General features: G+C 57.6%; 99 protein-coding genes and 1 pseudogene (1 of these 100 cut by a window edge). 52 read left to right on the top strand and 48 right to left on the bottom strand.

Annotated elements, in window-relative coordinates:
- Positions 1-157 precede the first annotated feature (157 nt).
- Both K6U75_06185 and K6U75_06180 read left to right on the top strand, forming a co-directional pair.
- Positions 158-2,899, top strand: coding sequence for a heparinase II/III family protein (locus tag K6U75_06185; protein MCL6474625.1), 2,742 nt, complete (start codon positions 158-160; stop codon positions 2,897-2,899).
- Positions 2,900-2,902: 3 nt separating this feature from the next.
- Positions 2,903-4,861 carry a hypothetical protein gene (locus K6U75_06180; GenBank protein ID MCL6474624.1) on the top strand — a complete coding sequence of 653 codons (1,959 nt, stop codon included), beginning with the start codon at positions 2,903-2,905 and terminating at the stop codon, positions 4,859-4,861.
- Between the two features lie 9 nt (positions 4,862-4,870).
- Here the strand turns inward: K6U75_06180 and K6U75_06175 are convergent, their stop codons facing one another.
- Positions 4,871-5,896: a hydroxyacid dehydrogenase gene (locus tag K6U75_06175; protein MCL6474623.1), complete on the bottom strand. Its 1,026-nt coding sequence runs from the start codon at positions 5,894-5,896 to the stop codon at positions 4,871-4,873.
- Positions 5,897-6,007: 111 nt separating this feature from the next.
- Between K6U75_06175 and K6U75_06170 the strand changes: the two genes are divergently transcribed.
- The 9 genes from K6U75_06170 (at position 6,008) to lipB (ending at position 14,640) form a co-directional block, all read left to right on the top strand.
- Positions 6,008-6,892 (top strand): hypothetical protein, encoded by an 885-nt coding sequence (locus tag K6U75_06170; GenBank protein MCL6474622.1) that lies wholly within the window; start codon positions 6,008-6,010, stop codon positions 6,890-6,892.
- Entirely contained in the window at positions 6,882-8,537 is a 1,656-nt protein-coding gene (locus K6U75_06165) for a GNAT family N-acetyltransferase (protein ID MCL6474621.1), read from the top strand. The genes K6U75_06170 and K6U75_06165 overlap by 11 nt, the downstream gene beginning before the upstream one ends.
- 327 nt (positions 8,538-8,864) lie before the next feature.
- On the top strand, positions 8,865-9,935 hold the full coding sequence (locus K6U75_06160; protein ID MCL6474620.1) for a M42 family metallopeptidase: 1,071 nt from the start codon (positions 8,865-8,867) through the stop codon (positions 9,933-9,935).
- A gap of 15 nt (positions 9,936-9,950) precedes the next feature.
- The gene (locus K6U75_06155; GenBank protein ID MCL6474619.1) at positions 9,951-10,472 is read left to right on the top strand and encodes a hypothetical protein; all 522 of its coding nucleotides are present in this window, start codon (positions 9,951-9,953) and stop codon (positions 10,470-10,472) included.
- A gap of 38 nt (positions 10,473-10,510) precedes the next feature.
- Positions 10,511-11,821, top strand: coding sequence for an ABC transporter substrate-binding protein (locus tag K6U75_06150; GenBank protein ID MCL6474618.1), 1,311 nt, complete (start codon positions 10,511-10,513; stop codon positions 11,819-11,821).
- Complete coding sequence (locus K6U75_06145; GenBank protein MCL6474617.1) at positions 11,821-12,720, top strand: sugar ABC transporter permease; 900 nt, start codon at positions 11,821-11,823, stop codon at positions 12,718-12,720. The genes K6U75_06150 and K6U75_06145 overlap by 1 nt, the downstream gene beginning before the upstream one ends.
- A 14-nt stretch (positions 12,721-12,734) precedes the next feature.
- Positions 12,735-13,604: a carbohydrate ABC transporter permease gene (locus K6U75_06140; GenBank protein MCL6474616.1), complete on the top strand. Its 870-nt coding sequence runs from the start codon at positions 12,735-12,737 to the stop codon at positions 13,602-13,604.
- Between the two features lie 11 nt (positions 13,605-13,615).
- Positions 13,616-13,951, top strand: coding sequence for a hypothetical protein (locus K6U75_06135; GenBank protein ID MCL6474615.1), 336 nt, complete (start codon positions 13,616-13,618; stop codon positions 13,949-13,951).
- Between the two features lie 8 nt (positions 13,952-13,959).
- Positions 13,960-14,640 carry a lipoyl(octanoyl) transferase LipB gene (gene lipB / locus K6U75_06130; GenBank protein MCL6474614.1) on the top strand — a complete coding sequence of 227 codons (681 nt, stop codon included), beginning with the start codon at positions 13,960-13,962 and terminating at the stop codon, positions 14,638-14,640.
- Here the strand turns inward: lipB and K6U75_06125 are convergent.
- From K6U75_06125 to K6U75_06105, 5 genes are all read right to left on the bottom strand, one after another.
- On the bottom strand, positions 14,588-14,992 hold the full coding sequence (locus K6U75_06125; protein ID MCL6474613.1) for a DUF302 domain-containing protein: 405 nt from the start codon (positions 14,990-14,992) through the stop codon (positions 14,588-14,590). The two genes, lipB and K6U75_06125, sit on opposite strands and share 53 nt — an antisense overlap.
- 2 nt (positions 14,993-14,994) lie before the next feature.
- Complete coding sequence (locus K6U75_06120; protein ID MCL6474612.1) at positions 14,995-15,420, bottom strand: OsmC family protein; 426 nt, start codon at positions 15,418-15,420, stop codon at positions 14,995-14,997.
- Between the two features lie 63 nt (positions 15,421-15,483).
- Positions 15,484-15,744: a metal-sensitive transcriptional regulator gene (locus tag K6U75_06115; protein ID MCL6474611.1), complete on the bottom strand. Its 261-nt coding sequence runs from the start codon at positions 15,742-15,744 to the stop codon at positions 15,484-15,486.
- Between the two features lie 36 nt (positions 15,745-15,780).
- Complete coding sequence (locus K6U75_06110) at positions 15,781-18,099, bottom strand: glycoside hydrolase family 2 (protein MCL6474610.1); 2,319 nt, start codon at positions 18,097-18,099, stop codon at positions 15,781-15,783.
- A gap of 422 nt (positions 18,100-18,521) precedes the next feature.
- Entirely contained in the window at positions 18,522-19,505 is a 984-nt protein-coding gene (locus tag K6U75_06105) for an exo-alpha-sialidase (GenBank protein ID MCL6474609.1), read from the bottom strand.
- Positions 19,506-19,734: 229 nt separating this feature from the next.
- Between K6U75_06105 and efp the strand changes: the two genes are divergently transcribed.
- From efp to K6U75_06045, 12 genes are all read left to right on the top strand, one after another.
- A complete protein-coding gene (gene efp / locus K6U75_06100) occupies positions 19,735-20,301 on the top strand; it encodes an elongation factor P (protein ID MCL6474608.1) in 567 nt (188 codons plus the stop codon).
- A gap of 72 nt (positions 20,302-20,373) precedes the next feature.
- Positions 20,374-21,441: a hypothetical protein gene (locus tag K6U75_06095; GenBank protein ID MCL6474607.1), complete on the top strand. Its 1,068-nt coding sequence runs from the start codon at positions 20,374-20,376 to the stop codon at positions 21,439-21,441.
- Positions 21,442-21,444: 3 nt separating this feature from the next.
- Positions 21,445-21,873: an acetyl-CoA carboxylase, biotin carboxyl carrier protein gene (locus tag K6U75_06090; protein ID MCL6474606.1), complete on the top strand. Its 429-nt coding sequence runs from the start codon at positions 21,445-21,447 to the stop codon at positions 21,871-21,873.
- Entirely contained in the window at positions 21,857-22,216 is a 360-nt protein-coding gene (locus K6U75_06085) for a hypothetical protein (GenBank protein ID MCL6474605.1), read from the top strand. Before K6U75_06090 ends, K6U75_06085 begins: the two co-directional genes overlap by 17 nt.
- Positions 22,217-22,218: 2 nt before the next feature.
- Positions 22,219-23,574: an acetyl-CoA carboxylase biotin carboxylase subunit gene (gene accC / locus K6U75_06080; GenBank protein ID MCL6474604.1), complete on the top strand. Its 1,356-nt coding sequence runs from the start codon at positions 22,219-22,221 to the stop codon at positions 23,572-23,574.
- Between the two features lie 12 nt (positions 23,575-23,586).
- Positions 23,587-24,030, top strand: a complete 444-nt coding sequence (gene nusB, locus K6U75_06075; GenBank protein ID MCL6474603.1) for a transcription antitermination factor NusB — start codon at positions 23,587-23,589, stop codon at positions 24,028-24,030.
- On the top strand, positions 24,027-24,887 hold the full coding sequence (folD, locus tag K6U75_06070) for a bifunctional methylenetetrahydrofolate dehydrogenase/methenyltetrahydrofolate cyclohydrolase FolD (protein MCL6474602.1): 861 nt from the start codon (positions 24,027-24,029) through the stop codon (positions 24,885-24,887). The genes nusB and folD overlap by 4 nt, the downstream gene beginning before the upstream one ends.
- Positions 24,888-24,889: 2 nt before the next feature.
- Positions 24,890-25,780: a polyprenyl synthetase family protein gene (locus K6U75_06065; GenBank protein ID MCL6474601.1), complete on the top strand. Its 891-nt coding sequence runs from the start codon at positions 24,890-24,892 to the stop codon at positions 25,778-25,780.
- 46 nt (positions 25,781-25,826) lie between these two features.
- Positions 25,827-26,432, top strand: coding sequence for a thymidine kinase (locus K6U75_06060; GenBank protein MCL6474600.1), 606 nt, complete (start codon positions 25,827-25,829; stop codon positions 26,430-26,432).
- A 20-nt stretch (positions 26,433-26,452) separates the two neighbouring features.
- Positions 26,453-26,803: a nucleotidyltransferase domain-containing protein gene (locus tag K6U75_06055; protein ID MCL6474599.1), complete on the top strand. Its 351-nt coding sequence runs from the start codon at positions 26,453-26,455 to the stop codon at positions 26,801-26,803.
- Positions 26,803-27,228: a HEPN domain-containing protein gene (locus tag K6U75_06050; GenBank protein MCL6474598.1), complete on the top strand. Its 426-nt coding sequence runs from the start codon at positions 26,803-26,805 to the stop codon at positions 27,226-27,228. Before K6U75_06055 ends, K6U75_06050 begins: the two co-directional genes overlap by 1 nt.
- 4 nt (positions 27,229-27,232) lie before the next feature.
- Positions 27,233-27,862, top strand: coding sequence for a haloacid dehalogenase (locus tag K6U75_06045; protein MCL6474597.1), 630 nt, complete (start codon positions 27,233-27,235; stop codon positions 27,860-27,862).
- On the opposite strand, the gene K6U75_06040 is transcribed toward K6U75_06045, so the two are convergent.
- The 5 genes from K6U75_06040 to K6U75_06020 are packed head-to-tail and all read right to left on the bottom strand — an operon-like array spanning position 27,848 to position 32,395.
- Positions 27,848-29,104, bottom strand: coding sequence for an aminotransferase class III-fold pyridoxal phosphate-dependent enzyme (locus K6U75_06040; protein MCL6474596.1), 1,257 nt, complete (start codon positions 29,102-29,104; stop codon positions 27,848-27,850). The two genes, K6U75_06045 and K6U75_06040, sit on opposite strands and share 15 nt — an antisense overlap.
- A gap of 9 nt (positions 29,105-29,113) precedes the next feature.
- Positions 29,114-30,649 (bottom strand): bifunctional metallophosphatase/5'-nucleotidase, encoded by a 1,536-nt coding sequence (locus K6U75_06035; GenBank protein MCL6474595.1) that lies wholly within the window; start codon positions 30,647-30,649, stop codon positions 29,114-29,116.
- An 18-nt stretch (positions 30,650-30,667) separates the two neighbouring features.
- Positions 30,668-31,762, bottom strand: coding sequence for a Xaa-Pro peptidase family protein (locus K6U75_06030; GenBank protein ID MCL6474594.1), 1,095 nt, complete (start codon positions 31,760-31,762; stop codon positions 30,668-30,670).
- Complete coding sequence (aroQ, locus tag K6U75_06025; GenBank protein ID MCL6474593.1) at positions 31,759-32,205, bottom strand: type II 3-dehydroquinate dehydratase; 447 nt, start codon at positions 32,203-32,205, stop codon at positions 31,759-31,761. The genes K6U75_06030 and aroQ overlap by 4 nt, the downstream gene beginning before the upstream one ends.
- A 10-nt stretch (positions 32,206-32,215) precedes the next feature.
- On the bottom strand, positions 32,216-32,395 hold the full coding sequence (locus tag K6U75_06020; GenBank protein ID MCL6474592.1) for a Trm112 family protein: 180 nt from the start codon (positions 32,393-32,395) through the stop codon (positions 32,216-32,218).
- A gap of 235 nt (positions 32,396-32,630) precedes the next feature.
- Between K6U75_06020 and guaA the strand changes: the two genes are divergently transcribed.
- From guaA to K6U75_06000, 4 genes are all read left to right on the top strand, one after another.
- Positions 32,631-34,184, top strand: a complete 1,554-nt coding sequence (gene guaA, locus K6U75_06015; protein ID MCL6474591.1) for a glutamine-hydrolyzing GMP synthase — start codon at positions 32,631-32,633, stop codon at positions 34,182-34,184.
- Positions 34,185-34,308: 124 nt separating this feature from the next.
- On the top strand, positions 34,309-34,851 hold the full coding sequence (gene hpt / locus K6U75_06010; GenBank protein MCL6474590.1) for a hypoxanthine phosphoribosyltransferase: 543 nt from the start codon (positions 34,309-34,311) through the stop codon (positions 34,849-34,851).
- 294 nt (positions 34,852-35,145) lie between these two features.
- A complete protein-coding gene (rho, locus tag K6U75_06005; GenBank protein MCL6474589.1) occupies positions 35,146-36,417 on the top strand; it encodes a transcription termination factor Rho in 1,272 nt (423 codons plus the stop codon).
- A gap of 31 nt (positions 36,418-36,448) precedes the next feature.
- Complete coding sequence (locus K6U75_06000; GenBank protein MCL6474588.1) at positions 36,449-36,955, top strand: bifunctional nuclease family protein; 507 nt, start codon at positions 36,449-36,451, stop codon at positions 36,953-36,955.
- Between the two features lie 9 nt (positions 36,956-36,964).
- On the opposite strand, the gene dtd is transcribed toward K6U75_06000, so the two are convergent.
- From dtd to K6U75_05975, 5 genes are all read right to left on the bottom strand, one after another.
- The gene (dtd, locus tag K6U75_05995; GenBank protein MCL6474587.1) at positions 36,965-37,414 is read right to left on the bottom strand and encodes a D-tyrosyl-tRNA(Tyr) deacylase; all 450 of its coding nucleotides are present in this window, start codon (positions 37,412-37,414) and stop codon (positions 36,965-36,967) included.
- On the bottom strand, positions 37,414-39,684 hold the full coding sequence (locus K6U75_05990) for a bifunctional (p)ppGpp synthetase/guanosine-3',5'-bis(diphosphate) 3'-pyrophosphohydrolase (GenBank protein MCL6474586.1): 2,271 nt from the start codon (positions 39,682-39,684) through the stop codon (positions 37,414-37,416). The genes dtd and K6U75_05990 overlap by 1 nt, the downstream gene beginning before the upstream one ends.
- A gap of 32 nt (positions 39,685-39,716) precedes the next feature.
- Positions 39,717-41,450 (bottom strand): single-stranded-DNA-specific exonuclease RecJ, encoded by a 1,734-nt coding sequence (gene recJ / locus K6U75_05985; GenBank protein MCL6474585.1) that lies wholly within the window; start codon positions 41,448-41,450, stop codon positions 39,717-39,719.
- A gap of 70 nt (positions 41,451-41,520) precedes the next feature.
- Complete coding sequence (gene secD, locus K6U75_05980; GenBank protein ID MCL6474584.1) at positions 41,521-43,959, bottom strand: protein translocase subunit SecD; 2,439 nt, start codon at positions 43,957-43,959, stop codon at positions 41,521-41,523.
- Between the two features lie 72 nt (positions 43,960-44,031).
- On the bottom strand, positions 44,032-44,226 hold the full coding sequence (locus K6U75_05975) for a nitroreductase family protein (GenBank protein ID MCL6474583.1): 195 nt from the start codon (positions 44,224-44,226) through the stop codon (positions 44,032-44,034).
- 223 nt (positions 44,227-44,449) lie between these two features.
- Here K6U75_05975 and K6U75_05970 point away from each other — a divergent pair, with 223 nt between their 5' ends.
- The 3 genes and pseudogenes from K6U75_05970 (at position 44,450) to K6U75_05960 (ending at position 47,273) form a co-directional block, all read left to right on the top strand.
- The gene (locus K6U75_05970) at positions 44,450-46,072 is read left to right on the top strand and encodes a D-aminoacylase (GenBank protein MCL6474582.1); all 1,623 of its coding nucleotides are present in this window, start codon (positions 44,450-44,452) and stop codon (positions 46,070-46,072) included.
- 107 nt (positions 46,073-46,179) lie between these two features.
- Positions 46,180-46,377 (top strand): annotated as a pseudogene (locus K6U75_05965) (DUF1559 domain-containing protein).
- A 665-nt stretch (positions 46,378-47,042) separates the two neighbouring features.
- Positions 47,043-47,273 (top strand): hypothetical protein, encoded by a 231-nt coding sequence (locus K6U75_05960; GenBank protein ID MCL6474581.1) that lies wholly within the window; start codon positions 47,043-47,045, stop codon positions 47,271-47,273.
- A gap of 2 nt (positions 47,274-47,275) precedes the next feature.
- Here the strand turns inward: K6U75_05960 and K6U75_05955 are convergent, their stop codons facing one another.
- Both K6U75_05955 and gcvPB read right to left on the bottom strand, forming a co-directional pair.
- Entirely contained in the window at positions 47,276-48,052 is a 777-nt protein-coding gene (locus K6U75_05955; GenBank protein ID MCL6474580.1) for a lipoate--protein ligase family protein, read from the bottom strand.
- Positions 48,031-49,482 carry an aminomethyl-transferring glycine dehydrogenase subunit GcvPB gene (gene gcvPB, locus K6U75_05950; GenBank protein ID MCL6474579.1) on the bottom strand — a complete coding sequence of 484 codons (1,452 nt, stop codon included), beginning with the start codon at positions 49,480-49,482 and terminating at the stop codon, positions 48,031-48,033. The genes K6U75_05955 and gcvPB overlap by 22 nt, the downstream gene beginning before the upstream one ends.
- 137 nt (positions 49,483-49,619) lie before the next feature.
- Here gcvPB and K6U75_05945 point away from each other — a divergent pair, with 137 nt between their 5' ends.
- Positions 49,620-49,931: a hypothetical protein gene (locus K6U75_05945; protein ID MCL6474578.1), complete on the top strand. Its 312-nt coding sequence runs from the start codon at positions 49,620-49,622 to the stop codon at positions 49,929-49,931.
- Positions 49,932-49,971: 40 nt separating this feature from the next.
- On the opposite strand, the gene K6U75_05940 is transcribed toward K6U75_05945, so the two are convergent.
- Positions 49,972-50,697, bottom strand: coding sequence for a PEP-CTERM sorting domain-containing protein (locus K6U75_05940; protein MCL6474577.1), 726 nt, complete (start codon positions 50,695-50,697; stop codon positions 49,972-49,974).
- Positions 50,698-51,009: 312 nt separating this feature from the next.
- Here K6U75_05940 and K6U75_05935 point away from each other — a divergent pair, with 312 nt between their 5' ends.
- The 8 genes from K6U75_05935 to K6U75_05900 all read left to right on the top strand — a co-directional run bounded on the left by K6U75_05935 (position 51,010) and on the right by K6U75_05900 (position 56,061).
- Positions 51,010-51,291: an NIL domain-containing protein gene (locus K6U75_05935; protein MCL6474576.1), complete on the top strand. Its 282-nt coding sequence runs from the start codon at positions 51,010-51,012 to the stop codon at positions 51,289-51,291.
- Positions 51,288-52,484, top strand: coding sequence for a homoserine O-acetyltransferase (locus tag K6U75_05930; GenBank protein ID MCL6474575.1), 1,197 nt, complete (start codon positions 51,288-51,290; stop codon positions 52,482-52,484). The genes K6U75_05935 and K6U75_05930 overlap by 4 nt, the downstream gene beginning before the upstream one ends.
- On the top strand, positions 52,481-53,242 hold the full coding sequence (locus K6U75_05925; GenBank protein MCL6474574.1) for an ABC transporter ATP-binding protein: 762 nt from the start codon (positions 52,481-52,483) through the stop codon (positions 53,240-53,242). The genes K6U75_05930 and K6U75_05925 overlap by 4 nt, the downstream gene beginning before the upstream one ends.
- A 130-nt stretch (positions 53,243-53,372) precedes the next feature.
- Positions 53,373-53,900, top strand: coding sequence for an NYN domain-containing protein (locus K6U75_05920; protein MCL6474573.1), 528 nt, complete (start codon positions 53,373-53,375; stop codon positions 53,898-53,900).
- Positions 53,901-53,909: 9 nt separating this feature from the next.
- Positions 53,910-54,113, top strand: coding sequence for a hypothetical protein (locus tag K6U75_05915; GenBank protein ID MCL6474572.1), 204 nt, complete (start codon positions 53,910-53,912; stop codon positions 54,111-54,113).
- 154 nt (positions 54,114-54,267) lie between these two features.
- Positions 54,268-55,428, top strand: a complete 1,161-nt coding sequence (gene metK, locus K6U75_05910; protein ID MCL6474571.1) for a methionine adenosyltransferase — start codon at positions 54,268-54,270, stop codon at positions 55,426-55,428.
- 6 nt (positions 55,429-55,434) lie between these two features.
- Positions 55,435-55,695, top strand: a complete 261-nt coding sequence (locus tag K6U75_05905; protein ID MCL6474570.1) for a hypothetical protein — start codon at positions 55,435-55,437, stop codon at positions 55,693-55,695.
- Between the two features lie 18 nt (positions 55,696-55,713).
- Entirely contained in the window at positions 55,714-56,061 is a 348-nt protein-coding gene (locus K6U75_05900; GenBank protein ID MCL6474569.1) for an ASCH domain-containing protein, read from the top strand.
- 3 nt (positions 56,062-56,064) lie between these two features.
- Here K6U75_05900 and K6U75_05895 read toward each other — a convergent pair whose 3' ends face one another.
- On the bottom strand, positions 56,065-58,644 hold the full coding sequence (locus K6U75_05895) for a hypothetical protein (protein MCL6474568.1): 2,580 nt from the start codon (positions 58,642-58,644) through the stop codon (positions 56,065-56,067).
- Positions 58,645-58,796: 152 nt separating this feature from the next.
- Between K6U75_05895 and K6U75_05890 the strand changes: the two genes are divergently transcribed.
- Positions 58,797-59,618 carry a sugar phosphate isomerase/epimerase gene (locus tag K6U75_05890; protein ID MCL6474567.1) on the top strand — a complete coding sequence of 274 codons (822 nt, stop codon included), beginning with the start codon at positions 58,797-58,799 and terminating at the stop codon, positions 59,616-59,618.
- 1 nt (position 59,619) lies between these two features.
- Here K6U75_05890 and K6U75_05885 read toward each other — a convergent pair whose 3' ends face one another.
- The 3 genes from K6U75_05885 to K6U75_05875 form a co-directional block, all read right to left on the bottom strand.
- The gene (locus K6U75_05885) at positions 59,620-62,184 is read right to left on the bottom strand and encodes a right-handed parallel beta-helix repeat-containing protein (protein MCL6474566.1); all 2,565 of its coding nucleotides are present in this window, start codon (positions 62,182-62,184) and stop codon (positions 59,620-59,622) included.
- Between the two features lie 143 nt (positions 62,185-62,327).
- On the bottom strand, positions 62,328-62,864 hold the full coding sequence (locus tag K6U75_05880; GenBank protein ID MCL6474565.1) for a LemA family protein: 537 nt from the start codon (positions 62,862-62,864) through the stop codon (positions 62,328-62,330).
- Positions 62,865-62,876: 12 nt separating this feature from the next.
- Positions 62,877-64,736 carry a DUF2207 domain-containing protein gene (locus K6U75_05875; GenBank protein ID MCL6474564.1) on the bottom strand — a complete coding sequence of 620 codons (1,860 nt, stop codon included), beginning with the start codon at positions 64,734-64,736 and terminating at the stop codon, positions 62,877-62,879.
- Between the two features lie 189 nt (positions 64,737-64,925).
- Here K6U75_05875 and cysE point away from each other — a divergent pair, with 189 nt between their 5' ends.
- Genes cysE through K6U75_05845 form a run of 6 tightly spaced genes read left to right on the top strand, consistent with a single transcriptional unit; the run spans position 64,926 to position 70,079 of the window.
- Entirely contained in the window at positions 64,926-65,690 is a 765-nt protein-coding gene (gene cysE, locus K6U75_05870) for a serine O-acetyltransferase (protein MCL6474563.1), read from the top strand.
- The gene (cysS, locus tag K6U75_05865) at positions 65,678-67,093 is read left to right on the top strand and encodes a cysteine--tRNA ligase (protein MCL6474562.1); all 1,416 of its coding nucleotides are present in this window, start codon (positions 65,678-65,680) and stop codon (positions 67,091-67,093) included. The genes cysE and cysS overlap by 13 nt, the downstream gene beginning before the upstream one ends.
- Entirely contained in the window at positions 67,075-68,514 is a 1,440-nt protein-coding gene (locus K6U75_05860; protein ID MCL6474561.1) for a VanW family protein, read from the top strand. The genes cysS and K6U75_05860 overlap by 19 nt, the downstream gene beginning before the upstream one ends.
- 43 nt (positions 68,515-68,557) lie before the next feature.
- The gene (locus K6U75_05855; GenBank protein MCL6474560.1) at positions 68,558-68,773 is read left to right on the top strand and encodes a DUF2281 domain-containing protein; all 216 of its coding nucleotides are present in this window, start codon (positions 68,558-68,560) and stop codon (positions 68,771-68,773) included.
- Positions 68,774-68,775: 2 nt separating this feature from the next.
- Positions 68,776-69,183, top strand: coding sequence for a PIN domain-containing protein (locus K6U75_05850; protein MCL6474559.1), 408 nt, complete (start codon positions 68,776-68,778; stop codon positions 69,181-69,183).
- Positions 69,180-70,079 carry a quinate 5-dehydrogenase gene (locus tag K6U75_05845; GenBank protein ID MCL6474558.1) on the top strand — a complete coding sequence of 300 codons (900 nt, stop codon included), beginning with the start codon at positions 69,180-69,182 and terminating at the stop codon, positions 70,077-70,079. Before K6U75_05850 ends, K6U75_05845 begins: the two co-directional genes overlap by 4 nt.
- On the opposite strand, the gene K6U75_05840 is transcribed toward K6U75_05845, so the two are convergent.
- The 25 genes from K6U75_05840 to K6U75_05720 all read right to left on the bottom strand — a co-directional run bounded on the left by K6U75_05840 (position 70,022) and on the right by K6U75_05720 (position 102,769).
- Entirely contained in the window at positions 70,022-71,620 is a 1,599-nt protein-coding gene (locus K6U75_05840; protein MCL6474557.1) for a glycosyltransferase family 39 protein, read from the bottom strand. The genes K6U75_05845 and K6U75_05840 overlap by 58 nt on opposite strands.
- Entirely contained in the window at positions 71,613-72,860 is a 1,248-nt protein-coding gene (locus K6U75_05835; protein MCL6474556.1) for a glycosyltransferase family 4 protein, read from the bottom strand. Before K6U75_05835 ends, K6U75_05840 begins: the two co-directional genes overlap by 8 nt.
- A 10-nt stretch (positions 72,861-72,870) precedes the next feature.
- Positions 72,871-73,569 carry a glycosyltransferase family 2 protein gene (locus K6U75_05830; protein ID MCL6474555.1) on the bottom strand — a complete coding sequence of 233 codons (699 nt, stop codon included), beginning with the start codon at positions 73,567-73,569 and terminating at the stop codon, positions 72,871-72,873.
- Positions 73,570-73,596: 27 nt separating this feature from the next.
- Positions 73,597-75,189: a hypothetical protein gene (locus K6U75_05825; GenBank protein ID MCL6474554.1), complete on the bottom strand. Its 1,593-nt coding sequence runs from the start codon at positions 75,187-75,189 to the stop codon at positions 73,597-73,599.
- 44 nt (positions 75,190-75,233) lie between these two features.
- Complete coding sequence (locus K6U75_05820; GenBank protein ID MCL6474553.1) at positions 75,234-76,295, bottom strand: polysaccharide deacetylase family protein; 1,062 nt, start codon at positions 76,293-76,295, stop codon at positions 75,234-75,236.
- Positions 76,273-77,292 carry a hypothetical protein gene (locus tag K6U75_05815; protein MCL6474552.1) on the bottom strand — a complete coding sequence of 340 codons (1,020 nt, stop codon included), beginning with the start codon at positions 77,290-77,292 and terminating at the stop codon, positions 76,273-76,275. Before K6U75_05815 ends, K6U75_05820 begins: the two co-directional genes overlap by 23 nt.
- Positions 77,293-77,551: 259 nt before the next feature.
- A complete protein-coding gene (locus tag K6U75_05810; GenBank protein MCL6474551.1) occupies positions 77,552-78,496 on the bottom strand; it encodes an SDR family oxidoreductase in 945 nt (314 codons plus the stop codon).
- 387 nt (positions 78,497-78,883) lie between these two features.
- Positions 78,884-80,029, bottom strand: a complete 1,146-nt coding sequence (locus K6U75_05805) for a glycosyltransferase family 4 protein (protein MCL6474550.1) — start codon at positions 80,027-80,029, stop codon at positions 78,884-78,886.
- Positions 80,020-81,228 (bottom strand): glycosyltransferase family 4 protein, encoded by a 1,209-nt coding sequence (locus tag K6U75_05800; GenBank protein MCL6474549.1) that lies wholly within the window; start codon positions 81,226-81,228, stop codon positions 80,020-80,022. Before K6U75_05800 ends, K6U75_05805 begins: the two co-directional genes overlap by 10 nt.
- A 130-nt stretch (positions 81,229-81,358) precedes the next feature.
- The gene (locus K6U75_05795) at positions 81,359-82,453 is read right to left on the bottom strand and encodes a glycosyltransferase (GenBank protein ID MCL6474548.1); all 1,095 of its coding nucleotides are present in this window, start codon (positions 82,451-82,453) and stop codon (positions 81,359-81,361) included.
- 9 nt (positions 82,454-82,462) lie between these two features.
- On the bottom strand, positions 82,463-85,243 hold the full coding sequence (locus tag K6U75_05790) for a DUF11 domain-containing protein (protein ID MCL6474547.1): 2,781 nt from the start codon (positions 85,241-85,243) through the stop codon (positions 82,463-82,465).
- 13 nt (positions 85,244-85,256) lie between these two features.
- The gene (locus K6U75_05785; GenBank protein MCL6474546.1) at positions 85,257-86,369 is read right to left on the bottom strand and encodes a hypothetical protein; all 1,113 of its coding nucleotides are present in this window, start codon (positions 86,367-86,369) and stop codon (positions 85,257-85,259) included.
- Positions 86,370-86,408: 39 nt separating this feature from the next.
- Positions 86,409-86,942: a glycosyltransferase family 4 protein gene (locus tag K6U75_05780; GenBank protein ID MCL6474545.1), complete on the bottom strand. Its 534-nt coding sequence runs from the start codon at positions 86,940-86,942 to the stop codon at positions 86,409-86,411.
- Between the two features lie 157 nt (positions 86,943-87,099).
- Complete coding sequence (locus K6U75_05775) at positions 87,100-88,302, bottom strand: fibronectin type III domain-containing protein (GenBank protein MCL6474544.1); 1,203 nt, start codon at positions 88,300-88,302, stop codon at positions 87,100-87,102.
- 80 nt (positions 88,303-88,382) lie between these two features.
- Positions 88,383-89,852, bottom strand: a complete 1,470-nt coding sequence (locus K6U75_05770; GenBank protein ID MCL6474543.1) for a hypothetical protein — start codon at positions 89,850-89,852, stop codon at positions 88,383-88,385.
- Positions 89,853-90,734, bottom strand: a complete 882-nt coding sequence (locus K6U75_05765; GenBank protein ID MCL6474542.1) for an N-acetylneuraminate synthase family protein — start codon at positions 90,732-90,734, stop codon at positions 89,853-89,855.
- Between the two features lie 33 nt (positions 90,735-90,767).
- Positions 90,768-91,955, bottom strand: a complete 1,188-nt coding sequence (locus K6U75_05760; protein ID MCL6474541.1) for an acylneuraminate cytidylyltransferase — start codon at positions 91,953-91,955, stop codon at positions 90,768-90,770.
- An 86-nt stretch (positions 91,956-92,041) separates the two neighbouring features.
- Positions 92,042-93,811 carry a hypothetical protein gene (locus tag K6U75_05755; protein MCL6474540.1) on the bottom strand — a complete coding sequence of 590 codons (1,770 nt, stop codon included), beginning with the start codon at positions 93,809-93,811 and terminating at the stop codon, positions 92,042-92,044.
- Positions 93,793-95,244, bottom strand: coding sequence for an oligosaccharide flippase family protein (locus K6U75_05750; protein MCL6474539.1), 1,452 nt, complete (start codon positions 95,242-95,244; stop codon positions 93,793-93,795). Before K6U75_05750 ends, K6U75_05755 begins: the two co-directional genes overlap by 19 nt.
- A gap of 3 nt (positions 95,245-95,247) precedes the next feature.
- Positions 95,248-96,429: a glycosyltransferase family 2 protein gene (locus K6U75_05745; GenBank protein ID MCL6474538.1), complete on the bottom strand. Its 1,182-nt coding sequence runs from the start codon at positions 96,427-96,429 to the stop codon at positions 95,248-95,250.
- A complete protein-coding gene (locus K6U75_05740) occupies positions 96,429-97,775 on the bottom strand; it encodes an O-antigen ligase family protein (protein ID MCL6474537.1) in 1,347 nt (448 codons plus the stop codon). The genes K6U75_05745 and K6U75_05740 overlap by 1 nt, the downstream gene beginning before the upstream one ends.
- The gene (locus K6U75_05735; protein ID MCL6474536.1) at positions 97,775-98,824 is read right to left on the bottom strand and encodes a sugar transferase; all 1,050 of its coding nucleotides are present in this window, start codon (positions 98,822-98,824) and stop codon (positions 97,775-97,777) included. Before K6U75_05735 ends, K6U75_05740 begins: the two co-directional genes overlap by 1 nt.
- Complete coding sequence (locus K6U75_05730) at positions 98,821-101,223, bottom strand: polysaccharide biosynthesis tyrosine autokinase (protein ID MCL6474535.1); 2,403 nt, start codon at positions 101,221-101,223, stop codon at positions 98,821-98,823. The genes K6U75_05735 and K6U75_05730 overlap by 4 nt, the downstream gene beginning before the upstream one ends.
- Positions 101,224-101,228: 5 nt before the next feature.
- Positions 101,229-101,912, bottom strand: coding sequence for an EpsI family protein (locus K6U75_05725; GenBank protein MCL6474534.1), 684 nt, complete (start codon positions 101,910-101,912; stop codon positions 101,229-101,231).
- Positions 101,909-102,769: an exosortase/archaeosortase family protein gene (locus K6U75_05720; GenBank protein ID MCL6474533.1), complete on the bottom strand. Its 861-nt coding sequence runs from the start codon at positions 102,767-102,769 to the stop codon at positions 101,909-101,911. The genes K6U75_05725 and K6U75_05720 overlap by 4 nt, the downstream gene beginning before the upstream one ends.
- A gap of 363 nt (positions 102,770-103,132) precedes the next feature.
- On the opposite strand from K6U75_05720, the gene K6U75_05715 reads away from it, so the two are divergent.
- From K6U75_05715 to K6U75_05690, 6 genes are all read left to right on the top strand, one after another.
- Positions 103,133-104,620: an oligosaccharide flippase family protein gene (locus tag K6U75_05715; protein MCL6474532.1), complete on the top strand. Its 1,488-nt coding sequence runs from the start codon at positions 103,133-103,135 to the stop codon at positions 104,618-104,620.
- Positions 104,617-106,827 (top strand): heparinase II/III family protein, encoded by a 2,211-nt coding sequence (locus K6U75_05710; GenBank protein ID MCL6474531.1) that lies wholly within the window; start codon positions 104,617-104,619, stop codon positions 106,825-106,827. The genes K6U75_05715 and K6U75_05710 overlap by 4 nt, the downstream gene beginning before the upstream one ends.
- Positions 106,824-108,170: a glycosyltransferase gene (locus tag K6U75_05705; GenBank protein MCL6474530.1), complete on the top strand. Its 1,347-nt coding sequence runs from the start codon at positions 106,824-106,826 to the stop codon at positions 108,168-108,170. Before K6U75_05710 ends, K6U75_05705 begins: the two co-directional genes overlap by 4 nt.
- Complete coding sequence (wecB, locus tag K6U75_05700; GenBank protein MCL6474529.1) at positions 108,167-109,270, top strand: UDP-N-acetylglucosamine 2-epimerase (non-hydrolyzing); 1,104 nt, start codon at positions 108,167-108,169, stop codon at positions 109,268-109,270. Before K6U75_05705 ends, wecB begins: the two co-directional genes overlap by 4 nt.
- A gap of 66 nt (positions 109,271-109,336) precedes the next feature.
- A complete protein-coding gene (locus K6U75_05695) occupies positions 109,337-112,228 on the top strand; it encodes a DUF11 domain-containing protein (protein MCL6474528.1) in 2,892 nt (963 codons plus the stop codon).
- Positions 112,229-112,416: 188 nt separating this feature from the next.
- On the top strand, positions 112,417-113,067 hold the 5' portion of the coding sequence (locus K6U75_05690) for a tetratricopeptide repeat protein (GenBank protein MCL6474527.1). Its footprint extends 285 nt past the window's final position; only the first 651 of its 936 coding nucleotides appear in the window; the start codon lies at positions 112,417-112,419; the stop codon falls past the right edge of the window.

Below are 113,067 nucleotides of genomic sequence, written 5' to 3'. Positions count from 1 at the left end.
AAGGTATTTCCGGGGATTAAGACGATGTGACATTTCAAATTGGGAATAAAATAGGACATTTCAAATTGGAAACCACAACACTCCTTCCCACCCTTGACACTCCAGCAGCAACAGCTTTATGATATGGACACACCCATCAAGGCAGAGAGGGTTCGGTATGGCAATACAGGGTATGTGGTTGTTTCTTTTGCTGTGTTGCGTAATCGGTTACGCAGACGCGGCGGAGATGCCCGTTCTCGAACGATTGCTGAACGGCGCGAAACTGGGAGCGCATACCGCCACACGCAGCGACCAGCGATTTGCCACCGTTCAGCCCGGTCAGCCTGTCGGGCAGACCTTCGTGGTGAGCGAGCGATGCGTGGAGGTCTTTCGCATCGCGATATGGCAAGCCTTCTGGCACGAGACGTGGCAACCCGACGAAATACTGGTGATGACCCTGTGGGACAGCCCGCAGAGGCGAACCTCCTACGGCAGGTGCGCTATCCCCTACTCACGTCGCATGTGGGAAGGCGCAGTGCCGATGTTCACTCTGGAGGCGAAGGTGCAGCCGGGGCGCAGCTACTATTTCGAACTGACGGTGGAAACCGAGCCGCTGCGTCCTGCAGAGGTGCCGCGCGAGTGGACGCTGAGCGGCGAGCGACCCGGCCTCGCCGGAGGCGACAAGTTACTGGCAGGCATAGGCATCGCCTCGGATAACTACCCGAATGGTCAGGCATATGTTGGAGGCGTGCCCCAGGAATACGACCTCTGGTTTGAGATACACGAGATACACGAGATCGACCGCGATACCCTGTATCGGGAGGCGTTTCGCCCCTTCAACCTGCAATACCCGCCCCTTCAACCTGTTCGCGAAGCGGTGGAGCGTGGGGACTGGCAAGAGGCGGTGCGACAGCTGGTGGCGCACTTCGAGTCGCGCGAGGACCTCATCCCCGCGGAGATTCGCGAGCCTCGCTTCCATCCCGATTTCGACACCCGCGAGGCAGACCTCGCTGCCGAACACAAAGTGCTTCTCCCCGACGGTACAACGGTGGACCTGGGTCCCCACTGGAGCCACTACACCCTCTGGCCCGAGCGCGGTGGTGTCGGACTGACCCGTGCGGGCTTGCGCCGCGCGCTGGCAGCAGGATACGCTAACACCGGCAACGAGAAGTACGCCCGTGCCTTCAGCGATATGCTGTATCACCTCTTCCAGCAGTGTCCCTCCCCGCTCAAGGCAGGCGTGTGGAAACCCGACCAGAAGATACCCGGTGCGCTGCCGCCCGGACTAGCGGGGGGATCGATGTGGTCTGCCCTCTCCATTGGCGCGCGGCTGGGACACGCCCTCACCTACTACGGCAGGTTCGTGCGCTCCCCGAACTTTCCCCTCGAAATCCGCGCGGCTTTCATCTTCAACCTCGCGGAGATGGCGGAAGTTCTGGAACGGATGGAGGCGGGAGGCAACTGGGAAACGCAGATGGCAGATACTCTCGTGGAGCTGGGAATGGTCTATCCGGAGTTCGAAGGCGCGAAGAGATGGCTTCAGCAAGGCGTGCAACGGCTCATCGAGAACGCACTCTCCACCGTGCGCCCCGACGGGGTGCTACAAGAACCCACTACGGGCTACCATCTGCTGGTGATGGGCAGGTATCGCAACCTGATCGCGCAATCGCGCCAGCTGAACGTGCAAATCCCGTCAGAGATGGTTTCACTGACCGAAAAGATGCACGAATACGTGATGTACTCCACCCTGCCCGACGGGACGTTGCCAATCTGGGGCGACGGGAATCCGACCATGCGACCGGACATGCTCCCGCAGGCGGCAGACCTGTTCGCACGGGAGGATTTCCGTTACGTGGGCACAGGGGGCAAGCAGGGCAAACCGCCCGCCAAAACATCAATGGGCTTCCCGCATGGCGGCTTCTTCTACATGCGCAACTCCTGGCAGCCCGACTCGCACTACATGGGCATTCGCTGCGGACCGCACGGCAGTCACGGACACTGGGATCAGTTAAGCGTCATCGTCGCCGCGTACGGCAATCTATTGCTGATAGACCCCGGCATCCACATCTACGGCACGCCTGAAGCAGAGGAACTGATGCACACCCGCTCGCATAACACCGTGACGGTGGACGGACGTCGCACGGCTGCGGGGGGAATCCTCGACCGCTGGACGACTGGCTCTCGGTTCGACTTCTTCGCAGGGCATACCGAAGGCTATCAGGGTCTGACCGATGTGCGCCACCATCGGCGCATCTGGTTCCTGAAGCCTCATAGCGACTTCGGCGGCTTGTGGGTCATCCGCGACGACGTTACGGGAACAGGCGAACACGAAGCGCAGTTATGGTTCCGCTTCGACAAAATCGAGGTCAAGACAGACGAATCCCGCAAAGCAGTACGAACCGTCACCGACGGCGGCAACCTGCTCATTCAACCTATCGTTTACGACGACCTGCGGCTAAGCCTCTCGCAGGGCATCGCGGTTCCCCCGAGGGTGAACAAACTGACCGAAGTGCCTGTTGCTTGCTTCACCCGCAAGGGCACTCTGCCCCTCGCCTTTACGACTCTGCTCTTGCCCTACCGTGGCGAGGTACCCCCCGCCGTGAAAACCATGTCGCTTTCGGTAACTCCGGGCGGAACTGGCGTGTATGCTGTCTGGGTGGAGGACGGCACACGTGCCTACCTCCTCTACAGCAACCAGTTAAACGCAGCGCAATCTCTTGATTCCCGTGAGGTAGTCCTGCCCGACCGCACCCGCCTGCAGATACGCGCGGAGAACGCTGTCGTCGAACTGCGTCGGCAGGGCGGCAGGTGGAACCCTGTTGCCCTCATGGGCACGCAAGTGCAGGAACTGCGCCACCAAATGCGAATCTTATGGCGGTCGCAAACCCCTCTGGAGACGATGGAGGTCAACCTCAAATAGAGTATGACGGAAGGTTCACAGGAGGGTAAAGGGTTCCACAGGCGCACACTGCTGTTAGGGGCTGTGCTGTCTGCGGCGGTTGCCTATGTCACCACCTACTCCGACATGGTCGTGAAGGGAATGCAGCTGGGCGTGCTGCAGTTTGCCCCGGGCGCGGTCGGCTCGTTCCTGCTGGTTTACGGTGTGGTCAAGGTGTTGCGGGCGTTTGGCAGACTGCGCTGGATGACCCCTGCCGACCTGCTGGTTATCTACTTGATGCTGTTCGCGGCGGTTTTTGTGAGCACGCGCGGCTTTACCGAGAAGCTGATGCCCGCCCCTGTCTACCTGAACTACTATGCCGACCCCATCAACCAGTTTGCGCAACGCTTCATCCCGTATGTCAACCCTGCGCTGGTGGCGTTTGACCCCAAAGGCGAGCTCAAGCAGCCGGTGGCGGTGGAGTTCTACGAGAGCCTGCGCTCGGGTAGCATCCCGTGGGGAAAGTGGATACGCCCGCTGGCGATGTGGTTCCTGCTCTATCTTCTGCTGGCGTGGAGCCTGTTTTGCATCGGCGTGATTCTGCGCCGCCAGTGGGCAGACCACGAGCGTCTCACCTTCCCCCACACCGTCCTGCCTACCCGCTTGCTGGACGAAAGCCTTGCCAGACAGTTCCTTCGCTCGCCGTTGACCTGGATGGGCTTTGCGCTGGCGTTTTTGCCCTTCCTCATCAACGGCATTCACCTCGCAGTGCCGACCTTCCCGCAGATTCCGCTCCTCTTCTGGAACGTGCAGAACCTCTTCACCTCGCCGCCATGGAACCAGATGTTCGGCACGAGCATCTTTGTGTCGTTCGCCGCGATGGGCTTTGCTTACTTCCTGCCCAACGACCTGCTGTTCAGTTTGTGGTTTTTCTTCGCGCTGATACGGCTGGCGGATGTGGGCGCGGCGGCATACGGGATCGAACTGCAAAACATGCCCTCCTACCCCACGCGTCATTACATCGGCTACCAGGTGGCAGGGGCATACGTGGTCATTGCCTTCGTGTTTGTGCGCAGCGGCTGGGGATACTACAAACGCCTTGTGCAAAGCGCGTTTGGAAAAGAGCAGTTGCCACTCGCCGGGGAGGTTTTCAGCGCACGTCTAGCGGTATGGGGACTACTGGCAGGGTTCGTGGGCATCCTCGCATGGTGCGTCTGGGCGGGGGTGAGTATCTGGCTGGCAATCGCGCTGTGGGCAATCTTCCTGTTCGTGACCTGCACGGTGATGGCGCGCAGTGTGGCGGAAGCAGGCTTCCTGATGACTGAAACCTCGTTTAAACCCAGCGACATCGTGGGCATCTTCAGCGCGAAATCGCTGTGGGGGAATACCAGCTGGACGCACATCGCCTTTCTGGATGCCATCTTTTTCCGCGACCTGCGCGGCATGTTGCTCTCGTTGTTTTTGGACAGTCAGCAGCTGGCTCCGCGGCACGGGCTGCGACGGGCTGCGCTGCCCATCCTGTTCGCGGTGGCGATTGTGGTCGCCTTCATCTCCGCCGCTGCCAGCGAGCTGTGGCTGCACTACACGCGCGGCGGCGTCAATCTTTACGGCTATCCAAACGCCAATGTCTCATGGGCGTTCACGGACGCCACCAACGCACTCACGGGCGCGGACAAGCTCACGCCTCCCTCCCCACTCTGGTTCAGCGTGGGCATCGCCGTCACAGGACTGCTCTACTATTTGCGCAACACCTTCATGGGCTTTCCTCTCCACCCGTTGGGCTACGCGCTGTGTCCCTCGTGGACGATGTATGTCATCTGGTTTCCCGTGCTGGTCACGTGGGTGGTGAAGTCGCTGATCCAGCGGTATGGGGGGTACAACCTTTATCTTCGTGCGTTACCCTTTTTCCTGGGGATGATACTGGGCGAGTTCAGTTGCGCCGCGTTATGGGCATTGCTTGCCAGCACGACGGGTCTGCTCGCGCCGGAGTTTCCATGGCCCTGATACGGGCGGTTAAGTCACCACATTCTGCGGATTGCCCTGCAGGAAGGCAGACAGGTTTTGCAGAGTGGTGTCCAGAATACGCTCCACCGCCTCCTGACTGTTGAAGGCGATGTGTGGCGTAAACACTACATTTTCGCGCCGCAGCAACACCTGCGCCTGCACCAGCTGCTTCAGTGTCTGTTCCGCCATGGGCATCTTCAGCAGCGCGCTCTCCTCGGTGATGTACTCCTCGCCTTCGATGACATCCAGCCCCGCGCCCGCCAGTATCCCCTCCTCCAGCGCCCACAATAGCGCCTCGGTATCCACCACCGAACCGCGCGCCGTGTTGATGAGCAGCGCACCCCGCTTCATCTTGCTCAGCGTCTCGCGGTTCATCAGGTGGTACGTGGCAGGGGTGGCAGGCACATGCAGGGTGACGATATCGGACTCTTTCAACAGGGTGTCCAAATCGGTGTAGGTGAACCCCAACACCTCCGCGAGCAACCGCTGGGGGCGCGCATCATACGCCAGCACCCTCATGCCGAAGCCGCGCGCAATGCGGATGACGTGCAAGCCGATGCTGCCAGCACCCACCACACCCAGTGTCTTTCCATACAGGTCAAATCCGCGCAGAGCGCGTACCTGATACTCTCCCCGCAGGCTCTGGAAATAGGCAGCGTGCAGCTTGCGTGACAGCGACAGGATAAGCGCAAAGGTATGCTCCGCCACCGTGTTCTCGCCGTAGTGTGGCACGTTACACACCACCACCCCGCGCTCGCGACACGCGTCGATATCGATGTGGTCGTAGCCAGTGGACATCGTAAGCACTAATCGCAGGCGGGGCAGAGCCTCCAGCGTCGTGCGGCTCACCTTCGTGCCAATGAAAACGGCAATGGCGTCATATTGGGCACATGCCTCACACCCATCCGGGGTCAGGGGATGGGGCAAGAAGTCCACCTGCACCCTGTCGGCGACACCGAGGCGGCGTATGCCTTCTATCAGATGTTGCGCCTGCCCGTCGTCTACTTCAAAAAAGCCAGCGCGTATCGTGTCCATACTGCTCATATTATACCACCTTGAGCGACCTGCTTTTGCAGTATCGCACGCTCTGGCATCGCCAGGCAGGAACGCAGTATGCCACCAACGAATTAGAAGTTGGAGGGAATTATGAATAGGTTCAGCGTTACCATTGTGGCAGTATGCGCGTGTATTATGGCGTGTCCACCCTTGGTGGGAGACACGTTGCGCGTGTATCACATTGGCAACAGTGTCACTGATACCATCCGCTACCCTGCGTTTCAGAAAGCCGCTCAGTCCGCAGGGCATACCTACATCTTTGGCAGACACATGATTCCCGGCGCACCGCTGTCATGGATTTGGGACCACCCGGACAGCGGCTTCATGGAACAGCCGTTCGGCTACTATCCGACGGCGTTGTCAGGCTACGAATGGGATGTGCTCACTCTGCAGCCTTTCGACAGGTTATTGGAAGGGAGCGAAGATAGTGACCTGCACACGGCAAAGCGATTCATTGACCTTGCGCTGACCAAAAGTCCGCGGGTGACCGTGTACATTTACTCCAGATGGCCTCGCAAAAACGAGGACGGCAGTGTGGACTATGAGGCAAAATGGCTAAGGAAATATACTGGTGGCTGGGACAACTCGTATGAGACCAGAGACTACTTCGAAAAGTTGCTGCAACGTCTCCGACAGATGTATCCCGCCATGCGGAGCAGATTATTTCTGGTTCCCGTTGGCGATGTCATGCTGGAGCTGCATCGCAAAATGAAACGCGGTGAGGTACCGGGCTACACCGACATTGCACAGGTCTACGCGGACGAAATCCACCTGAACGACGTTGGTTCCTACATCGTGGGGTGCACCTTTTTCGCCACGCTGTATCGGCAGCCGCCGACGCGGTTCTCGGCGCAGCCATACGGCGTCCAAGATGCCGCGTTGGTGAAAAAGATACAGGACACGGTGTGGCAAGTGGTACGCGTCCACCCACTGGCAGGTGTTACTCGTACAAAGGGGGCAAAAGATGGCAGGTAATACGGTTCGTCTGGGCATTGTGGGTGCAGGAGGGCGCGGAGCCAGCTTTAAGTCCGCCTGCGATGCGATACCTGGCGTGAAGATGGAGGCAGTCTGTGATGTGGACGAAGCGCGTGCGCGACGCGTCGCCGAGATAACAGGAGCACAGCAAACCTTCACCGACTATGAGCAGATGCTGGAGAAGGCGGACATCGACGCGGTGATTGTCGCGACCCCGATGCCCCTGCACGCCCCGCAGTCCATCGCCGCGCTCCGACACGATATCCATGTACTCAGTGAAGTGCCCGCTGCGGTCTCATTGGAGGAATGTAAACAGCTGGTGCAGGCGGTACGAGAGAGCAATGCCGTGTACATGATGGCGGAGAACTACATCTACGCCAAGCCCATTGTGCTGGTGAAAGAGCTGGTGCGACGCGGACTCTTCGGTACCACCTACTATGCCGAAGGTGAATACATCCATGAACTCAAAGAGCTGAACGAACTCACCCCATGGCGACGCAGGTGGCAGACGGGCATCAACGGCAATACCTACCCGACACACAGCATCGGTCCCATTCTGGAGTGGATGCCGGGCGACCGGGTGGTTTCGGTGTGCTGCGCGGGCAGCGGACACCACTACCGCGACCGCCGCGGTGAACTATACGAGAACGAGGACACCACCATTACCCTGTGCAAGATGCGTTCCGGCGGGCTGGTGAAGCTGCGTCTGGATATGCTGTCCGACCGTCCGCACGCGATGAACGTGTATCAACTGCAAGGCACCGACGGCTGTTACGAATCGGCGCGGGCGCCTGGCGAGCAAGACCGCGTGTGGCTGCGTAGCCTCTGCCCGGATATGAACACATGGCTGCCCTTGCATGAACTGGAAGACCAGTTCCTGCCGGAAGACTGGAGGCGTCAGGAGGAGCTGGCGCGACGCACCGGGCACGGTGGAGGCGACTATTTCGTGCTGGCGGATTTCATCGCCGCGATACGGGGCGAGCGACCGCCCGCTGTGGACGTGCACTACGCGCTGGATATGACCCTGCCCGGCTTGATGAGCCAGATTTCCATCGCGCAAGGCGGAGGATGGGTGGAGGTACCCGATTCGCGGGTGTGGGGCACAGACGCTGAACCCAAACCGCAGTTGCAGATGGTCTATCCCCCGCACCGCTTCGCGTCCCTGCCGGAACCGCCGATACCGGATGGCTATCGCCTGCGCAACATCCGTGCGGGCGAAGAAGAGAAATACCTTGCCCTGATGCGCAGGGTGGGCTTTGCGGAACACTGGACGGTCGCTGACGTGCAGCGCTTCATGCGCAACGTACTGCCCGGCGGCTTCTTTGTGGTGGAGCATATTGCCACAGGCGACCTGGTCGCAACGGCAATGGCGAACCACTCCCCGAATGAACAGCATCCCAACGGGGGCGTGCTGGACTGGGTGGCTGCCGACCCCGCCCATAAGGGCAAGGGGCTGGGCAAGGTGGTTACCGCTGCGGTGGTGCGCCTGTTGATACAGCGAGGCTATCAACAGATATACCTGCTGACGGACGACTGGCGTTTGCCCGCGATTGCGACCTACCTGTCACTGGGCTGGGAGCCGTACGTCTACAATGAGGAGATGCGGGAGCGCTGGGACAGAGTGCTTCAGCAGATACGCCGGTGAAAGGAACGAGCATGTACGGACCGTTATTGGAGCTGGGAGTTACGCAGTTGCGACGAGCACGGAGCCAAACATGCTTTCTTAGAGACAATTTCCTGTCATGCTGAGCGTAAGCGAAGCATCTCACGTCTTGTCACCCTGAGCTTCAGCGAAGGGTTTATGAGATTCTTCACTTCGTTCAGAATGACAATACTTCGCTCAGGATGGCAGATGATGTCGCTTTACATGATAAGCTCTATAAGAGTCTTGCAACAGGGTAATTCCGACGGAGCATAAATTGCCTTTCTGTGCTTTTGATGACAAAAATCGCATTCTAAAGAGGAGGTTTCTATGAGAGAAGAGTCCTTCGAGTTTCTCAAGCAGATAGTCAACACGCCAAGCCCTTCGGGTTACGAGCAGAAGGCACAGGCGGTGTTCCGTGAATACGCCGGGCGTTTCGCGGATGAAGTGCATACCGACGTACTGGGCAACAGCTACGCGGTGATTAATCCAGAGGGTTATCCGCGCGTGATGCTCTCCGGGCATGTGGATGAGATTGGCTTTGTTGTCCACTACATCAGCGATGAGGGCTTCATCTATTTCTCACCGGTTGGAGGGCACGATTCCATTGTGCCGGTGGGACACCGGGTACATATCCATACGAAGCAAGGTCCGGTCCTGGGCATCATCGGGCGCAAAGCGGTGCACCTGCTCAGCGAAGAGGAACGGCGCAAGAAGCCCGAGCTCAGCGACCTGTGGATAGACATCGGTGCAACCAGCAAAAAAGAGGCGGAGGAGCGCGTACGCCTGGGAGACCCCATCACGTACGTATACGACCTTCAGCCCCTGCTGGGAGATTTTGTCACCGCGCGCGGCTTCGACAACAAGATGGGTTGCTTCGTGGTGGCAGAGGCGTTGCGCCTGCTGAGCGAAAAACGCTCCGAGATCAAAGCAGCTGTGTATGCGGTCTCGACGGTGCAGGAGGAAGTGGGGCTACGCGGGGCGCGTACCATCGCCTACGAGATAGACCCGCAGGTGGCAGTGACGGTGGACGTGGGTCACAGCATCGACTACCCGGGCGTGGACAAGAAGAAACATGGTGACCAGGCTATCTCTAAAGGTCCCGTCATCTGCCGCGGCTCACATATCAACCCGCTGGTCTTCGAGATGCTGGTGGACACGGCAATCGAAAAAGAGATACCTTATCAGATAGAGGTTGCAGGCGGGCGCACCGGCACCGATAACGATGCCATCCAGCTATCGCGCTCGGGCGTGGCAACCGGACTGGTGTCGGTGCCGATACGCTACATGCACACACCGTGTGAGCTGCTGCATCTGGGAGACCTGGAGAACACGGTGCGCCTGTTGGCGGAGTTCACGCTCAAGCTCCATGCAGACATTAACTGGACTCCAATGGGATGAGCGAGGGATGCGCGCATGATACCGCCAGAAATACCCACCCGCCGGGGCATGAGCTGCTGGACAGTAGGCTTACTGTCGTGTCTGGGGGCAATCGCCCTGGTGATAGTCGGGATGGTTGTACTGCTTGTCGTTGTTTCACGCCGTCCCGAGTTCAAACAGGCAATGTCCACTGGCGTGCAAATCGCCCAGTGCCAGCAGAACTTGCAGGAGATTTACGCCGCGATAGGTCGCTACCGCCAGCGCAACAATGGAAAGTATCCAAAGAACCTGAACGAGCTGGTACCTCGCTACCTGGCGGAGGCGGGTAAACTGAAGTGCCCTGCGGATACCTCCGGTAAGCCGGTGAGTTACCAGTACTTTCAGCCCCAGCCGAACAGCCCGGAAACCGCACCGTTGCTGCAATGTAACCACCATACGGTGATGAACCAGAAGATACCGGTAATCATGCTGAAAAACGGACAGGTTCTGAGCACCTCGCAGTGGAGAGGACGCGATGGTTCGAATGCCCCTGCGCAGGTGCCATCCGAACAAAGGTAGTGGACTTAATGAGTGATTACGGACGCAGGAGGTTTTATTTGCCGTCAATTATGCGCATAAACAGGCTGTTACTCGCCATCAACATAGGTATCGCGATACTCGTCTTACCGGCGTGCCAGAGAAGGCAGCAGGAAGCGGGCGTCGTTCACTTGCGGGCGTGGACCATGTGGGGTGGCGACGAGGCGGAGGCGTTTCAGGTGGTGGTGGACGAGTTCAACCGCAGGCACCCGCACATTCAGGTGCATAATCTCGCAGCGGTGGAGGATACCAAGATTATCCGCGCCATCGTCGCCAACGACCCGCCTGAAATATTCACCTTGCGCGACCCTGGCTATCTGGGCTCGCTGGCGGGAAACGGTGCGCTGCTCTGCCTGGACGAATTCTTCAAGCAGTCCGGGCTGAAGGAGTCGGACTACGCGCCCGGCTCGCTTTCGCAGTGCCGCTATAACGGCAAGCTCTATGCGATGATTTACCTGATGGACTGCTTCGCCCTTCTGTGGAACAAGGATGCTTTTCGGGAGGCGGGACTGGACCCCGAGCGTCCCCCCAAAACGTTGAGCGAGCTGTTGGAATACGCTCGAAAACTCACCAGGCGCGACGCGAACGGGCGCATTGTGCGCATCGGCATGATGCCGCCCGACCCGCTCATCATTATCTCCGCGTTTGGGGGGCAGTTTATCGACCCGAAGACCGGAATGCCCACCGCCGACCACCCGCGTAACGTTGAGGCGTTAGAGTGGTACAGGAAGCTGATCGAGGTACAGGGCGGCGCAGAAGAGGTCAATGCGTTTCAGGCAGGTTTCGGGCAAGAGATGGGCATCAACAATCCTTTCCTGGTGGGCAAGGTGGCGATGATGATTAACGGGCAATGGAACCCCTACTGGTTCCAGCGCTACGGTCCAAAGGTGCGCTACGGCGCAGCTCCGATCCCCTATCCCGACCAGTATCCCGAGCAGAAAAACCCCACATGGCTCGGCGGCAACATCTTCTGCATCCCGGTGAACTGCAAGCACCCCAAAGAGGCGTGGGAGTTTCTGCGCTGGACGCAAACCGTGGAGGCACAGGTGCTTTTCGCCAGCACTATGCATGGCGTGCCGAATATTCTGGAAGCGCGAAAAGAGCGTAGCCTGCGCGAGGGCGAGCCATGGAAACGCGCCTTCGCCGTGTTCATGGACGTGGCTAACAGCCCGAATGCACGCCATTTTCCCCCCACCCCGATCACCGGGCTGTACCAGTACGAGATTTACAGTGCAGCGGATTTCGTGCGATACGGAACCAAAACACCCGCCCAGGCGCTGCGCGATGTGCAAAAGCGGGTGTACCGTGAGATGCTGTTCTGGCGGAGGTGATGCACATGGTCAAACGTCAGCATAATCTGCAAGGCTGGCTCTTTGTCTCACCGTGGCTGGCAGGGTTCTTCGTGTTCACCCTGTACCCGATACTGGCGTCGCTGTACTACAGCTTCTGCGACTACCGTGTGCTCACCCCGCCAAAGTGGGTGGGACTGGCGAATTACGCCGCACTGCTGACCGACCGCGACTATTTCCTACCCTCACTCTGGAACACGCTGTTCATGTTGATAGAGCTGCCGCTTGCGCTCATCATCGGGCTAACGATGGCGCTCCTGCTCAATCACAAGATACCCGGTATCGGCGTTTTCCGTACCATTTACTACCTGCCATCCATTATGCCGGTGGTGGCGGTGGCGGTACTGTGGCTGTGGGTATTGAACCCGCAGTATGGGCTGTTGAACGCGGTGTTAACGTCGCTACTCGCCCCGTTTGGGTTGCAGCCTCCCGGCTGGCTCGCCGACCCCAAATGGGCTAAGCCCGCCTTTATCATGATGGATTTGTGGGCGGTAGGCGGCAGCGTGGTTATTTATTTAGCCAGCTTGCAAAACGTACCGGCGCACCTTTACGAAGCGGCGGAGATTGACGGCGCGGGATCGTGGCACAAGACTATCCACGTGACCCTGCCGATGATTTCGCCCGTTATTTTTTATAACCTCATTATGGGCGTTATCTGGACGTTCCAGTACTTCACACAGACATTCATTATGACGCAGGGCGGACCGCAGAACTCCACGCTGTTCTACGCGCTGTACCTCTTCTACAACGCCTTCCGCGATTTTCGCATGGGATACGCGTGCGCGATGGCATGGATCTTGTTCATCCTGACGCTCATTGCCACGCTGATTGTGTTCCGAACATCCGCACGATGGGTCTACTACGAGGGGGAGAGAAACTGATGGCAACGAAGACGATGACGACAAAAAGGCAGATGGCACCCTGGAGGCATTCCAGAGTATGGCGCAGGCGGATTGCTGTCACGGCGGTCTACTTGATACTGATTGCGCTCAGTCTCGCCTTCCTGGCGCCTTTTGCGATGATGGTTTCCACTTCGCTGAAAACCGAAGACCGCATCTTCACCGAGACCATCGAATGGATACCCAACCCCGTTCGGTGGCAGAACTATGCGGACGCGCTGCAGTCTTTTCCCTTCCTGCTCTACCTGCGCAATACGTTGTTCGTGTGTGCACTGGTGGTAGTGGGCACGGTGATATCTTCTGCCCTGCCGGCGTACGGCTTCGCCCGACTACGCTGGAAAGGGCGCGACACACTCTTTCTGATTATGCTGGCAACCATCATGCTCCCCGCGCAGGTCACCATGCTGCCCGTGTTTGTCATGTTCCGCACCATCGGCTGGACGGGAACATACCTGCCTCTGGTGGTACCTCCCTTCTTCGGCAGTGCGTTCGCCATCTTCCTGTTGCGCCAGTTCTTCCTCACCATCCCGCGGGAGCTGTCCGATGCGGCGCGCATCGACGGCTGTTCCGAGTGGCGAATCTTCTGGCAGATTATCGTACCGCTCTCGGTGCCTGCATTGGCGACGGTGGCTTTGTTTGCCTTCATCGGCGCGTGGACGGACTTCATCAACCCGCTGGTGTATCTGACCGACGAGAGCACCTACACGCTGGCGGTAGGGCTACAGACCTTCGTCGGACGACACAGCTCCGAGTGGAACCTGCTCATGGCTGCGGCGACAGTGGTCACTCTGCCGCTGATGGTGGTGTTCTTCTTCACCCAGCGGCTGTTTATCGAAGGCATCACGCTGACAGGAATCAAGGGATAGGAGGCACGTGAATGGCAGCCCCGTTGTTCCATCAGACCGACCTCTTCCGCCCGCATAACGACCCGGACGACCATTTTGACCTGGCGGTCATTTACGCACTGGCTCTACAGGGTAAGATCGACCTGCGTGGCATCGTTATCGATCGCCCGCCGCCGAAGTTCGACGGCGACCCGGACGTAGCGGCTATTGCCCAGCTGAATCACATCACCGGACTGACAGTGCCCGCTGTCGTCGGCTCCGCACAACCGATGAAATCGCCGCACGACACCCAGCCGTCCGCCTTCGGTGTGCAACACTCAGCGCGCCTTCGCAACGACGGGGGCGGGAGGGTACAATCTCTCTGGTGAGCAAACACATGTCGGTCTTGCACGTTCGCTGGCTGGGTAGCATAGACTACGCCGCGGCATGGGAACTGCAACGTGAACTCGTCCGGCAACGGCGGGAGGGAGCCATCCCCGACACCCTGTTGCTTCTGGAACACCGCCCGCCGGTTATTACGCTGGGGCGCGCTTCCCACGCCGAACATCTGCTCGTACCACCAGAGAAACTGCTCCACATGGGCATTCAGGTAGTGGAAACGGATAGAGGCGGAGATGTTACCTACCACGGCCCCGGTCAGCTGGTGGGTTATCCCATTATGGACTTACGTGAGCACGGCAGGGATGTCCACCTCTATCTGCGCAGGCTGGAAGAGGCGATTATCGTTGCCCTGCGCCACTTTGGGATTGAAGCACACCGCAAGCCAGGGTTCACAGGCGTGTGGGTTGGCGATGAGAAAATAGCAGCGATGGGCATCAAGGTAAGTCACTGGGTGACCATGCATGGTTTCGCCCTGAACGTGCACCCGAACCTGAGCCACTTCGGACTGATTGTGCCGTGCGGTATTCACGATAAAGGGGTTACCTCCATCCAGTCCCTTCTGGAACAAGGCGTAACCCTTGAAGCGGTAATGCCACCCGTGATACATGCGTTCGCGCAGGTCTTTAACCTGCAACCTGTTGCAGCACTCGCTCCAGCTTCGCCCGCACCTCTTTAGCCACCGCCTCCAGCTCGGGATGCGAAACCATCTGCATGGCGGAAGTGGGGTCCATCGCCGAAACCACGCAGCCGCCTTCTGCTTCGTACACTACGACATTGCATGGTAACAGCAACCCCACCTCTGGTGTTGTACTGAGGGCGCGGTGCGCCAGCGGTGGGTTACACGCACCCAGAATAATATAGGGACGGTACTCCTCCCCCAGTTTCTCTCGCATCGTCTGCTTGACGTCGATGGTGGTCAACACACCAAACCCCTCTGTCTTGAGAGCGGCAACGGTCTTCTCTACTGCATCTGAGTAGGGCAGGGATACCGTTATCCGCAACCCGACTGAAGTCTGCTCGATAGCCATGCTTACTCTTCCTCCTCGATAATCCGGTAGCTGCTGCGAACCTGCGCAAAGGCTGCCAGGTGAGCTTGAACGCTGCAGTATTTGTCTTCCGACAGCTTAATGGCTTGCTCTAACGCAGTGGGATCGAGACCTTTGCCCCTGAAGACGTACTCTATCTCAATCTGAGAGTAGACCCGTGGATACTCCTGTCGTCTCTCGCCTCGCACTTTTATCTCAAGCCCTTTCAGTGGTTGCCTCTTCTTTTGCAGGATGCTGACCACGTCTACTCCAGTGCAACCCGCCAGTGCGTGCAATAACAGCTCCATAGGGCCGATGCCCTCGCCTCGCCCACCGCCATCGGGCGAAACGTCCATCACCAGCGGGTGTCCCCCTGATGAGATACTCAGAAACTGCAAGCCATCTATCCAGCGTGTCTTGATCTCGGTCATACCGTCTCCTCCTCGTGTGTTTCACCATGTTAGATACGTCAGATAGTGAGGCAGATTCGCTGTTCACAGCAGCTTCGCAATCAGGTCTAGCGTCTCCCGTACAGAGCGGGCTGTCCTGTCTGGCGCATCATGGCGCTGAGCATCCCACTGCAGGTAGTGCAAAGCCGCTTGCTCAAGAGCCGACTTCACTGCCGCCATCTGATAGATAACCTCTGCAGGCGCGCGCCCTTCCCTCACCATGCGCTGCAAGCCGCGCACCTGTCCTTCGATGCGCTTCAGACGGTCAATCACTTGCGACGGCAACGGCTCGTTCCGTGAATCCATCGCTGGTATATACCTCCTACCGGTATATGGTATCCTTTACTTTCTCCATACAGAGCCGATATCCTCCGGGATTTGCAGCAAGTTTAGCCAGCGACGATACTGATCGAGCGGTAACGGACGATTGCCAGCAAGGTAGTGATTGAGGAAAGCCCCGCCTCCCGAGATACTCCAGCGGATGAGCCACAGCGCCGGTTGACGCACCTGTGGGATACTACCTGTTACCGATTTACCGTTCGGCTCCACAGTGAACGCAACGCGCAGCAGCTGATTTCCGCTATCCGCGTCGGTCACTTCTACCTCTCCGTCTACGGGATTCAGGGTATCATTGACCACAATCAGCGTGTGAACCCCATTCTCAGGCTCACTGAGCATGGCGCACACGTCTGTCTGCACCCGCTGGATATACACATAGGCGAGCTTCTTTCGGTAGTAGTAATCCACGATGGCATCCGAGATAATGGGCCAACCGTCCCGCAGATTCCACCACAGGATACCCGTCGTGCGCCATTTGCGTTGCCGCCAGCGTTCGATAAAAAACTTGAGCGCCTCAGCCTGACTGATCTGCGACGCGAGGATAAAGTCGTCCAGATTATCAGGCACATTGTCAAAAAGCACCGCAATCTGTTTTGCCATCAGCGGGATGCGGTAGTTGTAATCAGTCATTTGAGGCAGCGGGCGAACAGCATGGGTTAGCCACTGGTCGTTGTCCTGCCAGGGCCACAGGTGTTCAGGCTCCATCATCTGCTCCAGACTGCGCCTGTCCGGACATCCATGATAGCCGATTTCACTGACGAAATGCGCCAGCGAGCGGGTGTAGTTAGGTCCCTTAAAATCGTCACGTGGTCCCCACAGGTGTTGCTCCGGGGTGAGATTGGCATCTCCACCGCGACGCATCGCTTCGGGACTGACATAGGGAGAACTGGGGAGATACGAACGGAACGGGTCCAGCCGCCGAACGACCTCGGCATGCACCTGACGGCTGATTTTGTCCGTATTGGGGTCGATGCCCATACCTGTCCAGAAGTAGGTATGGTCGATCTCATTGTTGCCGCACCAGAGAACCAGACTGGGATGGTTGCGCAAACGGTGGACTACCTCTTCCGCCTCCTGCCGTGCAGCGGGGATAATCTCGTCGGGATAGATGGCGCAGGCAAAGGCGAAATCCTGCCAGACCATGACCCCATGCTCGTCGCACAGGTCGAAGAAGGCGTCGGGCTCGTAAACGTTACCGCCCCAGCAGCGCACCATATTGCAGTTCAGGTCGACCAGCATATCGAAGGTGGGCTTCAGGTGTTGCACGTCGCGGCTGTGGAAGGCGTCCAGCGGAACCCAGTTTGTTCCCTTCGCGAACACCTTCACGCCGTTGACCACGAACACGAACTCTCCGGGATTCTCGGGAGTGGTAACCTCTGTGTATTCCAGCTTCGCCGTGCGCAGACCGATCCGACAGCGATGCGTGTCCAGCACATTGCCCCGTGCATCCAGCAGGTCTGCAGCCGCATCGTATAGCACCGGTTCTCCATAGCCTCTTGGCCACCACAGGTGTACACTCTGAAGGTGTAACCACGCCCGCCCGTGTGTGTGGAATACGGGATGAAGGCTCTCATGCACCGTCTCTCCATCGCGGGACAGGCGCAGACGCACCTGCCAGTCGTCGATGCAATGCTCATCGGTGATAAAGTCCCAGTCCACAAAGACCACTGCCGAACCGCGTTGCGCATCCACGGCGGTTGTGGCCCAGTAGACTGAACGCCAGCGAGTCGGTGGCAGAAATCGTACATACACGTCTCGCCAGATGCCTGCCGTCACCACGCGCGGCATGATGTCCCAGCCGTACATGTGAGGGGCTTTGCGAACAGCCAGCGACTCGAAACCACAGGGCGATGCGCTCTCGAAAGGCGCAGGTATACGCTCTCGCCCCTCCAGCACCGCTGAACGTATCCTGACCACAATCTCGTTTTCACCAGACTTCAATGCGCTGGTCACCTCAAAGCGGTGCGGGATCAACATGTTCGACGCCTCACCCACGAACGTGCCGTTTAACCACACTTCGGCAAGGCAATCGAGCCCATCGAAGACCAGCTCGGCAGTATGACCGTCAGGAATACCAGGGGCATCGAAACGCCTGCGATACCACCACTCGCAGGTCTCATACTCTCTCAGGCGGTAGATGTTGTTCCCCACAGACAGCTCAGGCAACATGCCAGCCCGTATCAAATCCAGCTCCACGTTGCCGGGCACGCATGCGGGCACAACAGGCATTTTGCTAAAGTCTACGGCGTGAAGACTGATGTGTCTCTGTAGCTGAGGACGGTAACTCAAGTGCCACTCGCCGTTCAGGTCTATTCGCTGCATGTTTTCCCTCCTCTGGTTGTTAATCCCATACGTCGGTCAGCTTGTAGTAAACCACACCCGTAACCTGATTCCAGTGTGTACGCATCTTTTCCGTTACCACGAGCAAGCCTGTTAGCATCGATGTTTTGCCATGTGAGCAGGAACTCCTGCCACATCAGGATAGCCCCCCGTGGCAGAGGTCAGGAAAGGTCGCGTTGCGACTAGCCCTCCCCCCGTGAGGGCAATATGTGGATGCGTGCGCGGTGTACCAGCGTCAGGAGAAGGCGATAGCGATGCGCACTCAGCCGCGAGAAGGCGTCTACCGCTGCCCAGTTAGTGCCGTTAACGCATACAGGACGCCTATTGATGACAAACATACTGTTACGATAAATAGGTACGGCAAAAGAATGCATCCCGATGCTGCATAACCAAAAGCGCATCTGTCAGGGTGTCTCCGCAGAGATGGCATCCTCCCACCCCTTGCCCTGCAACAGCATCCGTTCATCGCCCCTGCCCTTCGGCAATCCCAGCATCTGACACGCGCCGTCCAGAGACAGAACCTTGCGAGAGGACTGTGTGGAACGTTCTGCGTCCGGTGACAACCGCACCGTGACTGCCGGCGTCCCTGACAGAGGCGATGGTGCTGGTGCAAACAGTTCGCGGTCCAGGTCGTCCAGTGACTTGCCTTCCAGCCCCTCCTCACGCATGAGTTCTGCAGGAGGTACCGCTCTCAATCGTCCCGCTTTTGCCGCGCGGATGGTCTTGCCTGCAGCGCGAATCCAGTAATCGCGGACGGAGGCATCCATCTTTTCTCCTGCGCCCCAGTGGATCAACCAGCCGCTTCCAAAAGGCACCGCGACCAGACACGGGACATAATTACTACTCCATACCAGCACTGCGCTCCGCTCGGGCAGAATCTGGCGAATAGGCGGAACGTTCAAATGCTGAGGGTCGGGTAGGTCAATGGCTCTTCCTTGTTTTGTCAATCGAAGCGGAAGCACGCCTTGCGCGGTGGACGCACGTAAGTCAAAGAAATCCGCCCAATGGTCGGAATCCAACCGACCAGTCTGGATGTCTTTGGCAATGAAGTGCGGGACGCCAATCGGCATCACGTAGATCCCGCCGCTCCTCACATATTCTACCAGAGCCTGAGCCACCGGGCCACCCCACGCGCCAATCTCAGGGTAAGTGTGGTCGGTGGCAATCAGAACGGCACCAAACTGCTGCAGACCGGCGAGATTGAGCTGCTCTCGGGTGAGCAGGTGAACTTCGAACCCTTCCTCCCGAAGGAGGCTGGCAATCTTCTCCCCCGTCCATTCGGAAGCATACGGCTTTGCCCACGTGGAGTAGTCTACCAAATCATCGGCGATGACACCGACTTTCAGCGCAGGCTGAACCAGCGCGACAGCAACCAGAAGCAGCAGCACACGTTTCCCTCCCCTCGTTCCGTTCGTTGCTTGGGGATTCGTCTCCGCGGAATGTTTTCCTGCGCTGTCCGGCAGTAGGTAGCCTCTGTGCTACTGGGGATTCAACCAAGAGGCTCATCTTCCAAAGGGCATTCGGCGGGCGTATCGAGCACCCCTGGTAGATTGACATCCGCTCGCGCCCTTTGATATACTGCTTAGGGACTTCAAGCAAGACAGGAGGTTTGTTTTCTTGATAGACACCAGCGACTTCCGCAACGGTCTACATATCATCGTAGATGGCGACATCTACACCATCATCGAGTTCATGCATGTCAAACCCGGCAAAGGCGGAGCATTTGTGCGCACCAAGCTGAAGAATGTGCGTACCGGCGCTGTGCTGGATAAGACCTTCCGTGCCGGTGAACGCATGGAGCAGGCGTTCCTCGAGCGCAAGCCCATGCAGTTCCTCTATAACCAGGACGATGAGTACTACCTGATGGACATGGACACGTACGACCAGATTATGGTGCGCCGTGAGCAGTTCGGTGAAGGCATCAAGTACCTCAAAGAGAATATGGAGGTAACAGTACTGATGCACGAGGGGCGCGTGGTCGGCGTGGAGATGCCCTGGTTTGTAGAACTGCAGGTGGTAGAAACGGACCCCGGCGTACGAGGTGATACCGCCTCTGGAGGCTCCAAGCCCGCTACACTAGAGACTGGTGCGGTGGTGCGCGTGCCGTTCCATATCAATGTGGGCGACATAATCAAAGTGGATACACGCACCGACCAGTATCTTGAGCGCGTGAAAACGCAGTAGACCCGGACGAAAGGGGGCGAGCTTATGGGACGCCCGGGGCGTTCCTTTCATGCCCGTAAAGGAGCCGAGCTGATGGAAGACCTGCTGCAGCTGGCAGGTATTGTTGCGACGGCGGGCGCTGTGCTAGCAGCTGCCTACCTGCTCTGGGGCGTCTTCTCAGGCATGGCAACGTCGTGGGCAACCCTGCCTGCCGCAGAGCGTCTGCGCGTGGAGCAGAACATACACCTTGCCGGTCGGGCACTGCTTACAGCCACAGCCGTCGCTGCAGCCAGCTTTACCCTACTCTATCTCCGCGAAACGACCATTGGATACCTCTTTCTCTTGCTCGCTGCTTTGCTGGCTTTAGGCGTCCCTCTGGGCATCATTCATCTCGCCCCTCAGACCGGACGAGAACCCACCCTTTTACCTGTGATTGTGACATCCTTCCAGCAGGCAGGCATATTGTGTCTGGTGCCCGGCATTATCTTCGCTGTGCTGGATGTTTGGGTGCGGGTAACATCCGGGTACTTCCGTGAGATGTTCAACCGCGCGAATCTGCAGTATGGCGCGAACGTCGCCAGAGAGAGCCAGCCGACCAACCGGTTTCTCGGATACTGCTGGCAGCTGCCCTTCTGTCGCCCAAGCATCCGCAAAAACTGTCCTATTTATCACGCGCGACGTGCCTGCTGGCGTGAAGGCGTCGGCTGTATGTGCGAGGAGCGCGTCATCCTTCAGGCTTTAGAGGGTAAGGGCGCGCCCAGTCCCGACCCCCGCCAAAACGTGCGCTTCATTCCGTACAACCGGCATCTCTCCAAGGAAGAGAAACAGGAGCGTTGCCGCAACTGTATCATCTACAACTACCGGCAACAGCAGAAGTATCAGGTTATCGCCCCCATCGTAATCGTGGCTGCGGTTGCCATCGTGGTTCATTACGCACAACAGGCTCAGCAGATTCTCTTCCAGGTGTTGCGCACGGTAGATAACTTCGTCGCGCGGTTCGCTTTTTTGCCCTCTTCTGGCGAGGTGCAATATATGAAGATTGAATCTCTGGCGCGCTCTTCCGAGTTCGTAACGTGGATGATGATAGGCATCATCGCGGTCATCTTCGTGAGCTACGTACTGCGCGTCGTAGAGTACTTCATCTTCCAGCTGAAGGTGTAACCGATGGTACAAACCGAGTTAGAACGGATTGAAAGATTACTGGAACTGCTCCATCAGAGCGATGCCAGCGAACTGGAGGTGGAGACGAACGGCTGGAGGCTGCGCGCGAGGCGGCAGGTGGCTGTGGCTGTTCCAACCAGCCCTGAACCAGAAGCAGAGCAAGTTCAACTGCCTGCTGAACCTCCGTCTGTGTGGGTACGCTCCCCGCTGGTCGGTTTCTTCCAGCCCCGTCCCAAACCGCTACAGGTGGGCGATAAGGTGAAGAAGAATGAGGTCGTATGCATGATTAAAGCCATGGGGTTGATGAACGAAGTGCGAAGCCCCGCAGACGGTCGTGTGGTGGAAGTGTGTGTGGAAGGGGGAGTAGCCGTCGAGTACGGGCAGCCCCTGTACCGCATCGTGGAGGAGAGCGACGATGAAACGAGCGCGTGAAGCATGGAGCCTGATAGAGATACTGATAGTGCTCGCGCTGCTGCTCATACTCGCCATCTGGTTGTTGCCAAAGTATACGGGCAGGGGCATGGAACCGTCGGGGCAACCACGTAAAACCCCCGAGAACGCCGCGCTCGCGGTTCAATGCCGGAACAATCTACAGCAGATTCGCCTTTCCATCCGCATGTCCCGTCCCACGGGGGAAGAACCCCTTCCGGCTTCATTGCAGGAGCTGCGACTACCTGCAGAGATGCTTGACTGCCCGGTGAGCAAACAACCTTACTGGTACGATCCCCAAACCGGGCGCGTGCAGTGCCTGACTCCGTCGCATGAGGGATTTTGAGCATGTTCCAGAAGATACTGATAGCCAATAGAGGCGAGATTGCGTTGCGCATTATTCGCGCGTGTAAGGAACTCGGCATAGCTACCGTAGCTGTGTATTCCGAAGCGGACGCGGATAGCCTGCACGTGCAGGCGGCTGATGAGGCTGTGTGTATCGGTCCCGGGCCGGGTAAAGACAGCTACCTGAACATCCCCAACGTGATTATGGCAGCCATCATCACCGGCGCAGAAGCCATCCATCCGGGCTATGGCTACCTCTCGGAACGCGCCAGCTTCGCTGAGGCGTGTGAAGCGAGCGGACTGGTGTTCATCGGTCCGCCACCATCTGCTATCGAGAAAATGGGGGATAAAGCAGTCGCACGTGAAATCGTGCGCCACGCCAAGGTACCTGTCGTGCCCGGCACACACGGCGCGGTGCGCAGCGAACAGGAAGCGCTCAAGCAGGCACAGCGTATTGGCTATCCCGTACTGGTGAAAGCTGTAGCTGGCGGCGGAGGCAAAGGCATCCGTCTGGCCGAGAACGCCGAAGAGCTATCTCGCGTCCTGCAGCTGGCACAGAGTGAGGCTCTGGCGGCATTTGGTTCGCCAGAGGTATACGTGGAAAAGTTCATCCCTGACCCGCGCCACGTAGAGGTGCAGGTGCTTGCCGATTCCTATGGCAACGTCATCCATCTGGGTGAGCGCGAATGTTCTATTCAAACCGCGCGACGTCAAAAAATGGTAGAAGAAGCTCCGGCTTCTGTGGTGGCTCCCGCCCTTCGCCAGAAGATGGGTGAAGCGGCGGTACGCGCGGCGAAGGCGGTTGGTTACGTCAACGCAGGTACGGTAGAATTTCTTCTGGACAGCAAAGGCAACTTCTACTTTATCGAAATGAACACGCGCATTCAGGTGGAACATCCCGTTACCGAGCAAATCACCGGGGTGGACATCGTGCGCGAGCAGATACGTATCGCCGCAAAAGAACGGTTGCATCTGTCTCAACGTGACGTGCAGTGGCGTGGACACTCCATAGAGTGTCGCCTCACCGCTGAGGACCCTGACAACGATTTTGCCCCCTGCGTGGGCAAGATCACGCATCTGGTACTGCCGGGGGGACCGGGCGTGCGCGTGGACACCCACCTGTACCCGGGCTATGTCATACCCCCCTACTACGACTCCCTGCTCGCCAAGATTATCGTGTGGGCTGAAGATAGACCGTCCGCGATAGCACGTATGAAGCGAGCACTGGAAGAGACACGGGTGGAGGGTGTCAAAACCAATCTGCCTTTCCTGAAGCGCATCATCGACCACCCGGAGTATCAAAAGGGGAACGTGTCTACTCAGTTCCTGCGCCGATACCTGCGAAACGGTACGGAGTGAGGGAGAGCGAACATGAGCAGTTCTACATTGCGAAAACATACTGCCGGTACCCGTCGCATGGCAAGGGAACTGGCTTTGCGCCTGCTGTATCAGGTGGATATTGCACAGATGCCGCTGGACGAATGCTTTGCCTTTGCGATAGAGCATATGCCCATCGACGAAGAGGGACAGCGGTTTGCCTACGAACTGGCTTCTGGCACTCTGCAGAACCTGCAAAGGATCGACTCCATCATCGCCCGGTTCGCTATTGGCTGGCCACCCGAACGTCAGCCTGCTCCCGACCGCAACGTGCTTCGTCTGGCGATATACGAGCTGCTGCATCATCCCGAAACGCCACCCGGTGTGGTCATCAGTGAGGCGGTAGAACTGGCGAAGAAGTATAACTCGGACGAGTCCGGCAAATTCGTCAACGGTGTTTTGGCGAGCGTATTGAAACATCTGGAGGAGTACCGGTGAGCGCAACCCTTTTAGATGGTGCAGCCACCGCTGCACAGATTCGAGAGGAACTCAAGCCGCGCGTGCAGAAGCTGCGCGAGGCAGGTATCGTGCCGAAGCTGAGCGTTGTTCTCATCGGCGATGACCCGGCATCTCACACTTACGTACGCATGAAAGCGAAAGCGTGCCGAAGCATCGGCGTCGAGTCCGAAACCTTTGCCCTGCCTGCCGCCACAACACAGCAAGAGGCGGAGGACCTCATCGCTCGGCTGAACGACGACCATCACGTGCATGGCATTCTCGTGCAGCATCCTGTGCCGAAGCACCTGGACGAGATACGCCTGCTTAGCCGCCTGTCTCCGGACAAGGATGTGGATGGCATCTCGCCGGCTTCGCTGGGCGCACTGGTAGCGGGCGTGGCGAAGTTCATCTCGTGTACACCGCTGGGCATCGTGGAGCTGCTGGACCGGTATCATCTCCCCATCGAAGGGCAGCGGGCAGTGGTTGTGGGACGAAGCATCATTCTGGGCAAGCCGCTTGCCCTGCTGCTGCTGCTGCGCAACGCGACCGTCACCGTATGCCATACCCGCACGCGAGATTTACCCTCCCTTACCCGCGAGGCAGATATTCTGGTTGCGGCGTGCGGCAGAGCGGAACTGATTACAGGCGACATGATACGCCCGGGCGCGGTGGTCGTGGATGCCGGGTACAACCGCGTAGAGGGTCGCAGTGGCGATGTGGGCGATGTGCACTTCGAATCGGCGTCACAGGTGGCGTCATATATCACCCCTGTGCCGGGTGGTGTCGGACCTATGACCATCGCCATGTTGCTTTCCAACACCGTCCGCGCGGCAGAAATGAGACTGGAGGCAGGATAAAGATGCCGTTTGACCTCCAGCAGTACCTTCAGCAACGAGTTCGCCTAGTAGATAGCGCGCTGCACCGCTATCTGCCGGACGAGGATACGCGTCCTCAGGTGTTGCATCGCGCCATGCGTTACAGCACCATGTCCGGCGGAAAGCGGTTGCGTCCGGTGCTGGTCATCGCCGGTGCAGAGGCTGTCGGGGGGACGGCGGACGTGGTGTTACCCACCGCTTGCGCGATAGAGCTCATCCATACCTTCTCGCTGATACATGACGACCTGCCCGCCATTGACAACGACACCCTTCGCCGCGGGCGACCAACCTGTCACGTGCAATTTGGCGAAGCGGTGGCGATTCTTGCCGGGGACGCGCTGTTTGCTACCGCCTTTGAACTGGTGGCGCGAAACGTGGAGACTGCCCCCGCGGAGCGCGTCGTGCGCGCGCTGCAGGTGATTGCCGAAGCCTCAGGCACGCGCGGCATGGTCGGCGGGCAGATGGTTGATATCGAATCGGAGAGAAAGCCGGTAGATGCCGAAACTCTGGAGTATATCCACCGCCACAAAACGGCTGCTCTCATTCGCGCTTCAGTGGTGTCTGGAGCGATTCTCGCCGGGGCTGAACAGGGGCAGATAGACGCCCTGAGCTGTTACGGGGAACTCGCAGGGCTGGCATTTCAAATCGCTGACGACCTGCTGAACGTGACCGGCGACCCGGGCAAGACCGGCAAAGCGGTGGGAACCGATGCCGAGCGAGGCAAAGCCACATACCCGGCGCTTTATGGTGTGGAAGCCTCGCGCCAGCGGGCACATCAACTGGTGAAAGAAGCTGTGGAAGCGCTGAGACCCCTTGGCGAAAAGGCAGAGCCGTTGCGGGCCATTGCCCACCTCATGGTAGAACGGGAGGGATAGCAAAGTGCCGAAGCCGGCTGGCACATTGATTGTGATTACCGGAAGCATGTTCGCAGGTAAGTCGGAGGAGTTGATACGTCAGGTGCGCCGTGCCCTGTACGCGCGCAAAAAAGTACAGGTGTTCAAATCCGCACTGGACAACCGATGGGACAGCGCGGCTATCGCCACACATAACGGCGTGCGGTTCGAGGCAATACCCGTTTCATCCAGCGCGGATTTGGAGCGACTGGTGGAAGCCGATACAGAGGTCATCGCTATCGAGGAAGTGCAGTTCTTCGACGAAGGCATAGTGGCATTGTGCGACCGCTGGGCAAACGAGGGCAGGACGGTCATCGCGGCGGGGCTGGACCAGGACTTTCGCGGTCAGCCGTTCGGTTTTATGCCCATCCTTCTGGCTCTGGCAGATGAGGTGATTAAGCTGCGCGCCATCTGTGCCCGATGCGGACAACCTGCCAGCAAAACACAGCGTCTGGTGGATGGACGCCCTGCCTCGTGGGACGAGCCGACCATTCTCATTGGCGCGGCGGAGCGATACGAGGCGCGCTGCCGACGATGCCACAAAGTGCTCCACGCCCCGCGCAATGGACACCGACGCAATAAACGCCCTGTCTCCACACCACAAATCGTGGAGCAGCAAGAGAGCCTGTTTTGAACGCTTGGGAAGGAGTAACAATGATAAGCCTGATAGATGCGAAGACACTTAACGCCGACGAAATAGCATGGCTACAAGAGGTGTACCGCACTATCCTACGGCATATTCCCCACGCTCGGCTGATACTGTATGGTAGCACGGCGCGGGGGAGCCGTACTCCCGAGTCGGACTACGACCTGATTGTCCTGACACCTCAACCCCTGCCGCCGGCTCTACGTGACATGGTGCGCGCAGAGATTTACGACATCGAGTTGACGCACAACCTTGTGCTATCGATACTTTTCCTTGACGTGGTTGAATGGGAGCGACTGCGCTGCTGGCAACATCCGTTCTGGCACAATGTCTCACGGGAAGGTATCGTCATAGAGTAATGGATCAACAACAGGCTTGCTATACATTGATAGACCGTGCGAAGGAAACGTTAGCCGAAGCGGCAGTCCTTTCGCAATCAGGCTACCGCTTCGGAGCGATGAACAGGTTGTACTACGCTTGTTTTTATGCCGTTAGCGCACTTCTGCTGTCGGAAGGAATTTCTTCGTCCAAACACACAGGGGTGATTTCGCTATTCGACCAGCACTGGATCAAGCCTGCAAGGCTGCCACGAGAAATGGGCAAATTCTACCGCAAATTGTTTGACCTGCGCCATCAGGGCGACTACGCTGGCTTACTAGGGGTTGGAGATGCCGAAATGCTGGAACTTCAGGAACAAGCTCGTCGCTTCATAGAGAATATCGAGAAGACTTTGCAAGTTAAAGATTCAGAACCCTACCACGGTGCCACAGAGGTGGATACTTGACAAGATGAACAGCCATCTCCAGACCCTCTCAGGAACGATACGCGCCGTTCTGGACATCAAGGACGCGGTGCGCGAGGAAGCACTGCGTCAGTCGCGCGATCTTATCCGTCTCTCCGCCACTACCGTACGCAGTATCCATCGCCACGAGTTTGAGAACGCCCAGCGGGGGCTTCAGGAAGCTGCTCAGCGGGCGGCGGAGATTATCGCCTTGCGCGAAAACCACCCGGACATCTATTATGCGGGCTATGCACAGGACGCGCTCAAAGAGTACGCCGAAGCCAGCCTGCTGCTCGCACTGGTGCAGGGGCAGCCGTTGCCCTCCTTTACCGAACTGAACATCGAAGTACCTGCCTATCTAAACGCGCTGTGCGAGGCCGCCAGCGAGTGCCGAAGGCACATTTTAGACCTGCTGCGAAACGGCGACACCGCCCGAGCGGAAAAACTGCTTGCCGAAATGGACGATATTTACTACATGCTGGTGACCTTCGATTACCCTGACGCGCTGACGGGTGGGCTGCGCCGCAGCGTGGATGCCCTTCGTGCCGTGCTGGAACGCACCCGCGGCGACGTGACCATCACCGCCATCCAGCGCGAGCTGGAGGAGGCTTTACGGCAGGATTCACAGCAATCCTAATGCCTTCAGTCCCTTCACCGACTCGTCCACCGACTCGGCAAACACAGACACCGCCGTATCGACCTGCTCCGCCGAGACAATCAGCGGCGGCTCGAACCGGATGACGCGCGGGTTGTTCAGTGTGTACGCGGCGATAACCCCGCGTCGCGTCATCCCGCCAATGACCAGTTTCGCCACATCCTCGTTGCCGAACTCCACACCCACCATCAGCCCCTTCCCACGCACCTGCGTCACCACGTCGGGGTATTCCTGTTGAACCGCGTTCAACCCGCGCAGCAGCTGTTCGCCGCGCTCTGCGGCGCGGGCAGGCAGGTTCTCCTCCTGCAATACCTGCAACGTGGCGATTCCAGCCGCACACGCCAGCGGGTTCCCCCCGAAGGTGCTGGTGTGAATCAGCGGGTTATCGCCAAAAGAGCGTTCCCAGATTTGGGGCGTCGAGGAGAACGCTCCAGACGGTAGCACTCCGCCCCCCAGGGCCTTCGCCAGTGTGATAATGTCTGGCTGTACCCCCCAGTGCTGCACCGCAAACATACTGCCCGTACGCCCCAGCCCGGTCTGCACCTCATCCACAATCAGCAACGCCGCGCGTTCATCGCACAGCTGGCGCAATTTCGGCAAATAGTCATCCGGCGGAAGGAAGATGCCCCCTTCGCCCTGAATCGGCTCGACGATAATGCCTGCGGTATCCTCGTCCATTTCACGGGCGACAGCATCTGCATCGCCAAACGGCACATGCACAAAACCCGGCACCAGCGGATAAAACGGTTGCCGGTACTGCTCGCGTCCTGTCGCGCTCAGAGACCCCATGCTTTTGCCGTGATAGCCCCCCACCGTGGCGATGAACTTATGCTTGCCCGTGTATTTGCGGGCGATTTTGAGCGCGCCCTCCACCGCCTCGGTGCCGCTGTTGCAGAGGAAACTGTATTGTAAGTCGCCAGGCAGTACCTTCGCCAGCGCCTCGCAAAAATCCGCCACCAGAGCACTGAAGAACACCTTGCTGGATAGCGGCATTCTGTCGAGCTGCGCTTTCACCGCTTCTACCACTCGCGGATGGCGATGCCCCAGCGCAAAGGTACCATAGCCCCCCAGAAAATCCAGATAAGCACGCCCGGTATGGTCATACACATACATCCCCTCGGCACGCATCTCCACGCCGAAATCGGCGAACTTCATCAGCTGTGCCAGTCCCGGGTTAACGTACTGCATGTACTTCTCGTAGGTCTGCTCGAGAATGTCTGTCATGCTACCCTCCTAGTATACCGAGCTATCCACCACGCGCCGCCCGTCGTAGGCAGGTCGGATGCGTTTGTGTTTCAAAACATATTCTGACACGATGTCCAGCCGTTTCCTGCCCGTATCCTCATATGCAATGCCCATCGGCTGCAGGTAGCGCTGCGCGAAGTAACTGTTGGTGGACACGAGATACTGCCGGTCATCCTGCAACGGTTGACCATTCACGGTCACCTCCAGCAGCTCCCCACCCTGATAACGGTAGCGGATGCCGGAAACCGCTGGGCGGGTACGTCGTAAGAGTTCCCGCAGCTGCGCTCCCGTCACCCGAAACTTCACCATCGTGTTGCCGAACGGCAGGGCTTTCGCGAGGTCGTAGCGCGTTATCGGTCCGCGCAAAATGGGGGCGCGCACGCCGCCCATGTTCTCCAAATCCGCTTCCGAGCCCAGCATCTCGCGCAAGGCGTCCGCAACAAGGTTGTACTCCGCATAGTCGTCGCCGCGGCGGGTGAAGTCGTCTTCCGCCTCGCCAAGAACCACTCCGTAGTAGTTCTGCAGCGGCTTCCAGTAGCGGGCGACCACTGCCTTTACCGCCGGGTCGTCAGGGATATCCGGAGAAACCAGCAGCAGCCCACCGCGATAACTCATGAACGTCCATTTGCCAGTGCCCGGGTCGCGGCGCAGGATGACCTCCAGCTTGCCCAGTTCCCCTCCCCACTGGAACGCCTGCGCGATAACCGTTCCGTTTTTCTGGAATGCGCTCTGCAGGTCGCCTGCGGGCACAAAATCGGGCTTTGCTAACCGCGTGTGCGAGTGCCCACCGATAATCACGTCGATGCCCGACACCTCCCGCGCCAGTCGCCTGTCCACTTCATACCCCAGATGCGAAAGCAAAATCACGATGTCTGCTTGCTGCCGCAGCTGCGGAACCAGCCGACGCGCCGTATCGATGGCGTCCAGAATCTCTATCCCCTCGCGCGTGGCAGGGTAGCCGCGCGTGCTTTCCGTGACCAGCCCGAAGACCGCGATGCGCGCCCCCTCCACCTGTAATATCTCGTAAGGCTTTAGCAGCGGCTGTCTGGTGTTTGCGTCTACCACATTGGCACACACCACGGGATAGCGCGCCATCTCAATCAGCTTTTGCCAGCGGGCGCGGGGATTGTTGAACTCATGGTTGCCGTGCGTGGCGATGGTGTAGCCCACAGCATTCATGGCTGCCACGTCTGCCTCGCCGCCATACTCTATCGAGAATGCCGTACCGTCATGGAAATCGCCGGTATCCACGACCCACGTCGTGCCAAACGCCTGTCGCAACTGGCGCACCAGAGTGGCACGTCGGGCGATGCCCCCGATATTGCGGCGGAGAGCCAGCTGTGCTTCCTGGGTGTTAGGGTCGGGTGGGTCCGGATAGTTGAAAGGCAAAAGGTTGCCATGTGTGTCGTTGGTATGCAGAATCGTTAACTTCCAGTAGCGCGGCGGCGCGTCGGAGGCGATAAGGGATGGCACACCCCACCCCATCAGCCCTGTCGCGATGAGCAAGCATTTCACAAAGCGCATGGTTCTTCTCCTTCCTTCTCAGCCAGCAGGGAACTCCATCAGCTCTTTTGGTGCACGTGTAAGCACCTCTACCCCGTCCTCGGTGACCAGCACATCGTCCTCGATACGTACACCGCCCACGCCCTCGATATAGATGCCCGGCTCCACCGTGAACACCATGCCCGGTTGCAGCACGACCTCCGATTTTTGTGCAAAGCCCATGCCGTCGTGTACACTCAAGCCGATGCTGTGTCCCAGCGAATGGGTGAAGCAGTCACCGTAGCCCGCATCGGTGATGACTTGCCGCGCAATGGCGTCGACATCACAGCCCTTCACGCCCGGTTTGATGGCGTCAATGGCACGCAGCTGCGCCTCCAGCACCGTCCGGTAAATGCGTCGCTGTTCCTCTGTTGCCCTACCGATGACCACCGTGCGGGTGATGTCCGAGCAGTAGCCGTCCACCTCCGCGCCGAAATCCAGCGTCACGAAGTCGCCCGGACGGAAGCGACGCTCGGAAGTCTCCGCATGGGGAATGGCGGAGTTTTCGCCAGAGGCAACGATGGTGTCGAAAGCCGGACGACGCGCCCCCTGCCGACGCATGTAGAACTCCAGCTCCATCGCCACATCCAATTCCACCGTCTCCGGCTGCATGAAAAGCCGAATGTGGTTAAAAGCAGCATCGGCGATTCCGCACGCCTGGCGGATACAGGCAATCTCTTCCGCGTCTTTGACCAGCCTCAACTCTTCCACCACGCCGCTCGTGGCTATCCATTCCACACCCATCTCGCCATATTTCTCGCGCCAGCCTTCCAGTGTTTTGACGGTGATATGGTTTGCCTCGAAGCCTATCTTTCGCAGTGCGCGCGTTTCCATCTGGGTCTTCAGGACGTCATCGTCAGGGTTGTCGGGCACGATAACCTCAAAACCGGGGGCTTCCTTCTGGGCGCGCAGGGTGTACCGTTTATCCGTCAGCAGCACCGCAAAATCTCTGCCAATCAACAGAGAACCAGCACTACCGGTAAAACCGCTCAGGTAACGGACGTTCGGGCGAGAAGTGATCAGGTAGGCTTCAAGGAAAGGGTCATCCATACGGGCTCGCAGGCGTTCTATCCGGTGGGCGAAACGCGGGCTCATCGGCGGCTCTCCTCCAGGATGAATTTCACCGCGTCTAACGCTAGCAAGTAGCTCATCACCCCGAAGCCCGCGATAATCCCGTGAGTAACCGGAGCGGTCACCGAGTGCCGCCGAAACTCCTCACGCCCATAGATATTGGAAAGATGAACCTCCACGGTGGGCAAACGCACCGCTGTAATGGCATCCCGAATAGCGATGCTGTAATGGGTGTAAGCACCGGGGTTAATAATCAGCGCGTCTGCCCATTGCAACGCCTCATGAATGGCTTCGATAATCTCTCCCTCGTGGTTGGACTGGGTGATGCGCACTTCCAGCCCCAATGTTCTTGCCCGGTCGAGAATACGCTGGTTAATCTGCTCCAGATTCAGGTGACCGTATACTTCCGTCTCCCGTATCCCCAGCATGTTCAGGTTTGGTCCATGAATCACAGCAACTCGTGGCATTGCTCTCTCCTCATTCCTGCTTGTGCTGTTGGTCTTCTTCGACCAGAAGTTCGATGATGCCATCGCGTATGGGATAACGACGATGACATTTGTCACACACGAGGCTGTCTTCGCTTTCCTGACGCAGCGGCGGTCGGTCATCGCACGCCGGACACGCCAGTATACGTAACAGTTCCTCACTTAATGGCATCGCTTCCTGCCCTCCCGGACTTTCTCGCCCGTATTTTAACATATTTCGCGGATGAAGTTCCATATCGCAATAAAAGAGGTAGTATTGTGCCGGGTAGTTAAGAAAATCTATGAAGGTGGCGCCATTCGTCTCGCAGAGCCTGTTTCGCAGGATGCTCGTCGGGATTTCCGCAGGTTGACTTTCACACCTCCTTTCGGTATATTCTATCCTGTAATCTCAGCACCAGGAACGCCACATGCAACAACCGCCGAACACGGAAACTGTTCTCGTCATTGACTTTGGAGCGCAATACACGCAGCTCATCGCGCGGCGCATCCGCGAGTGCCACGTGTTCTGCGAAATCATTCCGGCAGATACCCCAGCCGACGCGATCGCCCGCCGACAGCCCAAAGGCATCGTGCTTTCGGGCGGGCCTGCCAGTGTATACGAGACCGGCGCCCCACGTGCCGACATGGCAATCTATCAGCTGGGTATTCCCATACTGGGCATCTGCTACGGACACCAGCTGATGACCTACCAGCTGGGCGGCGTGGTGGAACCCTCCGAACGCCGCGAATATGGGCGCACCGAACTGACCGTCCTGGAACCTGAAGACCCTCTTTTCGACGGATTGGACACACACCTGACCTGCTGGATGAGCCACGGCGACAAGGTGCTGCAGCCACCGCCCGGCTTCCGAATTACCGCCGTAACCGAATCTACACCCGTCGCGGCAATGGCGGACCCGGTGCGTCGCTTCTACGGTGTGCAGTTCCATCCGGAAGTGCATCACACCCCGTTCGGCAAGCAGCTGATAAACCACTTCCTGAAACGGGTGTGCGGTTGTAAAGGCGACTGGACGCCGGGCAACTTCGTAGAGCAAGCGTCGCAGGAGATCTGCCAGCAGGTAGGTGACGGGCATGTGCTGGTGGCAGTGAGCGGCGGCGTGGACTCGATGACCGTGGCTGCGCTGGTGTACCGTGCCATCGGCGGCGAACGGCTGACCTGCGTTTTTGTAGACCACGGGCTGCTTCGCGCTGGCGAGGCAGAACAGGTGCGCGAGACCTTTTCACGCCTGTTTCCGGTGCATCTGGTCTACGTAGATGCCAGACAGCGGTTTCTGGAGCGTCTCAGGGGTGTGGAAGACCCTGAACAGAAACGAAAAATCATCGGCGAGACCTTCATTCGCGTGTTTGAAGAGCACGCCGATGAGCTGCGCGGGTGCGACTATCTGGCACAGGGCACACTCTACCCCGATGTGATTGAAAGCGGCGCGACTAAACATTCCGCGACCATCAAGACGCACCATAACGTAGGCGGCCTGCCACCGGACATGCGTCTGAAAGTGATAGAGCCGTTGCGCTACCTGTTTAAGGACGAGGTGCGGGCAGTTGCGGCAGAGCTGGGCTTGCCTGAGGAGGTGGTATGGCGCCAACCATTCCCGGGACCGGGGCTGGCGGTACGCATCGCCGGTGAGGTGACGCCGGAGCGACTGGAGATGGTGCGTGCTGCGGATAAAATCGTGCTGGAGGAAATCTGGCGAGCAGGGCTGATGCGCGAGATATGGCAATCGTTTGCCGTACTGCCCGCCGTACGCAGCGTAGGAGTCATGGGTGACCAGCGCACTTACGCCCATCCCATCGTGGTACGAGCCGTCGTCAGTGAGGACGCCATGACTGCCGACTGGGCGCGTCTGCCCTACGAGGTGCTGGAACGCATCAGCAACCGTATTGTCGGAGAGGTGCCCGGCGTGAACCGCGTGCTGTACGACATCACCAGCAAGCCACCTGCTACCATTGAGTGGGAATGAACGGAAAACGGTCTGCCGCAAAAACCTTATCGAGGGCACGAACGTATCGGGTGGAAAACGTCGTGAAAATGTGTCATAATACCACTAACCACCTCTTGCGTTTGTATTTCGCGGGGGGACAGCGATGGTAACGGTACGACCCACCATCAAGCCGCTCATTACCGAAGAACAGATAGCTGCACGTGTGGCGGAACTGGGCAGGCAAATCCGGCAGGACTATGGCGACAAGAACATCCTGCTGGTCGGCGTGCTGAAAGGGGCAGCCGTGTTTCTTTCCGACCTGCTCCGCGCCATTGATGGAGAGGTAGACTACGATTTCGTGGCCATCTCCAGCTATGGCAACGGCACCAAATCCTCTGGCGTGGTGCGCATCTTGAAGGACCTGGACGAAAGCCCCATCGGACGCCATGTGCTGATCGTGGAAGACATCGTGGATAGCGGGTTGACGCTGGAGTTCCTTCTGGAAAACATGAAGATGCACCGCACCGCCAGTGTGAAGGTGTGCGCCCTGCTGGATAAGGTGGCACGCCGCGTGGTAGACGTGCCCATCGACTACCGCGGATTCGCGGTGCCCGATGTGTTTGTCGTGGGCTATGGAATGGATTACGCCGGACTGTACCGAAACCTGCCGTATATCGGCGTACTGCAGGAGGAATCCACAGGGTAATCGCCTAAAAAACTCTTGAAGAAACAGGCAAGAGGGGTAGACTCCAACCGAAAAATAGGCTATAATTAGGTGTGGGATAGTTCCTGTGTCTTCCTCGCCATCGTCAAATGTGAAGCAACCAGAGGTTTTTCCAGACTCCCAGGCACAGGTGTCCGACCTGTACGGAAAGCACAGGAGATCTCGTTGAATCGCAGGTGATAGCCATTGTACCTCGCAAACTTTCCGACCTCGTGATAACGCACTGTACGAGGCAGTGTGTAAAGAATATCCACACGCTGAAAGGTGAAAACCGGCATGGAAACGATTGACCTCGCGGAGTTTGACCGCAAGTCGCTGGAAGAACTACATGCCATCGCCCGCGAAAGGGGCCTGGAAGTAGAAGACAACATTCGCAAACAGGAGCTGATTCAGCGCATCCTGCAGGCACACACCGACTCGAACGGACAAATTGTCGCAGAGGGTGTGCTGGAAATCCTGTCCGACGGATGGGGGTTCCTCCGGCGAGACATCAACCTGGCCGCTGACGGCAGCGGTGATATCTACGTCTCGCAAACCCAGATTAAGCGATTCGGGTTGAAGACAGGCGATACCGTTACCGGCGTGGTGCGCCCGCCCAAAGAGAACGAGAAGTACTACGGCTTGCTGAGGGTGGAGCTGGTCAACGGAATGGACCCTGAATACGCCCGTCACCGCACGCACTTCGACGACCTGACCCCCATCTACCCGGTGGAGCGCATCCGAATGGAGACCGACAGCAAAAACATCTCCGCCCGACTCATTGACCTGATTGCGCCCATCGGGAAGGGGCAACGCGGACTGATAGTGTCGCCGCCCAAGGCTGGCAAGACCACTCTATTGAAGACCATCGCCAACAGCATCACCACCAACCATCCCGAAATCGTGCTGCTGGTACTGCTGGTGGACGAGCGTCCCGAAGAGGTGACGGATATCCGCCGCTCGGTCAGGGGACGTGTGGTCAGCTCCACCTTTGATGAGATGCCCGAAAACCACATGCGCGTGGCGGACATGGTGCTGGAGATGGCAAAGCGGCTGGTGGAGGCAAGACGCGACGTGGTGATTCTGCTGGACAGCCTCACCCGCCTGTCGCGAGCTTCCAACCTCACTGTCAACCCCAGTGGACGCACACTATCCGGTGGATTGGACCCTTCCGCACTGTATCGCCCGAAGCGGTTCTTTGGGGCAGCGCGTAACATCGAAGAGGGTGGTAGCCTCACCGTACTGGCGACCGCGCTGGTGGACACCGGCAGCCGCATGGACGACGTTATCTTTGAAGAGTTCAAGGGAACGGGTAACATGGAACTGGTACTGGATCGCGGGCTGGCGGAGCGACGCATCTTCCCCGCTATCGATATCAACCGCTCCGGTACCCGGCACGAGGAACTCCTCTTCAGCGAAGAGGAACTGCGCCGCGTGTGGAAGCTGCGACGGATGCTGGCTTCGATGGAACCCATGCAGGCAATCGAGCAGCTCATCGGTCTGCTTTCTCATACCAACTCGAACGAGGAGTTCCTGCGGGTGGTCGAGAATATTAAAGACACAGACTGATGGACACGCGGATAGCTGAGGGGGGATTCACATGAGCGAACGTTTCCGCGACATGTTCGACGACTGGCAGGACGACGAGGGTCCGCCGGACGAGTTCGACGAGTTAGACCGCATCGAGCCACGGCGCCTGGATGAGAAAGAGGTGCGGGTAGTGGGTGTGTACGAGCATCAGGAGTCGGGCATACCCCCTCAATTCTTTGTCCTGTTGCAGGACAACCGCGGGCGCCGCGTGCCGATATGGATTGGCAAATACGAGGCGCTATCCATCTCGATGGCGCTGGAAGGCGACGTGCCCGACCGCCCCATGACGCACGACCTGCTTAAGAACGTTATCGAACGGTTGGGCGGCAGCGTGGAGCGCATCATCGTGGACGACCTGTGGCAGAGCACCTTCTACGCCAAAATCACCATCGTGCGCAATGGGGAGAGCATCGAGATCGACTCGCGTCCCAGCGACGCCATTGCGCTCGCTCTGCGGACCCGCTCGCCTATCTACGTGGCGGAACCGGTCTTCGAATCGATAGCGGATGCAATGTAGACGAAAGGGTCAGAATGCCTTCCGGCTATCCAGTAGAACGGTCACCGGACCGTCGTTGACGAGGGAAACCTGCATGTGCGCCCCGAACACGCCTGTCTGCACAGGCAAGCCTGCCTCCCGCAAAATCTCTGCTACCCGCTGATACAGCCTGTCTGCCAACTCCGGCGGTGCGGCGTCGGTAAAGCTGGGACGGCGTCCTTTGCGGCAATCCGCATACAGCGTAAACTGGGACACGACCAGCACCTCGCCCCCGATGTCGGTAATGCCCAGATTGATTTTGCCCGCCTCGTCCTCAAAAAGGCGCAGGGAGGCGATTTTGTCGGCGATGTAGCGGGCGTCAATCTCATCGTCGGTGTGTGTCACGCCCAGCAAAACCACATAGCCCTTGCCAATAGACGCCACTCGCTCGCCGTCCACGGAGACCTCAGCGCGAGAAACCCGCTGCAACACTGCCCGCATCAGGCTGCCTCCCCCAGGCTGCCCGTGCGTCGAATGTCCAGCACGTCGCTGATACGACGTACTCTGTCCATCAAACTGTGCAGATGAGACACACTGCGCACCTCCACGGTGATGTTAATATGTGCCGTTCCGTCTGCCCTTGACATGGTGCGTATGGCGGTAATATTCGTGCGCGATTCGCCAAAGACCGTGGAGATGTCGGAAAGCAGTCCGGTGCGGTCTGCCGCCTCGATGTGCAGGGAAACCGCGTAACAGGCGCCCTGTTTCTCCTCCCAGCGCACCGCCACCAGCCGTTCCGGCTCCTTCAGCAGGTAGTTCTGAACGTTGATGCAGGAACGGCGATGCAGGGTAATACCCCTGCCACGCGAGGTGTAACCGATGATATCGTCGCCGGGCAGTGGCGTGCAGCATTTGGCACGACGTATCATGACGTTGTCAATTCCGTCCACCGACAGGCGGGCCTCGCTTTCCATGACCTTGCCGGTGGCGAACAACGACGGTTGCAACGGCATCCTGGGCAGGAGACGGTTCAACACTGCCTGCGCCGAGTACCGACCGTCTCCGACAGCAGCATACACCTCCTCCGCGTTTGGAAGGTTCAGCTGCTTCGCCACTTCTTCCAGCGCTTCAGCGTGCAGGACAACTTTGGGCTCTGCGCCCAGTCGCTCTGCTTCGCGCTCCAGCAACTCTTTGCCACGTACCACGTTTTCGGCGTGTGCCTGACGTCGGAAGTACTGTTTGATTTTGCTACGGGCATGAGGGGTTTTGACAAAGTTCAGCCAGTCACGACTGGGACGGGCGTTTGGGCGAGTGATAATTTCCACGATATCGCCGTTTTTTAGACGATAGTTCAACGGAACAATGCGCCCGTTTACCTTCGCGCCCACACAGGTGTTTCCCACATCGGTGTGCACTCGATACGCAAAATCCACCGGGGTCGACCCCGCCACGAGGTCGATGACATCTCCCTTGGGAGTGAACGCAAACACCTGGTCGTTAAACAGCGATTCGACCACCGAACGCAGAAACTCGGCAGAGTCTTTGCCGTCCGCCTGCCACTCAAAAAGCTGCTGTCTCAGCATCCTCATCCGCTGTTCAAACCGGTCCTGTGGGGTCGTGCCTTCCTTGTATTGCCAGTGTGCGGCGATGCCGAAGTCGGCAGTACGGTGCATCTCCCACGTGCGTATCTGCACCTCCAGCGGTTGCTGGCGTGGACCGATGACCTTTGTATGCAGGGACTGATACATGTTGGGTTTGGGCTTGGCGATGTAGTCGTCAAACCGCCCCGGGATGGGTAGCCAGAGGTCGTGTACCACCCCCAGCGCGTGGTAGCAATCGGGTACGGTATCCACAATCACCCGAATTGCCAGCAGGTCGTAAATCTGGTCGAGGTCGATCTCCTCCTTCAGCATCTTCTGGTAGATACTGTAGAGGTGCTTGGCTCTGCCGTGCACTTCCGCGCGTATCTTTTCTTTCTCCAGTCGTTCCTTGAGTATGCAGATGGCTTCATTGATGTCTTCCTCTCGCTCTTTGCGCGTGCGTTGCACCCGCGCGGCGAGTTCGGCGTACTTTTCCGGCTCCAGGTACTTGAACGCGAGGTCTTCCAGCTGCCACTTAATCTGCCAGATACCCAGTCGGTGCGCCATCGGTGCGAGGATTTGCAACGTCTCGCTGGAGATTTTTATCTGTCGTTCGCGAGGGAGGGCATCGAGAGTGCGCATATTGTGCAGGCGGTCTGCGAGTTTGATAATCATCACCCGCAGGTCGCGCGACATCGCAATGAAGATCTTACGCAGGTTGGCAGCGGTATGCACAATCTCCCGCTTGCGCTTGCGTTTCTCCTGATCGGAGGTTTCTTCCAGCTCCCGCTCCACGTCCAGATAGCTGGTCAACTTGGTCACGCCGTCCACCAGCAGAGCTATCTCCTCACCGAACGCTTCGCGGATATTATCCAGCGTAATCAGGGTTCCGCCATTCTCATCGGTGCTGTCTTCGACCACGTCGTGCATCAAGCCTGCGGAAATGGTAGCGACGTCCATTTCCAGTTCGGCGAGGATGCCCGCTACCGCCAGTGGATGGGTGATATAGGGCTCCCCGGACCTCCGCGTCTGCCCGCGATGCCCGAACTCCGCCACCCGATAGGCGCGTACGATGTTGCTGGTGTCCGCCTGAGGAAGATACTCGCGCACCCTGTCCAGAAGCACGAGAAGTTCCTCTGGCAGCTCGACGCTGCTATCATGGATGATATGTTCCATCTCCGACTGGGTCATTGCGGGTCTCGGGGAGAAACGATTTTACTCTATTATACCTGGCTAAGCCGGATGTCGTGCACGAGCCACTGGATTTCGCGCCGCCCGTTGAATTCGTTCCATTGCGGCGTGTACACCACGTCTACTTCGTCCCCCACCCCGAAGCGGTCATCATAATCACCCATACCGAACGCGATACAATCCGTGGGCGGCAACGCCTCACCCCGCACGACCAGCTTCCAGTGAGAACCATCGGCTCCCACCCGCCTTTTCTCTAGAATCGTCAATCCACGGCTCAGGAACATCGGTTCGGGGTTGCCGTGCCCAAACGGTTCCATTCGGGCTATCTCGTCTACCAGTGCCGGGGTTACCTCAGCCGGCTCGATGTCGGCGTCAATGTCCAGTCGCGGCAGCAGGTCCTCAGGCGACATCCATACGTGGGCAAGCTGGTTCAGGTGCTGGCGCAACTCCTCGATATGTTCCGTTCGGATGGAGAAGCCGGCTGCCAGCGTATGCCCGCCGCACTCGATGAACAGTTCGCGCCGCGCCTCTATCGCCCGAAAGATATCGTAGGGACGGATACTGCGCGCAGAGCCACGCCCTACCCCGCATTCAGGGTCGAGCGAAATCATCACCGTGGGACGGTGATACTGTTCCAGCACCTTGCTTGCCACAATGCCAATAACGCCCTTGTCCCATTCTTCCCCGGCAAGCACCAGCACCCATTCGCGGGCGATGTCGCGGTGCGCCGCCTGCTCCAGTGCCTGTTCCAGAATACGCTGTTGTTCGCTGCGCCTGCGCCAGTTGTGCTCTTCCAGCTCCTGCGCCAGCTGATAAGCTCGTTGTGGGTCGTCCGTCGTCAGCAGCTCCAGCGCGATTGCCGCGTCGTCCAGCCGCCCCACCGCGTTGATGCGCGGCGCCAGCGCAAACTGTACCTGTCGCATGGTCACCGGCTTATCCGCAGGCACACGCGCCACCGACAGCAATGCCTGCACACCCGGTCGCTTCGAGCGCGGGATGAACGGCAACCCGTACCACGCAAACACCCTGTTCTCTTCCATCAGGGGCATGACGTCCGCAATAGTGCCCAGCGTGGCAAGGTCCAGGAAGTACTGACGATAATTCTGCGGTGAAAGCCCCTTCGCACGCACCAGCGCCTCGCCCAGACGATAGCTGACCCCCACCCCACTGAGGTTCGGGAAGGGGTAGCGTGAATGAGGAAGATGAGGATTCACGACCGCCAGCGCACGGGGAACCTCCTCTCCCGGTTCGTGGTGGTCGGTGATGATAACATCGATGCCGACGTCGCGGGCGTGTTCCACCACCTCGTGCGCCTGAATGCCGCAGTCACAGGTCAGGATCAGCTTCACACCCTGCCGATACGCCTCGTCCACCACCGGCACGCGGATGTCGTAGCCGTCGCGCTTGCGGTGCGGTACCCTTGCCTGCACGCGGGCACGCAGTTTGCTGAGCGTATGGAACCACAGCGCGGCGCTGGTGACGCCATCCACGTCATAGTCGCCGTACACCAGAATCCGCTCTTTACGTTCTATTGCCTGAAGGATACGGTTGACTGCGACCTCCGCATCGGGAAGCAAGAAGGCATCCGGCAGGTCATCCCAGTCGGGGTCCAAAAATCGCTCTGCCTGCTCGGGCTCGGTGATACCCCGATTGACCAGCAGGCGAGCCAGTATTTCGCTGACCCCCACCTCTCGCTGGAGTCGCGCGATACTCTCCGTATCCCCTGACTGAACAATCCAGCGTGTTCGCCCTACCTGGTTTCTCACTGCGTGCAGCTACTCCTCATCCCAATCACAAACACAAGGAGCGGGCAGACTCTGCCCGCTCCCGATAAACCTACGCCCGGCGACGGCGCTTGGGGCGCGGCTTGCTGCCGGTTGCGGCGGTTACCCCTGCTTCGGGAGCGCCATCGCGTTTGACCGTTGCCTCCGCAGGCTGTGCGGGCGCAATACGCGGCTCTGCCCCCCGCAACCCGCGTCTCTCTGCCAGCTCTTCCCAATAGGTCACCACCGGAGCTGCATTGAAAATGGACGAGTAGGTACCGGTGGTGACACCGATGAGCAGGGCGATGGTCAACAGCTTCACCACTGGACTGCCCAAAAACAGCAGGGCGATTAACACCAGAATCAGCGTGAGCGAGGTGTTAATCGAGCGTGCCAGTGTCTGCACAATGCTCTTGTTCGCGATGTCGGCAAAGGTCTCGCCACGAGTGCGATTACGCAGGTTCTCGCGGATGCGGTCAAAGACCACGATGGTATCGTGAACCGAGAAACCGATAAGCGTCAGCATCGCCGTCACGAATAGCGCATCCACTTCCCAGCCTCGCAGCTGCCCCATAATCGCGAACGCTCCCACCAGCACCAGCACGTCGTGAATCAGCGCGATAACCGCCGCCACGCCAAACTTGAATCCCTCGCGGATGCCGCCAATGGCGAAGCGCACCGCCAGATAGAAGAGGATAAGCACCTCCGACAGGATAATTGCCCATAACGCCTTGCGGGTCTGTTCCTTGCTGACAATCCCACCCACCTGCGTGAAACTCTGCTCTTCGAGATTGCCCAGACTGGCAAGGGAACGCTTGATGGACTCCTTCTCTTCGGGGGTGATTTCTTTCGTGCGGATGAACACCAGATTATTTTCACCAACCACCACACGGGCGTCACGAAAACCCCCTTGCGCCAGCGCACTTTGTACTTGACGCACCGTGACAGGGTTCTCGAAGCGCAGCTGCAGTTCCGAGCCTCCTGCAAAGTCGACACCCAGCTTCAAGCCATCGATCGCCCACGCCAGCACACCAAGCGCAATGAAAGCTCCGCTCAGGGCGAACCATATCTTTTTCTTACCAACGATGTCGATGTGCGTCTGCCACTGTCGCCCCAGTCCGAACAGGCGCGGGTTGTTGCCAACGCCCATGCTTACCAGCGTCCACAGCATCGTGCGCGTGACGGTGATGGCGGTAAACATACTGATCGCCACACCAATCATCAGCATCAACGCAAAGCCCTTCACCGCGCCCGTGCCCAGCGCGAACAGGATGAGGCTGGTAATGATGGTACACACATTCGAGTCAAAGATAGCCGTGAAGGCGCGTTTGAAGCCATCGTCGATAGCTGCCTTCAACGTCTTGCCTGAGCGCAACTCCTCCTTCATCCGTTCAAAAATCAGGATGTTGGCGTCGACTGCCATGCCGATGGACAGGATAAACGCGGTGATACCGGGCACGGTAAACACCACACCCAGCAGTTTGTACGCCGCCAAAGAATAAAGGGTATACAGACCCAACGCAACCGCCGATAGCACGCCCGGCAGCAGGTAGTAGCCCACCATGAACAGCAGAACCAACCCTAAACCGACCACGCCTGCCCACAGGCTCTGGCGCACCGACTCCTTACCCAGCGTCGCGCCCACTTTGGCGATCTGGATAATCTCCAATGGCACGGGCAAAGCACCGGAGTTCAACAGGGTTGCCAGCTCCGCCGCTTCCGTTGCGCTGAAGCCGCCCTCGATAACGCCCTTTCCGCCCAGAATGGCTTCGTTAATGCGTGGTGCGGAGATAATGCGGTTATCCAGCACGATGGCTAATATCTCGCCCACATGCTTGCGCGTGAAGTCACCAAAGCGACGCGCCCCCTCCGCGTTGAATTCGAAAGCCACCTGTGGCCGACCTACCTGATCATACACCAGTTTACAGTTCGGCTTGAGGTCCGCACCGGTAACAACGGGGTTCTGCTCGCCCATCTCCGCAGCGCGCGCTTTCTGGTCCTGCAGAAACTCGGTAATATCGACGTCTTTCTGCTGCACCGTGTCGTAAACCACGTTGATTTCCCGACCGCCTTCTTGCCTCTGCTCGATGCGGTAACGCGCCATGGGATTGCGCTCGTTCTGCACCGACGGCAGGTACCAGAACTCCAGCTGGGCGGTGGTCTGTATCAACCGCAGTGCTTCCTGCTCATTGACCACTCCCGGCAACTCCACCAGAATGCGGTCCTGCCCCTGACGCGCCACCACCGACTCCGTCACGCCGAGGCGGTTCACCCGCCGCTCCACGATGTCCACTACGGAAGCCATGTTTTCGGGGCGCCATTCGCGTTGTTTGTCGGGAGGAAGCTTCTCCACCTGCGCGCGCAATACCACACGCACGCCACCTTTGAGGTCCAGTCCCAGTTTGAAAGGCTCTTTGCCTCGCCCTGTCGTGAGCGGTTGAAAGATAACCACCCACGCAGACACCAGCGTCACCAGAATTATCACAATCCACCAGCGGGTATTTGTATCCAAAGCGGAAAACCTCCAGACCTGTTCAGAATACAAACGAACCTATCGGAATTATACAAAATCGCGGGGAGAGCGTCAAGCGTCTCCCCCGAGCTGGCGTAAACGCTCACGCTCGCGCACCACAACGAAATGCCATGGTCTGGCATTGCGTGCAGAGGGAGCCGCCATCCCCGCTTCCAGCAGCGCGTGCACCTCCGCCTCACCAACCGGCTCGGATGTATACAGACGAATGCTCCTGCGGGCAAAGATAAGCGACAGGCGTTGATCCATTTCGGCAGCCACCTCCCCAGTGAAAGACAATCAGCGACTGAAGGTTTCGGGATGCAGGCAGCCCGTTCCTTTCGCACCGTCAGCCATTTGCCTCTCACACCGTAAAGCCGCGCCCCCATGCTTTGCATTCGGCGAGAGCTTTCGCGACGTGCCATACTTTTTGGCGGGGGCGCAAAAACGGGCGGCCGTCAGGTACAATACTATGCGAACGGATGGTGAAAGCGTGAACCGGAACCAATCACATTGCTTTGACCTGATACTGCGCGGCGGTACGGTGGTGGACGGGACAGGCGCGCCTCCTGTCGCCGCAGATGTGGGCATCGTGGGCGAGCGCATTGCTGCCATCGGCGACCTGCGCGAGGCGCAGGCACATTGTGTGCTGGAGGTCGCCGGGCTTTGCGTCGCACCCGGCTTTATCGACATCCACACCCACTCCGACATCAGCCTGCTCTATAACCCCCAGCAGACCTCCGCCCTCGTGCAGGGCATCACCACGCAGGTGGTCGGCAACTGCGGCATCGCGATGGGGCTCATCACCGACGAACCTATTTTCGCCTATGAGCGACGCTGGCTTGCACCCTACGGCATCCGCGTGACCTGGCAAGGCAGGCTGGCGCGTTTCCATGAGCGCGTTCTAGAAACCGGAACCGCCACCAATATCATCCCCCAAGTCGCTCACGGCACCTTGCGCAAGCGGGTGATGTGCATGGAGCGCCGACCGCCCACCTCCGACGAGCTGCGCCGTATGCAGGCACTTATCGAACAGGCTGTGGAAGACGGCGTGTGGGGCTTCTCCACCGGGCTCGAGTACGCTCCGGGCTCCTATGCCCAAACCGAGGAGATTATCGCGCTGGCAAAGACGGCAGCGCGATTCGGGCTTTTCTACTCCACCCACCTGCGCGACGAGGCAGACCACCTGCTTGAGGCGGTGCAGGAGGCATTGCTTATCGGTGAGGAGGCGGGCATCCCCGTGCAGCTCTCCCACCATAAGGCCGACGGCGAGCGTAATTGGGGGCTGGTACAACGCACCCTGCAAATGGTGGAAGAGGCGCGCGCCCGCGGGCTAGATGTCATGCTCGACGAGTATCCCTACGATGCCTACCTCACCTCCCTGCTTACCGGCATCCTGCCCGACTGGGCGACCGAAGGCGGGCCTGACGCCATCGTGACGCGCCTGCAGTCCCCTGGCATCCGCGAGCAAATTAAGGCGGAAATCCTTACCCTGCACCCCGACTGGGAACACGAGACGCACTGGCACCGCGTGGTGATTGCCGTTGCGAGGAATCATCGCGACCTGCAGGGACACAGCATCGCCCAAATCGCCCGCGAGCGTGGTTGCCATCCGCTGGACTGCGTGCTCGACATTCTGATTGAAGAACATACCTTCGTCAGCGCAGCGCGCTTCACCCTCAGCGAGCAGGACGTGCAGACCGTGTTACGCCATCCATTGACCATGATTGGTTCGGACGCCATCGCCACCGCACCGCTCGGTAAGATGTCCGTAGACCGGGTGCATCCCCGCAATTACGGAACCTTCCCGCGCGTGCTCGGGCGGTATACCCGCGAATTGCGCCTTCTCACTCTACAGGAGGCGGTGTACAAGATGACCGGCTTGCCCGCCCAGAGGCTGGGGTTGCGAGATCGCGGCGTGCTGCGCGAGGGCACAGTGGCGGACATCACCGTGTTCCACCCCCTCACCGTCGCCGACCGCGCTACCTTTGATGAGCCGCATCAGATACCCGCGGGCATCGAATATGTGTTCGTCGCGGGCAAAACGGCACTGGAACATGGCGTGCCTACCGGCGTAAGGGCAGGCACGGTTTTGGACAAAAACAGACATTGCTAGAACTCTATTTCATTATATCCACCTGCCATGTCGACTGGTTGAAAATCACCGGATATGCGCGGTATAATCAAGACACACTAAGTTCTTTGGCTAAGGGAGGTCAAACAATGAACAAAAAGCGGGCCGCCTTCACCTTGATAGAGCTCCTCGTTGTGATTGCCATCATTGCGATACTCGCAGCCATCCTGTTCCCGGTTTTTGCGCAGGCACGCGAGAAAGGCAGGCAGGCTTCCTGCGTCAGCAACCTGCGCCAGTTATCTCAGGCCACCCTGATGTACGCTCAGGACTATGATGAGAGTTTCCCCGGTACGCTGATGAGGTACGATGTTGGCGAGGGGTTCCAAACCACTTTCATCGAGACGCTCATGCCCTACGTGCGCAACCGGGGCATCGGACAGTGCCCGAGCGCGTTGCAGCACGGCTACTGCTGGCCCACGGCCACCGACCCCTGCGCCCGGTATCTGCCTTGGGATTACTCCGTGAACTTCAGCCTGTCTTACCGAAGTTTTCGTACTCGGTTCTATGATGATACCCTTTTCCGTACCCTCAGCGAGGTGACTCAACCTGCACAGAACTTCCTCATGACCGACAACGACGGAGGCTGGCGTCTGTACACTCTCTGGCGCAATCTCGACTGCGAGGTTGTGGGTCATTGCTTGCCTGGAATTGTGTCTCTCGACGAAGTGCGCATCTACCAGAGGCACCTGCGTGGGGTCACCGTCGCGTTCATCGACGGGCATGCCAAATGGGTACGCTCTCCCGAAGGGCTGATTAGTGTGGAGGCTGGCGGCACCATGCACTACTCGCCCTACCATCGGACACCCTAGTGGGTCGCGAGAGTCCTTCGTGGGGTGAGATCAGATTGTCCGTTTTTCTGCATGGCGCGGGGGTATGTTCACAGCGGAGGGGGTAAACCTCCAGATACTCTTGCCGGACGGACGTACGGAACCACAACAGGAGGCACCGAAACATGCGGTCAAAAGCCCTAGCCCTGGTTTTGATAGCGGTTACATTGCTGGCTGTGGTGATAGCGGCGCTATCGTACCGCGCCACCCGCCCTGCGATTACCCCGCAGGAGGCATACGAGATACACCGTGAGCAACTACAAGGTATCGCTGAAGCCTCCTCCCGATACGAGGGGGCAGGCAAAGGCAAATACCAGCCGCCCAAAGGATTTGTCGCGCCCCAGCTGGACCGGTAGTTTCACTCCAGCAAAGCGTACTCTGCCCGCCGACGCTCAGCACGGGCGATTTCGTCGGGGTCGAGCGAGGCGGGTTGCCACTGTATGCTCAACTCCGATGCCACGCCCTCCTGGATTGCCCGTATCAGTTCATCCAGTGCAATGCCCTTCAGGGGCGTTTCGGGAGGCTCATTCCAGGGATACAGAACGTTTCGCAGGCTCGCTGGTAAATCGCCAACAGGAATGCTCATCTGCTCCATCACCACATCTGCCCGCCGGTACTGTGCCCCACCGACCAGCTTCACGCCGTCTTCCGTGGTCAGGTCGCCGGGCAGCGCGTGAGCAAAGCAGTTGGCGTGAGAACCCTTCAAGAGGCGCCGCTCCGCCTGCACAACGGGACGGGTGTCGACACCCAGAATCCTGAAACCCCTCGCCAGCGCAGACACCAGTCGCAGGTGCACATCCAGCACCCGACGTGCGGGCGCAAAGGAGCGCAAAGGAACCACCACGCACAGCGTCAGGTCATGCCCGTGCAGCACCGCTTTGCCCCCAGTCAGCCGCTGTACCACAGGGATACCGCGCTCGCGGCACAGGGACATGTTCAACACCTTTTCCGCGCGTTGCAGGCGTCCGAGGGAGACGGAAGGTTTTGCCCAGCGATAGAAGCGCACCGTCGGAGGCTGCGCGCCCGCAATGACAGACTCCAAAATCGCCTCATCCACCGCCATGTTCCGCGCGGCGTCGCCCGCCCCGTCGTGTATCAGCCTCCAGATACCGCTCACGGCTGCCAGCAGACGCACAGCTCCTTTGCCGCCTTCGCCTCGTCCAGCCGGCGCACAGGCGTATGATGGGGCGCCTCATGAAGCAGCTCGGGATGCTCACGCGCCTCCCCGACAATGCGGTGCAGTGCGTCTACAAAGGCGTCCAACGTCTCCACGCTCTCCGTCTCGGTCGGCTCGATCATCAGCGCCTCTGGCACAATCAGCGGGAAGTACATCGTCGGGGGGTGGAACCCGTAATCGATAAGCCGCTTTGCGATGTCCAGCGCGCGCACCCCGTACTCCGTTTTGTAGCGTTGCGCGGTCAGCACGCATTCGTGCATGCACATGCGGTCATAGGCAGCAGGCAAAATGTCCTGCAGCTTGACGCGCAGGTAGTTGGCGTTCAGAACGGCGTGCTCAGCAACCGCTTTCAGCCCGCCCGGTCCCAGCGTTCGGATATAGGCGTACGCCCGTACTGCGTTCAGGAAATTGCCCAGGAACGAGTGGATACGTCCGATGCTCTGTGGGCGGTCGTAATCCAGTGCGAAGCTGCCGTCGGGGCGGCGCGTTACCACCGGCACAGGCAGAAACGGCTCCAGAAAGGCTTTGACCGCGATGGCTCCCGCGCCTGGGCCGCCTCCGCCGTGCGGCGTGGAGAAGGTCTTGTGCAGGTTAAAGTGCACCGCGTCGAAACCCATGTCGCCCGGTCGCGCGATGCCCAGCAGGGCGTTCATGTTCGCGCCGTCGCAGTAGACCAGCCCACCTGCCTCATGTACCGCGTCGCACACCTCGCGCACCTGCGTCTCAAACAGTCCCAGCGTGTTGGGATTGGTCAGCATCAACCCGACAGTATCCGGTCCCACTGCCTCGCGCAGGGCTTTCAGGTCAATGCAACCGCGCTCGTCAGAGGGCAGGGTGCGCACGGTGAAGCCGCAGGATGCTGCCGAGGCCGGGTTGGTTCCGTGCGCCGAGTCGGGTACGAGTACCACCTTACGTTGTGCCGCCTCCCCACGGCTGGCATGATATGCTTTGAAGACCATCAGGCTGAGGATTTCGCCATGCGCTCCCGCAGCAGGCTGCAGGGTAACCGCATCCATGCCCGCAATCTCACCCAGATATTGCTGCAGTTCCCACAGCAGCTGTAACGCGCCCTGCACGGTCGTCTCGGGCTGCAGTGGATGCAGCTGGGTGAAGTTTGGCAGGGAGGCAACCTTCTCGTGTACACGCGGGTTATACTTCATGGTACAGGAACCAAGCGGGTAAAAGCCAATCTCGATACCGTAGTTGCGCTGCGAAAGGCGCACAAAGTGCCGCATGACGTCCAGTTCGCTGACTTCAGGCAGAGGGAGGTCTTCGCGCAGGTTCTCCGCGCCAAGCAAGTCCTCCACCGGTCGCTCCGGCACATCGCACTCCGGCAGGTTCGCACCGCATCTGCCCGGCGAGGAGAGCTCATAAATCAAGGGTTCCATGCCAGTTGCTCCTGTACGTACGGTTTCACCACCTGTATAATAGCACAGTAGTAGCTTGCAGGGCAAGCGCACACAGCTTGCCATCTTGCGCTCTTTCCGATAACATATACTGGGACTCCAAATGGGGGCATGTGGCATTGAAGATACGAGGAGACTGGATCGGTCGGTTGTTGGGTATCGCCGTTTTTGTGCTGGGCGTCGGTGTGCTATGGATTGTGTTCCGAGAGGCGCATCAGATGTTCACCGCCCCCCTTCCCTCCGCCGACAAATCTCTGCCAAGGCTGGGGCACATCGGGATAGAGGTATTGAAAAAACTGGGATTGCTGATTGTGATGACGCTGGCAGGCTCTCTCATTGCTAACAAAGGAGTGCAGATGTATTTTGCCGCTCTGGGGGTTGCGCCCAGCAAAGGGTTGGAGAAGCCGCCATCAGAGCCCGTTACCAAGTAGTAGCCCGGGAGTGTACTCCCGGGCTAACACACGAGGCGGATTAGCGCCCACGCCTCCGCAATGACGCTCCTGCCAACCCTCCTACTCCCAGCAGCAATACCGCTACCGAGGCAGGTTCCGGCACGGGCACCAGTTCCATTTCCAAACGCGGTGCGCGGATGTTCGCATTGTTGTAGCCGGCGTAGGTGGCTGCAACTGTATCTTCGGCTGGAGTCACGACGAGGCGTATCTTTCCCGCACTATTAATCTGGCCCAACAGGTAGGGCTTCGCTGCGGCTGGAAGTGACAGCGCATACACAAATTCGGTGTCGTTGGCGGTTTTGACGTACGCACCTGTGCCCAGAAGATGCACCGGGCTCAGCTGCGTACCAACCCCATCTGGCAATGCAGTTGCGTCCCAGCGCAAAGGTGAGGTTCCGGGCTCAATATCGGTGGCGGTGTCTTCACTCAGCCAGAAGCGCACGGTGCCGTTTGCACTGAAGCTGGCGGGTGCATCATACAGCTTGAGGGTGATGAACTGGATGTCGACCACAGGCAGGGTCAGGTTCAGGTCGGCGGCAGAAAAGTCCACCACGCCAAAACTGGCGAAGCTGCCAAAATTGTTCCCCTCGATGTTGAAAAATCGTTTGCCGTTAACACCCGTCCGAGGGCCTGCAGGCTGTATGGTGGCGTTGTTAACGGCGTTGATACCGACGCTGAGCTGCGCCTCCGCTGTCAGAGCCAGCACGCCCAACGCCACAGCTACGAGCAATTTAGAGATTCGCATTGGATAACTCATGCCTCCTTTCACGTCAGAGAGTATAGTCGCCTCTATTATAGCATGTTGTTTGCTCCCAGTAAAGCAGGTTTTATTGCCGGCTGCAAGGATTCTCCGTGAACTTTTGTTATCTCCACTTTAACTCGGGATGCCTGTCGTACAGGCGAGGCAAGGCGACTTCGAATCTTCTCGCGCATTCGCGATACGGTTTCGTCGGTCGCCGCGAATTGGGGTACACTTAAATCCAGAAACCCTCTGCCCTCAGTGGCAACGGCAGGGGCAGGTGTTGCGTCTTAATTTCTGAAGGAGGGCGGTACATCCATGCCTGTAGAGCAAAAAGACGCGGTGGAAACCATCCGCGTGCAGCTGAACTTCCCGCTGGAGCGGGTAAAGGAGCCTATCGTCTACCGGCTGGTGAAGGACTTTGACCTGATACCCAACATCCGCCGGGCGAACATCGACCCGCACATCGGGGGATTTGTGTTTCTGGAGCTCACTGGCTCGTCGGCGCAGCTGCACCGCGCCATCGAGTTTCTGAAGGAACAGGGCATCACCGTCAGCACCATCGGCGTCAACGGCGCCGAGGAGTGGGTGGTGGGATGAGCACGGAGTCTGCCGCGTACCTGTTGCCGGTGGAGGAAGACGAAGCGGTCGCTTCGGTGGGCGAAAACATCGTGAAGCACATCTTCACCTTCGCCTCGCCCGAAGAGCCCTTTGTGCTGGAGAACCGACAAACGTTACCGCGCGTGGATGTGGCTTATGAGGTGTACGGCGAACTGAACGCCACACGCGACAACGCCATCCTGGTGCTGCATGGGCTAACAGGCAGCTCGCACGCTGCGGGCAAGTATGCACCGTACAACCGCACGGTAGGCTACTGGGATGGTCTCATCGGTCCCGGCAAGGTGTTCGACACCGAGAAATACTGCGTCATCGCTCCCAACGTGCTGGGTAGCTGTCGTGGTAGCACCGGACCCGCTTCCATCGATCCGCGCACCGGCAAGCCGTACGGACTGCGCTTCCCCATCGTCACCATCCGCGACATGGTGCGTGTGCAGCGGGTGCTGTTGGACCATCTGGGCGTGCGAAAGCTCAAGCTGGTCACCGGCGGCTCGATGGGCGGTATGCAGGCGCTGGAATGGGCAGTGATGTATCCTGACTTTATGGACGCGGTGGCTCCAATCGCCTGCAGTGCGCGGTTGTCGGCGCAAGCCATCGCTTTCAACGAGGTGGGCAGGCGTGCCATCATGCTTGACCCCAACTGGCGCAAGGGCGAGTACTACGAGGACGGTGAAAAACCGCGTCAGGGGCTCGCGCTTGCCCGCATGATAGGCACCATCACCTACCTCTCCGATGAGATTATGCAACAGGTGTTCGGACGCAAACCCGCCAGCCAGGAGAGCGCACTCGAGCATGACCTGCATGCCCGCTTTGACGTGGAGCGATACCTTCATGAGGAGGGCGAGAAGTTGCTCAAGCGCGACTTCGACGCCAACAGCTACCTCTACCTGAGCAAGGCGATGGATTTGCATGACATCAGCCGCGGCTACGCCAGTCTGGAAGAAGCGCTCAGCCGCATTCAGGCGCGTGTGCTGCTTATCTCCATACGCTCCGATATCCTGTTCCCGCCCTACGTGATGCGCGAAATCCACGAGATGCTGAAACGTTTGGGCAAGCGTTCGGAGTATTTCGAGATGGATTCCGCCTACGGGCATGATGCTTTCCTCGTGGAGTATCGCAAGATGATACCGCCGCTCCGAAAACTGATGCAACAACTGGAGGAAGAGTGCGAATGACACCGGTCATCGACGTGCAAGACGTACACAAAACCTATATTCTGGGCAAGACGCATGTACACGCCCTGCGCGGAGTTTCGCTGAAGGTTTATCCGGGCGAATTCGTGGCGATAATGGGTCCATCCGGGTCGGGTAAGTCCACCTTCATGAACATCATCGGTTGCCTGGACCGCCCAACCAGCGGCTCCTACAAACTGGACGGGGTAGAGGTCGCTAAACTCACCGACAACCAGCTGGCGGAAATCCGCAACCGCAAGATTGGCTTCGTGTTCCAGCAGTTCAACCTGCTGCCGCGTGCCACTGCCCTGCGCAACGTGGAACTGCCCCTGCTGTATAACGGTCGGTTCCGCGACCGCCACGAGCGAGCGAAGCGAGCCTTGGAGGCAGTGGGGCTGGCGCACCGTATCCACTCGCGCCCTAATGAGCTGTCGGGCGGCGAGCAACAGCGCGTCGCCATTGCTCGGGCACTGGTGAACGAGCCGGCGGTGATTCTGGCAGACGAGCCGACGGGAAATCTGGACAGCCGACGCGGCGAAGAGATTATGGCCATATTCCAGAAGCTGAACGACGAAGGCAAGGTGATTGTGCTGGTCACCCATGAGTGGGACATTGCCCGCCACGCCCGACGCATCGTGCGGTTTCGGGACGGCAAAATCGTGGGCGATGAACCTGTTACCGAACGCATTATCGCGGAAGAAGTACTGAAAACGCTTCCGGCTGTCGATGAAGAGGAAGAGGAGGAGGCGGTGACCAGATGATGGGGCATACACCCTGAACGGGCAAGGCTTCCCCTGTGAAAGAAAACCCGTTCATTCCACCGAGGCGAATCTGGTCGAGCAAGTGCGCGCCTGGAGGCGCGTTGAGAAAGGTTTCAGCGGGCGAGAGGAGGTGCGCCCTGTGGAGAGAATTGCTATATTTATTGACGGTCCCAACCTGACCTACACCATGCAGCAGCTGGGCTGGGACATCGATTTCGGGAAACTGTTGCGTTACTTCTCGCGAGGAGGCAGGTTGCTTCGCGCTTTTTACTATGCGTCGCGTCGGGAAGGCGAGTTCGACCCGATGCTCAGCTTCCTGGACTACCTGGACTACAACGGCTACACGGTGGTCACCAAGCCGCAGAAGCGCTACTACAACCCTGCCACAGGACAGTATGAAATCAAGGGCAACATGGACATCGAGCTTGCCATCGATATGCTGTTGCTGGCAGACCACATCGACCGTGCGGTGCTGTTTAGCGGGGACGGCGACTTCCGGCGGCTGGTGGAAGCGGTGCAGATGAAGGGTGTGCGTGTGGCAGTGGTCAGCACCATCCGCACGCTCTCCCCCATGATCGCCGACGAACTGCGACGACAGGCTGATGAATTCATAGACCTCGCGGATGAGGAAGTCAAGCGCGAGATCATCCGCGCCTGAGGTGGAGTCATGAGTACACCCACACGCTGGCGAAGGCTGCTGCGAGCAAGCCTGCTGGTGCTCGCGGTGGGTGGGTTGTTATTATGTATCCCTCTACCTCTGCTACCCGCCAGCGTATTGACCTATCGACAGGCGCTGGTGATATTTGGGGTCATCGTCGCGCTCGGCAAGTTGCTGTACGATACCCTCTTCTACGACCACTACTGGCCGTAGGAACGCATCACTTGCAGAGCGATCAAGCCAACCGCCTCTGAGCGTTGACTTCCGGGGCGCGGTTGTGCTATATATTAGGCAGCCGCCGGTATCTCGGCGGCTTTTGATGAACACATTCCCATGCCTGATGGGGCAGAAAAGGATGGACAGCAAGATGGCAAGACGGATGCTTTTTACCTCGGAGAGCGTGACCGAGGCACACCCCGATAAACTGGCGGACCAGATTAGCGATGCCATTCTGGACGAATGTTTGAAACAGGACCGCGAGGCAAACCTGCCCATCGAAGAGTACTCGCGGGTTGCCATCGAAACACTGCTCACACGCGGGCTGGCGGTCGTTGCTGGTGAGCTCACCACGCACGGCTACGTGGAAATCCCCGATGTGGTGCGAAAGACCATTAACGATGTCGGCTACACGCACACCGACTACGGCTTCGATGGCGATACAACGGGCGTCATGGTTGCCATCCAGAAGCAATCGCCGGACATCGCGCAGGGCGTCAACACGGGCGGCGCGGGAGACCAGGGTATGATGTTCGGTTATGCCTGCACCGAAACCGAACAGCTGATGCCCCTGCCCATCACCATTGCGCACCACCTCACCCGCCAGCTGGCGCAGGTACGCAAGCAGAATCCCGAACTCGGCTTACGTCCCGACGGCAAGTCGCAGGTGACCATCGAATACGTGGATGGCAAGCCCTATCGTATCGACACGGTACTCGTTTCCGCGCAACACGAACCCCATCTGTCACAGCAGGATGTGATGGAAATCGTCAAAGAGCACGTTTTGGAGCCGGTACTGAAGCATTATCAGCCCTTCAACAAAGGAGACTTCCGTTTCCTGTGCAACCCGACGGGGCGTTTCGAAATCGGAGGACCACAGGCGGACACGGGCGTTACCGGTCGCAAAATCATGGTGGACACCTACGGTGGCATGGCTCGACACGGCGGCGGCGCGTTCTCAGGCAAAGACCCCACCAAAGTCGACCGCTCGGCGACCTATATGATGCGCTACGTGGCGAAGAATGTCGTGGCAGCAGGACTGGCGGAACGGTGCGAATTGCAAATCGCCTACGCTATCGGACGAGCCGAACCGGTGTCTTTGACGATCGACTGCTTCGGTACGAACACCATCCCAGAAGAGCAGATTCTGAAGCGGGTGATGGACATCTTCGATTTCCGCCCGCGTTCCATTATCCGCGACCTCGGTCTGCTGACGGAAAACGTATGCTATCTGCGCACCGCGAAGAACGGGCACTTCGGCAATCCGGAGTTCCCCTGGGAGAAGACCGATAAGGCACACTTACTGAAATAGCGAGATATGGACGACGTGGAGCGGGTCATCGAAGAGTTTCTGGACGGTAAGCCCCGAGCCTCCACACTGCGCGAGCTGCGACACGCACTGGAGGCAAAGCTGCGCCGGATGGAGGAAGACCCCTCCACGCCGCCCGAGCAGATTGAACAGACGCGCGAGCAGGTGCGCGTGCTGTACGAAGAGGAACTGATTACACAATTCGTCGAAGATTCTATCCGCTTTACACTGTCTGCCGACGCCTTGCAACAACAAATCGGTGAGGATTAGAGGGAAACTGTGAGCGCAATGTTTGCACTGAACTTTTATCCCGATATTTACGAGAACCTGTTGCGCAGCCATCGCAAGACGGTCACCATTCGTCTGGGCGACAAAACCGACAAGTATCGCGCGGGGCAGCTGGTATGGGTTACCGTCGGCAACCGCTTCGCCCGCAGGCACAAGCTGTTCACCGCCATCATCGACCGCGTGGAGGTCAAACCGCTGGCGGAGCTCACCCCACGCGACATCAGCCGTGAGAACCCCGAGTTTCGCACCGCCGAGGACGTGCGCGACTTGCTGGAGCGCATCTACGATCGCCCCCTCGCGATGGAGGAGATTGTCACCGTTATCTACTTCTCACCGGTGGAGGAGTAGATTCTACGCCCCTTCGATCACCAACGTCTCGCCCTGCCGCACTGTCACCAGCTCTGCAAAGGTGACCCGTGTACCTCCTTCCGCAAGCGGGGTGGTGGTCGCCTGTACGGCTTTACCCACCACATGCACGTGCGGCTGTTGCACCGCGAAGCCGAGCTGCACCTCGCGCAGCGTCACGCTGCCCCTGTGAACCTGCACCTCTGCCCGCTTATAGCCTGCACCGAAGGTTTGTCTCACTACACCCCACCCCGAATCGACCGAGAAGAAGCAGGCGAAATCTTCCGGGTATATGCGCGGCGCAAAACGCAGTAATCCTCTCGGCGCGGAGTAGAAGAAGTCGGATAGAGCCAGCAACAGCGCGTACGACGCCATGGCGCGGGCATAGTGGTTGCCGCATTCGAACTCGTTCCACGGGTTGCGCCGTTCGCCGTTGTAGCGGTCGCGCACCCCCTTCACGATAGCCAGCCCTTCCTCGACGAAGCCTTCGTAGATAAGATGGCTGGCGACCTGATACTCGATGCCCGTCCATACCTCATCCGAGTACGGGAACGGGAACAACGGTCTGCCACCATGCGGCCACGTTGCGAGCAGCAATCCCGCTTCGTCGTTCAGAGCGTAGATACGCTGCGGGTTGGCGTGCTCCGAGAGGTCGCTTTTCCAGTTATAGCGGAAGACCGACTGCAACGCCCTGCGCACATGCTCGGATGCAAACAGGTCGCCCAGCCTCAACATGCGCGCATACCACTGCCCGATGAGCTGGTCTGAGAGACATCCTTTGCCCAGCTGGTATCGAGGGGCGTTGGGGTCTTGTAGGTCAGTGGACATCTCGGGCGAGGCGGGGCGCACCTCGTGGATGTAGAACTCGCCGTTGAACAGATGCTCATCCATCCACGCCCGACCGCTCTCGTAGACCCTGCGGTACTCTTCCGCTTTGTCTTGTTCTCCCAGATAGCGCGCCATCTCTTCAGCCGCCCGCAGCGCGCCCAGATAAAAACTGCCCATCATGGTGTTGGGACCGTGAAACTCGATATCGTAGGTGTTGTGCTGAACTCCCTCCATGACGCCGTCCTTGTCCCTGTCCCACTGGACCCACGCGTACTCTAGCGCGCGTTTGACACTGGGCCACAAGGCGCGCAGCCATTCGTCATTACCACAGACCTGCCAGTCGCGGTACATCTTCAGGATGCCGCCCATTTGCCCATCCGCCGCGGCGTGGAACGTGGGTTCGGGGATAGTGCCCAACGGCAGGGGCATTCGGAAGGTCATGTGGCCGTCCGCGTGCAGGTTAATCGCGTAGTCCTTTTCGCGGATACTGCGCTCTAGCGACGGGAACAGATATGCCAGCGCCTGCGCGTAGTTCCATACGTGCGTGCAGGTTCCCTCGCAGCAGCCATGCTGGGGATTGCATCCCTCAAACCCATAGAACGTACCGTCAGGCAGGCGCAGGCAGGTCGTCGTTTTCAGGATGGAGATTTGCGAGCTCACTGCATCCAGCACGGGCTCGGGCAGAGTGGACGACCAGAGTGCATCGGTGAAGACGCGGGTATCCTTCTCCAGTCGGGTGATGTTCTGGGCGACATATTCCGCGACGGCAATCGCATCGGGATACAGGGTGGCATAATAGTTCTTCCAAATAGGCTTTGGCTCGGCGGGCGACCAGTACATCTCGAAGTTGGGCATGTGCCAGACAATCCAGACGGATAAGCGTACCTCTCCGCAGGGCGGAACCGTCGCTTGCAGGGCGATTGTGCCCACGTCCGTTCCCTGCTCACGGCTGGCAGGTTCGGTGTTCTCACGCAGGTCTCCCCTGCTCGCCTGCCGCCAGAAGTCGTCCAGCGTGTCAAACCACCCCGCGCGCAGCCAGTGGGTCTGCACTTTTACCCGGTCGTATGGGGTTACCAGCGCCAGCGTGCCGTAGCGAGGCGATTCTGGGGGATGTTTGCGTGTGGACATCTTCAAGCCGCGCAGCCCGTCGCTGTGATACGGTTCGATTACCCCGCCACCAGTGTCGGGATAACCCAGCTTGTTCTCCAGATTGGCGTACAGCACCGTCTCTACCATTGCGTCAGTGGGGTTGTACAGCGTAAAGTCGAAAATGGCGATGGGCAAGCCGGAGTCGTCGGGGTTCAGCGGGATAAAGGGGTTCCATGCCTCCAGCTTCACGCGCAGGGGCACTTTGGGGTCTTCCAGATGGAGCCGTGCAAATGGGAACGCCCCTTCGAACACCGCCGTGCGAAAGTGTGGCAAACCACCGCCGTTTGTTCGATTCAAGCCACCGCTGCCGTCGCCGGCGAAGTTGTCTCCACCGACTGGACCCTGCACCACGCGCGTGACCGAATAACCGTCGGCGGTGCTTGCATGCAAGGTAAAGAAGGTATAATCAAACATCAAACCTTTGTGCGGGCGGTTGAAGATTTCGAAGTCGCGCAGCTGCCCCCACCCGCCCAGCGAGATGGTGCCGGTGCCGATACCACCCAATGGAAAGGCAATCTGGTCCAGCTGCCTTCCCCGATAGAGACGGGGTTTACCCTGCGCCAATAGTTCAGCCAGCGTGTACGGGATTTGCGGGTTTTTGGCTTTCATGCGTCTCTCCTGCACAACGAAGTGATGACAACGCTCCACAAGCCTGTTTATGAAACGTGCTACGATGGCTCCTTCACGATTTCCTGCTTCTCGCTTGACGAGCCATCGCGTTTTCGGTACAATGGACGCGACATCCGTCGGGGAGGTCATGGATGCGCTTTGCCATTTGTAATGAGCTGTTCCAGGGATGGGATCTGCCGCGCGTGATGCGTTACTGCGCGGGACTGGGCTATCACGCGGTGGAAATCGCCCCCTTCACGCTCGCGGACAATGTGGAGCAAATCACTCCTGATGAGCGCCGCGCTATCCGCCAGCAGGCACGCGAGGCAGGCGTGGAGATTGCCGGACTGCACTGGCTGCTGGTCAAGCCGGAGGGACTGCATCTCACCACTCCTGATGCGGAAGTTCGCCGCCGCACTGCACAATACCTGGTCGCGCTGGCACACTTCTGCGCCGACATCGGCGGCAAGGTGCTGGTGCTAGGCTCGCCTAAACAGCGCAGTGTGCTACCGGGCGTCTCGCACGAACAGGCGTGGGACTGGGCACAGGAGACCCTGCGCCCTGCGGTGAAGGCGGCGGAGGAGCGCGGTGTCACGTGGTGCATCGAACCGCTTTCTCCCGCAGAGACCAACTTCCTCAACCGTGCGGAAGACGCCGTTCGATTCGCACGGTCGCTGGATAGCCCTGCCGCCCGCATCATTCTCGACATCAAAGCGATGAGCTCCGAAGGCACGCCCATCCCACAGATTATCCGTGACTCCGCAGGCTGGTTCGCGCACTTCCATGCCAACGACCCCAATCTGAAAGGGCCCGGCATGGGTGATGTGGACATCGCGCCTATCCTGCAAACACTGCAGGAGGTCGGCTACAAAGGTTACGTGTCGGTGGAGGTGTTCGATTATTCGGACGGTGCGGAAACCATCGCCGCCGTCAGCCTGAGAAACCTGCTGCGTGCTCTCGGCAGGACTGCATAAACTACTCGTCCCCTATCTCGCCGAAATTGCGCACCAGCACGCCGAGATCGAAGAGCGTCACCTCTCCATCACCGTCTAAATCGGCGTTCGTGTTCCAGTTCTCGTCGCCGGGCACGGCTCCGAACGCGGCAACCATCTGTCCGAAGTCCAGCAGGGTTACCTCATTGTCCCCATCGATATCGCCGTTGACCAGCTGGATGTCCACTCCCTGCACGCTGCCAAACGAGGTATCCACCCCCACCGTTCGTCTCAACCAGTGCGAAGGCTTGAGGGACAGGTCAAACGTGCCAGTGGGCGCGGATGGCAGTGTGAATGAACCATCGGCTCCGAGCCAGACCGCGCGTATCACAGAAGCGGCACCCATGCGCACTTCCATATCCACCACAGGCGGAACCGGTGCGCTGTAATCGCCAAACGTAAGTGTGCCGCTGACCGTTGGCGGTAAGAACTCATCCGCGCCTATGTCTACCGACGCTCCCGCAATACGTGCCTCGCCGTCCACATCCTTCCAGTCGCCACTGGCAGATCCGTTATCACCCGCATCGACGCACGGCGAGCCGGGCAACAGGTGCCCGTTACGTCCGGTCAGCAGCGGGTCTACCGAGATATTGCCGTTGGTGCCCGTAGGGTCGGTGATGCCCTTGTAATTGTAGGCGGTGTTGCCGTAGACGCAGTTATAGCGCAGAACTGGGCTACCTCCCGACCGGAAGATACCGGAGGTATTGAACGCCACAACCGTGTTGACGATAGAGGGCGACGAGCCGTACGTGTAGACGCCGCCTCCCTGATTGGGTGCGGTGTTGAATGCAAATGTACAGTTCGTCACAACAGGAACGCACTCGCGGTAGATGTACATGCCGCCCCCGTACCGCTGCGCGGTGTTATCCAGTATCAGGCTGTTCAACACCTGTGGAGATGCACGCCATTCGCAGTACAGTCCGCCTCCGTAGTAGCTGGCAGTGTTGCCAGAGACTAAACTGCTGGTCACTACCGGCGAGGCATTGTAGGCGTAGATACCGCCGCCGGAGTTCTTGGTGCTGTTGTAGGCGACGGCACACCCGTCAAGAACCGCATTGGAGCCATCTATGAGGTAGACCCCTCCCCCGTTGTTCTCGGACGCGTTGTCGAGGATGAGGCAATCCTCCAGTTTGGGAGAGCTACCTGTGCGACAGAATATGCCTGCGCCGTCGCGCACCGCAGAATTACTGATGACGACGCAGCGCTGAATGCCGGGCGACGCAGAATCGGTAAAGACTATACCTCCACCGCTTCCCAACGCCCGATTGCGGATAATCGTGCAGTTGGACACCTGTTGATAGTAGCTGGTCGTCATCAAGAACATCCCACCGCCATCGCGCCAGGCATAGTTATCGGCGATGGTACAGCCAAAGAAAGTGGTCAGGCAATGATAATACAGTGCCACTCCTCCTCCGTCTACCCGCGCGGTGTTGCGGGCAATGATACAGTCTCCAAAAGAGCCCATCGTGTAGTTGTCCGCGAGGATTGCACCACCGTAGGAAGCGGTGTTGTACATAAACACGCATCGCTGGAATCTCGGGTTGCTGACGGTATAAAACAGTCGTACCGCACCGCCCCAGCGGGAAGCACTGTTCCGCAAAAAGGTGCTATCACTGACAGCCAGCCCCCAGCGCGTACACATGATGGCTCCGCCGGTGACAGCCTGATTGCCGACAAATTGACATTTGATTATCTCGGTGTTCTCGCCGATGTGTTCTAAAGCACCTCCGTCAGTGCCGGCGACGTTCTCGATGAAGCTGCACTCTAGCAGACGCAGCACACATGTCATCGACACGATGCCTCCACCACCCTCATAGGTGGCGACATTGCCCTCAAAACTGCACCGTCGCATCTCGGTGCGCCCGCCCTGAAAATCAAAACCGCCTCCGGTGCCAGCCCTGTTGTAGGCAATGAAACAGTCCTCAATCAGGGTGATCTCTTGCTCGCCACCACCGCACAGACCACCCCCTCCCAGCGCCTCGTTATACGTGATGATGCAGTTGCGGATGTGCGATCCCGCTCCGAAACAGATGCCTCCCCCTCTAATCAGGGCAACACACCCGGTAACAGTGCAGTTTTGTATATGTAACGGCGCCGATACGCAGTACACCCCTCCACCATAGTCCGCTTGCGAACCGTTACGGATGGTGAAACCATCTATCAGCACTGCCGCCGTCTCGGTATCCAAAACGGTGATTACCCTGTCTATCTGCCCGCCATCCAGCACCGTCTCGTTGGGGTCAGGCTCCGGGCGAGGGAAAGGCGGACGTTCGTCCAGGGTGGTCTCTGTGCCGACAAAACCACCATGGAGTTTAATGCCCCCCTCCAGGATGAGGTTCTCCTGATACACGCCCCGGGCAACCCAGATTTCATCGCCGGAAACTGCCGCAGAGACCGCCGCGCCGACCGTACGCTTTGCCTGCGCCCAGCTCTCGCCGCTGTTTGCGTCATCGCCATCTGTGGTCACGTACAGGGTTCTGGCAAGCACAGACGCGTGGAATAAGAGTACGCAGGAAAGGACGCCCCAAAGGCTGACCGAGCGTGCCATCTTCCTCTCTCCTTTCTCAGATGTTTTGCGATACTATCATAGTGTTCTTTGCCAGTAATGTCAACAGAGGATGAGGAAAGGCGGCACCAGATAAAATGTACACTCCCGCCTGTCTGCGTGGTTAGGTCTCAATCAAAAAGCAGCTATCCGGGCACTTCCCTCTCCTGCACCGCGTGGTCCAGCGTGAACAACGGCTGCTCGCGGAAACCCATCAGCGGTGCAATGAGCAGGGTCGGGAAGCGCTGGATGGACAGGTTGTAGCGCATGACGGTGTCGTTATAGAACTGGCGGGCGTAGCGGATTTTGTCCTCAGTGTCGCTCAGATCCTCCTGAAGGCTCAGGAAGTTCTGATTCGCCTTCAGCTCAGGATAGGACTCAGCCAGAGCAATGAGATTGCTGATGCCGTGACGCACCTCCTCCTCCAGAGCTTCCTGTTGCTGGGGCGTCAGCGACTGCAACGCCTGCGTCCGCAGCTCCGCGATGCGCTCGAAGATACGCTCCTCGTGCTGGGCGTAACCGCGTACCGTCTCGACAAGTCGGGGTATCAGGTCATACCGCCTCTTCAGCTGCACATCCACCTGCGCTCGCGCGTTCTCTACCCGATGGCGATAGACCAGCAAACGGTTGTAGGTGGCTATTGCCCAGATGGCGACTATCAACACGATGACAATCGTCCACATTGTTCTCTCTCCTTATCCTGCACTGCTACTCCCTCCACCGCCACCGCCACCCCCGCCGCCACTGAAGCCGCCACCACTGCTGGTGCTGGAAGAAAGCGCACTGGTCAGGCTCTGAAGGTTTTGCACAAAGTTCGTCATACCTGCCACCGAGTCCGCAGAAAACCTGTCCGCCGACGCGCTCTGGTACCAAGAGGGGCTGGTCAGGGTGTAGCCATGTTCCTGCGCAACCAGCGCGAGATGGTGAATGAGTTTGTCCGCTACCCCCAGTGACACCGCGTAAACAAGATACTGCTCCCACAAGGGCAACAGGTCTGCACCTGCCTCGCGCATGGCGGAGAAGTCGGTCATGAACCGCCTGAAGGCATCCCAGCGCTGGTACTCTTGTGCGGCTTCAGGGCTTCGCCGCGAGAGGGATACACCCGCAATCACAGACAGCACCACTCCAAGTGGCAGCAGGGTGAACAGGCTCACCGGCAGCGTTACCAGCGTGCCGATACCTCCAATAATCAGAAGGTTCTTCCAGAAGCGCTTCTTCGCTTTCTCACTTGCCGGGTCATCAAGCCTGAAATACTGTTTCTCAAACCATCGTCGCAGCGCTTTACCCCACCTCTCTACAAATCGATACACCTGCGTTTTGCTACCGGAGGTCTTCTCCGCCCACCGACGCAGCTCACTCTCTGTCACCGACTCGCCATCACCAGCCCGTAAAAACAGTACACGCAGTGCCTCTTGCTCCAGAGGCTCCAGCACGCGCCCCTTCCGCCCTTGTGGTTCTACTTTGCCATCCCTGAGCAAGGCGCTGCCCTCAGGAGTAAGCACGTAACGCCGCTCGATGCTACGCACCAGTCCCAACAACTTCCTATTTTCGAACTCCTCGATGCGCAGATACCCCAGCCTCGCTGCCTCCAGCACGGTGGCAGAGAAACCCTTGACCACTTCCAGCGGCACCGTCTTGCCCTGCGTGAGAATAGCTGGCACCACGGCGGGAGGCAGGTCACGCGGTGGCTCGCGCACGTACTCTATCTCTGGCAGCTCGGGCTCGCGCCCATAGCGGTTGTAAGTGACCAGCAGGTAGCCAAGGAATCCGAAGCCGAGCACAACGACGACAGGTATCTCCACGGCAACCAGTGCGTCGACAATTTTGGTGATTTGCGCCCGCCGTCTGGCTTCGCGCAGTTCCCTTTCAGCGAAACGGCGTTCCTCTTCCAGAAAACCCTCATAGCGATTGCCTGCCTGCAGGGGTGCGCTGGCGAAAATAGCGGGGTCAAGCATCACCCGCACTTCCACAAAGCTATCGGTGGGTATGTTTGTCTGCCGTATCTCGGCGCGGGTGAAATCCGGGTGGATATGCAGTTTTCCGGGCGCGGCGCGCCTGTGCACAAACACCTTGAAAAGCTTCAGGCTGGCAGCCGGAGGCACGATTGTAATTTGCACTTCATCCAGCGGAGCATGTTCGTCCTCTATCGCCTTCCAGTAGAACTGAGCCACATCCGAATACCTCTGCACCGCGCCGCGAATGCGGTAGCGCAGCAGGAACCGCTTGGTGGTGTCCCTTGCCTGATATTCCCAGCGCAGTACCGCATACTCGCCTTCCGATGTCTGGGAATAAGGCAATGGCTGATTCGTGTCGGCATCCCACACGCCGAGGTACTCAATCCCGTAGCTGCCGTACTGTCCTCGGGTGCTACGCTTCAGGTTCGCCCAGCTGAAGGAACCGGAAAAGCGGAAGACGCGCACTTCTTCCACCTCGGCATCGCCGTTTGCCTGCAGGCGGTAAACTTGCGCAATGAGGGGGTGGTCATACTCTTTCGCAGACGCCGTCGCAAGCGTCAGTAACAACAGGCATACGCCAACCCATGATGGTCTTTGCATAAAGCACCCCTTGCGAATACTGTTACTCATTTCGACAGCTTGGCGATAAAACCTGTTTCGCGACGTCATCGACACGGCGCACAGGCACACCTTTGAGCCAGCTTGATATTCCTCGTCCCCGTTGAAACCTTACCTTCTGGTATGCTATACTTCTTTATACCAGCATGACAGAATCGAAAGGCGTCCTTTATGTGGCGTATTTGGCAGCGTATTCGGGAAGACATCCAAACCGTCTTCCGCAAAGACCCCGCGGCGCGTAGCGTCTGGGAGGTTCTGACCTACCCCGGTCTGCACGCCGTATGGATGCACCGTGTCGCCCACTGGCTGTGGAACCATCGTCTTCTTTTTCTTGCCCGCTTGCTATCGCAAGTCAATCGCTTCCTGACCGGTATCGAAATCCACCCGGGCGCAAAGATCGGACGACGCTTCTTTATCGACCACGGCATGGGGGTGGTGATTGGCGAAACCGCTGAGATTGGCGACGATGTGCTGATGTACCATCAGGTGACGTTGGGCGGAACCACGCTGGAGCGGGTCAAACGCCACCCCACCATCGGCAACAACGTGCTGATTGGCATGGGCGCCAAAATCATCGGTCCCATCACCATCGGAGATAATTGCCGCATCGGCGCGAACGCGGTCGTGAACAAAGACATTCCACCGAACTGTACGGTAGTAGGCGTGCCGGGGCGCATCGTCATCCGCGACGGCAAGCGCGTGGAAGAGCCGCCGCCCGTCATGGATAACGTGATCAACAAAATCGACCCGGAAGATGAGATTATCCAGAACCTGCGACAGCAGATTGAATTACTGCAACAGCAGGTAGAGATTTTGCAGAAGCAGATTGACCAGCAGAACGAAGTGATTCAACGCTACGGCGGGGAACTGGACGCCATTCGGTATCATACCTTGACACATGCACATCACGACGAGGGGGACACATGCTGCCGCTGAGAATCTACAACAGCCTGACCCGACGCGAGGAAGAGTTCGTTCCGCGAGAGCCCGGCAAGGTCTCTATCTACGCCTGCGGCTTAACCGTACAGGGACCGCCCCATGTCGGGCATGTGCGGGGGGCTATCGTGTTCGATGCCGTCCGCCGATGGTTCATGCATCTCGGCTATGAAGTACACATGGTGCAGAACTTCACCGACATCGATGACAAGATTATCGCCGCCGCGGCGAAGGAGGGGATTACCCCCGCTGAGGTCGCCGATAAATACGCTAAAAAGTATATCGAAGTGATGGAGCGATTGGGCATACTGCCCGTGCATTACTGCCACGTCACCGAGAACATGGACGAAATCATCCGTATGATCGAACGGCTCATCGAAAAGGGACACGCCTACGTGGTGGATGGCGATGTCTATTACGATGTGTCCAGCTTCCCCGAATACGGCAAGCTTTCAGGGCGCAATCTGGACGAGGTACGCGCGGGCTATCGTATCGAAGTAGACGAGCGCAAGGACGACCCTGCCGACTTCGCCCTGTGGAAAGCCGCCAAACCCGGCGAGCCGTACTGGGAAAGCCCATGGGGCAAGGGACGTCCTGGCTGGCACATCGAGTGCTCTGCGATGAGCCTGAAATACTTGGGACCAGGCTTCGATATCCACGCCGGCGGTAACGACCTGGTGTTCCCTCACCACGAAAACGAAATCGCCCAAAGCGAGGCGTATCTGGACGGTGTGTTCGCCCGATACTGGATGCACTGGGGTTCGGTGAACCTGCGTCAGGAGAAGATGAGCAAGTCGGTGGGTAACTTCTTCACCGCCGAGGAGATACTGGCAGAGTTCGAGCCGGACGTGTTGCGCCTGTTCCTGCTTTCCACCGCCTACCGCAGCCCCATTGAGTTCAGCCGGGAACGAATGCAGGAAGCACAATCCGCCCTGCGGCGCATCCGAACTGCCTTGCGTAACGCGAGGCGCGTCCTGCCTGCCGCCCCAGAAGATGCTCCCATCGCCGAGCATTACTATCACCGCTTCGCCGATGCCATGAACAGCGACTTCAATACGGCGGCGGCCATCTCCGTGCTCTTCGATGCCATCAGCGAAATCAACCGCCTGACCACCGCCATCCAGGTGCAGAGCGACGAGCAAGCCCGCAACGACCTAACGTCACTGGTCGCCACGGTGAGGCTCTTCGGCAATCTGCTCGGCATCCATCGGCTGGAAGAAGAGGAAGGTGGTCTGGATGACTCCTTCGCCCTCCGGTTGATTGAAAAAGCGATTGCGTGGAGGCAGATGGCGCGAGAGAAACGTGAGTGGACGCTTGCTGACCGCATCCGCGACGACCTGCGCGAGCTGGGCATTATCCTGGAAGATAGCGTGACGGGCACCACGTGGAGACGAAGCTCCTGAGCAAACAGGCAGCGCGAATGCCCCTTGTCCGCCGCTCACACCTGATGATTTGGTTTGGGCTCATGGTACTGGCGGCGGGTGCGGGGGTGATTTCGTTTTTCGCGCGCCAGGCGCACATTCACCCAACCGGTATCTGGACGGTTGCGGGGATGGATATTGACCCGATGTCGCCGGATAGCCGCCAGAAGCTGGAAGCCGCCGCTCGCCACTGGCAGCAGAACGTGCTGCTGGTGCAGGCGTTCCGTCCCGACGGTGGTGTTCTGCAAGCCCGCGTCCGCTATGGAGAACTTGGGGCATCTTGGGACTTAGAGAAGACGCTGCAACGCGTGCAGACGATGGCGCGTCGCTATCCCGTGTGGTGGCGCACGGTTCTTGCCGCTACCGGACAGCAGGTATCGCCAAACGTCTCTCCGGTTTTTCACTTCGATGACCACCGCCTTCAGGGGTGGCTGAAGCGGTGGCGTTGCCAGGTAGAGTCGGCACCGCAGGACGCGCGCCTGCGCTACCTGGCAGCGCGACAGTGGGAGGTTATCCCAGAAAAGGCAGGTTACCGCCTGCCCGCAAACACCGGCGCGCTGATTCAGGAGGCGGTGCGCAGCGGACATGGCGTATGCGCGGTAAGGATGGAGACGGTGCCACCGCGCATCACGAGCGAACACCTGCGCGAAATCGATGCTGAATGGACGGTCGCGACCACTCGGTACTCGGAGCGCGAGCGCAACCGCGCCCACAACATTCGCAAAGCCGCCGCCAGCATCAACGGCATCGTGCTGCTGCCCGGCGATACCTTCTCGTACAATGAGGTGGTCGGTCCCCGCACATTCAAAGAGGGTTTTCGCAGGGCGCCGGTCATCGTGAAAGGCGAGCTGGTGCCTGGCGATGGCGGTGGGGTGTGTCAGGTCTCTACCACAGTATACATGGCGGCGTTGCAAGCGGGTCTGCAGATTGTTCAGCGTAGCCGCCATGCGTTTCCTATCGAATACGCGCCCGCGGGGCTGGACGCCACGGTCGTTTACGGCGCGATTGACCTGCGTTTTCGCAACGACACCCCCTGCCCCATCGTTCTGGTTGCCGAGGCAAAGAACGGCAGGATGGTCGTTCGGGTGCTGGGTGCGGAGCGTTACAGACGAACGGTGAAACTGCAGCGGATAGTCCATGCCATCATCCCCGCGCCCGCAAAGACCTTTCCCACCACATGCCTTCCCGCTGGCGTTCGAAAAGTTAGGGACAAGGGGCACCGCGGCTGGCGCGTGAGCGTCTACCGCATCATCGAGGAGCCTGGCAAGCCTCCCATACGCGAGAAGGTTACCACCGACTACTACCGCCCGCAACCACGCATTGTGCTGGTAGGACAGGCAATGCCCAGCAGACCATCTGCACAGGAAACCGCACCTGCTCAGGAGACCCAACCGGAGCCGTAGCCTTTACATCTCCCTGTCGGTTGGTGTATATTCAAAATGGAGGATGATTCTTATGCAAACGCTAATCGAGAAAATCCAGAGTCTGCCGCCGGACGTTCAGCGACAGGTCGAGGAGTATGTAGACTTACTGTTGTCGCGACATGCGCCTCACGCCGCGCGCAAGCTCAGTCAGGACTGGGCGCATGGGCTGGCGCGTTACGCAGACCAGTATACTGCTCTTGATCTCCAGAAGAAGGCTCTGGAGTGGCGAGGGGACTGATTGTGTACCTTGTCGATACGAACGTGTGGTTAGAACGCTTGCTAGGGCAGCAGCGCGACAAGGAAGTGCAAAGATTCTTGGAGCGCGTCCCCCCTGATCAGCTGCTCGTCACAGACTTTACTCTACATTCTATCGCAGTTGTCTTGGCTAGGCTCCAGGAGTTCGAACTACTTGAGCGATTTGTGCGTGACCTGTTCAGCTCTTCAGCTGTCAGGCTGATTAATCTGCCTCCTGAGGCTTTTCCAAAAATCGTTGACACCATGCAGAAATATCGCTTAGACTTCGATGACGCATATCAATATGTGGCAGCGAGACAATACTCAGCCCATCTTGTCAGCTTCGACCGTGATTTCGACCGTACTGACCTCACTCGCCTCGAACCCCATCAGCTCATGGAGCAATCCCCATGAGACACATCGTTTCGGTCAGCCTCGGTTCCAGCAAGCGCGATAAAGTGCTGGAAACCGAAATCTTGGGCACACCCGTGCGCATCGAGCGGCGCGGCACCGACGGCGACAAGCGAAGGTTCCAGCAACTGCTACAAGAGCTGGACGGCAAGGTAGACGCCATCGGTCTGGGCGGATGTGACCTGCACCTGTGGGCGCAGGGGCGGCGTTACACCTTCCGCGACGTGCAGAAGCTGGTATCGGTTGTGCAGCATACGCCAGTGGTGGACGGCAGCGGCTTGAAGAACACGCTGGAGCGGTGGGCGGTGGAGCGCATCGAGCAGAAGGGGCTGCTGGACTGGAGCAGTCAGAACGTGCTGCTGGTGAGCGCACTGGACCGCTTCGGCATGGCGGAGGCGCTGGCGGAGAAAGCCGGAAGCGTCGTCTTTGGCGATGCGCTGTTCGCGCTTGGATTACCGCTGCCTATCCGCGATATCCGCACACTGGCTCGTCTGGCGCGAGTGGTGCTGCCTGTGGTGGTGCGATTGCCCTTTGAATGGCTCTACCCGGTCGGCGAGAAGCAGGAGCAAAACACCCCCCGCTGGGAGCGATACTTCCGCTGGGCAGACGTCATCGCGGGCGACTGGCACTATATCCACCGCTACGCCCCCCACGACCTTTCGGGGAAAGTCATGCTGACCAACACCGTGCGTCAGGCGGATGTGCAGTTCCTGCGCGAGCGCGGCGCAGACCTGCTGTTAACCACCACTCCCGTCTTCCACGGTGAAACCTTCGCCACCAACGTGCTGGAAGCCCTCATCGTTGCTCTCAGCGGCTCGGCGGAGCTGCATGAGTCGGACTATCACCTGTGGCTTTCCCGCCTCGGCTGGGACGTAGGGGTGGTGGGGGTAAAACTGTAGTATAGTAACTCAGAGACATATGTTCCTGTCTTTGCGTGATTTGGAACTGCCCAGCGATTGAGGAGAGTGAAATGGGCGTTTAGTCGTTGCCTGACCTCCTGATAAACCGGAAAAGGGGACATAGCCACTATCAACGCTCTGGCCCCCTTTGACCCTGCTGTGTTTAGGCGCTGGATTAAAGCCTCAAGATCTGAACCAGCCGCGATTTGTTGGGCAATATGGTTCAGATTTCTCCATCCAGGATGACTCGGTATATCAGATGGAAACGCGACAAGCTCAACAGTCTTTTGGGGACAAATGCGACCTAAATAGTAAGTTATCCCACACCACGAAAGGTCGGTCAAAATAACAACATCGCCTGAGCTAGCCACTGCGCAGATTTGGCGGGCAACCCAGCGGTCGGTGCCTGTGTCGCCTTTGAATGCTTGATAAGAAGTAGCGCCAATCCGGAGTAGGGACAGAGATACCAGAACTAACATGATGGTTCGTGATGAAATAGTCGCACATAGCCATCGTGCAAACAGTATCGCTATCAGCGGCACAATTATCACATCCTGTCGCCCCGGAACGTAGCTTGGCTTAAATCTTGATACAACGAGGAGTGCAACAAGCTCCGCGAATACCAACAGTATCAGATGCACTGCACTATCATCAATCCTGCGAGCCATGGGTCGTATGGTAGCAATCAGCGGCGCTAGTAATATTGCCCAACATAGTCCGGTGAAGACAGCATAGCGGGAGCTACCTGTCACAGAACCGAAAGGTGCCGCTAACGCATCCATCAGGGTCAGCAACGATGTCGGCTTAATCCACACCAAACCAAGAGGTGCAATCTCCGTAAGCTGATGCCAGAAAATCGTGCCCCAACTTACCACGAATACACCTGAGGCTATGCCTTGTGTGACGACGAGAAGGGCTAAACGATCGCGGAAATGGGAAAAGCAAAGAACTAGATGTGCTAACATCACATAGCCAAAGGAATAGTGTGTCATCAATCCCGCAAAACTAGCTGCTATGTAACCTACTGCGAAGGGCAGTTCCCGGCCTTTTCTATACATCGCGGCTAAAGCAAACCTAGTCGAGATGGCAGAAGCGAGGCATAGCATCATATACCCGCGCGCGTTTGTTGCATGGTTAACAGCAAGTGACATGACCGACAGCAACCAAGCGGAGAATAATGCAATCCGGGAATTCCCAAAAATATCGAATGCAAGCTTGTATGTTGCACCAAGGCACAACACGAACACTACCAGTGACAAGGAACGTGCGCCCAGCTCACTGTCCCCGAAAAGCCTAATCCAGAATGACAAGGCAACGAAATAAAGAGGCGGCCAAGTGTCGGCCTCGAGAGATATGATTAGTTCCGCAAGTGACCGCCTAGCTATAAGGACACTGTATGCTTCGTCCAACCGTAGCGACGTCTTCGCCTTGACCGCCAAGAGCACAACTAAGACGACAACGTACGCAAGAAAAAGTGCACTCCCGTCTCCCCACTCCCAGACGGGGCGGTTCTGCACTTGCTGAGTGTTCGTTTTACTCATGCTCCAACTCCGCCTGCACAGCTCTTACTAATTCACGACCATCCACTCCCCAATGATACCTCTCCTCCACCGCCTTGCGCCCGTTTGCGCCCAGCTGGGCGCGCAGGGTGGGGTCGCGTAGCTGTAACACCTTCTCCACCAAATCTTCGGCATCCTGCGAACGGAACACGAGTCCACATCGGTGAATCTCCACCAGCCGCTTCATTGGGCGGCAGTCCGATACCAGCACCGGCTTGCGAAACGCCATGTAATCATACACCTTGTTCGGCATGGTAACATGCGTGTGTTCGGAGGCGTGCGACCCGTCGTAGCCCAGATGTGCACGGTACACGAACGCCATTAAATCCGGCTGCCAGCCCATGAAGCGCACGGTGTCGGTCACTCCCAGTTCCTCTGCCATCGCCTGCAGTTGCGCTGCCACTTTACCCGTGCCGACCACCGTCCAGCGAATGCCATCTTCCCCGCGCGCTTTCAGTATCGCCGCCGCCTGCAACAGCGTGTCCATCCCCCGATAGAAATGCACATTGCCCCCGTAAACCACCTCCAGCGGTTGCTCACAGGGTTGCCACTCGGGCAGGCTTTGGTAACGGGCATACAGGGCGTCCAGCTCCTCCAGCACAGGCGTGTTTTCTATCACTTCGATTCCCGCTGTTGTCCCCCGCAGACGCGCCACCCGCTCGATATGCTCCGGCACCACCACCAGTATCCTGTCCGCCGCGCGGATAGCGGCGCGCTCCACCATTTTTGCTATCGCGATATTTCGGACGAAAAAATTGACGAAAGCCCGTCCTCGCCCCTCCCACTTGCGCCACTCCGCCATCACCGCGGGGTAGTTCTCCGCCATGTCGAAAATGACCGGCACGCCGTAGCGTTTTCCCACCGCCGTCGCTGCCAGCATCAGCGGCATATCGCGCACGATGAGCAACCCGCAGCCGTCTTTCACCACCAAATCCCGTATCGCCCGTTTCCAGATAGGGTTGATGTGGTAAGGAAGGGTCAGCGGGGCACGCCATTTTTCAGCTGTGTTGTCCAGCACACGGCGCAGATGCAGTCGCCCGCGCCATTCCGCCTGTTCCACATTTCGTGAGGCAGCGTAGGGATGCGAGGTGCCGGGTTCCGTTACCCCCTTGATGTTTCGCGCCAGCACGATGACTTCGAACCCCGCCTTCGCAAGGGTATCGGTCGTCTTCACCACGCGGATGTCCGGATATGTGCCAAAATAGATGAAGCCAATTCGCACAGTTGCTCTCTCAGTCTTTGAAACGGTATTTAATCAGCGTCCAAATTGCCTCGACCCCGTCAGTCCATCGGATCTTCTTGCCCTCCGCTATGCTTCTGGCTCTATAGGAGATTGGAATCTCATGTATCTGTTCTCCTGCTTTACGGACTTTGGCTGTTACTTCAGGACAGAACTCAAACCTTTCACATCTTAACGGAATAGACTTGAGCAAACTGGCGTCAAAAGCTTTATAGCAGGTCGCCTCATCTGTAATCCGCGCCCCGAATAGCACGTTAGCCATCCAGGCTAAAATACGATTGATTACCCAGTTCGCAAAACGCATGCCGGGTGGACGTCCGGCATGGAAGCGCGTCCCATATACGACCTTAACTTTTCCCTCAAGAATAGGTTTCACTACTTTAGGTATTTCCTCAGGCGCATACTCAAGGTCCGCGTCCTGTATAATTATCACCTTGCCAACCGCAAACTTTATGCCTGTTCGAATGGCTGCACCCTTACCTCTATTTCGGGGGTGGGAAACAACCACCAAGTTCTGGTAGGCTGCAGATAGCTGCTCCAGAATCTCTCCAGTTCTATCGCGCGACCCGTCGTTCACAACTATAATTTCGACGGACAAGGGGATGCTTGCCACCCTCCGAACAACGTGCTCAATGGTATCGTCTTCGTTAAAAACAGGTATTATAACGGACACCTCAGGTGTCTGTTCCATGATGTCCTCCCAACGGTGCTCTAAATTTCACTTCTCCCAGCGCTTCAATAGGTGTTCATTCGTAGGCGTTCGCGAGAGAAGGCAAAATCCGTCCTCGTCCCCTATTACCTTGCCATACTGTAGCGACGCAAAGAAAGAGTGAATATCTTTCCAAGAAACCCTGGGGTCATCTCCCTCGACCCACTTCCAGGATGCTTTCGGCTTTTCCAATAGCAACCGCTTTGACACCCATACTTGACTTTCTTGTTGCCATATGCCAAATATTTGTCTAGATAATTGAGACCTCCACTTCGGAGCATCTCTATGACCGACCCATACTGGGTGCGTCAACTTTAGAACCGAGAGCTGAGTATCCCGGAAGTTGGAGCGCACGTGGAACAACTCGTCATGCGGTGTAGCGAGGATCATCAAATCGCCCGGTTGAATTTGTCCAGACACAAGCAGGTGAGATACAGTTCGCACTCTATTCTGCAACTTTTCCTGTAAATCATTTAGTTCGATGGTCCTAAGAATGATGTTTGAGACGGTCAACATCATGACAAAAGCTATATGTACTGTAATTAGCAACCGTTTTGATTTTCCATCGTGTCTGAGAGTGGCAGCTGTTGCAGCAGCCAGTAGTGGAAAAACGGGAAAATAACGCTCTAAATCTCCTCCCTGCCAGTAAATCGCAAATCCGAGCACACAACCTATGGCAAACAACGCGCTGATTCTCATATCATTCGTGGTACACCGCCAGATAGCATACAGTAATACAGCAAGCCACATATAGAAAATTACGAACCTTATCAACGATGTTCGGGCTAATTCTAAGAAAGAAACAGGGTTGAAAGGGTCTCTCAGTAAGAACCTTTTAAACAAATTGCCATCATCACCCAGATAGACGAACGACCTCGCTAACCCAAACACCGCCCGCTGTACTCCACGTTCGTGCGTGATACCGTGCGAAGATGCTCGTAACCATTCAGTTGCTTGGCTCAGACTGGAGATATCTGCAGACCACAACGCGACCAGATAAGCACACGAAATCAATACCACGCTGGCAGCCAAGGTTTGTAATATTCCACATACGTATGCGCCAGGCTTATGACGTCGCAGACCAAACAGTATAGCTAAGGACGGCAATACAAGGACATAGGGCAGCCAGAAGACGACAGATAACGCCAGAAAAAACGCGAATGCAAGGGTGTCCAAGAGCGAGGATTTCTCTGGGTCCTTAATCGCGGTATAAGCTGCCATTGCAAGAAACGCTAAGCCCGGTATGTAGGAACATCCCGATTGAGCATAATTCAGAAACGCATTAGTGATTACCATGCCAATTGCCACAGAGGAAGATAGGAGTTGAGAAGTAAACTGCCTTGCAATCAGGTAGGTGCACGTGACAAACAGCCACCCCAGAACGCCGTTGAGCGCGGTTAGCACCGATACAATGTGGGAATCTTCGAAGGGACGTTGGGTGATATAACCACTTGCGAAAGCCGCGGCGTAACCCATCGGACGCCACAGCAGGTGCCCCGCTTCCCATAGCAACGCTGGGTCACCAGTCTCAGCGTATTTCTTGATGTCAGAAACATAGTAAGAAGTGTCGCCAAAGTGCTGAATGGGCAATGTGACAAGCAAAAAGAAGTATATTGCTGAGGAAACCAAAAGTCCTAATTATACCCTCACCGATCGCATTGCATCCCACCTCCAGCAATCTTTGCACAAATTCGGTTTGTTGGAGCCAAGTTACCAAAAGCCCCAGCGAGATACAGCGCAAATATGGCCTCGCTAAAACGCCCCCAATGGTCAGTACACATGGTCTCATGCACGTCGAAGCGGCGCAGGCGATAGACATCACTACCTGACCTGTTCCAACCAGCCTGTGTCGTCACCGCCGTTGCGTAGCCCGCCTCTGCCACCCAGCGCACCACCTGTTCATTGTGGTCGCCGTTCGGGTAAGCAAAATGGCGCACAGGCATTCCCGTCAAGGTCTCCAGAACCTGCTTGCTTTCGCTGATCTCGCGTCGGACAACCTCATCGAACTCATGAGTCAGTATCGGGTGATTCACCGTGTGTGCACCGATGGTAAAACCGGTCTGCACGGCTGTTGGCAACTCCTCTTGCCGCATAAACCAGTCCTTCGGGAGACTGGCTTCATCGAAAGGCACGTCATTAATCGCCTGATGCCAGAGTGAACGGATACGGGCATAATCTAACTGCTTCAGCGCGGCGATGGCACTGTCTGCATCCCGAAACGCCTCCAACCGTCCGAGGTCATGCGCCAGCACGCGCAACAGGTGCGGATAATGCTCCAGCAACAGCCGCCAGCGCACATACCAGGGCACCTCGCCCTGCAGCACCCCAGTTGTCACATAGATAGTAGCACCATGTCCCTGAAGGGTAGACATTGCCTGTTGATAAAAACCGCGCCAGCCATCGTCGCTGGTGATGACCACCGCCCGGCTGTCATCGGCGATACCTGCGTGCAGCCGCCGCAGCGCCTCATCCATACTGATAATCTCAAAGTGCTGTGATAGCCATGTCACCTGCGCCTCGAAGGTATCTGGCGCCGTGCACAGCACCGGAAACTGCCGAAAGACCTGTGTGTGGCGCGGAGCGATTTCGTGATACATCAGAATAGCGATACCCCGCCGTTGGGAGATGAGCTGCTCTCCCCGAATGCGGTAAATTCGGGCCGCTATCAGGTGCTTGACAAACGCCTTAATCGTCTTTACAACGCCCATATTGTCGCAAAATGTCGTCTATCGTTGGGAAACCCTCTGCAACGGACCCATCAGGATAGTACATCGGATGAGGACAGTTGGTCTTCGCCACGATATCTCGTGTCCACGGCTCGCCGCGCTGTTGGGCAATATCCCGCAACACAGCGTTCAACTTGGCGGTCGTCGCCTGCGGCGAGATATGACGGATCGCCCACTCACGCGGGTGAAAGTCGCGGTAGTGTTCGCGAAACCATAAAAGAACCTCTGGGAGTTCCCTCTCCTCAATTAACCTGCCAGTAGACTCGTTGATGTAATCTTTATTGATGCCGATGTTGTTCCTGAGTACGATGCCCGGTACATCCGCGAAAAACCCTTCAAAGATACTCTTATTTGCACCTTCACGCAAAGTGAGGATAAGGTTGACCTTGCTCTGATTCAGTATCCGGTTTACCTCTGGCGGAGGCAAACTCTGGTAAATGTCCAGGTGATTCCGTGTACCGTAATAATCTATCAGCAACTCTATCTCACTGCGGCTGCCCTCCCATTCAAATCCGAGCAATGCCACCCTGATGTCGGTGTGGCGCAATCGCTGCAAAGCGCGAAACAGGGCATGATGCCGCTTGTATACCGCCCAACCCGCAACCATTACTGCGTCATAGCGCTTCTCCATCCCGCCGATAGGATAGAACACTTCTGGGTTCACCCAGTCGCTCGCCCCAAATAGCACCGGTATCAGGTTGGAGCCCAGCTGCTGCAGGAACTCGTAATCGGTCCTCTCCGGGGCGCAGACAATAATAGGATGCGTCTCAAAGCGGCAGTAGTACAACAACACCGGGTCGGCGTAACCTGACCAGCCGGGCTCGATAACCAGGCGGTAATGCGCGAGCAGCCTCGGCAGGTCTACCAGCATTGCCAGTTCGCCAAAGGTCTTTGTGAAGAGTACTCCAGGCTCCGCCACCGAATCTCCCTCGAAGCGCGGTGGCTTCAATACCAGCGTGCGCGAGCGAAAGGAACGCATCTTTCCCTGCGATAGCGCGCCGCGTAACATCGGAGCAGATACTGCCAGCCATGAGTGTAGATACCTCTTGATGAGTTTGCAATAGTGCGATGTACCCCACCTGCCTGCCGCGTAGCGGTGCGCCTGAAGCAAGAGAGGAAAACTGGCTTCCCGGCCTCCGCCACCCTTTAGCCAGTACCTCCCGTATAAGCCAGCGGACGCGATAGCACGGAGCGGCGGCCAAAACGACCAGTCAAATAGCTGGCGCTTGACAACTGCCTTATATGCTTGCACCGATACCGACACGATACCACTCCACAGTACGTCGCAACCCAACCTCGAAGTCTACCGCCACGGTGTAGCCCAAATCACACTCCGCCGCCTCTATGGATGCCATCGAGTGCTTCACATCCCCCGCACGCGGCGGCAGGTACTCCACTTCCAACTCCTTGCCCAGTATCTCCTGCAAGTAACGGATTAACTCGTTCAGCGTATATCGCCCGCCACACGCCACGTTGTACACCTTCCCTACTGCCCGCTCCGACTGCATCGCCAGCAGGTTCGCCTGCACCACGTTCTCGATGTAAGTGAAATCGCGCGATTGTTCACCGTCGCCGTACACGGTGAGCGGTTCTCCCTTTAGCGCAGCGGTGACGAACTTTGGGATAACCGCCGCATACTGCGAGTGCGGGTTCTGGCGCGGACCGAAGACGTTGAAGTAGCGCAGGCTGACGGTGGGCAACCCATACACCCGCGTGAACACCTGGCAGTAGTATTCTCCGACCAATTTGCTGACTGCGTAAGGCGACAAAGGCTGAGGCAACATGGTCTCTACCTTCGGCAAAGTTGGGGTATCGCCGTAGGCGGATGAAGAGGCGGCATACACGACCCTCTTGACGCCCGCTTCCTTCGCCGCCAGCAGCACATGGAAGGTGCCCGTGATATTCACCTCATGCGTAGTCATTGGGTCTTCCACAGAGCGCGGCACCGACCCTAACGCGGCTTGATGAAAGAGGACCTCTATCCCGGGCATCAGTTCACGCAGTAACTGCAGGTCGGTGATGGAGCCTTTAACAAAGCGAAACCGCCCCTGCAGGTGCGCCAGATTCTCTTCGCGCCCCGTAGACAGGTCATCGAGCACAGTGACCTCATGACCCAGTTCTATCAACCGTTCCGTCAGGTGCGAGCCGATAAAGCCCGCACCGCCAGTGACCAGAATCCGCATGGGTGACTCCTCACAACCTCCTTGTTGTTTCCCAATTGATGCCATATAGTGCCCGTTCCGCGGGCGTCATGTTGCGCCGCATCCTTCGTGCGATTGCCTGCTTCTCCGGCTGCATCCGCTGACCTCTAACTATCCGGCTTGGGCGTTCATGTGCTGGCATTTCTGACCTCACCCCCAACCCCTCTCCCGCAGGGAGAGGGGAGTTCCACCACCTCACCCCCTGCCCCTCTCCCACAGGGAGAGGGGAGCAACACCCCCTTCCCTCGCAGGGAAGGCGGACGGGGGGTTAGGTTTTCAACACTCCAACGACAACCTCTCTCCCGACCCCTCTCCCACAGGGAGAGGGGAGTCTCGCCCCCTTCCCTCGCAGGGAAGGGGGACGGGGGGTTAGGTCTTCCTACCCCTCCAATTCTCCACTGCCGCCTGCAACGCCTGCTCCCACTTGTCCACCTGCTTCTCCACCGTGAAGTGTTCCAGCAGGTGCCTATATGCATTTTCGGCGCGGCGGCGCGCTTCTTCAGGGTTCGACAGCGCATCCAGAATCGCCTGCGCCAGCGCATGAGGGTTACGCAGCGGCACCAGCCATCCCGTCTCACCATCGATGACCAGCTCGGGCACGCCCCCTACCGCCGTCGCCACTACCGGAGTTTTGTATGCAAAGGCTTCCAGCACGACGTTGGGCAGCCCCTCCGTCAACGACGGCAGGACCAGCACATCCAGCGCGCCGATAATTTGCCGTGCGTCCGCCCGCTCGCCGAGAAATGTGACCGCCTGCGGCAAACCGAGCGAATCCACCCGTTCTTGCAGATGCGCCCGTTGATCGCCCTCCCCAACGACCAGCAGGTGCACGTCTGCCTGCTTTGCCCTCAACTCCGCCATCGCGTCGATCAGGTAACTCACTCCCTTCTCCACGCTCAACCTGCCCACGTAGCCAAGTACCTGCTTCCGCAATGACTGGCTGATGATACTTGGTATTTGTTCGCGGGAATAGGCAGGCTGCAAGGCTTCAATGTCCATACAGGTCGGCAGGTAGAAAATCCGGTCAGGTCGCACCCCGTATCGCAGCACTTCCGCTTTCTGTGCGGGGGACACTATCGCAACTACCGAATGCTTTCGTAACGTTTGCTTATCCAACCACTCGTAAAACCTAACCTTCCAATCCCTCGCAGTCCAGCCAGGTAACAGTGCAATTGTAGGTACCTTGCCATAGACAGCAGCGACGACACCTGCCTTATACCCTTGCGTGCAGACAACATCTGGCGAATACTCTTGCACCACCTCTGCGAACCTTCGCACCATTTTCGGCAGGTAGTACCTCTCAGGCAGATAAAGTGGAACAACACGAACCTGATGCTCGCGGGCGTGTACGGCTAATGTGGTTTCGGACACCTCTTCCGCCTCATTCACCAGAATCACCGCGATGAGCACCTCATGCCCGCGTTGCTGTAATGCCCGCGCGACCTGCACCGTCTGACGCTCCGGACCGCTAATCGCTGACTTGGCGGAGCTGGGCTGGCAGAACATCACGCGCATGGTGCGGTCTCCCCACAGCTCAGCAGGTCCACTCCCACTCGGTCGCGAATGAAGGCGACGACCTGCTGCAGGAAATGCTCCGCGGTGTGTTTCTGCGCAAGGGCATACCCCCCTGCTATCAGTTTCCGACGCAATACTCCGTCCCGCAGGATACGTTGTATCGCGCCAGCCAGGGCCTCTGGACTGCGCGGCGGCACCAGCAAGCCCGTCTCTTCGTGTCGCACCAAATCGGGAAGGCCTCCAACCGCCGTCGCTACCACAGGCACGCCCCGCGCCATCGCCTCCAGCACCACCCGCCCCAGTCCCTCAGACACCGAGCACAGGACAAAGATATCTGCCTGCGTATAGAAGCGATGCAACATCGCAGGCCCGGTCTGAACTCCATGGAAACAGTAGCTGCCCGCCTGCAACGATTGAGACGCGAACTGCTCCAGAGGCCCCCGCTGGTCACCGTCGCCAACGATATCCAGATGTATCGTCTTCCCCGCTTTTTGCAGCATACCGACAGCCTCAATCAGGGTATCCACTGACTTCTCGTGCCGAAGCGCGCCAACAAACAAAACCCGTATGTGGTTCGACTGACACGTGTCATGGCGTAAAAAGAAATCCTCTCGCGTCAGCGTGCTGACCGCGATTCGATGGACACGTCCGTCCCCGAACTTTTCCGCCAGCGAGCAGGAGATGGCGATACATGGCGTGCGACGGGCGATGCGCTTCATCTCGCTCTCATGCCACGCTGCCACCGCAACCTGTAGCCCGCGCAGCAAAGGGGAACGCGCGGGGGAGTTTTTCAATAGCGTCACGGGGTCTCCCACCAGCTGAAAGAAGCAAGGCGTCGCGCGACGCCGGCACTCGCGCCACAACACGGGAGCATACGCACCCGGATAGCGCAGCCACACCACATCCACAGGATGCGTCTCCAGAAACGCGCGCAGACGGCGGATAAGCTGCCCACGCACCTTCACCGCCCCCGCGAACGTCTCGAAATAGGGCAGTTCATATACCCTCACGCGCTCCGTCGGTAGTGGGTAACCCAGATGAGGCAACGGCTGTTCGGTCACCGGCGCAGCAAGCGCCACCTCAAACGGGAACAGGCGGTTCATCTCCTGCAGATACCGTCCCAATCCGTTGCTGGTGTAGTATCTGCCCTGCGTGTCTCTATAGCAGGCTGTTGCATAATAGATGCCCAAGCGTTTCATGTTTGGTGGGAACCTCACCCCCAGCCCCTCTGCCACAAGGAGAGGGGAGTTTGGAGACCTCACCCCGTGCCCCTCTCCTACGAGGAGAGGGGAGTCACCCCCTTCCCTCGCAGGGAAGGGGGGATGGGGGTTAGGTCTTTTTTCGTTGCGCGATCGCCTTCCCGTACAGCTCCAGATACCGCTCCCCCATGCGGTCGATGGTATACTCCTGCAAAAACCGCTCTCGTGCGCGACGGGCAAGTTCTTGTGCCTTTGTTTGATTCTTCAACAATTCCAGAATCGCCTGCGCCATTGCCTGAACATCGCCAGGGGGCACTAGCAAGCCGCACTCGCCGTTCGCCAGCAGTCCAGGCGTACCCCCCACCGCCGTTGCCACAATGGGACGCTGTGCGGACATCGCCTCCAGTATCGCCAGCGACTCGCCCTCGATGCGCGAACTCAGTACGAAAACATCCAGATGACGCAACAGCACCGGCACGTCGCGGCGGAGGCCGAGGAAGTGGACGTGATTTTCCATGCCCAGTTGGGATGCCAGTTGCTCTACCTCGCTAAGTCTTGGACCCTCGCCGATAAAGACCAGATGAACATCGGGCATCTGCTGGCAAATAAGTGCGATTGCCCGCACAAGCGTGTCCTGGTCTTTCTGGTGTTGGTCGAAGCGCCCAACCATACCCACAACCCTGCCATCGGGCACTTTCCAATCGGCGGGAGCAGGCTGTGCCGAGTAGATGTCTGGAACGCCGTTGCGGACGTACACTGTCCCCTCTTCGGGCACACCGAGAATCTCCACGAATAACTTCTCAATTCCGGGTGCCACTCCCACGCAATAGTCAGTATGCTTTGCTGCCCGCTGCAGACGCGTGCGGTGATTCGACAGCCAGTCGCGGTGGTAGTTATGCAAAGTGAAGACGAGGGGAGTATGAGTCCATCGGCACGCAGCAGATGTTTTCAGCCACGCGGTATTGTGACAATGCACCACATCGGGGCGAACGCGGTGGATAAGCGCAATAAGTTCACGCGGATAGAGACGCGCCCAGATGCCCGCAACGCTGACCTGCTGCACGCATATCTTCCGGCTCTCGAAGGCGGGTAGCATCGCCCTCTCTGCAGTTAGATTTGCTACCAGCACCTCATGCCCACGTGCCTGCAGCCATGCGCTGAGGTCCGCAACCAGCTGTTCTGCGCCACCGAGATGCAACCCCGCCAGCACTTGCAGGACGCGCATTCTCGCCTCCTACCGAATCACCATCTGAAACACCACCACCGCCTGTCCTCCCGCCGGAATACTCGTCACCGTCACATCGATCTTCGTGGTATCCGTCGGATCTGGGAGTGTGTCGCCATTCAACTTCAGGCTCCCTCGCACAAACGTCGCCCCCTGCGGGATGTCATGCGTAATCCGCACATTCCGCGCCTCCGCGTTGCCGGTGTTGGTTGCCGTAATCGTCACCGTCACCACATCCAGCGGTTTCGGGTTCGTCTTGTCTGCCGAGATGCTAATACGTATGTCCGGCGTTTGAAGCGGCAGCTCTTCGGTTGACTGAAGAATAGCTCCTTCATATCCGCGCAGCGTAATCTCCGTGATAGGGGGGCCAAGAGTGCCATCATAATTGACGCGACGATACGTGCCCGGCAGAGGAACTCGAACCGTGCTTTGATGGTAGGCAAGCCACCCACCAGGAGGAGATATACCTGGTAAGCGAATCACCACCAGACCCTTTGTATACATCCGTGCCAGCACCCCGTCAACCGGCATACCACCAGGGCCTGACGTTGAACTGCGCCACAAATAAAATATGTACGTCGGGTAAATCGGTATCACCCTGTTCTCCGCCGGTAGTCCAATTTGTTCAGGCAGTGTGATTACGGAGCCCGTGGTGTCTCCGACAATCACGTAATCTCCAAGTCCAGCAACAGCCTGGTAGTATTTCGCTGCCACGAATCCTTCCGGGATAATATTTGCCGGCTCACCGATGTCTACCGATAACATCCTGAACGGCAGGTAGGCGTAGTTCTTGGGAACACCACTTTTCCAGTAGTACGCTTCAGAGGTGCTCGTTGAACTTGTCAGCCCGCTACCATAAACGAAGGTACGCCACGAATGGTTGAAGAACGTCATATCGGGAATATTCAGCAAATAGAAACGGGCTAGCAGGCTCTCCTTGATGAGGTTCCACGTGGTTTCCGTGTTTCCTAAGTTCGACAGAAACGACCCATAGTTTGGATGACATTGGACGGTGGAACGAATACCCGCCCTCGCGTATGCCGGAATATGCCAGGTTCTTAATAGATTCCCCTGAGAAGTATTATCCCAGATTAACGCCTCGCATCGGAACGAATTGAAGACCTGCAGGTATGGCAAGGTGAAGGTACTTAAGAAGAAGTTACGGCCGGACACATTCGTGCTAATGAACTGAACCCCTCCCTCCGTGCGCATCCTCCGATGGAATTGGAGGAATGCATCCCGATAAGATTCGTTCATTGCCATGTCATGACCGGCACGCCCATTGTACTCCAGGAGAGTACCTCCTGCCAGCACCGAGAAGGCGTTATAGTTCAGAAGTACTTGAGCATCGTCGTTGTCATAACCCAAAACTCCTTCCTGCTGAAACATATTCAGGTAATATTCAAAGGTTATCTGCTGATAGTCAGGATTCCACAAGTTAGCTCGGCAGGTCGCCCTCGAGTCTGCCCATCCAGAACCTTCAGTCGCTCTGGCTTCCCAGGCCATTCGGGCGGATGCGTTTGGATTGACGCGATTGGCGTATTCGGTATCATCTACATATCCATCCCCATTGCGGTCGTTGGCAGGGTCCCACCCCGGAACGAACACTTCATTGCCCGTAATCCGGTACGTGCTGGTACTGTTAGGAACCACATCCCAGGCGGGGTCCACCGTTAGCGTCGGAGTAGAACTGCTGGTGGATGCGGTGATATTACGAACCTGTCCAGCACCTGCGCCCGAAACAATCTCAATCGTCATCCCTCTATAGAAATCGGTAGAGTAGTTTATCGGATTGGTTGGTGAAATCCTAACTGTATTGCTGGTTGCTGACAAGACCATACCCGTTCTGTGCGACGCGACGACTTCACGCAAAACCTTGCGCGACGACACGTCCGAACGGGACCCCAATCTGGGGTACACAGCATAGTTAACTGTCCGGATACGGAGAATGAAACAACCGGCTCCTCCTCTGAGGCGGATTGCGCCAAGATAATGAGGTGGATACGGAATACACCATTTCCAGTCCGTCGGGGGTATCCATCGGATGTATCCATCGTTACGTAACCCATTCGTGGTGTCCTCAATTGGAGTAATACGTCCCCAACCTACAATATTGAAGTTGGAATCGACCTGGTTGGGGTACTCGATCATCAATTCCCCAGCCGTCCCGGGGTCTCCAGCAACACTCAATTTGAAGTACAGGGTGTCTATCTTCTCTGGGATAGCCAGCCAAAGCCCACCACCCGCGTTACTGTAACTGAAGATATCTGCAGTCGCTCTGAACGACTCCTTGGCAACCCCTGAATTGTCTGCGTAACCAATAGCTGGTATATATCCATACAGTATCGTCTCAACAAACCCGACTCTATTGCTATCGATGTAGGTATCCTCTTTGAAGTGAAGGGTGAAGGATTCGAAATCCATGTTCCTCTGGATTGCCATGCGCCGTGTTGCCGTCATCCGATAGTCCAAGTTATTATACGTGCTCTGCACATAGATATAAACCGTGCCAATAGAGTTCACGTTGTAGGTAGGACCCCAATGCCCACCGGCACCATAATCGAAGTGGGTACTCTCCCACTCGGTGACCCGTGCCGCCGTTGCCTCCCCATACATCGCGATAAACTCTGCTATCGTGTCCGGGTCAGTTGGTGCAGACGCCTCCGGGCTGACAAGTACAGCAGCCGCTCTGGCAGACGGGTACTTCCTCGGCTTCAACGTTTGGCTGGCAGTCTGAAACTGCAGCGCAAACAGCAGAATCAGAGTGATTAAAAACGCGATTGTTCCCATGTACGGTACCTCCTTACAATGATGCGTAATACTCACGTCCCCGCTCCAGGCAGTTCCACAGATGGGCTGCCGGAGCGACCTGCTGTTGATAATACTGGTAGTTTGCGTTCCGCATCGCCTGCGCCAGCTCTGTATCATCAAGAACTCTCTTGCATTGCTTCACACACTCCTCTGGTGTGGCGAACGGCAGATAGTGCACACCTTCCTGCGGTTGCACTGGCGCCGGGTTCCTGAAGCCCTCCGGATGTGCCACAACGCATTGTGAAGCCGCCAGATGCTCCGCAAAGCGAAACCCATAGGAGTAGTTCAGTCCCCGCACGTAAACTCCAACGAGATATCGCTTACTCCATCGGATAAACTTTTGCCGACGAGCAGGAGCCGATGATAGAACATCAGGATAATGCTCCCGAGCATACGCTGTCGGCACCAATCCACCAACAAACTGGTCGCCCAGCTCTGCCCGTAGCCGACGCATGACCTCCACTCGTAGCGAGTTCACAGCGAGGTGGTTATCGGGACCCACCTCCTTCTCGGACCAGACCCTTGTTTGAAAAACGACCTTTGGTTCGACTGGGACGTCCGGTGTTTGCTCAAAATCCTTCAGGGTAGGACCGTCCAGAAAAGTGCGATACAAACCCCACTTACGGCGCCAGTGTGTTAGCGCCTCCTGCGGCGAGCGCAAGAACATTCGCGAGTACAATCGAAGCAACCAGTGCTGCACCAGAAGCTTACTGCTTGTGCTACTGCATGGCATATTAAAACCAAAAGGAATGACTTTGCGACCCATATCCCCGGCGCATTTCTCTACATCTGGAGGATAGAAGCTCTTCTTCAAATACACATCGCACTCCCGGAGTGCCTCTTCATAAAAAAGCGTGCTCAGGTCGTGCAGGTCTATAGCAATGTTCAACCGTTGATGGTCACTTAGCCTCTCCGCCACCATCCAGGCGAAAATGTGTCCCTGCGGACGACCCGTTTCCTTGCACGTCATCCCAACACGCGGTTCAAGTAGTATCTTCTGCTGCCTCGCCAGTTCCACCAGGCCAGTCACTATTTTGGAGGTGCGATGCACATCCATATCCAGGTCCCAAAAGAGTTCCACTCTGTATTTGGGTTGCGTAGCCATCCCCATCTCCCACTTTCATCCATCTGTTTGTTCCATATTTTACCGACGGATGAGGCTCTGATACACCCTCCTCACCTCAAACGCGTGCCTGGCGGGGTCGAACATCTCGCGGGCGCGCCGTTGCGCTGCGGCGGATAGCCGCTGGCGTAATTCGAGATCCCGAATCAGCCGTTCGATCGCCTGCGCCATCAACTCCGCATCGCCCATCGGCACCAGAAGTCCTGTCTGTTCGTGCTCCACAAACTCCGGGATGCCGCCGCCGTCGGTCGCAACTACTGCTGTACCCACCAGCATCGCCTCCACCACGACCCGCCCCAGCGGTTCCGGTTTAATCGACGCGTGCACCGCCACGTCCAGCTGCGCTAAATAATCATAAGGCTTGCTCACAAATCCCATAAATGACACCATCTCCTCCAGACCAAAGTCTTTCACCATTTGGCGCAAACGTTGCTCGTAACCCCGCGCCCCGAAAGGCTCGGTACCCGCGATCGATGCGTGAAAGACCATCCCCCGCCGTTTCAGCAGGTTCAGCGCTTCCACGAACACATGCTGCCCTTTCCACTCCTGTAACATTCCTATCATTCCCACATGGGGCAAACTCTGACAGACACATTTGGATGCAACCGCGCAAGGTGGTACAATCGGATTATAAATAACCTCACACCGTTCGGGCAGGATGCCGTGACTCAGCAAGTTTTCCGCCACCGCATGCGATATGGCGATGTGATAGTCAAAATACCGGACGACCCTCTTCGCCAGACGACGCGAGGATCCGAACCCACGGGCGTGCGCCACTACCGGCAAGCCGGCTCGTTGCGCCGCCATTGCGCCGCCAAAACAGCGGGCTATAGATTTCGTCTCTATCACTAGCAGCACTATATATACGGCTCCGTTTCCACTCGCTACGCTCCTTCGGTGGAATGAAACGTACGTAGCCACTCTGTGCCAGCTTTTGCCCGTTGACGACAGTGGTGTCTTCTACAATGGTCAGCGGTGCCCAACTGGTCGGCTTGCCGTTGGCATCCACAGCGTTGCAATATTCCCACACTCCGTCCCAGCCGTCGGCGGCCGGCGTCTTCACCACGAAATACACCGCATCAAACCGCAGCGAATGAGAAATAGCAATGAACTCCCCAACCTTATTGGGGACCTGACTCATGTAGGAATCGCTGGTGTCCAGAGGTGTTGCCCTGTAACTACCGGACACGATATAGACAAATGCTTTGTGGTCGAATTGCTTATCTCCCACAGGCTTCGGTAGAGAAACCTCCGTATCCACGGCGTAATGCAGGGCAATGTGTTCGTAACTGATGCCGCGTTCCTCCGCCCACGTCTGCCAATGCATGTTGTTGTAACGCCATGTCCCAGCGTAGTTGTTCGTGATGTTATCGTAGGTAATAAAAATCGTGTCCGGGTTCATTTGCCGAAGGGCGGAAAAACCATCCCAGTTGTAACCGGTATGTCCGTCGAAGTGGACGGCGTTCCAGTCGTGGTACGGTTTATTGGTATCGTTGGCAGACCAGTCGCCCCCAATAATATATGACCAGTATCGAACCGTGGGAAGTACCTTGGAGAATCGGCGAAACGTTCTGAAACTTCTCACGTCACTGGTGAGTTCAGCACCACCCCCTTGTGGAGTGATACGAACCCGGTAGTAGTAGGTAGTACTGGGTTGCAAGCCGATGAGATTCACGTAATGGCGGGTGACGTCGGTATTGGGCAGGTCACGCCACTCTGGGGGCGATACCTGACCGAGCGATGGAGTCGTGCCATACTCCACCGTCATCCTGCCCGGCACCGTGCTAAGGCACTTGATGCGTGCACTCGTCGGGTTCGCCCAAATCACTACAGGATCGAGCGATTGAGCGAGCGCGAAAGGCATAACGGCACCCCACAAGTACAGCGCAAGCATCACGTTCCGAGGAGTCTTCATCGTGCCTCACCTCGCTCTCTTAGCACCGAGGGGACTGTTCCTCATCATAAGCCGTTATCCACCTCGCACAGATGCAGGCCTTACAGACTGTCCAACAGACTATCCAGGTCTGCTTGCTGCCTTCTAGAATAATACTGCTCGGCACCGGCGATCGCACACCTCTGCCACTGTGCGTAGACTGTGGAACTAGTCACCACCTCCCGCACCCGTTGCAAAGCCTCTTTTGGAGAAACAAAGCACTCCCCAAAGCAAGCCAAATCGGGCGTGTAAAACCAGCCTTTTTTCCAGAGAAATATAGTGGGCACTCCACAGGCAGCACCGACGGTCAATGCTCCGCTAAACAAACCGATGGCAATGGTAGAGCGTGCGATATCTCTCAGCAAGGAAACGCCTTGCGAAACTTCTACATTTCCGCCTTCCCTCCGGATAGACTGTACCCACTCCGCCGGTTTTCGAGCAGAAGGGTGAAGGCGATATATGACCCTGACAGCTTCCAGCTGGGTCGCACAATCCCTTATCACCTGATGCAATGCCTCTATCGCCTCGTACAATCCGTAGAAGCGGCGGGCTGCCATGTTGTCCTGATCTATCACCAGCAACGTGCGATAGGCGAAAGTGTCTCCCACATCCGCAATCTCATCAAACAGTGACCCGGCAGGGACGTAACGGCGTGCGAAGGGAAGAGTACCTGTCACCTTGCCAAACTGGGTATCCGCCTGCTTCATGAAATCGGCGGAGGCTTCCCCAAAGGTAATGACGGTATCCGCCAGCACGGGGAAGAAACCTGAGGAAGAAATCACCCCGTGCTGCAGAGTAACCACTGGTTTCCCCTGTAACAAGCCATCTAGCGCAATCACCGAGTCCAGCGACCCGAAATGATTGCGAACGATGAGACGGTCGTAATCCACCAACGGGCGCAAACGCTCCCACAGCAGCCGCTTTGCCATGCCCCCCAGAAACAGGGAAAACGTGCGCCCCGGTATCGCCAGCTCTGCGCCAAGCAGGTCGTTGATGTCGCAAAAGTCTCGCCACGCCTGCGGTGCCGCACTGGCAGACAGATAGCGGCGTTTACCATGAAGCCCTTCGTAAAGGTCGATCAGCGTCAGACGTCCTTCGGAACCTTCAGCGAGTGGCACGATTTCTTGATGTTCTCGGCTGCCGAATGCGACCAGATAACCGACCCGCTCTCCCCGTTTGAGCAGGGCAGTTACCAGCCTTTTCATCATCGCAATCTCTGTCGCGCGCTCCGCCTCTCCGTAAACCAACCAGTCAAACCGTTGCTTCGGCACATCCGGTGCATGACTCTTTAGCCACCGATGTACAAGAGGCGAAATGCTGTGCAGATAGTAGCGATAAGGTGTCTGCGCCCAGCTGCCCCCTGCCTGATAACAAACACGCACGGCGTCTAAATACTGCACCCAGTCGTAACGCCGTGGCGATGACCATATCTTGACGCGCGCCTGCTCTGTTTTGCGAGCCGTCGCACCCTCTCCATAAACGATAGTCTCCGGCAGGTTCTTTCGCTTCACCGCCTCAACCATTGTCCTCACCTACTCCGCCGAAGGCACACGCCGCAATTTGGCACGTGCCGCCAGTTCACTCTCGTACACTCGCTTGATGCCGTCCCCCAGCGCTTGCTCAATCACGCGGATGTCGCGCACCAGACGCATGAGACCGCCCGGCTCTACTGAAGCTGCCTGGTCGCTACCCCACATGGCGCGGTCGAGAGTGATATGACGCTCCACCACACATGCCCCCAACACCACCGCCGCATAGGTAGTCTGCAAACCAACTTCGTGTCCAGAGTAACCCACGGGCAGACCAAACTCTTGTTTCAACGTCTGAATCATGCGCAGGTTCAGCTCGCTGGGTGGACAGGGATAGGTGCTGGTGCTGTGCATGATAATCAGGCAATCGTGGTCTAAAAGCGACACCGCATGGCGGATTTCGTCCATTGTAGACATGCCCGTAGAAAGCAGAATGGGCTTGCCAGTAGCGTTCAATCGCAATAACAGTTCATCATCTGTTAACGATGCGGAAGCCACCTTGTAGCAGGGCGGGTCGAACCGCTCTATGAAATCCACAGAGGGAATATCCCAGCACGATGCAAACCACGTGATACCTTGCTGCTTGCAGTATCGATCTATTTCGGCATACTGCTCGTAGCCAAACTCCACCTTATAGCGGTACTCCATGTAGGTAATCAGCCCCCATGGGGTCTCACGGGAAATATTACGCTGCTCGGGAGGTACGCACAGTTCCGGCGTACGCTTCTGAAACTTCACCGCATCGCATCCCGCCAGCTTCGCGGCGTCAATCAGCCGCTTCGCGATATCCACATCGCCGTTGTGGTTGATACCTATCTCCGCCACGATATATACCGGCTGTCCTTCGCCTACCAGTCTGTCTCCAATACGCACTGTTTGCGCCATCTGCTTCACCTCCTAAATAGTGCTGTGAGTGACCTAACCCCCCTGTTGTAAAATCATCTCCGCTAGTTCTCGCAGCGCTCCCTGTCCTCCTTGCGCCCGCAACACCACATCTGCTACCTCCAGCACCTGTGGATGCGCATCGGAAGGAGCCACTGCACACCCTACTGCCTGCATACATGCCAGGTCGTTCACGTCATTACCGATGTAGACAACACTATTTTCGGAAGAAACCCCCTGCCTCTGAAGCCACTCTCGCATCACCGATAGCTTGTCGGCAACACCTGTGAGACATTCGATGCCCAGCTTTCGACACCGCGCCTCCACCACCGGGTTGATTTCAGTGGAAATCACCACCATGGGGATACCTCGCTCCTTCAAACGCGCGATACCCCAGCCATCACTGCGACTGCAAAGCACACCCTCACTTCCATCTTGCAGCACCAGTACCCTGTTGTCCGTGAACACGCCGTCGAAATCCATCACAATCGCTTCGACCTTCTCAGGAAGCAAGCGCAGCTGTTCTTCCCACCGCATCCTGTGCCAAAGCATATTCGCGAGAAGTAGATCCGCCGGTTCGTCGATTTCCAGACTGCGCTCCGTGGGAACCTCATACATCAACACTTTGCCGAAGAAACGATGTCGATACTGGAGAAAGCCATCCGCTCGCACAATGTACACCGCGCCTGTTTCCAGGAATTCTGGCTCCCTCTCTTGTCGACGCAGGCGTACACGACGATCGTGATTCACACCGACCGCTCCTAGCTGGCTATCCGCTTTCCATACGAAGCCGTAGAAACGCGTGACCGTGAAGATACAATCGCCTCCCTCCCTTTCCAACTTCTCTATCATCGCATCGACATCCTTTGACTCGATGAAGGGAGAGGTGCACTGGATGAATACCAGCAAGTCTATCTGTAGCGCACGCTCTTCGCGCAAATATTGGAGTGCATGAAGCAGTGCAGATTCCGAGCTGGCGGTATCGGTAGCCAGTTCGGCAGGTCGTCGGATGACCTCCGCACCGTATTGCTTCGCCACCTCTGCGATCTCCGCATCGTCTGTAGAGACAAAAACTCCTTGCACGTGCCGACTCCCCCGCGCCGCCAGTACCGCCCGCCCAATGAGTGGCACTCCTCCCACCGGCTGGAGGTTCTTACGCGTGATGCCTTTAGAACCTCCACGTGCTGGAATAATCGCAGTAGTTGTGGACGCACTTGCTCTCAACCTTTGTAACCTCGCTTTAGTTTGCGATACACCGTATATAGCCTACCGCCAAACGCCCTGCCGAAGGCATCGTAAGCAAAGGCGGGTTACCAGAGGTATTCCGTTGCGCTCCACCTCCGCAACCACAACCCCAACTTCTTCATTGGTACACATGTATGGTAGAGGATCCCATGATAGCGGGGGTCGCGGATCAGGGATCTCACTTGCTCGCTGCGGATGCAGTTATTGTTCAAAAGCGAGAGGCTTTTTGCGATCGACGCCGCCCATCTTGCTTCAAGCGACCTGCTCATTATGCAAACAAACCCCTGTTGTGTAACACGCATCTGCCGAAACTGCAGTATCTTGCCGTCCGGAAACCTTCTCACCGTGCGAAGTTCCAGAAGCTGTTCCAGCTCCGATAGCGGGCAAAGATAGTGGCTTCTGCTCGTATTGTTGAACCAGATGAGATACACTCTGCGCCCCTCCTTCCAATCATTCCGCAACTTCTGCAGAAACTGTTGCAGGTTCCGTGGATGCGTTTCGGATGCGACACGCATTGGTCCTTGGTGCGGCGTGTGCTCGCTGACGATACCGCTGAAATAGTATAAGGGTTCCGGGAAATTGGAGTATACTTTCCCTTGCAGCGGATGCCCCCGTAACCAACGGATCGTTTCTGAGCCTCGCCAAGTGGAAGTATTAAAAACACCAGGCCCGTCCTGAAAGCACTTGCTCAGCATTTCCATCCCGAACACGAAGCCCGAAACATACCACCCAACAAAGGCAGCCATCAGAGCGCCACGCGCTAATCGTGCCAAGGAACCAGATGGCTGCAATAAGGTCCATAGTAGAACAAGGCACAACGGCAAGGGCACCGCTATAGGGCTCCATAACCGCTCCGATAATGCCTCGAACTTCGCCTCACGAGCCATGTTCATCAACGCAATAGCGTACAACCCAGTGCTGAGCAACAGCAAGAACAGCCCTTTGCGCAAAACTGCATCATATCCCTTCCATTGCAGGCGAATCGCTGCGCCCACAAGAGATATACCTAAGGCTACAAATACAGCGAACATAGGGACGCTGTTCTCAAAAGTGAATGGGACCACCCATCTATGCAGGCTCCAGAGAGTATCGAACACCATTTCACGCAGTGGATAGTCTGCAGGCTCACGTGTGCCAAACAGGGTGCCCGTTAGGAGATGATTGCGCGATATCCACAACACAGACGGTATAAGCGTCACCAATAGATGCCCTGCCGTCGCAGCTAACCTCTTTTTCCATGGAAAGGAACCAGCTAGCAATATGAAAATACTAATCGTACCTATTGTTGTGACCCCAATCCAGCGCATCAGGACGGACAAACCAGCGCAAATGCTAGAGGCAATAAGATTCGTCCACCGCCCTCCAATTGCATAACGCCACGATTGCCACAGGGCGCCCATCGTCAGAGCAATGAACGGTAACTCGCTCAGCGCATACGGTGCATACCACAGTAATGGACGCGCAAGCAAAACCAACGTTGCCCCTATCCAAACTGCTTTGATGCCTATCTGAAACTCATGTAACCAGTGCCATGTTATCCACACTACCGCTGCGAACGAGAACGCACTAACCAGCCGTGCGGCTAGTTGCAGGTCGATACCGGTCAATCCCAGCAACGCATACACTGCGGATAGCAGCGGCGCGTACGAAACAAGGGGTTCGCCTGTGTAGGTGGTCAGTGTACCTCTCTGCATAAGGTGACGTGCTGCGGTAAGATAGTGAATGGAATCGGACGTCATGCCTGCACCATATGGATATGTTGCTACCAGCACATACCCTGCAGCTACGGCGCTGAAAAGCAGCGCGGTGGTACGCTTCACGTTCTCTGTGTCCATACTTTCTTCTCCCAGTGGGGTACCACGAGAAGTCGTACTTTATGATTCCGGACGAAGAGTAGCGCAAGCGCACTGCTTATTCCCACCCATATCCCCACGCGAGCCAACAAATCCATCCATAGAGCGAAACGCAGGTGCTTATCTACCCAACACGCCGCTAACATCGCTACAAGAGACAGGACAATAGCTCCATAATCATGTGGCAACGGGTTCACCCGCTGTGCAACAGCCCAGACAAAGAAAGCAAAAACCGCAAAGGAGAAGACTGTAGCGAAGGCTGCTCCCCAAGCTGAGTACCTAGGAATCAGCACAGCGTTTAAAAGGAGACATACCACCGCTGAGGCAATGTTGGCTATTGCAAACTTAGGTGTTTGATTAGCCATTAAGGCGCCAACTCGCAACGAGGAACTAGAGATAAAAAACCAGTAGGCAACCGCAATCGGGGCAACGAAACGACTTGCATCCCAGAAGCTTGGGGCTGCAACCATTCGAATCACGGGTGATGACATTAGTATGACGGCGGTGCAAAAAGCAGCGCCGGATAACAAAATAAATGCCCCTCCACGACACAACTGTTTGCCGCCCTCTTCCTCTTCTGCCACACGGAAAACCCAAGGCCACCATGCCCTGCTCAATATCCCAAAGAACACACTCACCAACATCCCAAACCGATACGCTAACGAGTACAAGCCCAGCTCGCTCTCGGACGCATAGCGAGTGAGGAAAAAGCGGTCGCTGTAGTGCAATACGAACTGTGACATGCTTGCAGGCACAAGTGGCAACCCGTAACGCAGCACCTGTGCCAGCCAATGCTTGTCAAAGCAGCTACCATACCTCAGACGAACCAGCACACCTAGTACCACCGACCATAGCACGGCGTTGAGAAGTCCGCTCATGACCACTCCCCACACGCCCCAGCGTAACCACACCACCAGAATGATGTTCGCACTCAGCTGCGTAAAGAGCTTCACTAGAGAAATTGTGGTGAACCTCCACGGCTTGCCTTCCGCCCGCCACAGGGTCAGCGGCAACTCTATCAGGCTGCCTATCATCATCCCAATGAGTGACACGGCAACATAGAGCGTATACCGATCATGCCCGAACGCAAGGCGAGTCAACCACGGCGAAAGAGGCCAAAATACCAGAACGCCTGCAGCTACCACGAGCAGGTTCAGATTAAAGACCGTACCGATAAGTCGGTTGCGCTCGTCATCCGTCTTCGCGAGGTAATAGTGCCGCAACAGCGCCTCTGCCAAACCTAAAGACAGAAACATGCCGATAACATCCACCAATCGAATGATGGTCTCGATAATACCGTAATCCGCGGGCGTCAGCACGCGCGTATAAACGGGTATCATAATGAACCCGACCAGTCGGCTGGCGATAGTGCCAACCGCGTAAACGGCGGAATCTTTGACCAGCGTCCTTAACATCCGCTAATACGTCCTCACCTTTTGCCCTTCGTCGGTGGTGGTTTGTGGTGAGATCATGGGCGAGCGTTCCCAGCGCACCCGCCCCTTGCCCAGCATAAAGGCGAACGGCGCCACCGCCGCCGCCGCGTTGAGGCTCAGGAACGAGCCCGCCAGCCCCGCCAGCCGGAACCGTCGCGCCAGCGCGGGGAACAGCCACGCCGCCGCACCCAGCAGGTAGTATGCGGTCTGCGCCAACACCAGTGCGGCCCCGTATGGTTTGCCCAGCGACGCCCACGACGCGCCATACATGGCTATCAGCGCATACGGCACCAGCAGGCGGCACACCTTGTGCGAGATGAACTGCCACCACAGCGGGTTCACAAAGGGCAGCAGCAGCCATGGCGCTGCCCAGATCAGCTGATAGTTGCCCGCCAGCGTACGCACCTTGCGTTTGAATTCGCGTTCGTAGGAGGGGGTGACCGCATCATAAGCCTTTGCCTCCGAAGCAAGGGCAATGCGGAACCCCTGGAGACGAATATGCAGCGGCACCCACATGTCGTCCAGCACCAGTCCTTCCGGCATCGGCACGAAAAGCCGTCGGTAGATGGCGTAGATAGCCCCGCTACATTGTATCGGCGAATCCACGCGCGCCTCTAGTCCCCGAACCAACTTCTCATAGCGCCAGTACGCGCCCATCGCCTGCGGTGCGCCAGCGAAGTCTATCAGAATCAGGTCCCCCCCGGCTGCCCCCACGCCGTTGTGGCGCAGAGATGTAACCAGTTGACGTATCGTATCGCGAGCGAACCGCTGGCGGGCATCCGCGAAGACAATCACCTCGCCCGTGGCGCGTCGCACCGCTTCGTTCAGGGCAACCGCCTTGCCACGGTGCGGAGAAATCTCCAGCACCTGCACTCGCTCGTACTTCGACGCCACTGCCGCCGTGTTGTCGGTACAACCATCACAGGCAACCACGACGTTCAGTTTGTCTGGCGGATAGTCCGAACCTAAAACGTTCTCAAGCCGTCCCGCGATGTTGCTCTCTTCGTTATGAGCGGCAATGACCACCGTTACAGTGGGCAAATCCGCGTCAGAGCCGAAGGTCTCATGCTCTCGCTGTCGAATTTTGCCCAGAAGCCAAAGCAACAATGGATAGGCTGCGTAAGTATAAACTACGAAAGCAAAACAGATGCCAATAACCCACCACATTACGCTGTCCCTTCCCGCACGCGCGGCAACAGATGCGCCTGCGCCGCGGCTACCAGTGCCATCAGGATGAAGTGGTAGGGATAATAAGAGATGGATAAGAAGTATCCCGTCACCATCAGGTCCATTAAGCCGATGAGGGCGCCCATTCCAAGGGCGTGGAGTAACCAGTGCTGCGCCTTCGCCAGCTGCCGTGCAGCCAGCAAACTGCGTATCCAGATGGTCAGGAACACCAGCAAGCCAAGTCCACCCAGCTCGCCCAATACCAAAAAATACATGTTATGCGTTGTTTGCGAACCTGGTGCCCCAAACTGGCGCGCAAAATCGGGGAAGTTCTTGTAGCCGATACCAGTAAATGGGTTATGCTTAAACATCCGCACCGCAGCTTTGCGATACTCCACGCGGTTCATAGCGGATTCGTCCTCTTGATAATTGGTGATCGACCGCATCCGCTCACGGTACTCTGATGGCGCTGCGAACCACACCGCACTAAACACCGCCAAACCGATGAATAAACCCACGACTTTGCGTTTCGAGTGTAACCATAACAGAAACAGCAGGACAATCAGCCCCAAAAAGCCACCGCGCGATCCGGTATACACCACTGCGACCAGAATGGCGACCATAGCGAGTCCGTAAACCACTTTCAGCCACCGCTTCGGGTCATTGAAGAACAGATAGTAACACAGCGGAAACAGCATCAGGATATAGGCAGCCAGGTCGTTGGGGTCGCCTAGCATACTGGACTCGGCGCCAGCGCGTGTGAGATCACCACTCGTCTCTACCTGACCAGTTCTGTAGTTGTATATGGTAGACCCTGCCAACCATAACGCCATCCAGCCCAACATTCGCACCACAAACGTCAGCTGCTTCTCACTGCGCACTGCCATGTAAATCATCCAGACCATTGCCACACTCTTCAGAAAGTCCTGCGCCCCGGATAGCGACTGCGAGCGGTACAGAGACAGAGGCACTGACATCAGCATGACTCCCCACAGGGCGAGAAACCATTTCACATACCAGCCCTCGATGAGTTTCTGACGATTGAGCAACAGCCGCACGAACAAGCCGGTGGAGGTCACACTGGCGATGAACAGAGGCAGCCGCAGCATGCCCAGCTGGGGAACAAGGTCTACCGGTCTCAGGTAGTAGAAAGCTATGAACGTGACTGCTCCTGCATACGGACTGAACAGAAACACACAAGCAGCGATAAGTGCAAGCACCACGCCAAAGACGAATTCCACTGGTACCAGCAGGAGCGCAACCCCTGCAGCGAACGCCACTGCGACTGTAACCGCCCAGGCAATGGGTACACGCTGAGCAGATGGCACGCCAACCTGCGTGCTCATCAGCATCCCTCCCGACGCTTCAATATCGTCCAGACGGTCAGGAGAAGAATCTTCAAATCAAGCCACAGAGACATGTGGTACAGGTACATTAAATCGTAGCGCAGTTTGTCATAGACCGTCGTATGATACCCGCCCATCACCTGCGCCCAGCCGGTGATGCCGGGTTTGATACGGTGACGTTCATCGTAGTGCGGGATGCGCTCCCGATACTCCTCCACGAACTTGGGGCGCTCAGGGCGAGGGCCGACGATGCTCATGTTACCCAGCAACACATTAACGAACTGCGGCACTTCGTCCAACTTCGTCGCCCGCAAGATACGTCCCACCGTAGTGATACGAGGGTCTCCTTTACTTGCCAGCACGGGACCAGAAACCTTCTCCGCATCTGCAACCATGGTCCGCAACTTAAAGATGTAGAAAATCTTGCCGTCCTTTCCGACGCGCTCCTGTTTGTAGATGATTGGTCCTGGAGAAGTCGTCTTGATTGCGATGGCGGCCAGCAGCAAGAACGGGAAGCTAACGAGCAGCCCAACCGAGGCGAACAGCACGTCAAACACCCGTTTCGCAAGCAGAAGCCGCTTTGACGGCAGGCGCGGCGTGATGTCCACTACAGGTATATCGCCCACCCTGTCGGCTACCGGCCCACTCAACACGATGTCCACGATATTCGGTACCACCTTTATCTGAACGCGACGGTGCCCGTTGCTTACTAACATCTCTGCCAGCCGCTGTTGCCACGTAGGAGCATAGGCAATCAACACTTCGTCGATATCGTGCTCCTTCACGAGGCGTTCGATATCCGTGCGGCACCCGAGCACCCGCAACCCTCCCAGGACGCTCTCTACCTCGTCATCCACAAAGCCGACAACGTCATATCCCGCATCCTGTAGAGTGCGAGCCAGCTGATGCCCCACTTCGCCCGCCCCTACAATGAGCACTCTTCGCTTGCCTGCCATTTCACTCTCCTGTGACAAAGCCAGAAGCGACTGATCTGCCTCCTTCGCGGGCTGCTGCTTCCAAACAGCGGCTTCTGCACGGGATTCTCTCATACACGCCCTCCGCTCTCCTCTTTGCCCAACACGTCTTCCCTGCGCACCTCTACCCGTGCGTTGGGGTCTACCGGCACAATATGTGTTTTCTCCGTTTCTGCCGGTTTCTCGGCCTTCGGGGCGCTGACCCGCCGGCTCTTCGCCTGCCGAACCGTTACCGGCTTCGCCCCCGAAGACGGTTTCCCACTGCTCGGCGGAGGCAATTCGCCTTTGCCGTTCGTGTGATAATAGTGGCTGTGGTAATAGTAGCTGTCCACCATCTCCGGCGCGGCGTCATTCAGCACCACGCCCAACAACCGCACCTTTGCCTTGTTCAGCAGGTGGCGCACCTGCAGCTCGCTGCCGCGCGGGATATGGTTGGCGCGGACAACCACCACGACGCCATCCACCAGCGATGCCATCACGGAGGCATCGGCGAACACTGCCGCGCTGGGTGTGTCAAACAGCACGATGTCGCAGCTCTGTTCCAGCGCGTCCACCACCTCCTGCATCTTCTGCGAACGCAGCAGCTGCCACGGGTTCTTGGGTATCGGGCCGGCGGGTACCAGCACGAGGTTGTCCACCTCCGTGGGGCGGAGCACCTCCGCGATTTGCAGTCCGTTCGACAGCACGGAACTCAATCCCACATCGTTGCTGACGTTGAACACTTTGTGCAGCGACGGTCTGCGCATATCGCCGTCCACCAGAATCACCCGCTTGCCACCCTGCGCCAGTGTGATAGCCAGGTTGGCAATAGTGGAGGTTCCTCCCTGACCGGGGCGCACCGTCGCCACCATGATGGAACGGATATTGGGATGCTCTTCCAGTGTCAACAGGATGTCCTCACCCACGAAGCGGTAGGACTCCGCGTGCGGCGACGCCGGCAGCACGTGCGTAATCTTGGGCAGCACGTAGCTGTCTCCGCTCTCCAACCGCGGGATGACCCCTGTCACCGGCAATCCGATTAGCTGCTGCGCATCGGCGGTGGTCTTCACCGTGTTATCCACTACCTCTAGCCCCACCGCAATCCCGATGCCCAGGAACAGGCTCAGCAAAATCGCCGCGATAATCACCTGCATCGGGTTGGGTCCGGCGCGTACCGGACCTTCCACCGAGGTCTGTCCCATCAGGGTGATGAAGCTCTCCGTGTTGGCGTTCAGGTTAAGTAGCGCCGCCTGATACTGATTGAATAATCTGTTGTAGCTGTCCAGCAGCATCTGATAGTCCGCGGTCGCAGCCTGAATGTCCACATCCAGCCCTCGGTAACCCGCCAAACGCTGCTCGTATTTCGAGACCTGCGCTAGTGTTTGCGCCAGCTCGGTGGCGAGGGCACGCTCTTTTGCCTCCAGCGTGCGTATCTCTTCCCGCAGGCTCAGATAAGCAGCGTTTGTTACGCGGGGACGATTCCGTTCCTCCTCTTGCAGCTTTTGCTGCACCTCTCGGATACGTCGCTGCAGCTGCTGCATAATGGGGTTCTCTTCCGTGTAGGTGCCTCTCATGCTGGTGTACTGGGTGGTGAGCGTCGCCAGCTCCTTTTCCAGCTCCTGAGCAGCCACCGTTTTGCCCGCGGGGTCGGGTAGGGTTTCTGGTGTTTGCGCAAACTGCCGGCGCTTCTCGGCTAGCAACGTGCGAGTGGAAGCAAGTTGAGTTTGTAACTCCTCGGCTTTCTGGCGCAACGGTGTGAGAATCGAATAGTCACCCTGCACTGCCGACTGCAGGTCGACGATACCCTTCTGCTGGCGCAGCTCCTTGAGTTCCTTCTCCTTTGCGTCCAGCTTCGCCCGAGCGCTTTCCACTTCCCGCTTGAGGAAGTTGACGTTGGCTCGCAAGCTTTGGCGGCTGTATTCTTCGTAGAACCGCTTGAAGGCAACGGTGAAGGTGTCCACGATAGCCTTCGCCTGTTGTGGGTTTGGAGCCCTCGCGACAAACACAATGAGGTCTGTATTCACTCGCCCCGATTCGCCAGACGCTGTGTTCACCTGCGCCTGAATCCTGTTTTTCTGACGCATCTCCACGATTTCTTCGCGCGTCAGTCCGACGTCACTGAGCACCGCAACACTGGCACGCCCAGGGGCTACCTCTTCTCCTGCGGCGGAGATATCCGCGTACGTCATGGTCATAGCCATTTCCGCCACTCCCGGCGAGTTCGCCAGCTGCAGCAACGTCGCTAACTTGCGGTCACGCGCCCCGCGCTCCTCACTGCTGGCTCGATCCCCTGGCGGGCGCAGAATACTCTCCGAAGGCTGCACGTAGCGATAGGCGATATACTGCCTGCCGAAGAACTGTAAGCCCACCACCGCCGTGCCGACGGTGATAATGACCGCAGCCAGTATCAACCAGATACGCTTGCGCAAAATGCGGTATATCCGCCAGAAGTCCCACTGATTGGTGCTCGCTTCGCTCATGATGACCGAATTCATCGCTTTCACTCACTCCTTCGCGCGCTTGTTTCCACTTGCTTCCCGACCAGCTGATGTTGTACGATGGGTACCAGCTCGCGGGCGAAAGCCCGCGCGATCTCCGCTGCCTGTTCCTCATTATCGGCAACGGGCACGATGATTCGCAGCAACGCCCCCATCGCCGGGCGATGCAACAACCTGTCCTGCAAAAGATACCAGTTGTGACGGAAGATACTGGGCGTGACACGCCCACCTTCCACGAAACAGTACAGCACTACCTGTTTCTGCACACCCTTCTGTAACAAGAAACGATTCATCTCCGCCTGGAACGACCGTCCGTCGGGAGCAACCATCGATAATCGTTCCACATCCTTCTTCTGTATCGCCCATCCACCGCCCGGCAGGCAGTAGCCAGGCGAATGGAAGGTGTTCTTCTGGTGCCCGTAGATGACCAGCACGTTCACCGGATAGCCTGCCGCGTTGGCGTAGTTGCGCACAATATAGGCATCCGGCGTCAACATCTGTTTCGACAGGTCATCCAGCTCCTGCTGTTCCACCATGCGGAAGCCCGCGATGGTCTCAGGTACCTGATTCACATCGATGGGGAATGTGATGACACGGTTCTCTGCCTGGCGGGCATACCCCACCATGCCCCACGCCACCAGCATCATCACGATGACTATCCATAGATTGGGACGATACTCTTTCATTGTACCTTCTCCATCAGTTTTTTGACACCCAGCAGGCTTAACGCCGAGATAAAAAACAGAAACGGCGACGAATAGTCATGGAAAAAGGTCATGGCGAACTTCTCATTGATGTAATGTCCCATCACGACAATGGCTGCGATACGCAGCACATTCGCCAGCATCGTGATGGGGATACCTGCCAGAAACACTGCACCCTTCGCCCACAACCTGCCCTGTGTCAAATACCCCACCAGTGCCGCAATACCGAGAATGGCTACCATCGACCGAATACCACTGCAGGGAACCGCCACCTCCACATTAAAGCGCGGCGTCCACATATGCACTCCGTCGCGCTCGATGGGCACTCCGAGTACGCCCAACAACATGGTGGATGCCGCAGCGCTGAAGTGCTGCAAGGGAACGCTCAGCAACTCGATGGCGAAGTCAGGCCAGGGCACCGCGAAGTAAAGAAAGAGATAAGGGAACAAAGCCACTCGCATCATGCGCGTGCCTGCGAGATACCACGCCAGCCCACCTATCGCCATCGGCAGCGCAAGAGCTTTCAAAAACGCTACCGATGCCCATTCACTGGCGATTTGCATCAGCAGGGCAAGCCCCAGCACTGGCAGCCCCCACACACATGCCTGCAACGGTGTCTCACGAATCACCTCCCTCTTGCGCCACAGAATGAACAGGCTGACCAGCGGTACCAGAAAGCCATGCGAAAACTCATCGCTCTGTGACCATCGGTCGATGAGAAAGACAATACTCGGCCAGAAGAAACCGATGAAAAGCAGTAATGTAACGATGAATAGAGCCAGTTGCAAGCGATGGGTATATGCCGGCACCTCTTGCCTTTGTACCGCTTCTACTTCCATACACCTCACTCCTTCATTCGCATCAAGGTCGCGCGAACCACATTCACAATACTACCCGTTTGATCGCCACGGGGTCTACCGCCCCGTTTATTCCCCACTTATACATAATGCAAGATTCGTACCATTCCTGAAGATACATGCCCTCTTGAACGGGAAATTTTCAAACTTTTTCAGATAAAACCAGCAAAATTACGAGCGGCTTGTACTGTTTTTGTGAAGTATTCCACAATACAAGCTGCCTTGACAACCATTGCACGCTACGGTATGATGGACGGGCAGAAAGCACTGCGGTCAACCGGAACCTTTCTGCTGAGGATCAAGACCGACACCCCGATGGGCGAAAGGTGAGAACGCGTTAGCAACATGCTAAGGTCCCTGGTTAAAGACTCCGCCGTCTACGCGGTTGGAGTAATTGCCACCCAGCTGGTAGGCTTCATTATGATACCGATATACACGCGGGTATTATCGCCTGCGGACTACGGTGTCATCGAAACAATTACCCGTCTTACGGACGTCATCAACCTTCTTCTGGCAATGGGGTTGGCAGAAGCATTACTGCGTCATTACTACCTTGCTCAAACCGAGGAAGAACGCCGCCGTTTGATTGCCACCACCTTTTCGTTCAACCTGCTGGTTATTGTGGTCGGCTGCACGCTGAGCTTGCCCCTGGCTCCCCAGCTCGCACGCCTCGCCTTTGGACACGAGCGGTACTCTGCCTACGTGGCGGTCTGGCTGCTCGCATCGTTGTTGCATAACCTGGCGGAGCTGCCTCTGACACTGTGGCGTGCCGAAGGTAAGCCATGGCGTTTTACAGGCATCTCCCTGTGCAGACTCCTGACTCAGGTGACCGCAAACATTATCCTCGTGGTGGTGCTCCGCTGGGGCGTGTGGGGCGTGGCGATGAGCAACTTCATCAATGCGGCAGCCTGGTCTACCTTGCTAGGCATCGCCGTGCGCAGAAAATACGGAATCCTGCTGGACACCTCATGGTTGCGTTCGGTATTGAGGTACGGTCTGCCGCTGGTCCCGGCTACACTCTCTCAATTCATTCTGCACTACAGCGATCGCTTCTTTCTCGCCCGCTATGCGACTGAAAGCGAACTGGGGTTGTACTCTCTGGCATACCGTTTCGGCATGCTGGTCAGTATCTCCATGCGCGTAGTAGTAACAGCGTGGTATCCCTGGGTGTTTTCCACAGCAACGGGCAGTCAGGACACGTCATCCATCCGACGCGCCGGGGCGATGGTGCTTGTGGTGCTCGCGATGATTGCCGGAACCCTTATCCTCTGCACGGAAATCGTGCTGAGGCTGATGTCCGCTCCCCGCTTCTGGCAAGCAAGTCAGTATGTTTCGCTCATCGCTGCCGGATGCTGGTTCTTTGCCGCCCACATCCCCTGGAGCGTCGGCGCGCGTCTAGCCAACCGGACTGAAGTGGTAGCAAAGGCACATCTTCTCACTGCAGGGGCAAGCTTGCTGGGCTACGCATGGTTCATCCCCCGCTACGGGGCATGGGGAGCCGCCATCATGACCCTCCTTTCCTTCGTCTGTCTCTCCCTGACATGTCTCGTTTGGTCAGAGAAGACCATGCCTGTGCGGCAGGACATACACGCAATATCCTTCGCTATTCTACTCCTGATTGCTTCCGCCTGTGGGGATGCCTTACTGCGTATGCAAGGCGACCCCAGCACAGGTATTCGGCTCGTGGCGACTGCAGCAATCTTTTTGGCAACTGTCGCCTATATCAATGACCGGCTGAGTGAGCGAATCTTCGAGAGAATGTGCGTGCGCCTCTGGCATCGGCTTCGCTCTAACCTGCAATCCCGCATGAACAACGGGAGCACTAAGAAATGACAGGTCTTGGCATCAAAAAGACATTGAAAAAAGCCGTATACTCGCTGCAATCTGCTTGGGAATACGGCAAGTGCACTTATGCCATCGGCTATTCTGGAGACACGTTGAACCGCTTTCTATCCGGAATGTCAGATTTCCATCTGCCTGCAGAGGATGCCAGGGTATACGCTCTTCTCTCCAGCTACTACCTGCAGCACCGTTTCGACGTGCTCGGTTCGGGATGGGTGCAGGTGAAACACGGGATGCACTGCCGGGGTGTGGAGGGATACCGATACGACAAGGGCAGTCACGTCCGCGCAGATGCAGGAGCGGAGTGGCTCAAAGGCAGGGTCTCGCCGGGCAACCTTCATCAGTCTCGTCAAATATGGCAGCTCATTCAGGGAGATTACACACCCATTGACTGGCAACTGGATGTCAAGTCCGGCTACCGTTGGGACGAAAACACGTGGTTCAAACTGGTTCCCGTCTCACCTGCCAAGGGAGCAGACATCAAGGTTCCCTGGGAACTATCGCGGATGCAGCATCTCCCACACCTCGCTATTGCCTGCGCGCTCGCCCGCAGGGGCGAGGCAGGTTTTGAACCAGCCGAAGTTTATGCCCGCGAGTTCCGCAATCAGGTGCTGGACTTCATGGCGACCAACCCTCCGCGATACGGTGTGAACTGGTACTGCTCCATGGACGTGGCGATCCGGGTCGTTAATTGGTTGGTCGCATATGACCTGTTTTCCGCTTGCGGAACCGTGTTTGATGATGAGTTTAAGCTTCTTCTGTCTCGTGGCGTTCATGAGCACTTCTGGCACATTTTGCACCACTTAGAATGGTCACCCCGTTACCGCAACAACCACTATCTGGCGAACATCGCAGGGTTGTTGTTTTGTGCAGCGTATCTGCCGAGCACACCGCTTACCGACGCTGTCCTGGCGTTTGCAGTGCAGGAATTAATCACCGAGGTCGATTACCAGTTTCACGCGGACGGGAGCAATTTCGAGGCATCCACCTGCTACCATCGGCTAAGCGCGGAGATAGTGATGTGGTGTACTGCTCTGGTGCTTGGTCTACCTGCAGAGAAGCGTGAAGCGCTCAGCAGATACGACCATCGGCTTGTTCGGCGACTGAAGCCAGCACCGATGCCGCTCTACCCAGCAGGCGATGGAGAGCATACTCACCCATTCCCGGAGTGGTATGCAGACCGCGTGCATCGGATGGCACGCTTTACGTGGCGCATCACCAAGCCGAATGGTCAGGTGGCGCAGATAGGAGATAACGATAGCGGCAGGTTCATCAAGTTGCAAGCGGCGTGGCGGGTCATGACTGTGAAGGAGGCCAAGGAGCATACTCTCACCTTGCGCGATTTTGAAGAACTCCCCGACAGTGCCCCACATATTTACGAGGACACGCTAGACCACTCCCACCTGCTGGGTTTTGCCTGTGGTCTGTTTGGCGATGAAGCCTTCGAACCGTATGCAAAGCGGTGTCCCTTAGAGTGGGCTGTCTCTACGGTTTTGTCACTTTACCGGCTACCGGTGCCGGTAGGGCGGGAGGAAGAGAAAGCCCGTGCCGGCAAACTAGAGGTCTGGGAAGCCTTTCGGAAAAAAGCGGAACAGACGCCCCAGAGAAAGGAGCACCGCTTCAAAACCACGGGAGGCGGCTTGCGCAGCGGGTTGCGCCTTTGCATGTTTGCGGATTTTGGGGTATATCTCTTCCGGTCATCGGGATTGTATCTTCTCGTCCGCTGCGGCAGGCAAAAGTCCGGTCAGCGGTGGGGACACGCGCACAACGACCAGATGCACATCGAGTTGTGGATGGATGGGCGAGACATCATTCGGGACCCCGGCACGTACCTGTATGGAGCGCTACCGGAGATGAGGAACCGCTACCGTTCCATACATGCTCACTTCACCCCCGCATGGCAGGGTAAGGAGCCGGGTCGTCTTTCGAAACGAGTCTTCGAACACGTGGATTCGTTTCACGCCGAGTGCCTGTACTTCGGGGAGGAAGGCATTCTTGTCAGGCATACAGGCTTCGGGTTTCCGATACATCGCATGATTACGATAGGTGATGAGGAGGTCATTTGTATCGATCTCGCGGAAGATGTTTCGGGGAAAAGCGGGTTTGACTTCACGTACGCCCGGAACCGACTAAACTTTTCGCCGGGCTACGGTGTGGTGCTGGATGAGCCAGCCGTTTTAGAGGAGGCGTTACTGTGAATCTGCTTGTCATCGCATACCACTTTCCGCCGGACGGAGCGATAGGGGCAGTGCGTCCCTATGAGTTCGCACGGTTACTTCCGCAGTTCGGGATACAAACCTGGGTGTTGACCGTTAGACCGGAGCACGCACGCCAGCTGAATCCGGACTTTCAGCCAGCGGATATTCCGGACGAACGAATCGTTCGCACTGCAGTACATCCAGCCCGATATGATAACATCCGGCTATTCGTAGATAAAATGAAGGCTCTTTTAAGGCTAGAACAAACACGTAAAGCGGGAGACGGCAACACTGCTCGGTCCGGGACAGGGTTACGACGAAAGCCCCTACTGCTCAGCTGCCTTCTGGAGATGCTGGAGTACCCCGACCGGTATGCCGGCTGGTATGATCCGGCAATGCGAGCTGTGCATGAGCTGGTCCAGCAGGTATCGTTCGGCGCTGTTTACAGCACCTCCCCTCCGCGTACCTGCAGTCTCATCGCCCGCGCCGTTGCCGAAAGATACCGCTTACCGTGGATTATGGACATGCGCGACCCGTGGATAACCCTTGTGGAGGGCTGGCGCACCACCATCAAATGTCCTGTAGTCCGCCGCTGGCATCAAAAGGCTCTCGACCAGTGCCTGCAAAGGGCAAACATCGTCGTTGCAAACACCCCTGTTCTCCGAGAACACTTTGAAAACGAGTACCCCTGGGTGGCAGGAAAGGTGCGCGTTCTGCCCAACGGCATCACAGACACCGTACAATCTGCACAAACCCAATATGTCCGCTCAGACAAGCTGGTCATTGGTCACTTTGGCACTATTTACGGCTGTCGCACCACGTATGACTTTTTGAAAGGAGTAAGCTTGTGGTTGCAGGCGAATCCGCAGAACAAGAAGCGTCTGGAGCTGCTGTTCTATGGCGAAAGCGTGGAAGACGTCGGGGGCATCGCCAGCCAGTTTGGCATCAGTGAGATCGTACAGGTTCATCCTCCTGTGTCGAGAACAGAAGTGCCGGCAATCATGGAGCGATGCGAGGCTTTATTGCTGCTTGCCCAACAGCAACCGATGCAGGTGCCCGGCAAGGTATATGAGTATCTGGCAACCGGTAAGCCGATTATTACCATGACGGAGAGCAACAGCGCCACGGGCAGGCTACTGCAAAACATGCCGCAGTGCTATATCGCGCAAAATGCGGAGCAAGTACATCAAACGATGGAGCAGTTATGGCACGAATATAGCAGGGGTGAGTTATTCTGCGACCGTTCCGATTACTTGACGCCTTTTAGATACTCATCGTTGACGGAACAGCTCGCTGGATGGATCAAAGAGGCTGTTGACCGTTTTCAGGAGACATCACCATGAGTTTGCGATTGATGCTGGTAGCAGGTGCACGCCCTAACTTTATGAAAGTGGCACCTATCTGGCATGCCGCCCAGCACCGAGACGACCTCGACGTTGTTCTGGTACACACAGGACAGCACTACGACCCAAACATGTCCGATGTCTTTTTTGCCGAGCTGGGTCTTCCACAACCCGACGAGTTTCTGGGAGTAGGTTCGGGTACCCACGCCGAGCAGACGGCGAAGGTCATGATCGCTTTTGAGCCCGTGTTGCTCAAGCATCAACCGGACGTGGTGGTGGTCGTAGGTGACGTCAATTCCACGCTGGCTTGCGCTCTGGTAGCCGTGAAGCTGGGCATACGGGTAGCGCATGTGGAAGCTGGATTGCGCAGCGAGGACCGCAGTATGCCCGAAGAGATTAACCGAATTGCCACCGATGCAATATCAGATTACCTCTTCACCTCGAGCCGGGATGCCGATGCGAACCTGCTGAGGGAAGGTATTCCCGCTGAAAGGATATTCTTTGTGGGTAACGTGATGGTAGACACCCTGCTAGCACACCGCGAGCAAGCCGTCCAGAAATCCACGATATTGAACAGGTTAGGCATCCGGGAGAAAGAGTACGCGGTGATGACCCTGCACCGCCCATCCAACGTTGACAACGAAGACGCCTTGCACCGAATGCTGGAAATCATTCTCTCGACACAGCAGCGCATAAACGTGGTGTTCCCCTTGCACCCACGCACGCGGACACGGCTGGGTGAACAAGTGCAACAACTGGTAGAGGCTGGAGTAACGCTCACCGAACCTTTAGGCTATCTCGACTTCCTGCGCCTCATGTGCTCGGCACGTGTGGTGCTAACCGACTCGGGTGGCATCCAGGAAGAGACCACCGTGCTGGGTATACCCTGCCTCACCCTGCGGGAAAACACGGAACGTCCGATTACCCTGACGCAAGGAACCAATCATCTTGTGGGCACCAACCCGGAGTCCGTCGCCACTGTACTGGACAGGGTACTCTCAGGGCAACCAAACGCCTCCTATGCCGTGCCGGAAGGATGGGATGGACGCGCCGCGCAGCGTATCGTGGCAACACTGGTAACGCTGTGGCAGGGAAGGTAACCTCAACCGTCCTCCTGTGAGACTACCCCGCGTTTGTGGAACAACCTGCAGGGGGTGTGAGTTGCAGTGCGTACGGTGAAGGCTATTCCGCTGCTTCTGTTGCTGGTGTTTCTATTAGTGGTTGCCAATGGTCAGCAGTCCGCACAGGTTTTTCCGTCTGCCAGGTGGGCATGGTATCTCGTTCGTGAGGGACCTGACGGCGGCTGGCCCGCTGGTGGGATGAGCAAGGACGACATCACGCGCTGGATAGCTGCTCATGGAGACTGGATGCTGGGGGCATCCCCGACGTACAATTCTACCGACTGGAACCTCATGGTAGAAACCAATTCTAATATCCGTTTCACCCTCTACGATGAGTGGTTTCACACTGACCTCAACCCCTTACACCCTAATTACAGCCACGTGGGGCGGTGGAATTCGGGATGGATAAACGGCCGCATCATCCAAATCGAGAACTATTACCTCGCACGCGGACTGAACCCTGAAGCGGCTTTCTTCCATGTCGGCACAGACTACCTGTGGCAAGATTTTTCTGTCAAATTGTACGAGGACGAAATTTTGTCTGTGTGGAGACAAGAAGGTACCGCAATTCTGGAACTACTCCCGACGGAACCACTCTATCGTGGTGAAGGACAGACGGTCTTCGCACTGCCAACTACAGCCAACGGTTCGCTGATACTGGGTCGGCCCGAACCCTTCGATAGCATCTACTTGGAGATGGACCCGCCCGTCTCCGGCGGGCAATATGTTCTCGAGTTTGTGAGCGCAACCGCCTTCACCAACAGTAATTTCGAGCTGCCTGCGTCATGGACACCTCTGGTTATCGTGTCCGACGGTACCAATGCATTATCTCGCAGCGGTTGGATACGTTTTCGGATGCCCAACCGCTGGACGCAATGGAAGCGCTGTGGTATGAGCTCCGCCGCCGCCTTTCCTGTCAAATACTACTGGGTGCGTATTCGGTGTGTGACGCCTCCAACCAACAGACCATCCCTGCGAGCCGCCTGGACGACCGGCTATTACCAATACTTGCCGAGCGTCAGAGCGATAGGCGAAGCGATATATCTTGGCTTTCCAGAGCGCGTCACGTCGGTGACAATACAGCTGCGTTCACCCGGTGTCGGTGGCACATACTCGATGGAATATGCACGCGGCATAGGTCCCAACGGCTTCGTCAGTGAATGGTCCGCATTGCCATCGGTCAACGATGGAACACAGAGCCTCAGGCAATCCGGGACAATTTCATGGTCTACTCCGTCGGGATGGGTTGCGGGCAAGCTGAACTTGGGTAAGGCACCACGACGATACTGGATCCGCATCAGGGTCACTACGGCGCCCTCTACTGCAGCCGTCGTTGCTGGCGTAAGCGCAGGAGAGCGCAACTTGAACAGTCAGGATATTTACGCCAGTCGATACTGGCTCGTTGTACCAGGATGGGACGAGCGAAACGATAGGGACGGAGACGGTTACTTGGACGACAACGAATTGGCGAGCCTAGTCAACCAGCAAGCCACCGCTCGCTGGCCGGCACAGGCGCGGGTGATTCGCGTTGGCTGGCTGGGCGCACTGAACTACGTCATCAACTGGACACGAACCGAGTTGCGCGAAGTGATGCTGAATTACTACACTGCGATTTATCTGGGAAATCCAGACCAGAGAGTGCACGGAATGTTCAGCGACAGCATGGTGGTCTCTGAGCCCTCCCCCATGTTGTCTGCGGCAGTAGAGCGTTCCGATGCGCGGCAGTGGGAGGAGATGTGGCTGGAAGTTCACCGCTACCTGCGTCGTAGCGGAAAAAAGGTCGGCGGAAACATCGCGTCATATGAAGTGTTCGCTCCGTTGCCGAATGAGCAAGCCTATCTGGACAACGGTTTCTACACCCACCTGTATAACGACTACGTGCTACATGAACACTATCCTCAGGGTCCAGTCTATCAAACAACCGAAACCACCTTTCGTCGCCGCCTACTCAATATTAGCATGGAAACAGGAGCCGGGCTGGAACAGGTTCTCCAGTTCAACATGGCAGGCGATGCCCTTCAGCGCATCGGCGGGGGTACGGGCGCGGCAGCTTGGAAACGGTTTCAGGAACATGCACTGGCTTTCTTTTATCTGGTACAGCACCCGCAGCGCAGCTACCTGAACATCTGGCAAACGGCGCTGTACGGTGCAGATGTTATCGACACTTCCATCGGTCAAATGCCGAAACCAATGGCTTTTCAACCAACCGCAATGCTTCGGGTGGACATTGGGCAGCCTGCCAACTATATACCCGAGGGGTTCACGCCCGTGCAGTTGATGTATCGTGAAGGAGGAGGCTTCCCCGATAACATCGTGGTAGGAGATACCGCTTCACCGTTTTTGAACAACAACTACCCGAAGCTGGCAGGCAAGCCGGTCTATCCAACATATGTTTTCGCGCTGGCATCCGGTACCCTCCCCAACAGGCCGTCGACCACCTACACCATCTTCGCGCGGAAATACACGAAGGGGCTGGTTCTCCTGAAGATGACCAGCAAGTACGATGCGCTGGACACCGGCGATGCTTCTGCGACCACTCATCCCCTGCCGGGAGTGTACCGTCGGGTGAACTGGGACGGCACGCTGGGTGAGCCCATTACTGAAATCACCCTCAGAGGCATGGAAGGTGCCATACTGGTAGATGCCTCACAATCGTCGGGCGGGTTGCAGATTTCCATCTCCGCAGACAAGGTCAATCCACGCCCGGGCGAAGTGCTGCGAGTTACCGTTACAGTGTCTAATCCTGGCACCACGGAGGTCAGGAACGCAGTAATCACAGTGCCCCTCCCCTACAACATAGGCTACCGACGGGGAAGCCTGAAAGTGAACGGTTCTCCAGCACCTGATCCTGCTGACCCCTCGCGAGTGCAGGTTACCCTGCTATCTATTGCCTCTGGCGGAAGCGCCAAAGTGCAGTTCGAAGCAACGGTTCGGTAGACTGATGGCTTTCTACAAGAACGAAGGTCGCGCCCCCATATTTGCACTCCACTGCTTACCCCGGACGGAGCCTGCTGTCCATCTTGACATGGAAGCCGCTCTTTTGGTTTAATGCATTGGTGTGCGTCTTCTGCCCGGAGGATTACATGCCATCATTTATACAAGAGCAGTCGCGACGGTGATGCACGATGGGAACAGAATACCCTTACGAGCTGGACAATGACCCGAACCTGTGGCTGGATGAAATAGACCTGCTGGAGATAGAATCCCTGACTCCAGAGGAGGCAGCTCGCCTGGAGGCAATGATCGAGAACGACCTCCACCACCCGAACCTGGAGTCTGACCTCGCTGCCGAAGAGGCAGAAGAATCCGCCAGGGAAGGCGACGAACAGCTGGCGCAGGGTCTCGTGGAGGAAGCGATCAACGCTTACCGGCGTATGATTCAGGCGAACCCGGATTCGTTAGAGGCGCACATGCGCATCGCCGATGCTTACCTGCTGGCGGACATGTCCTTTAAGGCAGTGCGCCATTACCGCAAGGCTGCACGCAGCCACCCCAGACGGGCGGAGCCGCATTTCCGACTCGGAGAGGTATACCGTCGCTATGGCCTGCTCAAGGTAGCCATTGCGGAATACCGCAAGGCGGTTGACCTCAGCCCGCAGAACCCGTTCTATCGCTATCGCCTGGCTAAAACGCTGTTCGAACATGGTGAAATCCGTGAAGCCATTGAACAGATGGTGTTGTGCGTCCAGACAGCGCATTCCGACGCTTTCTATCACTACGCGCTCGGAGACATGCTTGCCCGCCTGAGACGGTACGAAGAGGCGGCGCACGAGATG

The organism is Bacillota bacterium (genome assembly GCA_023511455.1).
Taxonomy (GTDB): Bacteria; Armatimonadota; HRBIN16; order HRBIN16; family HRBIN16; genus HRBIN16.
Note: the sequence above shows the minus strand (reverse complement) of the source record. Positions and strands in the feature narration are given on the sequence as shown.

Bases quoted from the DNA above. Each gene is read 5' to 3' on its own strand.
- K6U75_06065 (MCL6474601.1), top strand. From the start codon at position 24,890: ATGCCGTTTGACCTCCAGCAGTACCTTCAGCAACGAGTTCGCCTAGTA.
- lipB (MCL6474614.1), top strand. From the start codon at position 13,960: ATGTCGGTCTTGCACGTTCGCTGGCTGGGTAGCATAGACTACGCCGCG.
- K6U75_06140 (MCL6474616.1), top strand. From the start codon at position 12,735: ATGACGACAAAAAGGCAGATGGCACCCTGGAGGCATTCCAGAGTATGG.
- guaA (MCL6474591.1), top strand. From the start codon at position 32,631: ATGCAACAACCGCCGAACACGGAAACTGTTCTCGTCATTGACTTTGGA.
- dtd (MCL6474587.1), bottom strand. From the start codon at position 37,414: ATGCGGGCAGTGTTGCAGCGGGTTTCTCGCGCTGAGGTCTCCGTGGAC.
- nusB (MCL6474603.1), top strand. From the start codon at position 23,587: ATGAGCAGTTCTACATTGCGAAAACATACTGCCGGTACCCGTCGCATG.
- wecB (MCL6474529.1), top strand. From the start codon at position 108,167: ATGAGTTTGCGATTGATGCTGGTAGCAGGTGCACGCCCTAACTTTATG.
- K6U75_05740 (MCL6474537.1), bottom strand. From the start codon at position 97,775: ATGAGCACGCAGGTTGGCGTGCCATCTGCTCAGCGTGTACCCATTGCC.
- K6U75_06185 (MCL6474625.1), top strand. From the start codon at position 158: ATGGCAATACAGGGTATGTGGTTGTTTCTTTTGCTGTGTTGCGTAATC.
- K6U75_05735 (MCL6474536.1), bottom strand. From the start codon at position 98,824: ATGAGAGAATCCCGTGCAGAAGCCGCTGTTTGGAAGCAGCAGCCCGCG.
- metK (MCL6474571.1), top strand. From the start codon at position 54,268: ATGGCAAGACGGATGCTTTTTACCTCGGAGAGCGTGACCGAGGCACAC.
- K6U75_05820 (MCL6474553.1), bottom strand. From the start codon at position 76,295: ATGGGCGTTGTAAAGACGATTAAGGCGTTTGTCAAGCACCTGATAGCG.
- K6U75_06155 (MCL6474619.1), top strand. From the start codon at position 9,951: ATGATACCGCCAGAAATACCCACCCGCCGGGGCATGAGCTGCTGGACA.
- K6U75_05900 (MCL6474569.1), top strand. From the start codon at position 55,714: ATGTTTGCACTGAACTTTTATCCCGATATTTACGAGAACCTGTTGCGC.
- K6U75_05890 (MCL6474567.1), top strand. From the start codon at position 58,797: ATGCGCTTTGCCATTTGTAATGAGCTGTTCCAGGGATGGGATCTGCCG.
- K6U75_05815 (MCL6474552.1), bottom strand. From the start codon at position 77,292: ATGCGTTCCTTTCGCTCGCGCACGCTGGTATTGAAGCCACCGCGCTTC.
- K6U75_06090 (MCL6474606.1), top strand. From the start codon at position 21,445: ATGGTACAAACCGAGTTAGAACGGATTGAAAGATTACTGGAACTGCTC.
- K6U75_05930 (MCL6474575.1), top strand. From the start codon at position 51,288: ATGAGCACGGAGTCTGCCGCGTACCTGTTGCCGGTGGAGGAAGACGAA.
- K6U75_06000 (MCL6474588.1), top strand. From the start codon at position 36,449: ATGAGCGAACGTTTCCGCGACATGTTCGACGACTGGCAGGACGACGAG.
- K6U75_05975 (MCL6474583.1), bottom strand. From the start codon at position 44,226: ATGGATCAACGCCTGTCGCTTATCTTTGCCCGCAGGAGCATTCGTCTG.
- K6U75_05720 (MCL6474533.1), bottom strand. From the start codon at position 102,769: ATGGAAGTAGAAGCGGTACAAAGGCAAGAGGTGCCGGCATATACCCAT.
- K6U75_06020 (MCL6474592.1), bottom strand. From the start codon at position 32,395: ATGCCATTAAGTGAGGAACTGTTACGTATACTGGCGTGTCCGGCGTGC.
- K6U75_05710 (MCL6474531.1), top strand. From the start codon at position 104,617: ATGACAGGTCTTGGCATCAAAAAGACATTGAAAAAAGCCGTATACTCG.
- K6U75_05755 (MCL6474540.1), bottom strand. From the start codon at position 93,811: ATGGACACAGAGAACGTGAAGCGTACCACCGCGCTGCTTTTCAGCGCC.
- K6U75_05935 (MCL6474576.1), top strand. From the start codon at position 51,010: ATGCCTGTAGAGCAAAAAGACGCGGTGGAAACCATCCGCGTGCAGCTG.
- K6U75_06145 (MCL6474617.1), top strand. From the start codon at position 11,821: ATGCACATGGTCAAACGTCAGCATAATCTGCAAGGCTGGCTCTTTGTC.
- accC (MCL6474604.1), top strand. From the start codon at position 22,219: ATGTTCCAGAAGATACTGATAGCCAATAGAGGCGAGATTGCGTTGCGC.
- K6U75_05715 (MCL6474532.1), top strand. From the start codon at position 103,133: ATGCTAAGGTCCCTGGTTAAAGACTCCGCCGTCTACGCGGTTGGAGTA.
- K6U75_06175 (MCL6474623.1), bottom strand. From the start codon at position 5,896: ATGGACACGATACGCGCTGGCTTTTTTGAAGTAGACGACGGGCAGGCG.
- K6U75_06050 (MCL6474598.1), top strand. From the start codon at position 26,803: ATGGATCAACAACAGGCTTGCTATACATTGATAGACCGTGCGAAGGAA.
- K6U75_05780 (MCL6474545.1), bottom strand. From the start codon at position 86,942: ATGTTACAGGAGTGGAAAGGGCAGCATGTGTTCGTGGAAGCGCTGAAC.
- aroQ (MCL6474593.1), bottom strand. From the start codon at position 32,205: ATGCCACGAGTTGCTGTGATTCATGGACCAAACCTGAACATGCTGGGG.
- K6U75_05800 (MCL6474549.1), bottom strand. From the start codon at position 81,228: ATGAAACGCTTGGGCATCTATTATGCAACAGCCTGCTATAGAGACACG.
- K6U75_05875 (MCL6474564.1), bottom strand. From the start codon at position 64,736: ATGCAAAGACCATCATGGGTTGGCGTATGCCTGTTGTTACTGACGCTT.
- K6U75_06110 (MCL6474610.1), bottom strand. From the start codon at position 18,099: ATGCAGCGAATAGACCTGAACGGCGAGTGGCACTTGAGTTACCGTCCT.
- K6U75_05765 (MCL6474542.1), bottom strand. From the start codon at position 90,734: ATGGCGCAAACAGTGCGTATTGGAGACAGACTGGTAGGCGAAGGACAG.
- K6U75_05725 (MCL6474534.1), bottom strand. From the start codon at position 101,912: ATGAAAGAGTATCGTCCCAATCTATGGATAGTCATCGTGATGATGCTG.
- K6U75_06125 (MCL6474613.1), bottom strand. From the start codon at position 14,992: ATGGCTATCGAGCAGACTTCAGTCGGGTTGCGGATAACGGTATCCCTG.
- K6U75_05830 (MCL6474555.1), bottom strand. From the start codon at position 73,569: ATGGAACAGACACCTGAGGTGTCCGTTATAATACCTGTTTTTAACGAA.
- K6U75_05810 (MCL6474551.1), bottom strand. From the start codon at position 78,496: ATGCGGATTCTGGTCACTGGCGGTGCGGGCTTTATCGGCTCGCACCTG.
- K6U75_06030 (MCL6474594.1), bottom strand. From the start codon at position 31,762: ATGAGCCCGCGTTTCGCCCACCGGATAGAACGCCTGCGAGCCCGTATG.
- K6U75_06135 (MCL6474615.1), top strand. From the start codon at position 13,616: ATGGCAGCCCCGTTGTTCCATCAGACCGACCTCTTCCGCCCGCATAAC.
- K6U75_06115 (MCL6474611.1), bottom strand. From the start codon at position 15,744: ATGGATTCACGGAACGAGCCGTTGCCGTCGCAAGTGATTGACCGTCTG.
- K6U75_06045 (MCL6474597.1), top strand. From the start codon at position 27,233: ATGAACAGCCATCTCCAGACCCTCTCAGGAACGATACGCGCCGTTCTG.
- K6U75_05840 (MCL6474557.1), bottom strand. From the start codon at position 71,620: ATGAGTAAAACGAACACTCAGCAAGTGCAGAACCGCCCCGTCTGGGAG.
- K6U75_05845 (MCL6474558.1), top strand. From the start codon at position 69,180: ATGAGACACATCGTTTCGGTCAGCCTCGGTTCCAGCAAGCGCGATAAA.
- K6U75_05790 (MCL6474547.1), bottom strand. From the start codon at position 85,243: ATGGGAACAATCGCGTTTTTAATCACTCTGATTCTGCTGTTTGCGCTG.
- K6U75_06060 (MCL6474600.1), top strand. From the start codon at position 25,827: ATGTTCGCAGGTAAGTCGGAGGAGTTGATACGTCAGGTGCGCCGTGCC.
- K6U75_06035 (MCL6474595.1), bottom strand. From the start codon at position 30,649: ATGCGCTTTGTGAAATGCTTGCTCATCGCGACAGGGCTGATGGGGTGG.
- K6U75_05795 (MCL6474548.1), bottom strand. From the start codon at position 82,453: ATGCGCGTCCTGCAAGTGCTGGCGGGGTTGCATCTCGGTGGCGCAGAA.
- K6U75_05730 (MCL6474535.1), bottom strand. From the start codon at position 101,223: ATGAATTCGGTCATCATGAGCGAAGCGAGCACCAATCAGTGGGACTTC.
- K6U75_06040 (MCL6474596.1), bottom strand. From the start codon at position 29,104: ATGACAGACATTCTCGAGCAGACCTACGAGAAGTACATGCAGTACGTT.
- K6U75_05855 (MCL6474560.1), top strand. From the start codon at position 68,558: ATGATTCTTATGCAAACGCTAATCGAGAAAATCCAGAGTCTGCCGCCG.
- K6U75_05775 (MCL6474544.1), bottom strand. From the start codon at position 88,302: ATGAAGACTCCTCGGAACGTGATGCTTGCGCTGTACTTGTGGGGTGCC.
- K6U75_05750 (MCL6474539.1), bottom strand. From the start codon at position 95,244: ATGTTAAGGACGCTGGTCAAAGATTCCGCCGTTTACGCGGTTGGCACT.
- K6U75_05960 (MCL6474581.1), top strand. From the start codon at position 47,043: ATGCGGTCAAAAGCCCTAGCCCTGGTTTTGATAGCGGTTACATTGCTG.
- K6U75_06120 (MCL6474612.1), bottom strand. From the start codon at position 15,420: ATGACCGAGATCAAGACACGCTGGATAGATGGCTTGCAGTTTCTGAGT.
- K6U75_06085 (MCL6474605.1), top strand. From the start codon at position 21,857: ATGAAACGAGCGCGTGAAGCATGGAGCCTGATAGAGATACTGATAGTG.
- rho (MCL6474589.1), top strand. From the start codon at position 35,146: ATGGAAACGATTGACCTCGCGGAGTTTGACCGCAAGTCGCTGGAAGAA.
- K6U75_06160 (MCL6474620.1), top strand. From the start codon at position 8,865: ATGAGAGAAGAGTCCTTCGAGTTTCTCAAGCAGATAGTCAACACGCCA.
- K6U75_05785 (MCL6474546.1), bottom strand. From the start codon at position 86,369: ATGGCTACGCAACCCAAATACAGAGTGGAACTCTTTTGGGACCTGGAT.
- K6U75_06170 (MCL6474622.1), top strand. From the start codon at position 6,008: ATGAATAGGTTCAGCGTTACCATTGTGGCAGTATGCGCGTGTATTATG.
- cysS (MCL6474562.1), top strand. From the start codon at position 65,678: ATGCTGCCGCTGAGAATCTACAACAGCCTGACCCGACGCGAGGAAGAG.
- K6U75_05885 (MCL6474566.1), bottom strand. From the start codon at position 62,184: ATGGCACGCTCGGTCAGCCTTTGGGGCGTCCTTTCCTGCGTACTCTTA.
- K6U75_06180 (MCL6474624.1), top strand. From the start codon at position 2,903: ATGACGGAAGGTTCACAGGAGGGTAAAGGGTTCCACAGGCGCACACTG.
- hpt (MCL6474590.1), top strand. From the start codon at position 34,309: ATGGTAACGGTACGACCCACCATCAAGCCGCTCATTACCGAAGAACAG.
- K6U75_05940 (MCL6474577.1), bottom strand. From the start codon at position 50,697: ATGCGAATCTCTAAATTGCTCGTAGCTGTGGCGTTGGGCGTGCTGGCT.
- gcvPB (MCL6474579.1), bottom strand. From the start codon at position 49,482: ATGGAACCCTTGATTTATGAGCTCTCCTCGCCGGGCAGATGCGGTGCG.
- K6U75_06095 (MCL6474607.1), top strand. From the start codon at position 20,374: ATGGAAGACCTGCTGCAGCTGGCAGGTATTGTTGCGACGGCGGGCGCT.
- K6U75_05745 (MCL6474538.1), bottom strand. From the start codon at position 96,429: ATGTGGTGGGTTATTGGCATCTGTTTTGCTTTCGTAGTTTATACTTAC.
- K6U75_05905 (MCL6474570.1), top strand. From the start codon at position 55,435: ATGGACGACGTGGAGCGGGTCATCGAAGAGTTTCTGGACGGTAAGCCC.
- K6U75_05925 (MCL6474574.1), top strand. From the start codon at position 52,481: ATGACACCGGTCATCGACGTGCAAGACGTACACAAAACCTATATTCTG.
- K6U75_06165 (MCL6474621.1), top strand. From the start codon at position 6,882: ATGGCAGGTAATACGGTTCGTCTGGGCATTGTGGGTGCAGGAGGGCGC.
- K6U75_05895 (MCL6474568.1), bottom strand. From the start codon at position 58,644: ATGAAAGCCAAAAACCCGCAAATCCCGTACACGCTGGCTGAACTATTG.
- K6U75_05880 (MCL6474565.1), bottom strand. From the start codon at position 62,864: ATGTGGACGATTGTCATCGTGTTGATAGTCGCCATCTGGGCAATAGCC.
- K6U75_06055 (MCL6474599.1), top strand. From the start codon at position 26,453: ATGATAAGCCTGATAGATGCGAAGACACTTAACGCCGACGAAATAGCA.
- K6U75_05990 (MCL6474586.1), bottom strand. From the start codon at position 39,684: ATGACCCAGTCGGAGATGGAACATATCATCCATGATAGCAGCGTCGAG.
- K6U75_05915 (MCL6474572.1), top strand. From the start codon at position 53,910: ATGAGTACACCCACACGCTGGCGAAGGCTGCTGCGAGCAAGCCTGCTG.
- cysE (MCL6474563.1), top strand. From the start codon at position 64,926: ATGTGGCGTATTTGGCAGCGTATTCGGGAAGACATCCAAACCGTCTTC.
- K6U75_05805 (MCL6474550.1), bottom strand. From the start codon at position 80,029: ATGCGCGTGATGTTCTGCCAGCCCAGCTCCGCCAAGTCAGCGATTAGC.